Source organism: Sphingobacterium tabacisoli, assembly GCF_017908035.1.
In the GTDB taxonomy this organism is placed as follows: domain Bacteria; phylum Bacteroidota; class Bacteroidia; order Sphingobacteriales; family Sphingobacteriaceae; genus Sphingobacterium; species Sphingobacterium tabacisoli.
The window spans coordinates 173,015-288,357 of the sequence record NZ_JAEQMU010000001.1 but is presented as its reverse complement, the minus strand read 5'-3'; the positions used below and the strand labels follow the sequence as shown (position 1 = coordinate 288,357).

82 protein-coding genes (2 of these 82 running past the window's edge) are annotated in these 115,343 nt (G+C 42.3%); 34 read left to right on the top strand and 48 right to left on the bottom strand.

Annotation, left to right across the window (positions count from 1 at the left end; translation table 11 throughout):
* Nucleotides 1-1,328: the 3' portion of a mechanosensitive ion channel domain-containing protein gene (locus tag JKG64_RS01060; protein WP_210352489.1), read on the top strand. It extends 1,141 nt beyond the left edge of the window; only the last 1,328 of its 2,469 coding nucleotides appear in the window; its start codon lies beyond the left edge, outside the window; its stop codon occupies nt 1,326-1,328.
* Between the two features lie 53 nt (nt 1,329-1,381).
* On the opposite strand, the gene galK is transcribed toward JKG64_RS01060, so the two are convergent.
* From galK to JKG64_RS01005, 11 genes are all read right to left on the bottom strand, one after another.
* Nucleotides 1,382-2,533: a galactokinase gene (gene galK, locus JKG64_RS01055; protein ID WP_210352488.1), complete on the bottom strand. Its 1,152-nt coding sequence runs from the start codon at nt 2,531-2,533 to the stop codon at nt 1,382-1,384.
* Complete coding sequence (locus tag JKG64_RS01050; RefSeq protein ID WP_210352487.1) at nt 2,526-3,578, bottom strand: UDP-glucose--hexose-1-phosphate uridylyltransferase; 1,053 nt, start codon at nt 3,576-3,578, stop codon at nt 2,526-2,528. Before JKG64_RS01050 ends, galK begins: the two co-directional genes overlap by 8 nt.
* Nucleotides 3,579-3,595: 17 nt before the next feature.
* On the bottom strand, nt 3,596-5,269 hold the full coding sequence (locus tag JKG64_RS01045) for a sodium:solute symporter family protein (protein WP_210352486.1): 1,674 nt from the start codon (nt 5,267-5,269) through the stop codon (nt 3,596-3,598).
* Nucleotides 5,270-5,321: 52 nt separating this feature from the next.
* Nucleotides 5,322-7,601 (bottom strand): FAD-dependent oxidoreductase, encoded by a 2,280-nt coding sequence (locus tag JKG64_RS01040; protein ID WP_210352485.1) that lies wholly within the window; start codon nt 7,599-7,601, stop codon nt 5,322-5,324.
* A 59-nt stretch (nt 7,602-7,660) separates the two neighbouring features.
* A complete protein-coding gene (locus JKG64_RS01035; protein ID WP_210352484.1) occupies nt 7,661-8,335 on the bottom strand; it encodes a GDSL-type esterase/lipase family protein in 675 nt (224 codons plus the stop codon).
* Nucleotides 8,332-9,762 carry an SGNH/GDSL hydrolase family protein gene (locus JKG64_RS01030; RefSeq protein WP_210352483.1) on the bottom strand — a complete coding sequence of 477 codons (1,431 nt, stop codon included), beginning with the start codon at nt 9,760-9,762 and terminating at the stop codon, nt 8,332-8,334. The genes JKG64_RS01035 and JKG64_RS01030 overlap by 4 nt, the downstream gene beginning before the upstream one ends.
* A gap of 26 nt (nt 9,763-9,788) precedes the next feature.
* Nucleotides 9,789-13,226 (bottom strand): hypothetical protein, encoded by a 3,438-nt coding sequence (locus JKG64_RS01025; protein WP_210352482.1) that lies wholly within the window; start codon nt 13,224-13,226, stop codon nt 9,789-9,791.
* 58 nt (nt 13,227-13,284) lie between these two features.
* Complete coding sequence (locus JKG64_RS01020; protein ID WP_210352481.1) at nt 13,285-15,837, bottom strand: glycoside hydrolase family protein; 2,553 nt, start codon at nt 15,835-15,837, stop codon at nt 13,285-13,287.
* Nucleotides 15,838-15,909: 72 nt separating this feature from the next.
* Nucleotides 15,910-16,791: a DUF5017 domain-containing protein gene (locus JKG64_RS01015; RefSeq protein ID WP_210352480.1), complete on the bottom strand. Its 882-nt coding sequence runs from the start codon at nt 16,789-16,791 to the stop codon at nt 15,910-15,912.
* Nucleotides 16,792-16,802: 11 nt separating this feature from the next.
* Entirely contained in the window at nt 16,803-18,374 is a 1,572-nt protein-coding gene (locus JKG64_RS01010) for a RagB/SusD family nutrient uptake outer membrane protein (RefSeq protein ID WP_210352479.1), read from the bottom strand.
* A 6-nt stretch (nt 18,375-18,380) separates the two neighbouring features.
* A complete protein-coding gene (locus JKG64_RS01005) occupies nt 18,381-21,521 on the bottom strand; it encodes a SusC/RagA family TonB-linked outer membrane protein (RefSeq protein WP_210352478.1) in 3,141 nt (1,046 codons plus the stop codon).
* Nucleotides 21,522-21,725: 204 nt separating this feature from the next.
* Between JKG64_RS01005 and JKG64_RS01000 the strand changes: the two genes are divergently transcribed.
* On the top strand, nt 21,726-22,736 hold the full coding sequence (locus JKG64_RS01000) for a GntR family transcriptional regulator (protein WP_210352477.1): 1,011 nt from the start codon (nt 21,726-21,728) through the stop codon (nt 22,734-22,736).
* 150 nt (nt 22,737-22,886) lie between these two features.
* Here the strand turns inward: JKG64_RS01000 and JKG64_RS00995 are convergent, their stop codons facing one another.
* From JKG64_RS00995 to JKG64_RS00945, 11 genes are all read right to left on the bottom strand, one after another.
* Nucleotides 22,887-24,002, bottom strand: coding sequence for a TlpA disulfide reductase family protein (locus JKG64_RS00995; RefSeq protein WP_210352476.1), 1,116 nt, complete (start codon nt 24,000-24,002; stop codon nt 22,887-22,889).
* An 81-nt stretch (nt 24,003-24,083) separates the two neighbouring features.
* The gene (locus tag JKG64_RS00990) at nt 24,084-25,628 is read right to left on the bottom strand and encodes a RagB/SusD family nutrient uptake outer membrane protein (protein ID WP_210352475.1); all 1,545 of its coding nucleotides are present in this window, start codon (nt 25,626-25,628) and stop codon (nt 24,084-24,086) included.
* Between the two features lie 23 nt (nt 25,629-25,651).
* Nucleotides 25,652-29,161: a SusC/RagA family TonB-linked outer membrane protein gene (locus JKG64_RS00985; protein ID WP_210352474.1), complete on the bottom strand. Its 3,510-nt coding sequence runs from the start codon at nt 29,159-29,161 to the stop codon at nt 25,652-25,654.
* A 249-nt stretch (nt 29,162-29,410) separates the two neighbouring features.
* Nucleotides 29,411-30,565: a FecR family protein gene (locus tag JKG64_RS00980; RefSeq protein WP_210352473.1), complete on the bottom strand. Its 1,155-nt coding sequence runs from the start codon at nt 30,563-30,565 to the stop codon at nt 29,411-29,413.
* 116 nt (nt 30,566-30,681) lie between these two features.
* On the bottom strand, nt 30,682-31,281 hold the full coding sequence (locus tag JKG64_RS00975) for an RNA polymerase sigma factor (RefSeq protein WP_210352472.1): 600 nt from the start codon (nt 31,279-31,281) through the stop codon (nt 30,682-30,684).
* Between the two features lie 266 nt (nt 31,282-31,547).
* Nucleotides 31,548-32,270, bottom strand: coding sequence for an HAD family hydrolase (locus JKG64_RS00970; RefSeq protein ID WP_210352471.1), 723 nt, complete (start codon nt 32,268-32,270; stop codon nt 31,548-31,550).
* A 5-nt stretch (nt 32,271-32,275) separates the two neighbouring features.
* Nucleotides 32,276-33,295: a lysylphosphatidylglycerol synthase transmembrane domain-containing protein gene (locus tag JKG64_RS00965; protein WP_210352470.1), complete on the bottom strand. Its 1,020-nt coding sequence runs from the start codon at nt 33,293-33,295 to the stop codon at nt 32,276-32,278.
* Nucleotides 33,288-34,217 carry a CDP-alcohol phosphatidyltransferase family protein gene (locus JKG64_RS00960; RefSeq protein WP_210352469.1) on the bottom strand — a complete coding sequence of 310 codons (930 nt, stop codon included), beginning with the start codon at nt 34,215-34,217 and terminating at the stop codon, nt 33,288-33,290. The genes JKG64_RS00965 and JKG64_RS00960 overlap by 8 nt, the downstream gene beginning before the upstream one ends.
* 2 nt (nt 34,218-34,219) lie before the next feature.
* Nucleotides 34,220-35,116: a hypothetical protein gene (locus JKG64_RS00955; protein WP_210352468.1), complete on the bottom strand. Its 897-nt coding sequence runs from the start codon at nt 35,114-35,116 to the stop codon at nt 34,220-34,222.
* A complete protein-coding gene (locus tag JKG64_RS00950) occupies nt 35,106-35,819 on the bottom strand; it encodes a nucleotidyltransferase family protein (protein ID WP_246512447.1) in 714 nt (237 codons plus the stop codon). The genes JKG64_RS00955 and JKG64_RS00950 overlap by 11 nt, the downstream gene beginning before the upstream one ends.
* Before the next feature lie 103 nt (nt 35,820-35,922).
* Entirely contained in the window at nt 35,923-37,251 is a 1,329-nt protein-coding gene (locus JKG64_RS00945; protein WP_210352466.1) for an inositol-3-phosphate synthase, read from the bottom strand.
* A gap of 419 nt (nt 37,252-37,670) precedes the next feature.
* Between JKG64_RS00945 and JKG64_RS00940 the strand changes: the two genes are divergently transcribed.
* Nucleotides 37,671-38,960, top strand: coding sequence for a mandelate racemase/muconate lactonizing enzyme family protein (locus JKG64_RS00940; RefSeq protein WP_210352465.1), 1,290 nt, complete (start codon nt 37,671-37,673; stop codon nt 38,958-38,960).
* Nucleotides 38,961-39,213: 253 nt separating this feature from the next.
* On the opposite strand, the gene JKG64_RS00935 is transcribed toward JKG64_RS00940, so the two are convergent.
* Together JKG64_RS00935 and JKG64_RS00930 are read right to left on the bottom strand one after the other, a co-directional pair.
* Nucleotides 39,214-40,269: an NAD(P)-dependent alcohol dehydrogenase gene (locus tag JKG64_RS00935; protein ID WP_210352464.1), complete on the bottom strand. Its 1,056-nt coding sequence runs from the start codon at nt 40,267-40,269 to the stop codon at nt 39,214-39,216.
* Nucleotides 40,270-40,364: 95 nt separating this feature from the next.
* Complete coding sequence (locus JKG64_RS00930) at nt 40,365-40,787, bottom strand: hypothetical protein (RefSeq protein ID WP_210352463.1); 423 nt, start codon at nt 40,785-40,787, stop codon at nt 40,365-40,367.
* A 310-nt stretch (nt 40,788-41,097) separates the two neighbouring features.
* Here JKG64_RS00930 and JKG64_RS00925 point away from each other — a divergent pair, with 310 nt between their 5' ends.
* From JKG64_RS00925 to JKG64_RS00895, 7 genes are all read left to right on the top strand, one after another.
* Nucleotides 41,098-41,670, top strand: coding sequence for an RNA polymerase sigma-70 factor (locus tag JKG64_RS00925; protein ID WP_210352462.1), 573 nt, complete (start codon nt 41,098-41,100; stop codon nt 41,668-41,670).
* Nucleotides 41,671-41,806: 136 nt separating this feature from the next.
* Complete coding sequence (locus JKG64_RS00920; RefSeq protein ID WP_210352461.1) at nt 41,807-42,946, top strand: FecR family protein; 1,140 nt, start codon at nt 41,807-41,809, stop codon at nt 42,944-42,946.
* Between the two features lie 280 nt (nt 42,947-43,226).
* The gene (locus tag JKG64_RS00915; RefSeq protein ID WP_210352460.1) at nt 43,227-46,796 is read left to right on the top strand and encodes a SusC/RagA family TonB-linked outer membrane protein; all 3,570 of its coding nucleotides are present in this window, start codon (nt 43,227-43,229) and stop codon (nt 46,794-46,796) included.
* 11 nt (nt 46,797-46,807) lie between these two features.
* Nucleotides 46,808-48,235: a RagB/SusD family nutrient uptake outer membrane protein gene (locus JKG64_RS00910; protein ID WP_210352459.1), complete on the top strand. Its 1,428-nt coding sequence runs from the start codon at nt 46,808-46,810 to the stop codon at nt 48,233-48,235.
* 24 nt (nt 48,236-48,259) lie between these two features.
* Nucleotides 48,260-49,399 carry a TlpA disulfide reductase family protein gene (locus JKG64_RS00905; RefSeq protein ID WP_210352458.1) on the top strand — a complete coding sequence of 380 codons (1,140 nt, stop codon included), beginning with the start codon at nt 48,260-48,262 and terminating at the stop codon, nt 49,397-49,399.
* Nucleotides 49,400-49,674: 275 nt separating this feature from the next.
* Nucleotides 49,675-50,019 carry a YciI family protein gene (locus JKG64_RS00900; protein ID WP_210352457.1) on the top strand — a complete coding sequence of 115 codons (345 nt, stop codon included), beginning with the start codon at nt 49,675-49,677 and terminating at the stop codon, nt 50,017-50,019.
* Complete coding sequence (locus JKG64_RS00895) at nt 50,012-51,253, top strand: RNA polymerase sigma factor (protein ID WP_210352456.1); 1,242 nt, start codon at nt 50,012-50,014, stop codon at nt 51,251-51,253. The genes JKG64_RS00900 and JKG64_RS00895 overlap by 8 nt, the downstream gene beginning before the upstream one ends.
* A gap of 73 nt (nt 51,254-51,326) precedes the next feature.
* Here JKG64_RS00895 and JKG64_RS00890 read toward each other — a convergent pair whose 3' ends face one another.
* From JKG64_RS00890 to JKG64_RS00875, 4 genes are all read right to left on the bottom strand, one after another.
* Nucleotides 51,327-52,304, bottom strand: coding sequence for a helix-turn-helix transcriptional regulator (locus tag JKG64_RS00890; RefSeq protein WP_210352455.1), 978 nt, complete (start codon nt 52,302-52,304; stop codon nt 51,327-51,329).
* A 92-nt stretch (nt 52,305-52,396) separates the two neighbouring features.
* Nucleotides 52,397-53,203 (bottom strand): heme ABC transporter ATP-binding protein, encoded by an 807-nt coding sequence (locus tag JKG64_RS00885; protein ID WP_210352454.1) that lies wholly within the window; start codon nt 53,201-53,203, stop codon nt 52,397-52,399.
* A gap of 28 nt (nt 53,204-53,231) precedes the next feature.
* The gene (locus JKG64_RS00880; RefSeq protein ID WP_210352453.1) at nt 53,232-54,272 is read right to left on the bottom strand and encodes a FecCD family ABC transporter permease; all 1,041 of its coding nucleotides are present in this window, start codon (nt 54,270-54,272) and stop codon (nt 53,232-53,234) included.
* A gap of 6 nt (nt 54,273-54,278) precedes the next feature.
* Complete coding sequence (locus tag JKG64_RS00875; RefSeq protein ID WP_210352452.1) at nt 54,279-55,124, bottom strand: heme/hemin ABC transporter substrate-binding protein; 846 nt, start codon at nt 55,122-55,124, stop codon at nt 54,279-54,281.
* 137 nt (nt 55,125-55,261) lie between these two features.
* Here JKG64_RS00875 and JKG64_RS00870 point away from each other — a divergent pair, with 137 nt between their 5' ends.
* The 10 genes from JKG64_RS00870 (at nt 55,262) to JKG64_RS00825 (ending at nt 67,189) form a co-directional block, all read left to right on the top strand.
* The gene (locus tag JKG64_RS00870) at nt 55,262-55,828 is read left to right on the top strand and encodes a biliverdin-producing heme oxygenase (RefSeq protein ID WP_210352451.1); all 567 of its coding nucleotides are present in this window, start codon (nt 55,262-55,264) and stop codon (nt 55,826-55,828) included.
* Between the two features lie 9 nt (nt 55,829-55,837).
* Nucleotides 55,838-56,110: a transcriptional repressor gene (locus JKG64_RS00865; RefSeq protein ID WP_210352450.1), complete on the top strand. Its 273-nt coding sequence runs from the start codon at nt 55,838-55,840 to the stop codon at nt 56,108-56,110.
* Nucleotides 56,111-56,182: 72 nt separating this feature from the next.
* Nucleotides 56,183-56,887 carry an HmuY family protein gene (locus JKG64_RS00860; protein WP_210352449.1) on the top strand — a complete coding sequence of 235 codons (705 nt, stop codon included), beginning with the start codon at nt 56,183-56,185 and terminating at the stop codon, nt 56,885-56,887.
* Nucleotides 56,888-56,890: 3 nt separating this feature from the next.
* The gene (locus tag JKG64_RS00855) at nt 56,891-57,778 is read left to right on the top strand and encodes an HmuY family protein (protein ID WP_210352448.1); all 888 of its coding nucleotides are present in this window, start codon (nt 56,891-56,893) and stop codon (nt 57,776-57,778) included.
* Nucleotides 57,779-57,807: 29 nt separating this feature from the next.
* Nucleotides 57,808-58,971 carry a hypothetical protein gene (locus JKG64_RS00850; RefSeq protein WP_210352447.1) on the top strand — a complete coding sequence of 388 codons (1,164 nt, stop codon included), beginning with the start codon at nt 57,808-57,810 and terminating at the stop codon, nt 58,969-58,971.
* A gap of 30 nt (nt 58,972-59,001) precedes the next feature.
* Complete coding sequence (locus JKG64_RS00845) at nt 59,002-60,042, top strand: hypothetical protein (RefSeq protein ID WP_210352446.1); 1,041 nt, start codon at nt 59,002-59,004, stop codon at nt 60,040-60,042.
* Between the two features lie 13 nt (nt 60,043-60,055).
* On the top strand, nt 60,056-61,264 hold the full coding sequence (locus JKG64_RS00840; protein WP_210352445.1) for an HmuY family protein: 1,209 nt from the start codon (nt 60,056-60,058) through the stop codon (nt 61,262-61,264).
* Nucleotides 61,265-61,301: 37 nt separating this feature from the next.
* Entirely contained in the window at nt 61,302-63,668 is a 2,367-nt protein-coding gene (locus tag JKG64_RS00835) for a TonB-dependent receptor (protein WP_210352444.1), read from the top strand.
* Nucleotides 63,665-64,789 (top strand): cytochrome-c peroxidase, encoded by a 1,125-nt coding sequence (locus tag JKG64_RS00830; protein WP_210352443.1) that lies wholly within the window; start codon nt 63,665-63,667, stop codon nt 64,787-64,789. Before JKG64_RS00835 ends, JKG64_RS00830 begins: the two co-directional genes overlap by 4 nt.
* A 21-nt stretch (nt 64,790-64,810) precedes the next feature.
* On the top strand, nt 64,811-67,189 hold the full coding sequence (locus JKG64_RS00825; RefSeq protein WP_317195817.1) for a TonB-dependent receptor: 2,379 nt from the start codon (nt 64,811-64,813) through the stop codon (nt 67,187-67,189).
* A gap of 95 nt (nt 67,190-67,284) precedes the next feature.
* Here JKG64_RS00825 and JKG64_RS00820 read toward each other — a convergent pair whose 3' ends face one another.
* The 17 genes from JKG64_RS00820 to JKG64_RS00740 form a co-directional block, all read right to left on the bottom strand.
* Nucleotides 67,285-68,088 (bottom strand): hypothetical protein, encoded by an 804-nt coding sequence (locus JKG64_RS00820; protein ID WP_210352442.1) that lies wholly within the window; start codon nt 68,086-68,088, stop codon nt 67,285-67,287.
* Nucleotides 68,089-68,101: 13 nt separating this feature from the next.
* Complete coding sequence (locus tag JKG64_RS00815; RefSeq protein ID WP_210352441.1) at nt 68,102-68,914, bottom strand: hypothetical protein; 813 nt, start codon at nt 68,912-68,914, stop codon at nt 68,102-68,104.
* 52 nt (nt 68,915-68,966) lie between these two features.
* Complete coding sequence (locus JKG64_RS00810) at nt 68,967-72,392, bottom strand: TonB-dependent receptor (RefSeq protein WP_210352440.1); 3,426 nt, start codon at nt 72,390-72,392, stop codon at nt 68,967-68,969.
* Between the two features lie 270 nt (nt 72,393-72,662).
* The gene (locus JKG64_RS00805; RefSeq protein WP_210352439.1) at nt 72,663-73,826 is read right to left on the bottom strand and encodes a FecR family protein; all 1,164 of its coding nucleotides are present in this window, start codon (nt 73,824-73,826) and stop codon (nt 72,663-72,665) included.
* A 152-nt stretch (nt 73,827-73,978) separates the two neighbouring features.
* Nucleotides 73,979-74,542: an RNA polymerase sigma-70 factor gene (locus JKG64_RS00800; protein ID WP_210352438.1), complete on the bottom strand. Its 564-nt coding sequence runs from the start codon at nt 74,540-74,542 to the stop codon at nt 73,979-73,981.
* A 150-nt stretch (nt 74,543-74,692) separates the two neighbouring features.
* Complete coding sequence (locus JKG64_RS00795; protein WP_210352437.1) at nt 74,693-75,574, bottom strand: PorP/SprF family type IX secretion system membrane protein; 882 nt, start codon at nt 75,572-75,574, stop codon at nt 74,693-74,695.
* A gap of 109 nt (nt 75,575-75,683) precedes the next feature.
* Nucleotides 75,684-81,926, bottom strand: coding sequence for a tandem-95 repeat protein (locus JKG64_RS00790; RefSeq protein WP_210352436.1), 6,243 nt, complete (start codon nt 81,924-81,926; stop codon nt 75,684-75,686).
* Between the two features lie 35 nt (nt 81,927-81,961).
* Nucleotides 81,962-82,897 (bottom strand): bifunctional UDP-sugar hydrolase/5'-nucleotidase, encoded by a 936-nt coding sequence (locus tag JKG64_RS00785; RefSeq protein ID WP_210352435.1) that lies wholly within the window; start codon nt 82,895-82,897, stop codon nt 81,962-81,964.
* Between the two features lie 33 nt (nt 82,898-82,930).
* Nucleotides 82,931-83,512 carry a phage tail protein gene (locus JKG64_RS00780; RefSeq protein ID WP_210352434.1) on the bottom strand — a complete coding sequence of 194 codons (582 nt, stop codon included), beginning with the start codon at nt 83,510-83,512 and terminating at the stop codon, nt 82,931-82,933.
* Between the two features lie 6 nt (nt 83,513-83,518).
* Nucleotides 83,519-84,103, bottom strand: a complete 585-nt coding sequence (locus JKG64_RS00775) for a phage tail protein (protein ID WP_210352433.1) — start codon at nt 84,101-84,103, stop codon at nt 83,519-83,521.
* Between the two features lie 3 nt (nt 84,104-84,106).
* Complete coding sequence (locus JKG64_RS00770; RefSeq protein ID WP_246512446.1) at nt 84,107-84,679, bottom strand: phage tail protein; 573 nt, start codon at nt 84,677-84,679, stop codon at nt 84,107-84,109.
* Between the two features lie 18 nt (nt 84,680-84,697).
* Nucleotides 84,698-85,624 carry a methionyl-tRNA formyltransferase gene (locus JKG64_RS00765; RefSeq protein ID WP_210352431.1) on the bottom strand — a complete coding sequence of 309 codons (927 nt, stop codon included), beginning with the start codon at nt 85,622-85,624 and terminating at the stop codon, nt 84,698-84,700.
* A 6-nt stretch (nt 85,625-85,630) separates the two neighbouring features.
* Nucleotides 85,631-86,680, bottom strand: coding sequence for an ABC transporter substrate-binding protein (locus tag JKG64_RS00760; protein ID WP_210352430.1), 1,050 nt, complete (start codon nt 86,678-86,680; stop codon nt 85,631-85,633).
* A gap of 13 nt (nt 86,681-86,693) precedes the next feature.
* Nucleotides 86,694-87,194 carry a hypothetical protein gene (locus tag JKG64_RS00755; RefSeq protein ID WP_210352429.1) on the bottom strand — a complete coding sequence of 167 codons (501 nt, stop codon included), beginning with the start codon at nt 87,192-87,194 and terminating at the stop codon, nt 86,694-86,696.
* A 3-nt stretch (nt 87,195-87,197) separates the two neighbouring features.
* Complete coding sequence (gene cysC / locus JKG64_RS00750; RefSeq protein ID WP_262897759.1) at nt 87,198-88,691, bottom strand: adenylyl-sulfate kinase; 1,494 nt, start codon at nt 88,689-88,691, stop codon at nt 87,198-87,200.
* Nucleotides 88,691-89,626 (bottom strand): hypothetical protein, encoded by a 936-nt coding sequence (locus JKG64_RS00745; protein WP_210352427.1) that lies wholly within the window; start codon nt 89,624-89,626, stop codon nt 88,691-88,693. The genes cysC and JKG64_RS00745 overlap by 1 nt, the downstream gene beginning before the upstream one ends.
* Complete coding sequence (locus tag JKG64_RS00740) at nt 89,619-90,305, bottom strand: aspartyl/asparaginyl beta-hydroxylase domain-containing protein (RefSeq protein WP_210352426.1); 687 nt, start codon at nt 90,303-90,305, stop codon at nt 89,619-89,621. Before JKG64_RS00740 ends, JKG64_RS00745 begins: the two co-directional genes overlap by 8 nt.
* 912 nt (nt 90,306-91,217) lie before the next feature.
* On the opposite strand from JKG64_RS00740, the gene JKG64_RS00735 reads away from it, so the two are divergent.
* From JKG64_RS00735 to JKG64_RS00675, 13 genes are all read left to right on the top strand, one after another.
* Nucleotides 91,218-92,246: a FecR family protein gene (locus JKG64_RS00735; RefSeq protein WP_210352425.1), complete on the top strand. Its 1,029-nt coding sequence runs from the start codon at nt 91,218-91,220 to the stop codon at nt 92,244-92,246.
* A 261-nt stretch (nt 92,247-92,507) separates the two neighbouring features.
* Nucleotides 92,508-95,942, top strand: a complete 3,435-nt coding sequence (locus tag JKG64_RS00730; RefSeq protein ID WP_210352424.1) for a TonB-dependent receptor — start codon at nt 92,508-92,510, stop codon at nt 95,940-95,942.
* Between the two features lie 2 nt (nt 95,943-95,944).
* Entirely contained in the window at nt 95,945-97,687 is a 1,743-nt protein-coding gene (locus JKG64_RS00725; RefSeq protein ID WP_210352423.1) for a DUF4397 domain-containing protein, read from the top strand.
* Nucleotides 97,688-97,698: 11 nt separating this feature from the next.
* Nucleotides 97,699-98,931, top strand: coding sequence for a hypothetical protein (locus JKG64_RS00720; RefSeq protein WP_210352422.1), 1,233 nt, complete (start codon nt 97,699-97,701; stop codon nt 98,929-98,931).
* 31 nt (nt 98,932-98,962) lie between these two features.
* Nucleotides 98,963-100,015 (top strand): fasciclin domain-containing protein, encoded by a 1,053-nt coding sequence (locus JKG64_RS00715; RefSeq protein ID WP_210352421.1) that lies wholly within the window; start codon nt 98,963-98,965, stop codon nt 100,013-100,015.
* Between the two features lie 2 nt (nt 100,016-100,017).
* Nucleotides 100,018-101,313, top strand: coding sequence for a fasciclin domain-containing protein (locus JKG64_RS00710; protein ID WP_210352420.1), 1,296 nt, complete (start codon nt 100,018-100,020; stop codon nt 101,311-101,313).
* A gap of 7 nt (nt 101,314-101,320) precedes the next feature.
* The gene (locus tag JKG64_RS00705; protein ID WP_210352419.1) at nt 101,321-102,304 is read left to right on the top strand and encodes a fasciclin domain-containing protein; all 984 of its coding nucleotides are present in this window, start codon (nt 101,321-101,323) and stop codon (nt 102,302-102,304) included.
* 26 nt (nt 102,305-102,330) lie between these two features.
* A complete protein-coding gene (locus JKG64_RS00700; RefSeq protein WP_210352418.1) occupies nt 102,331-104,577 on the top strand; it encodes an IPT/TIG domain-containing protein in 2,247 nt (748 codons plus the stop codon).
* Between the two features lie 107 nt (nt 104,578-104,684).
* Nucleotides 104,685-108,050 (top strand): SusC/RagA family TonB-linked outer membrane protein, encoded by a 3,366-nt coding sequence (locus tag JKG64_RS00695; protein ID WP_210352417.1) that lies wholly within the window; start codon nt 104,685-104,687, stop codon nt 108,048-108,050.
* 2 nt (nt 108,051-108,052) lie between these two features.
* Nucleotides 108,053-109,525, top strand: a complete 1,473-nt coding sequence (locus JKG64_RS00690) for a RagB/SusD family nutrient uptake outer membrane protein (RefSeq protein ID WP_210352416.1) — start codon at nt 108,053-108,055, stop codon at nt 109,523-109,525.
* Between the two features lie 51 nt (nt 109,526-109,576).
* A complete protein-coding gene (locus JKG64_RS00685) occupies nt 109,577-110,431 on the top strand; it encodes a zinc-binding metallopeptidase (protein WP_210352415.1) in 855 nt (284 codons plus the stop codon).
* A 12-nt stretch (nt 110,432-110,443) separates the two neighbouring features.
* On the top strand, nt 110,444-111,748 hold the full coding sequence (locus JKG64_RS00680) for a DUF4302 domain-containing protein (protein ID WP_210352414.1): 1,305 nt from the start codon (nt 110,444-110,446) through the stop codon (nt 111,746-111,748).
* Between the two features lie 12 nt (nt 111,749-111,760).
* Complete coding sequence (locus tag JKG64_RS00675) at nt 111,761-113,101, top strand: DUF4302 domain-containing protein (RefSeq protein WP_210352413.1); 1,341 nt, start codon at nt 111,761-111,763, stop codon at nt 113,099-113,101.
* Nucleotides 113,102-113,188: 87 nt separating this feature from the next.
* Here the strand turns inward: JKG64_RS00675 and JKG64_RS00670 are convergent, their stop codons facing one another.
* On the bottom strand, nt 113,189-113,788 hold the full coding sequence (locus JKG64_RS00670; protein WP_210352412.1) for an RNA polymerase sigma-70 factor: 600 nt from the start codon (nt 113,786-113,788) through the stop codon (nt 113,189-113,191).
* A gap of 226 nt (nt 113,789-114,014) precedes the next feature.
* Between JKG64_RS00670 and JKG64_RS00665 the strand changes: the two genes are divergently transcribed.
* Nucleotides 114,015-114,923 carry an NAD(P)/FAD-dependent oxidoreductase gene (locus tag JKG64_RS00665; protein ID WP_210352411.1) on the top strand — a complete coding sequence of 303 codons (909 nt, stop codon included), beginning with the start codon at nt 114,015-114,017 and terminating at the stop codon, nt 114,921-114,923.
* An 80-nt stretch (nt 114,924-115,003) separates the two neighbouring features.
* On the opposite strand, the gene JKG64_RS00660 is transcribed toward JKG64_RS00665, so the two are convergent.
* On the bottom strand, nt 115,004-115,225 hold the full coding sequence (locus JKG64_RS00660) for a hypothetical protein (protein ID WP_210352410.1): 222 nt from the start codon (nt 115,223-115,225) through the stop codon (nt 115,004-115,006).
* A 38-nt stretch (nt 115,226-115,263) separates the two neighbouring features.
* On the bottom strand, nt 115,264-115,343 hold the 3' end of the coding sequence (locus tag JKG64_RS00655; protein ID WP_210352409.1) for a hypothetical protein. Its footprint extends 388 nt past the window's final position; only the last 80 of its 468 coding nucleotides appear in the window; its start codon lies off the right edge, out of view — the gene reads right to left on this strand; the stop codon is at nt 115,264-115,266.

Genomic DNA, 115,343 nt, shown 5'->3' with positions numbered 1-115,343 from the left:
CGCTATACATAGCCATAGCGCTAGATAACATGATATTGCAAACATCACGTCCTGAAAGATGGGGGCTCTTATTCATATCACTATCCGGCTTCTTATTAGGAATCTATACCTTACTGCACAAAAGCAAGCATATCGAGCTGCTCGAAAAATGGATACTTTACCCTATCGCGATCATGGCATTCATGTCCTTTCTGTCTATATTTTTCAATTTGTTCGGTCGATTTAATATTGCAAAGGTTCTAACGGTATCTGGAGTCGTGAATGTGATAGCGGCCATCATCTTTCTATGGGTACTGCGTCTTGTCAATGAAGGACTAAGTTATGCCTCTTCGATGTACCGAAAGCGCGAACGCAGACTATTCTACATCAACTATGATCGAGTGGGACAGCGGGCCCCCTCATTCTTTTACTTGGTCCTCATTTTAGGTTGGTTTGTCATAGTGGGCCGTAATTTTTATGAATTTAAGTTACTATCGGAACCGATCCGTGATATTTTCTATGCGCGACATACCTTAGGTAGATTTTCGTTCTCCCTTTATACTCTTTTGGTCTTTATACTCATCATGCTTGGCGCCACTGTCTTATCGAAAATTGTTTCTTTCTTTGCGTCAGATACCCAGTCCGGTAGTCGGGAAGGAAAAGATGGACGTAAGTTTCACCTGGGAAGTTGGATACTGCTTATCCGTATTATCATTATCGTACTCGGCTTTCTCCTTGCGTTTGCCGCAGTGGGTATCCCTCTGCAACAAATTACCCTGATCATAGGAGCGCTTGGGCTTGGTATAGGATTCGGTCTACAGACTCTGGTCAACAATCTGGTAAGTGGATTGATTATAGCTTTCGAAAAGCCAGTAAATGTAGATGATCTGATTGATATCAATGGGCAATCTGGAAGAGTGAAATCCATAGGATTCAGAAGTAGTGTCATTGCTATTCCGGAAGGAGCTGACTTGGTCATCCCCAATGGCGATCTGCTCAACTCACATGTGATCAACTGGACAATGGGCGGTTTCAAAAAGCGGATCCATCTCCCTATTGCGATTCGTTATGGTACGGATTTAGATTTGACTAAGGCAATCCTGACAGATCTACTCAGTAAACATAGTGAAGTCCTACCCGTTCCTGCTCCATGGGTGCTATTCGGAGAGGTCTCTGCACAATCCGTTCATATAGAGCTCTATTTTTGGGTCAAAACATTTAAAGATACAGTACAGGTCAAAAGTGCGGTCATTGCTGATATCGCCCGATTGTTTGATGAGCAGAGTATCCTATTTGCTATGCCGATGCAAGAGATTGTACTGCATAAGACAACGACTGAAGAGAAATAATATAAGACTACAAAAAATGCCGTCTTCTCTCAAAGACGGCATCTAAATATTGATTAATGTACATGCGCTGTTCCTTCGCCCAACTTGACAACATAACTATCAAGAGCAATACCAAATAACGATTCATACGCTTTACTCACACGTTCGATCAATTCCGCTACAAATGTTTTTTTCACCAGATTAAGCGTACATCCACCAAAACCACCTCCCATCATACGAGCTCCTAAAACTTCTGGATATTCACGGATATAATCCACCAAATAATCAAGCTCCGGACAGCTTACCTCATACGCTTCTTTGAGCCCTCGATGTGTAGCATACATCAATTCACCTACCTTATCAAGAGCACCTTCGTTTAGGTAATCACATACCTTAGATACACGCTGGATCTCCTCTATTACAAATCGGGATTTAATATAACTTTGCTCACTCGGATCAGGTATAGCAAGGTCCAACATCTCAACAGATGCATCGCGCAAACTATGGACCTCAGGATATCGCATTTGCAATTGCGCCACACCAGTTTCACATTGTGAGCGTCTATCGTTGTAGGCACTGGAAGCCAGTGAATGACTCACATTGGTATTCAGTAATACAAATTCATAATCACCTAGTTCTAACGGAAAATAGGAATAGTCCAAGTTCCGGCAGTCCAATTTCATAACCTGATTCAACCTTCCGTGCAAGGAAGCAAACTGGTCCATAATACCGCATCGAACACCGATAAACTGGTGTTCGCATTGTTGACCTATTTGGGCCAACTGCATTCGGTCATACCCCAAAGCAAATACGGCATTCACTGCATAACCCACAGCCGATTCCAATGCTGCCGAAGAAGACAGTCCTGCACCTATCGGGACATCCCCATATACCGTCATTTCAAAACCATGTGAATACGTCGGAGCTAGCAACTTACAGATTCCCAAGATATAGTTAGCCCACTGTTCCTCCTGCATCTCTATCAGTTCGACCGTACTATAGACTATTTTGTCAAAATTTATAGAATAGAGTTTTATCAGATTATCCACTCGTCGGGATATACCAATATAAACGTATCGATCTATGGCTGCAGGGAGAACAAATCCTTCATTATAATCCGTATGTTCGCCAATAATATTTATACGTCCGGGTGAACGGAACACGTCCGGTTCTTGATCAAATCTCTGCGTATGAATGGTTGCGACTTTATTAGCTATATTATCCATTACTCTGTTTTTTATAATGTATTACAGAAAGTTGTTGCAGCATCTCCGCCGCTTTTTCAGGAGTTATATCACGCTGTGCATCAGCTAGCATCTCGTATCCTACCATAAATTTCTTGACCGTAGCGGAGCGTAACAAAGGTGGATAAAAATGCATATGCCAGTGCCAACCTGATTGATCTCCCGTATTGACCGGAGCTTGGTGCATTCCCGCGGAATAAGGAAAAGAGGTTTCAAACAGATTATCATACCGGATAGCCAACTCCTGAATTACCAGCGCCAAATCAGACAATTCTTCCGAAGAAAACTCCGAAATCGTCTGCAGTTCCCTCTTACTGATTATCATCGTTTCAAAGGGCCATTTTGCCCAATAAGGCACCAAACAAACAAAGGATTTGGTCTCTATAAGTACACGTTCCTTTTTTTTCAACTCGGCATCAAGATAATCTCTCAATAAGGTACGTCCGTATTTCTTAAAATAATCCATTTGGCGTTGGCCTTCAAGTACAATAGCCGAAGGAATTCCCTGTTGCGCCCAGACTTGACCATGAGGATGCGGATTACTACACCCCATAATCGCACCTTTATTCTCAAAAACTTGTATATATTGCACCCATATATTCTTACGCAGGTTATCAAACTCGTTCTGCCATGTTTTCACCACTTGGGTTATAGCATCCAAGTCCATTTCGGCCAAAGTTAGATCATGACGGGGACTGAAGCTGATGACCTTACATATGCCTCTCTCCGCCTCAGTAATAAACAGATCCTTTTCATTCAAATAAAAAGAATTATCCCTATCCAATAATGCGGAAAAATCATTTACAAACACAAAACTTCCGCTGTAACTAGGATTGATAGCTCCTTCAGCCCTCCTATTGCCAGGACAGAGATAGCAGTCTTCATCATATGTCTCCCGTTCCCGCGTTGTGCTTTTCTCTACCTGCCCTTGCCAAGGACGCTTGCTACGATGGGGAGATACCAAAACCCGCTCGCCAGTCAGGATATCTATCCGGATATGTGGATCATTATTTAAATCAAAACTCATATATAACATTATAAAAGTTAAACAGCAACTTTTCTAGACGCTCGCCATGGTATAATTGCCGAAAAGAGAACTACTGTAGCGATACTACCAACAAGCGCCATATCTTTTGTAGAAACAAAACACAGACCATAAAGTAGCAATGCTATAAAAGCTAATGAAAAAGCAATCATCTTAAGTCCAAATTTATTTTGTTTCTTCAGCGCTAGCACCTCCTCTTGATCCATAGACTGCACCTCAAGTTTTTTCAAAGCCTTTTGTTCCTGCAAATACACATACTCTTGGCTTATTTTCCCCCTATAGCAGGCATACAATTCATAACATAGTAATAGGATAAAAGGCAACACCACTCCCAATAACATTTCATTCGCCCTACTTAGCTTAAAATCGATCATCGCAGGGGTTATTATTTTGAATAATAGATTGACCCCGAGACTGACAGCGGTTATATACAAGGTCGCTTTGCCTGTGAGCCGTTTGGAAAACAGAGCCCAGATAGGGGGAGCCAACAAGGGGCCACCTGTAATCGCACCAACACTCAAAGTGAATTCAACGATTCCTCCAATCATCGGTACAATCAACGCTATAGCGATCATAAAAAAACCAAAAAACCAAGACGATCCTCTTGCCACACGCATAAGCTTTTTATCGGAGGCATTGGGATTTAGTGATCCTTTATAAATATCATTGGTAAACACTGCCGAGACTACGTTAAGAGCCGTATTGGCCGAGGCCGATGTAGAGAAATACATTCCTGTCAACATTAGCCCCAATAAGCCCGCTGGCAACACGTGCTTACATACCATGATGTAAGCACTCTCTACTTCTATCCCTGTGAGTGTCGGGTTGATAGACCTATATAACATCGGTGGAATCATCCATAGAATAGGACTGATAATATAGAGCGCAGCGAATATATAAGCTACTTTTGACGCTGACTTGGGGCTATCCACACTTGTATAGCGCTGTACAAAGGTCCAATTTCCCCCAATATAAAAGATATGATATAGTGCAAAGGCAAAAATAAATCCCCAAGTATATTCACCATTCACCAAATTAAAAAAGTCATCCGGCACCTTATCCACAAACGACTGTATACTCCCTACCTCATTAAACACAAGCGGAATAATAATAAATATAGCTGCTGTCAATACAACAAATTGCAATATATCCGTAACCATAACTGCCCATAGTCCACCCACTGCCGTATAGGCGATCATAAGAATCCCCAATACAATCGTAACAGGCATCAAGGGGTACTCCAATGACACAGATACTAACTTGGCAACGGAATAGAGGACAGAACCTTTTATCAGTACTGAAACAAGCATAAATACGTAGATATAGAATTTCTGGACCAGCACACCTAGTCGTTCCCGAATAAACTCAGCGGCAGTCAGATTACCGGTGGCCTTCCATTTAGGAGCTAAATACAACCCTGTAAATAATCCACCGATACACATGGTCCACTGTATCGTGATGGCTACCCAGCCATGACTATAAGCAATCGAACCCCAGGCAACAAATGTTCCCGCCGAAAAAAAACTCATAAATAGGGACAGTCCACCAATAAACCAGGGCACCGACTCCCCTCCTGCAAAGAATGATTTCAAATTCCTTCCCGTCTTAGAAAAACTTATTCCCACCAACAAAATAAACACCGAAAAAACGGCTATCACGAGCGTATCTATCATACTTAAAAATATTAAAGATCAAATTACGAATTTAAACAAGTATAAACCTTCATCAGTAACAACGTATAGCAAACAGCGATGCCGGAACGTCCGCAGATGGATGATCAACAAATAACGTCAGACTATGGGTTTCGCATGGATATTCCAACTGTATAACTCTTCTGGTTCTATAATTCTCTTCTTCTTTATAGATTACATTTCCTTGGTCATCCTCAATACGGAATCGTTTGATACAAAAAGGCATCCTTCGCTCCGGGTGCGTCATCAAGACTGACTCCATAGCATGATCAAAATCCGTATCAAAACAGATGTCGATCTGTTGGATAACCTGTCTCTCGTCCCAGCGAATTTTAACCTTCGGTTCGACATCACTCGGATCCGCTACCCAAGCATTAGGTTGTGTCGTCGGTCTTTCTATTCCGTTACGAATATTATCGATACTAAAGCAATTTAAGGGATTGGACAATTGCAGCACAAGGTTATGTCCTTCGGGTCTACGCTGAGGAGTCCAGAATTCAAAAGAATCTACTCCTGACCCCGCTACGGCAACTTGTTTTCCGTTATTGGATACCGCTTTATTCTTACCGTTGAATACTGAAAGCATCCCGGTAATCCGTTGCTGACTATAGGGCAATCGGATATTCTCATTACTCAAAAAGGTCAAGAATATGTACTGTTCATTGTCTATATCCAACTCAAAATCTAATGATAAGTCATGCTTTCCGGTTGTCAGTTGTATTTCCTTACGTCCCAGGATAATTTCTGGTGTAAAATTGCCCAACCGTAGACTGGTGGCGATATGAACTTGTAGCACCGTATTTTCTACAGCCTCCACCTGAATATTAAACACAGGCAACTGTCCTTTCATAACAGGAATCATTTGTGCCACAGAAGTCGTTATATTCTTCCATAATAAACCCTCCGAATCAAAACCATAAAAGTACAGCGTACTGGATGCCGAAATATGAGCCTGTTGCATAAGATCGGTCCGATCCTGTAAACAGAGACCAGGAATATGTTGTCCTGTTTTCATTAGAGTCCGCTGCAGTATGTCCATCTTTCCTTCTTCATTCAGAGCGCGTGGATTTACACCATATTGGTGACATAAGGCAGCGGCCACAGCAGTAGCTTGAGCGACATACGCGCAGGTAGCCATCACCCTAGTAGCACCAAATGCGACATGGCTCACACTAATGATTCGACCCGCTAAAAACAGATTATGGATATTCTTGCTGTACAGGCTTCGATAGGGAATCTGAAACAACCCTTTGCTATGCCATTGATTGCAGGGCTGTTTTTCGCTAAAAACCCCATCTGCTGGATGCAAATCAATAGACCACCCCCCAAACGCAACCGCATCCCCATGTGTACGCTGTTCGACTAGGTCTTTTTGAGACATTATATAGTCTCCTTCAAATCTTCTGCTCTCTCTTTTTCCGGGGATCATTCCGACCCACTCTAATGTCAATGTATCCGCTTCTGGAAAATTTCCCGAATTTTTGATATAATCCCACACGCCATAGATCACTTTCCATAATTCCCACTTAATTTCCTCCGTATCATGTACAGTATCCAAACGGCCACCATATTCTACCCACCACAATTTACAACCATGCTCCTTGGCATTGAAGTTTTTAAAACGTGGCACTTCCTTCGTGACATCTATAGCAAATGCAGGAGGTATAAATGAGACCGGACTTCCGGTATCCTTAGTATAAAAATACAAGGTATGCCCCAACAGCTCACCATAGGCAGTATCCGGAGCCATCAATTCGTCAAATTCTTCTTTACTTTCAGCTCCCATACGGAACGCGGCTCCGGACAAAAAGCCTAAGACACCATCCCCCGACGCGTCACAAAAAAGTGGTGACTTGACCTGATATTGGGTAGAATTTTGACTGCAGTAGGCATATACTTCCTTAATTAAATGCTCTCCTTCCTTTGCTATCTCATATACCGCTGTATTAAGCAATAATGTTATATTTTTTTCTTGTTTTACCTTATCCAGCATAATCATATCCAATATGACCGCATTCCCTTCTGGATTACGGTACATATTCTCCACCAATAGTTCATCGATCACACCTCCTTCGCGACTCCATCGATTGTTATTTCCCATATGAGAGGTTGCTCCCAATATCCAGAGACGCACCTCACTGGACGCATTTCCTCCCAAAACCGAGCGGTCTTGTATCAATACGACCTTCATATCTTGCCTAGCAGCGGTTATGGCGGCACAGACACCTGCCAAACCTCCTCCTACAATCACCAACTCTGCCGATACGAACTCGGTCTTTAATGTTCTCTTCTTTCCTCCCGTACTGTAAATCATCTTATTTATCCGTTTATTATACTGTGGTTTAGTCTATTACTTTAAAACATTATTATATTCTACAAAAATCGTCCGATGATATTTTTCCAGACGGCATACCCCTCTGGTGTAAGATGTAAACCATCCTCTCGGTAATATTCTGGTATCAACCTGCCATCTTCTGCTAGCATAGGATGATATACATCCGCATACGCTGTGTTGGGCTGTGTAGCTAGATAATCCCTTATCCGTAGATTTACCTCCTCTACCTGCTGTTGATCTTTCAATCGACGTGGCGAAAGTTTTATGGAGATAAAAACGATCTGGGCTTTCGGTTTAGCTTTTTGTATATATTCGATTAATTGTACAAATTGAGTTACTATTGCGTCCGTTTTCCATCCCAGTCCGATATCATTATCCCCTTCATAGATAAATATCCGTTTCGCATCATAAGGATCGATCAAACGATCCCTAAACTCGTAGAGATCTACTGTCTTTGTGCCAGAAACACCTCTGTTTAGTATCAGTTCATCGGGAAAATCATCTGACAGGGTTTTCCAATTCTCCACGGTCGAACTTCCGACAAAAAGAATGACATCCTTTTGCGGAGGAGCCAGAGCATCCTGTCGCGCATAGCGTTCCATTTTTTGTTCCCATTTTTGACGTTGCGTCAATTGGCTCTGCGCATATGTCGACAAGGGAGCTACAATCCCAAAGTAAAATAGAATAGATGCTAAAAAAATATTTCTTTTCATAATGCTTTATTCGTGGTTATCGGATGTCCTCTTAACAGAATACGTCCTAAGTAAATTACGTTTTGATTATATTTTTCGGGATGAGATACTATATCATCCTGTTGGGCAGTACCCAATATTGCTGTTTTATCTGCTTGTATTTCCGATATTACGACCCGAACCTGATGCTTACCAAAGGGCAGTTCTATTAGATCATATTGGCCTCGATATCTATTATTACAAAATCGGTTAAAGCGATTGAGTAATCCCTTTCCCTCTTCATCAGAAATTTTGCATATATCAAGACCATCTACGTTTTGCTTTTTAAAATTGATCTGTTGACCATCCACCCATATCTCAAGCTGTCCCATCTCTGGCCCTCCAATATCAAAAAATCCAAAGAGGTCTCCTTCAAATGAAAAAGAAAACATCGCATTAATGGTATTTGCTGTCATCACCTTATCAAACCAACCTTCGAAAGCGCGCAGTCTTGAATTCGCTGTAGGTATACTTCTCCAAGCCTCATCAAATACAGCTATATCCTCTGGATAATACATTCCTGCATTATCCCAATCTCCTGTAAACAACGGCGTAATAATGGTCATTTCTGCCGATTGCATTTCTGTTTTCATTTTCACAAGGGCCCGAGCTATTGCAGCGGCATACAGATTGCCTCCCTCTTTCAAGGGATGTACACCGTCATTGGAAAAAAGAAGCCTATTCCCAGCTTCCGTTGCTGTCCCTTTCCATAATAACTTTTGCTTAAACTCTAGGTCTGCGATTTCCATCCCAAGATGAACTGACGGAATGCGATAATACGCAGCCAATGTCTCCAGCTCTTGGACAGTGGCAGGAAGTTGCCCATCTTGGTATACTTTGGTTTGTGCCCCCAACAGTGCATATACCAAACATATATCTGTGGCCGGGTCGTGCCGTAAAATTTGCCTAATCATTCCCTCCATGCCAGCCGCGTACGCACCATTTACCGCAAAATCGATAATGACGAGATCTGGACTCTGGGACAGGACTTGCTCCTTTATGCGGAACGCACCTAGATCAGTTCCTGTACCCGATACTCCAGCATTTATCCATGTAAACCGAACCCTAGGATACTGCCGTTGCATAAACCCCGCTACCTGCTGGCGGTAACAATAATTTGCCTGTGTCAAACTGCCTCCAATAAAGGCAACAGTGACTTCTTCACCTTTGGACAGCTTGGCTAAAAAATTGGGAACTCCTCTACGCACCTTGCATTCTTTGTCGTTATAGAAATCATCATAGACGATAGTGTCCATTTCTTCTAGATTAACCCGGAACAACAATGATGACGCTCCACCTTGCGAAGATGCTATCTTATCAAGCTCACCTCTGGTCTGCGCAACTGCCGTCGCTACCGTGCAAAGCACGGCTATGTATCTAAACCACAAAATTATTCGCCAATCAGTCATGTACCAGTATTTTGTTCTTTGGAATTCTATTTGAAAACAGTTTCCTTTGCGCCAATTTCCTTACCATCGACCGTCCCCGACACCTGTATATGTATAGGCTGATCAACAGCAAGTTTATAAAAGCTGTTTTCAAAAGGATATGTATTAACTTCTTTCTTCTCTCCATTACATAGGACGCGAAATAAGGCGTTGTCTAAAGGAGCAGATTCTGCATAGGCATAAATAGAATCCCATCCAAAAGGTGACCGGATTCTAAAAACGTAAACCTTGCCAAGCTTGGATCCCAGATCCAACACCTGCATACCTTTCTTAAGAGGAGCTTCCAAAGGTTGTTGTGCTGTTACGGCCAAAGGAATAGCAATAGCTCGGATTCCCTTTGCAGGTATCAAGACGTTTAATTCACCATCCTGTAAGGACACATTATTATGAGTTCCATTCTCCTGATAGACTACAGCAGTTCTTGTTTGTGAAATATTATCTACAGTCTTTACTTTTACCGACACTTCCATGTCCTTAGCGGCTTCACTATTAAGAACTACCCAAAAGTTCTTATCAGATACAGCTGTGACATAATTTACCTCATCAGTATTAACCTCGACCATGCCCCTTCTCATCCATAGCGTGGCATCATTGTCATCAAATATCTTTCCTTTACCGTGGTAGATCCTATTTGCAAACCACACGAACCCCTCTTGCTTACTATATGGAAAAGATATCTTGCCCTTAGAGCGCTGGATAGCTTCGGTAACGAGATAATCCCACGTAAATGCCCAATGTGGGGGGATATGATGGTAATAAATGGAGCTTACATCAGGACCTTTGTAAGGAAAGTCTTTGTGCAGCGTGATATCCGTATATCCCGTTGCATAATAACCAGGATAGTTCGTATAGCGTCCAATGACAGCATTTCTAGCATAGGTCTGGTATATTTCCTTTTGAGTATACTGATATAGACGCAACAAATGAGGCGCCCAACTACTCATGAATACCGGTCTTACGCGTTTGCCCTTAGCGGTCAGGAAATAAGTGGATGGTTGTTCAAAACCCAATCCCACAGGAGATACCAGCTGTGCTTCGACTTGTTTCTGTAAGACATCTCCATCTTTTCTTGGATACCCCAGTCTGTATTTTTCCTTGTCTTTCCACCACAGATTCGTATTTCCCTCATACTGATTACCTGGATGAATAGTTTGCATGCTGTCTGCGACCTGCGGATACGATCGAATTCCCGCTAAAGTATGAGCCGCCCCATACTGGGCCGCATTGAGAAATTTTCGATCTTTTGTTTCTTCATATAGGTCTATCAAATCCCACCAAGGTGCATAAAATGTTGTGTTATAAAAAGGCATCTTTGACAATGGCTTATTGCTATTTGTATAGATCTGTTGATCAATATACCTAGTCGCCGTGACTTTTGCCTCTTCCAACCATTTCTTTTGCCCAGTCAATCGGTAGGCAGATAAAGCCTGCACCCAACTCAATGTAGGCACCGAATATCCACTCGTTTTCCGCAAAGTATCTCCTGCCATAGCTATTTCCTTAAGCCATGGGTTAAGATTGCCCAACATAGCATTCAAGCCTTCGTAATAAGATGTATTGAATTGAGAATTGAAGGGACCTAATTTCAGTGACTCCGCCGTTCTGTTATAACCATCGGGTACAATATCCTTTGCCCACCTGTAGCCACTCCTGGAGAGCGTATACTCTATCGTTGGCAGGGCCCTTTTTAAATAAAATTCTTCGTCCTGCCCAACTATTGCGCCAGCTACAACAGCTAGAGGTGTAGCATGCACTACTGTAGGGGCCGTCCCCGGATTCCCTTCAATATCGTAATATCCTTTCAGACTGGCGCTCCATCCCCCTGCATTATCATCCAACAACAGATCAGTCATATTGAACATTGCATCCGTCAACGAGCCCTGTTCCTGCTTGCGGTAGTCTCTGACTTTAAATATATGGTCAGATATATAGGCTACAGCGTCTTGCCATCCTGTTGGCATTAAACCAATAATAAACTTACTCTCCAACAGGTCTCCCTTAGCGACTTTAGAATCTGCCATCCCCAGTACAGGAGCAAATGCGACAGGTTGTACATCCAAATGGGGGCTACGCAACGAAAAGCCAATCGCAGCGTGATCCGAAGAGCCCCAGTCATTGGCGAATGAAGATAGGTCAGCACATATAAATGCCGATAGCGTCTGCCCTTCTGTCTTTGTCTCTACAATAGTCAGTGGCTGTTGCATCATATTTGACAAGAGCATCTGCGGTCTTGCAGGAATACGCTTGTATTGAAACATAGGGGGGGCGAGCACATTAGACACTTTATTGTCCGATACCCCCTGAAAAGCCGCTAAACTCAAACTGTACATTCCATTTTCGGCCACCTGACTTAAAAAAGATGTTTCTATAAAACTTCCGTTTTCAGGAAGCTGCCAGTATCCAACAATGCTTGAACGATCTTTAGTCAGGTACTGTACCTCAATCGTGCGGTCATCAATGGTTTTAACACCTACAGGTATTGCCTCACTGATCTGCCCAGCTCCATACGGATTCATTCGATCCTGCCCATCTTGCACCGTCAGGGTCTTTCCCTCATGTTCAAAAGATTGTTTCAAAATACTATTGTCCCACGCCGGAAAAAACTCTGGATACGAAATCGTATTGGCATTCGCTTTAATCAAAAACACTTTGTGATCCTCTAGCTTCTCCAAATACTGTCTCCATTGACCATTCACCTTGATTTCCGTTTTACACAGTATAGCTTTATCTTCTAGTCCACCACGCACAAAAGACAATCGAATCTCTTTGTTTTCAACTTTAGCGATTACTGTTGCCTTATCCTTTAGCGGCAGTGATGTAGAAAGGTTATCATAAGAAGTAAGCATCGTTGTAGCTACAGTAGGATTTTTTCGCCATTTGCCTACCGTTTGTCTATCGACAACATTAGGATCTAAGCTTTCATCTTTCGACAATAGTATTGCATCACAACGTCCAAAATTCTGGTTCGAATCATGAAGACGGAGGAGTACCCGCTTTTTCGCCAGTTCTATACTTCCAACCTTTTCCCACAAAAAGCCCTCTTTACCATGTTTACCGCCAATTTCCATTGGATTTTCATCCACACTCAGTTGAAAAAGTCTAGTGCCGGGATTCTGATTATAATCCGCTGACCGCACCCATACCCCGTAACGTCCGGCTTCGCGTATATCGACAAAAGTCAATGCATCTGCAGACGGATCATTGGTTCCTCCTCCTGCCACACGTAGCATCCCTCCTGCAAAACAATCCCGATGTCTATCGACAAACCATTTACCTTTGAACTGAAAACTCTCTGCTTCAACAAGGTATCGATCCTGCTGAGCTAATACCATGTTAAACAAGCTCAACCATAGTCCGAAAACTATTAAGCACTTAGACCAACTGCCAGCTTGAGCGGACTTTAATTCTATATTTTTTTCAATCATCTTCTCTATATTTATTAGCGTATTCGGTGGTATACACTCTACATTCAACATCCGAAAACTACAAGTCAATTCTCACGATACCTGCGCCTACAGGCGGCAATATGATCTTTGTGGCTCCCTCCTCGTTGTCCATGGTTTTTCCCTGTGCATTGAGCACGGTAATTCTTCTTCTAGCTGTGGCCTCACGAATGAGCTGTCCATCAATATCTACCATCTGCTGAAGCATGCTATTGTTCAAGAGAATGACATATAGTTGCTTTTGATCTGTACTCCTAGCCGTGATATATTCTATCTGTGGATTATCAAGCGAAATCATTTCTTTTCGCAACACCAAATCCACCTGCTGTCCAAATATCCGACCTGGGGCATGTCCGTAGCTCTGATGAGGACCTACTTTCGGGGTAATAAATCCACGGGGAAAAACGACCTTACCCTGTGTACGCAATGTAGCTTCAGAAAGGAGATAATCCATGATCCAACCAATCTGCCACCACGCATGATGTGGAAAAGGCCCTGCTCCTCTATTCATTGCATCCCAATAATACGAAGCGACACCAGTCGTCTCGTCCACAAAAGCGTCCCTTCCCCATGTAGCAGCTCTTGCCATATCTACAAATAGGGAATCACCTGTCTCAGCAAATAGTCGAACAAATAACCCAGCATGACTCGCCAGTAGTATAGGGCCATGATGATTGGCTGAGCCAATAGTTCCACCATGCTCAAAACTCAATCCAACTTGACTGATCTCCCAGTCTTTGCGAGAGATACCATTTACTGTCTTTTCGATCTGCGATGGTATAGGATAAGTATAGATGGAGGTTACATAGAACTGTGCAAGTCGGTGTGCGGCCTTACGATAACGCGTATCACCCGTCAAATCGTAGATATCAAGCAACGCCTGTACGGCTTGGATCGTAGCAAAATCCGGTGCAAACCGTGTATCTCCGCACACCCCTAGGAACCAGCCTCTACGCACAGCATTTTCAATATACCAATCCGCACCTTTTATAGCGGCCTGTCTATATTTCTCTTCGTTCAATACCTTATAGGCTACATATAAGCCATAAAAAGTAGGGCGTAAATCTTCAATATCGGTAAAAATCGGTTCGGCAGATTTATTGTCGTACGCCACCTCCCATTGCCCATTATTCTTCATCCGGGACAATAACCAATCTGCAGCTGCTCTGATTTCCTTCTTCAATTCGACACGATGTGATTCAAAAAGAAAAATATTTCCCATGTCCATCATCATATAATAAGTCGTGCCAATCGGTTCGGAATAGGGCCCCCACTCTTCGGCAAATCGCTTACTTTTGTATAGATAATACTGTCCTGCGGCGGCTCCCAAAAAGAAATCACCCGTCCGTTGCTGTTGCATCATTTTAAAATCCGCCGCCTGTGGCAGGCGCTCTCCCAATAACTTTTGGTCACCTGTCAGTTTACCCAGCATCCACATCGCACCATAGTCTGAGTTTTTCATTGCATCTTTATCTGATCCATACACCCCACCGAGATAATCCTGCGCACCGATCTTTTTATTCTCGTATATCTGGGTATTCCATTTGGAAGTATGCTCGTCCAACAAATAGCCATACATCCTATATATACGGTCACTCAATGACTTTTCCGTTTGTTTGAGCTTTAGAAAATCGTCAAAATGATAAACATCATTGATAACGTGATGCAGTGTAGAGTACCAATCATTATTTTGGATAGTATAGCGAAAAGAAAACGTACGCTTTTCACCAGGTTGCATATACGACCCCTCTTCCCCAAGCACGGGGTAATACAATGTAGGTGTGAGCTCGCCTTGCCTATTCATCATTGACAGCCCTAGTTGCCACAGGTCATTCCTTCTTTTATCCTTTGGCCACGGATCTCTAGCAAGACCGGGCTCTGCAATAGTAGCGACAGTCACACCCGATGCCAGTGTCAGTAAGGATGCCAATGTCGACGTCGTACGCTCACGTACAACCACAGGTCGGTCGGGAATACCGTGCCCATAGGCATACGCTCTTACAAAATCAGGATTGATCTTGCTTCCCTGAAACATACCTGGTATCACACCCCACTGAAAATCGTCTGGATTGCCTACGGTCAAAGACGGCGTAGCCATAGCGTAGTAACCGGCTACTTTTGCCTCCATAGTCATGACCACACAGATATCATTGGGATACTCTTTATCCAAAATCCATGATTCCGAAATGCGATAATTCTTATTTTCTTGCCTAAAATCTACACCATCATCTTTTTGGTTAGCCAACTGAGATCCATAGGTGTATACCTCACCTGCTACGTTCATACTGACAGGTGAAGTCGCCTGTTTCCAGATCGGTGTCACGTAGCGATATTGTGTATCAGGGAATAAGATTACCCTTCCCTGTTGATCTTTTAAGGTCACGGGATCACTAGCAGGCTTTGCAGAAGAGTAAAGAACGGTTCGTTGATGTTTGGCTATGGGCAATGCTATCTTTTGCCCACCACCTTTATTAAGTATCAGTGAAGTTAACTGATACTGTTTATCAGCATCTTTCGCCCAAGTCAATTGTAATTGACTATTTTTGATCGTCACCTCCTTAGCACGTTGCGCAACCACTACCGTTATACTCAAAAAAAAGCATAACATTATCCGTACGGAGCAACCCCACCACAACTTTATATCAAACTGCTTATACCTCATTTTCTATTTAACTTCTATTAAGACCTCCGTATTGGCGTTTTTTGATTCATTATACCATACCGAAGAGGTTGCAAAAACCACCTTATATGTACCTGGTTTTTTATACACATACTTATACTCCTTCATTTGAGTACTGATATTTTTAAGAGGGACTCCCTTGTCAGCGACCGACTCCCTGACCTTAAATCCTTTTGTAATTACCCAGTCATCATTATCTGTCGCTGACGCAGGCCCTCCATACATCAGCAATTGCGCCGAAGTGATAGACCAGACCTGGTTGTCATTGAGAAAGCTCACTGCTTGCCAGCCTCCAGTAGCCATTGTCGCTACATTAGTAACGACACCTTCAGGCGACACCTTATTTGCATTAAAACTTCGTATCACCCACCTGTTTTGTTGGGGTTTCTGAAAGTCCGTATATCTAAATGCAATATATACCGAAGCTGTATCGACCTTACCAACATACGGTAACAGGCTAACCGTACCCGAAGGAACATTGTCCAATTTATCCGAGAACACGGCTTTATCCGATATATCTATCCAGGTTGCAGCTGACACATTCGCCTTATCGTATTTACCATTGAAATCATTTGAAACCATCAATTTGAGATTATCATATATTACTCCCCATTGCACCAAAGTCTTAAAATCGATCTGCAGATCGTTGTCCGCGTATTGTCGATCTTTTAAATGATAGTTATGACCCGATTCGCCCGAATAGAACACAATATTATCCGGATTTCCGGCAAAAGAAAAAGTCACTGTATCGCCAGCATTGTACGTAGTATGATCGGTCGTGACTTTCAGATCTGCGGAGGCGATATCCTCCTTGATACAAGAAGCGGTCAATGCCAATAAAGCGAACCAAAAGATATTTTTTTTCATTTTCATAAGATTTACCAGCCGGTATTTTGTGTCATCAATTTATTAACCGTTATTTCTGTATTGGGTATTGGAAACAATACATTTCTCTCCGTTGTATTAAGCCCTGCATTACCGCCATACCGGTGTTCTGCGGGTGCTGTTGTACTAATACTCTTGCCCAGGGTATTCATCACTGGGACATAAATACCCCAGCGTATCAGGTCATGCCGACGTAAACCCTCGAAGCAAAATTCACGCATCCGTTCGTCCTGAATATATTGATGAAAACCGACCTTATCCAGATTGTTAGGCATGTCACTATTTACATTAACCACATCTACTGGTTTTCCAAATGCTCTTCGGCGGACTTGATTGACTGCATCTATTGCCGTTGTAGGAGGTTGACCGTGAATTGCGTTCTCTGCCTCTGCTTTCATTAAAAGCACATCACTGTACCGAATGATTGGAAAGTTCGTAGAGTTTCGACTTCTCGCTTTAGCCCCAAGCTCGTATTCACGGCGCCATTTACCCGGATTCCGGTCGTATATCTGCTGTCCGTTATAGACCTGTTTTACCGTAGCACCATTAGTGACTATATAGCGATAAGGACTGATACTCCAATCTCTTCTCAAGGTATCCTTCGTTCCGAAAAGACTGTATAATTTAGCAGTGATACGCATACCTCCACCAGAATACCCTATATTTTCATCGGGACATTCGATTCCATTCTCTATGCCCACCATACCGGCCTGTTCGATATTTCCGATATTATTTCCATAAATTCCGACTTCCCACAGGCACTCCTTGAAATCGTTGATATCTTTGGAATGATTGATAAAAATCTGTTTAAAATCAGGATTTAACGCATGTATGCCCGATGAAATAACTTTGTCAGCGTACACTACTGCATCCTCATAGCGAGCTACATCCAGCAACGGTTCACCTGCCATCTTTAAAAACACCCTAGCCAAAACAGCCTGTACAGCCGTTTTTGAAACCCGCTCATTGTATTTCAATTGTGGAGCAGACAGTACTAATCCCTCCGCTTGCGTCATATCCTTCACGATCTGCGCATACACTTCTTTCATTGAGGCACGCGTCAGGTACTTATCATTTGGTGATTTCGTGGCTGTAAGCTTAAGCGGTACATCGCCAAAAAAATCAACCAATAAGTAATAGTAATATCCTCTCAAAAAGAGCGCTTCGCCTTTGATAGCATTGCGTCGCTCTACATCCATATCCACACGATCTATATTTTCCAATAGCAAATTCGCACGATTGACCCCTTCATACAACACCTCCCAGAATCGGCCAATATCCAGATCTGCGGCATCCATTGTCATGACACGGATATTATTGATAGAAATATTTTTAAAATAAGATTCATCGTTCAAAACCAGATAACTGAAAAGCCCCCGGCTATATGTACGTCCGTAAGTATCGATCAATCTATTGTACACCCCATTCAAACTATTCATCGCCTCCCCCTCATTTTTGAAATAATTTTCAGGTGTTACAAAATCAGGTTCCTTATCCAATAGACCGGAACACGAACTCAACATAAGAGTAGTTGCTAATAATAATATGATATATATAGGTTTCATAACTGTTTAAAATTTAATATCCAATCCAAAAGTAATTGTACGTGGTCTAGGGTAGGCCGACCAGTCAAACGAAGGTGTCAATGCACTAGGCCGTGTATTCACTTCAGGATCAGACCCGGAGTAATTAGTCCATGTCACTAGATTTTGCGCAGACAGATAAGCACGTATCGAATTCATTTTCAAACGTTTCAATTGCTTTGTATTAAAAGTATAACCGAGAGCTACCGTTTTCAAGCGCAGATAAGATCCATCTTCTATCGTCCGTGATGAATAAACAGCTGGTCCCTGACCGCCAATTCGATAGAGATCATTGGTCTGATTTTCTGGCGTCCATCTATCGGCAAAAGATGCAAACATGTTCAAGAATCCACGGGCTACAGGGTCTCCTCCTTCAAATTCTATCCGATTGGCATTAAGAACATCTCCACCATAACTCCATTGAAAAAACACATTCAGATCTAGATTTTTATAGGTGAAATTATTATTGAAACCACCAATGTGCTTCGGATTAGGATTACCAATTATCGTTAGGTCGTACCCATTCACCTCTCCATCACCATTTATATCTTTAAATCGAATATCACCAGGTTTGATACTTGTTCTCGGATTACCATTGTTCGGCACACCTGGTTTCAATATATAGTCTCCTTTACTATCCCGATTAAAATCTGCATACTGATAAACACCGTCAAACAGATAACCATAGAACATCGCTATAGGTTGACCAGGAATAGCGATATAGGGATAAGCATTATTAAAATTTCCCCAGGTTACACGTGTCGCCATACTCGGTTCATCTTCATTGAGAGCAAGTACTTTGTTCTTATTGAATGCGATATTAAAGCTCGAATTCCAAGAAAAATTCGGCGTCCGGATATTTTGTGTTTCTAATGTAAATTCCAAACCACTATTAGAGACCTGGCCAATATTCTTGAAACCAGTCAAGAATCCCATACTGGGTGCGAGGGTGGCATTGAGCAACAGGTCTTCGGTCTCTTTATGATAATAATCTGTTGTAAAAGTGATCCTATTCTTTAAGAATGATAGATCCAGTCCGATATTCGTCTGTACTGTAGTCTCCCACTTTAAAGTAGGATTGCCCAAAGTAGTAGGTACTAGCCCTGGTCCTGCATTATTTCCCATACTGTATCCCGTTGAAGGATTCATCTGCAGTGCACTAAGTGATGCGTAGTCAGACACTCTATTATTGCCTGTGGCTCCTATACCGGTACGCAGTTTGGCATCGTGCAACCAGGCTAGGGATTTCATAAAACTCTCCTCTTTAATTCGCCAAGCTATCGCTGCTGATGGAAAATATCCCCATCTATTGGCTTTTGGAAATTTGGAAGATCCATCCGCCCTATAGGACAATGTCACTAAATATTTTGACAGGTAATTATAATCAATTCTACCCAAGTAAGACAATAATCCATTTGACATGTCTGTAATCGGTGCTGTTGTGATCTGACCTTCATCCAGTCCCTTCATGCCCAGGGCTTCATTAGGAACCAATATTGACGAAAACCCATTACTATATGTGCGAATATCCTGCATGGTAAAACCTGCCAAAGCCTTTAGAGTATGCTGTTTATTGATTTTTTTAGTATAACTTAATGTGTTTTCATTCAGCAGATTGGTAATTTCATTATTCCAAATAGACCCGTTGACCTTATTATTAGTAAAACGATGGCCACCTCTCGAATTGGAATTAAAGAATACTTCCCGGCGTTGGTTTGTTTTCGTATAGCCCCCAGTCGTCTTAAAGACCAAATCTTTGCTAATCTTATACTCTAAATACCCATTTGCCATCAAACTCGCACTGAACAGTGGATTATATTCATTGCTAGCTGACAAATAGGGGTTAATGCGTAAATCCGTACCTGCGCTGGGATCCATATCGGGATCATAAAGATCATCCAATAATGTTGCATCAGTCAGCGCATTACCTGTTACAGGTCTAAATCCTAAGATGCTATACATTAAACTTGCTGTTGGACTAGCTCCCTGTTCGGATACGATAGTACCATAGCGTTTATATGCGGTATAGTTCAGATTGACACCTACTTTCAATTTATCATTCACTGTTTGGTCCAGGACTAGACGCCCCTGATATTTATTAAAGCCACTATTGATCAAGATACCATCCTGATCGATTACAGATCCAGAAAGAGCAAATCGTGTCCGGGCATTACCACCACGAATAGCAGCATTATGACTGTGTGTGATCGCCTGTTTGAATACTTTATCCTGCCAGTTAACTCCTGGCATATTCTTGTAGTCTTCTAGTGTCTGGTTATCCCTTAAGTAAATTTTGGTGTATAAGGTTGGATTTTGTTCCAGCTGGTACTTCACAAATTCATAAGGGTCCAGCATCTTCTGTTTCTTGATAATATTGTTTACTCCTACCCAACCACTATAAGAAATAACAGGAGGGCCCACCTTTCCTTTTTTTGTGGTAATGATCACTACCCCATTCGCTCCCCTAGCACCGTAGATTGCCGTTGCCGAAGCATCCTTTAGCACCTCTATCGATTCTATTTCCTCCTGATTAACTGTATTGCCGACAGAGGACTCCACCGGGAATCCATCAATGACATACAATGGCGAATTGTCCTGCGTGACCGAGTTGTTGCCCCGTACAACAATATTGAGCTCGGCCCCCGGCTGTCCGTCGTTTGAGCTCACTTGCACACCGGCCACCCTACCTGCAAGAGCTTCTTCAAAATTAACTACAGGTGCCTTTTGCATATCAGCTACACTCGCCTTACCCACAGCACCAGTAAGATCTCTTTTTGTAGTGGTTCCATAACCGATGACAATAACATCTTCAATCATTTCAGCACTTTGCAATAAAGTTACCAGTATCGTCTTTTCAGTTGTGACAGACTGTGATTTGGGAAGGTAGCCCAGAATTGAAAATAAAATGAGATCTCCTGATGATGTAGCTGACAGCGTGAATCCACCAATCGAATCCGTTAAAGTTTTGACCGATTTACCTTTTATAGTCACCGTCACCCCACTTAAAGGCTGTCCCATCACGTTTGTGACTCGACCTTTCAACACACCTGAAGTCTCTTGTGCAAGGATTAGTACAGGGAGGAAAGCCCAGACTAAAAAGATAATACCTCTATAAAGAAATGTATTCATATTATTGTTTATGATTAGTTACGACAGACAAACTAGTCTGGTCTAGACTGGTTTGGTTTTGTAAAAGTAAAAACTTAATTTTGTAATCACAAGAAAATAAAAAAATATACATTAGGAAGGGGATACATCTATGTACATGCTAGAAAGATGCCCCAAAAATCTTAATTTAATTAGCTATTTTTGATTTAGAACATCTTTATTTATATGAGCGTTAAAACCGATAGTACAAATAATCCTAAAGTAAAATACCTCCAATTGGTAAATCATATACAGGGTCTTATTGAAAACGATGACTTGCATATCGGAGATCGCATTCCTTCCCTGAACCAGCTACAGAATGAGTGTAGTATGAGCAAGGAGACTGTCTTAAAAGGAATCAACTATCTCGTAGAGAAAGGAATTATTGAAGCAGTTTACCGCAAAGGGTATTATGTAAAGAAGAAAGATTTACAGCATTCGTATCGTATACTGTTGCTACTAGACAAAATGAATATCATGCGTGAACAGATCTACCAGTCCATCCTCACCGATATCAGGGAAGTAGCTGATATTGATGTATTCTTTCACCACCACAACAACAAGGTATTCAGCAACATAATACTAGAAAACCTCAATAATTACACACACTTCATAGTAGTCACCTTTCTGAAAGAAGATCCTAGTTCTGTGCTAAATCAGATTCCTGCACACAAGCGCATCATTATAGACTATAACCAAGAAAATCTAGAAGGGAATTATTCCGTAATTTATCAAGATTTTGAATATGATATCTATAACAGCTTCGTTAAGCTACAAGATAAAATCGAAAAATACGAACGATTGGTACTAATCGCCCATCGTGAAGCAATACATGCTGAGCAAGTCATACGCGGATTTGTGAAGTATTGCAATGAGCATTCCATTACTTATGTTATTCAATCTGAAGTGGTAGAAAGTGAGTTCAAAAAACATACAGGCTATATTACTTTTAGCCGTTACGATACTGATGATGTAGCCTTAATCAAGTTAACTAAAAAGAATGGGTATATATTGGGAAAAGACATAGGTTTGCTATCCTATAATGATACCGCGGTCAAAGAAATCCTTGAAGGAGGCATTAGTGTAATATCCACGGATTTCGAACAGATGGGTAAGTCTGTAACCGAGGTTATCCTTACCAAAAAAGTAATGCAGAAACGCAACAAAACTCAAGTTATTATCCGAAATTCTTTTTAGTTTTTATGTATTGAGGATATAAAATGGAAACACTAAGCATTACTGTGCTCTATCGTTGTTTATGGTACATTTAATCTATAAACAAGATCTTAATAGTAACCATGAACCCCGCAGGGTTCATGGTTACTATTAAGCGCTATATATTTCCCCTTAATCCAGTAATTCGGACAGCTTCTTCTCTAGTTTTTCTCCTCTTAAATTAACAGCTACAATCTTTCCATCAGGACCTATTAAATAATTCTGCGGAATACCACGTACTCCATACAACTGTGCAGCCGCGTTTTTCCACCCCATCAGATCTGATACTTGTATCCATTCCAATTGATCCTCTGAGATCGCTTTCAGCCAATTATCTTTTTTGCCAGGATTATCCAATGATACACCTAGAACTGTAAAGTTCTTGTCTTTATAGGCATGATAAGCCTTTACCACATGTGGATTTTCCGCCCGGCAAGGGCCACACCATGAAGCCCAAAAATCCAAGAGAACATACTGTCCTCTAAAATCGGATAATTTTATTGGTTTATCATTCACATCATTTTGGGTAAAATCGGGAGCCATGACACCTATAGCAGTCTTTTTAGCGGACTCGATACGTTTAGCAAAACTCTGACCTACTTCGGTCTGTCTCACCCATTCCGGGAACTTCAGGAAAGTCTTTTCTTCGGTGTAACCATCCATATCCAATCCTGTAATTTCCTGCAAAGCGAGTAAACTAACAAAGGATTCTGGATTCTGTAAGATATATGTCTTCTGTATCGTTTCTTTTTCCTTTTCTAAAACGTCAAACTTTTCGGAAAGAGATTTTGAGAAGCCATTCTTACGTTGCTCTTCGCTTGACGCTGCCCATTCCTTCTCCAGATTTTCCATCGTCTCTTCCTGTGTAGTGAAAAGCTCATTGTATTTCAGATACTCTGCAGACAGTGGCGAACCTGAAAGCTTTGCATACTTCAGCGAATCTGTCATAGCAAGAGTATATTTTCCTTTATCCAGCAATAATCTATAACTATCGGAAAAATAGCTACCTTTCTCCGTTGGAAAGCTGAGTGTCATTACTGTGGGGCTACTGATCGCCCCTTTGAATTGAAATTTGCCGTTCTTTACGATTGTACTGTCTCGCTGATGTCCTTGTGCATTACGGTATGACATATATACCTTCTCTTTTCCCTTAACATTCTTGAGCGCCCCTTCTATTGTATAGCTATTCTGTTGTGCCATTAATCCCAAAGGAGCAGCCAATAATAATGCTATAATTGTCTTTTTCATCGAAATAATTCTTTTTGAATAAGTTGAAAGAAGCTATCTTTCGCTATTGTAGCTCAGATAGCTTCAAAAAACACAAACACACTAATATTTTGCCGGTAGATAAGGTGTATTATTTTCCTTTAGTCCCCAACTTGGATTTAACAGAATTGTCGGATTATTGATTTCCAATGTAAAATATTTCGATTTCACATCAGCAGAATAGGTTTTACCATCCAATGTATGCGATATTTTCGTTTTACACCAAGGTTTTCCAGTATCCAACGCTAGTCTCTTTATGTCAAATACCCGCTGGAATGTACCAAGTGGCATCTCACGGCGACGTTCTTTTAATATCTCTTCCAAAAGCTGATCCTGACTCATCCCACCGCCATTGGTAAGATCTGTATTAGTACCTTCGTACCGGAACTTGCGCAACAGATTGAGGTCAGCAAGAGCAATAGAGAGTTTATTCAAACGAGCATTAGCTTCTGCTTTCATCAATAACAAATCAGGGTAAGTAAGCCCTGCATTCGCTGTCATCTTGTTATCTCTATAATAATAGGTACGAATACCATCATCATGCTTCACTCCTCCTACCACAATACCATAGCCTAGCCTTTTCAATCCAAACAGCATATATCTCCGGTCTTTTGTTTTGTCAAACAGGTCTAAAAACTCATCCGATGGATAATTGGTCCAACTTGTTGCTGCAGTTCTGTGGAACAAAGCCTCCTTATTATTCGTCTGTTTGATTAGATTATCTGTTCCTATCAACTCTAAGCCAATCTCAGGACTCGTTCCTGGTGTAGGGTTGGTAGCTGGATTAGGCTTATAGTAAAATTGATTTAGATTATAGATCAAATTATTCACTCCACCTTTTGCGGAGAGCGACAATTTCCACCCTTCTTCTGCATGTTCAGACATCTTTACCCAATCCCTCTTGTACATATAAAGTTGAGCCAGTAGTCCATGGACCGCGGGTAGACTCGCTTTGGTGGGGTGCCCGACATTTAATGGAGCTCCCAAAGCTCCTAATAAATCTGCTTCAACCTTGTCCATTAACTCTTTAGTCGTGGATAAATCTGGATTAGGTGTACTCGGAGAGCCCGTAGTACGATAAGGTATTACACGTTGATCATTTGCAGTAGCGGGATCATACATCGGTCCATAACCTAACCCTCCTACCATATATGACCAAGCCCTTCCTGCGCGGGCCTGTGCGACCAAAATTTTTCCTAGGTCGCTATTTTGAGCTCCAAGATTATCAACTTCATCCAAAACCAGATTAAAAAGCCCAGTAGCTTTATAGATCCCCCAATCCCATGTATGTTGAGGATTTATAGGGTTCATATAGGGATGATAATAAACATAAGCCGCATAACGGTCTACATTGGGGTGTGTACTGGTGTACAAGTATTTTTCCTGATTATCGGAAATATGTAGATTATCCCCCAAGAAAGCATAAAGGCATCCTAAATTATTATCCATAAAGTGGAAGTCTATCGTTCCAGGATTATTCAACACATTTTCCAAATCCTCTACCTTTTCCGGTATTAACTTCCCTATTGGTTTAAAATCTAAAAACTTATTACATCCCGTTGTACTTAACAACCCGCTCAGTAATAGTATGTATGTTATCCGTTTCATAAAAATAAGTTCTTGAGTTATTACTAGAAATTAACACGTAATCCAATAAACATTTCCCGAGGTCGAGGTAGGGACGTAAATCCTTGCTCTGATGTCGAACTAACTCCACCGGTGTCGTTTACTTCCGCCGTCTCAGGATCGATGTCCACTCCTTTTGCTGTGATTAGCAACAAATTTCTTCCCTGTACATACACCTGCGCATTTGCTATCTTAAAGCGTTGAGTAAATTTGCTTAAGTCATAGGACAACGTCACATCACGTAGTTTAGCGTAACTTGCATTGCCGACCAATTTGTCGATATAAGGGAAATCAAACATATCCATGTTCCAGTCCTGTAGAACTGGATATATTGTGTTCGCTTCATCGCCGGGTTTACGCCAGCGTTCACCTACATGTCTATTCCTAATATTTGATCCTAAGAATGCATCTTTTCTATATTTATGTCCCAGCTTGGCAACAAACATAAAAGAGAGATTGAAGTCCTGATATTTAACTCTATTGGTTAAGGCAAGATCCCATTTCGGACGGAATGTCCCCTGATAAATCAGATCTGGTATCTCCGCATTTGCAATGAGTACCTTTTCATTGTTTCTATTGTAGACCTGCGTCTGCCCACGATTGTTAAGACCTGCAAAACGATAACCAAAAAGAGCATCAGCGGGAGATCCTTCGATCAAGATACCCATAGCATCCGTATAGTAAGACGTATAAGGTCTTGTAACGTTATAGTGATGTACCGTATTTGAATTGAATGCAACATTAGGCGACACGATCCATTTCCAATCCTTTTGGTCGATTACATTAATATTCATACTTAGCTCAAGACCTTCGTTGCTCATCTCTCCTACATTACGGACAACAGAAGTATAGCCTACCGTCTGATCCACTGCATCCTCCGCTAAAAGATCTTCACTCCGTTTGTTATAATAGTCCAAGGTTCCTTCTATACGATTATTGAACAAACCAAAATCGATACCGAAATTGACAATTCCTGTTTTCTCCCAGCGTAATTGATTATTTGGAGGTGACTCTACGTAGTAAGGAATTCCACCCATTTTGGGAAGATAATTATAGGCCTTCAGAATTAGGTAGGGTCCATTATTTAATGATATATTCCCATTGATACCATAAGATCCTCGCACATGCAACTTATTGACGACTTCGCTGTTCCAGAATTTTTCTTTGCTCAGTTTATAAGTTCCACCCAAGGACCAAAGTGGCTTATATCTAAATTTTTTATCCGTTCCGAAAAAGTTTGTCAGATCTAAACGCATAGAACCGCTTAGGATAAAACGATCGTCATACTCATATGATCCGTTTGCATACCAAGAGACAAACCGGTTATCACTATAGTTGAAAGCGCCATCCGTAATGCCTTTAAAGACAGGATTCATCAACATATCTGAATTATAAACTCTGGCATTATAATCCTTAATATTGACTGGAATAAATGATCCAGCCGTAGGATTATAACCTAAACGAGTGGCCAACTCATTACGATCGAACGTGATTTTACGCATTTCATTACCAATCAAGGCATTCACACGATGTCTATTGCCCGCAAAATCTTTGCTATAGTTAAGCTGAGACCGCAATGTCCAGGATTCATTAAAATCGCGATGCTCATTGATTACACCTCCATCAGGAAAATAATGATTGGCATAATTGGTCTTTGACGTAGCATCATTATAAGCGATACGCACATCATAGGAATCCGCATCCTGAATACCCTTGACTTGTCGGCTACCTCTCTCCCAGTTCCCACCAAACTCGGCCGTAAGTCCCTCTAGCAGATCCGCACGTACAAATCCTGATATTCTGGTTGAAAATCCATTACGTGTGAATTTTCTTCTATTGAGTTCATCAATAGGATGATAATCCCAGCTCTTCATGCCAGGCGTATTTTTATACGCATCAATTTTATACTGGCTCAAGCCCCAGAGTGGGAGCTGATTCCCTGCCTCATCCCACAATTGTGTATAGGGCTGTAACATGGACTCGGTATTGAAATCTGTTATTGTCGAAAAATGCATTCCCTGATACTCCGGCCCATAAATCGTATTGACCAACATCCAGCTCGAATTAGCCTTATTCAATGTCAGGTTAGCAGCAGCTCCGAGAGTCAGGAACGAAAGTGGCTTCCATTCATTTTTAAGGTCAAAAATAAAACGCTTATTGTCATTGTTCAGCATATTTTGCTGCGTGTTCTGATAATTGATGGCTACATTGTAATTGTATTCTTCTGTCCCCCCAGTGATCCCGACATTATGTTGATGACTGATCTCGTTACGGAAGAAAGCCTTTTCAATCTGCCCCATACCATCAATCTTCTTCAATCCCTCGATCTCTGCCATCGCGGCTTCCTCTGTAATTTCACCATCCCTAGCCTGCATCAAAAGATAGGTAACACGACTCATATTATATTGATCTATAGGTGAAGCATTATTGACGTCATAATTGAATAGATCTACTTCGGCATCGATATAATCGGAAGTCGTTGCTCTATTGAGATATTTGAGCTGTGGCCTGCCGATTATATTGACAAAAGAGGAATATTTCACCTTCGGTTTTCCACTAAGGCCCATTTTAGTGGTCACAACGATGACCCCATTTGCGGCGCGCGAACCATAGATAGATGCTGCTACACCATCCTTCAACACGGTAATACTAGCGATATTCATGGGATTGACATCATCAATACCTCCGTCTATAGGGTACCCATCCACCACCAATAAAGGAGTCTTCTGTGCATTGAATGTCGATATACCTCGTATTTCAATGTTACCAGACTTATCGATCACAACTCCTGCGGCTTGCCCTTCCAGTGCATTCTTGATACCTGTCGTCAATTTGGATTCCAGCTGTTCGCCACTTATATAGCTAAACGACCCGGTCATACGTTCCTTCGGTAATCGCTGATACCCAGTATTTATGCGTACAACAGCCTCACCGATGTTACCATCTTTCGTTTTTAGTATAATTGTACCGACATTAGCCCTCCCTTGGATCGTTTGGGAAATATATCCAACATAACTGACGATTAAGGTTTCATTTTCAGCTACATTCTGTAAGGTAAAGTGACCGTTGGCATCTGTAACAGCACCGGTTTTCTTACCTTCCACACTAATAGTGGCTCCTACCAAAACGTCTCCTTTTTCATTTACGACACGACCCCGGATTACGGATTGAAGAACATCCTCAACGGGCTCTGTCTTTTTAGTTGTCAAGGGCATAGCTGGTATCATCGGTACTATAGACACCGATTTACCGCTTAGGGTGTACTGCAATGGGCGCCCCTTTAGTAATAGAGGTACAACCTCTTTCACTTCCTTATTGGAAACACTAAGGTCTACACGCCAATTTGGATTAACATCCTTATCCAGATAGATAAATGTTACTCCAGTCTGTTTTGTAATCTCCAAGAATGCTTTCCGAAAAGACACCTTTTTCAAATCAAGATTAATCTTCTGTGCATTCGTCTTCGCCATAGCTCCCAGCATGGAAAAAAGAAAAAGGACTGAGGTTAGTTTCATGTGTAATAAAAAAACGTATTTTTTATTGCTCATAGTTAATTCATAAATGAACAATACGCTTTTAGGGATAATCCATCACAATGCACCATAGATTGATACAATGACTTCTAATCCTTAGATTTGTACTGTCCGGTTAAAAAAATAGTTAGCTAATACTGTATATTTTGATGGGACTTAGCTGCTGTTGGTGTCGTTACCACCACAGCAGCTTCTAAAGATGCCAGCAAAATGTATATCCGTTTGTTTATCTTACTCTGCTATTGACACCCTCCTTTCTTTAATCACAAATTTTATCTTCGTCCTCAACGTAATCGCGTCTAAGACTTCTTTCAATTTGACGTCTCTACGTATAGTAGCCGACAATCTATCATCTTTATATTTTCCCATGTCTACATCCACATCATACCAACGCTCGATATATTTGCCGAACTGATCCAAAGTCAGATCATTTACAATGTAGACCCCCTCTTTCCAAGCGGCGTATTCTTCAGCATCCACCTGTATTGTTTTCATTTCACCAGCTTTAGACACAATAGCTTGCTGTCCCGGTTTGATAATAATACTGTGATTGCTCTGCTTTGCTCTGACACGTAAACTTCCTTCTATCAGTGTTGTCAAGCTATTCTCCTGATTAGTGTAGGAATTTATGTTAAAACTAGTTCCCAATACTTCTATTTCCTGATCTTCTGTCTGTACAATAAACGGTCGCTTATTATCTTTAGCGACATCAAAATATACCTCCCCTGTGATTTGAACAACGCGACGATCTCCGTTAAACATTACTGGATAGCACAACGAAGATGAAGCATTAAGCCAAACTTCTGTACCGTCAGACAGACTGACCTGGTATTGTCCAGCTCTAGGCGTTCTGATAGTCGCCATCTCCGTATGAGCTACAGGTATTCCTGTTCCGTCACCATAACTCATACCATCTTCTGATACAATTAATGCAGACTGCTCTTCGCTAAGTGCTATGGAGTTTCCGTCACCGAGCGTTAAGGTAGCACGATTGCCTCCTGGCTCAACATCAAGACTTACTATTGCACTTGGTTCTGAAACCGCTTTTTTATAATAATAACCAACAACCGTTAGGGAAACAGCTAAGAGTACTGCTGCGGCATACCTATACAACCTAGAGATAGGGCGGACTCTTTTTACAACCTCAGTATCAAAATCTTTATTCAGATACATCCACGTATCGTCTACAATTGGCTTAGCTTTATCTAACCACTCGGAGGACACGCTGTCTTGCTCCGAGTGAAAAAAAACAGCTATGGTCTCTTCTGTGTCGGTATTATACTCCTCCAGATCCAAAGTATTTTTCAACACAGCTGATTCGGAGTCGGTAATTGTTCCGTTTATATACTTTTCAAACAAAAGCCGAAATTGAGCTTTATTGTCCATAATGAATCTTTTGGTTAGTAGCCTGTTTATTAAGAATACACCGCGGACAGAAAAAGTAACAGGTACTTTTTCAAAAAAAACACACAATAAATATAAAAAACTGATTTACAGCGAATTTATTTCAAACAATTGGTCGCTAGTAATGGAACAACCAATAGCAACAGGTCTGGTAAATGATCTTTCAAGATTACACGAATCTGTTTATTAGCCTGTTGAATATGTTGATTGATAGCAGAATGGCTTATTTGGAGTAAATCGCTTATTTCGTTATAGCTCTTTCCATCGAGTTTATGTAATGTATATACCTCACGCTGCCGGTCCGTTAAGGTAGACAATGCATGATGCAGGACCTTATTTGTTTCCTCAAAATCGATATCTTCCTCGATGTGTGTATAGGATTCGCTACTCCTGATTTTCATCAAACGATTCTGTTCACGTACCGCCGCACGATATGAATTAAGGGAGAGATTACTTGCCATGGTATAGAGTAATGCGGCAAAAGACTGTTCCTCCTTGAGCGCACCACGCATCTGCCATATTTTCATAAATATTTCCTGCAATAAGTCCTGAGCTATTTCTTCGGATTTGACCAATTGAAGCAACTTTATGGTAAGACGTGTTGCATATTTACGGTAGAGTATATCAAAAGCCGTACGATTGCCCCCCTGCAATTGTATTAACAGCTCTCGTTCAGTTATCAGGTCTCTATCAATCATCAGCTAACGCTGTAAAATTAAAGAATAATCTGAAATTACGAAACGTTTTTACGAAGCTGCTTTATTGTGATCCTATCTCCATTACATCCGCATTACTAAAACATTGGACACGCCTCAAATCATTGAACAACAAAACATCAGGTAAAATTCCCTTTTTCTGTTTGCTATCACGATAATCTGTTTCAAAGTCAGTATCCGTAATACGTAGTTTAGTTACTTTAAACTATTCATTAGATTAATAATCTCCCGCATCGAAAGATTCTCCTTTAATGCGTCAATCGAGTTATCAGGTCACTCGCTTTTTTAAAATCGCTCACGATAAAATCTGCAGCGGATTCATCTTCCAAACCTGCCTCATCCCCCCAAACAGCTCCCTTTATCCACATCGTCTGACAGCCACATCTCTTCGCAGGTAGGATATCTTTATGATAAGAATCTCCCACCACTAATATCTGTTCAGCAGGTTGCTTCAAAAAATCGATTCCCAATTGAAAAATGCCTGAATCAGGCTTTCTCAAACCAACTACAGCCGATTCAATAACCGTATCAAAGTATTGATCTATATTAAAGTCTCTCAAAACAGCCTGCAAGTTGCCATAAAAATTAGACACAATGACCATCGGAATGCTTCCGTACAGCGCTTTGAGAAAAGACTCACTTTTTTGGACATAGTATCTAGCTAGATCATCGGCAAGCTGACTGATTAAAAAGATTTTACCTTTATCTATTTTTGTACCCTTATTTTCTAAAAACTCAAACTGCGTGGCTATCTTTAGTTCCAATACTCTCTTAAAAGCATAATCGGACAATATCGATGGCTCAGTCGCCATTTTGCGTTCGGCATAGATATATGCTTCTTGATACAGTGGGGTTTCTATATATATTCCTGACTTTTGGTAAGCATCTTGAATCACCGATGCCCAATGTTGGCCATTCGAATCTAATGTCCCTCCGTAATCAAATATCAATCCTTTAAATAAACTATCCATGTCTATTAACTTTTAAATTCATCGGTATCTATATGCTTTTCATTAGTCTTACCCCATAACATCATTATCAAGCCAATTGCTATCCAAGCAAGCTCACGAATGCGCGTCACCAATCCAATAAAAATTCCTGCAGACGCAGCATATCCTACACTAGCCATTGCCATCGCCATTCCCCCTTCACGTGTACCGAGCTGCATCGGAAAGAAGAAAATAAGATTGGCAAAAAGCGATGAACCAGAACTCACCACCAGTGCTTCTATATACGTCATATCGAGCCCTAGTGCTATCGCAATAAAATAGATTTCGGCACAACCAACGATACGGGCAAAGAACTCCCATGCCAATGAGGAGTAGAATTTCGTTCTATGCTCACCGTATAATTCCTTAATATGATTATCAATATCGCGAAGCATCACTTCTTCCCGTTGCCCAAAAAGTCTAATTTTAGTTCCCAAGAGAGGAAGCCTTGACATACTTCGTATTAAACTCACAGCGACGCCTTTTTGATATACTCTATAGAACCACCAAGTCAAAAAAACAGCGAGTACAATGATAATAACACAAGTTCCTAAAACTAATGAACTACTTGGCACAAACCATAATATAAGTCCAACCGACAGTACCCAAAATGCCAAATGCGATAGAATATGCATCATGGTATATAGTAGCACCGAAGAGCCCGCTTTTGCCGATCCAACATATCGCTTCAGCTCCATGATACGATAAGGCTCCCCCCCTAGCGCCACAAATGGGGTAATATAATTAATGGCGTAACCGCTTACGATAAGTTGAAATATCTTGAGAAAAGGCATCTTGGTTTCTGGCTTAGTGCTCTCATAAATAATATCTCGAAAAGCAAATGCATTCATCAGATAAATCAACAGCCAGCTTAACATCACTGGAAGAAACCACCAACCAATTTGCTTCAGATTACTCCAGATATCCTCCAGCCCAATAGCATACACCATATAGACCAATACCCCAATACCCAGCGTAAAAAAAACAATCTTAGCGGCTTTACCCATACTTATTTTCTAATTCAATATTATACACAAAATACTTGCTTACTTCTTCCTGCCGTACAACCATATAGATAAGGATAGGTGTTAATATCAGAATATCGAATACAAAATATAACCATACCTGATCTATAAATAACCACAAGAACAAAAATATAACACGTGTATTGAACTGCACAATATTCGTATATTTCATCAAGGGCTTATTCATCTTTCTAAAATCCTGTATCAACTCGAGTGGAATCATATCTGGAAATCTGGAGTGTATCAGCTGTAATAATTTCTGTAGCTTGGGTGATAGGTTTTCCTGCATCCGTGTATAGCCCATATATCCATGGAGTACAATTTTTTGAAAAGTATCTTTCCTCCAACTCAACCTTTCAAACTCAACCAGCAAATCTTTACTATTATCAAGTTCACTACCTGACTCTCCCTTTATGAAATATAAATGTACATTCCTATAATAATCAGCCATTGCCGATTGAAATACGTGAGCAATTCCGGCCAGAACACCTGGTATCCAGATCCAAATACCCCATCCCTGGTCAATCAAACGTAAACACAATGCAATATGAATAGAAGCAAACCAAAAATCACCTGCAAACCCATCCAATATCCTTCCGAATCTACTTTTATTATCCGTCATTCGGGCCAGTTGCCCATCCGCAGAATCCAGTGAATTGGCAAATACCAGCAACAGCATACCAATAATGTTAATCCATATATCCTGATAATAAAATAAGACACCAGCCGCAACACCAAAAAATATACTAATGATGGTAACCACATTTGGTGTGATACCAAGCCTTGCACAGACTTTCGCAATACGAAATCCGATAGGTCGGTAAAACCAGATATCGATACGCTCTTCTGTATCGTTAGACTTAAGCGATTGCTCAAAATCTGTTTCTTGCTCTTTTTTAATCATCTCTATAAATTAGATTGGTCTTTAATCGTAGAACGCAATAGCGCCACCTCTTCTAACCTATCCGCAATAGCTCTAGCCCCTTCTGTACGGCATGGTGCAAAACTTGGCCAGTCATTGAGATCGATAATATGAAAACTACCATTAGCATTAATTATCGCATCACCTCCATATATTTCAACATTCAACACTGACGCTGCCCGATCTGCAGTTTCCTGTAACCTTCGCATGTCAAACGAATTATAAACAAGTTTGCCATTGATCTGTTCGTAGACAGCATATTTATGATGATTATGCTCGTAAGGGTAAAACCAATAAAAGAAATCCGTCCCCCTTACCCCATAAAACTTGACCAAGTCTCCCTGTAAATGTTCCGAAACCACTGCTTCTTCGATCTCTCGCAAAGCATATTCTTCGAGAATTCCCTGCGCCTCTTCGATAGAAGCTGCAAAAGAAACATCCTCTTTGTGGATTGCATGAAAATCACCTCGTTTCAACCATACTCCACCATTTCCAAGTTGTCCAAAAATAGTATCTATCGCTGTAGAAGTATTTATGACCACACTTTTAGGATAGGGAATATCTTGAGCTAGCAAAGCTTGAGTCATATTTTTCCTAAAACAGTTTTCCACTCCAAAAGCCGAATTCAAAACAATCTTACCTTCCACTTCTAGTTTCTGTAGTCGTAGTACTAGAGATTTACTACGTCCCATCGAAATAATCAATCCCTGTCTAACCGTCTCTTTGACTAGAAACTCATCTTCAGTACAGTGTTCAATCACAGTGCCTTTTGATTCGAGTATTCCACACACTATATTTAAAATAGCGGCGTCATTACCAATATGGTTTGGTGAGAAGCGGCTCTTTCTTGCTATAACTAAGATATCCATATTACTTGTCATTATGCAGCGTTAAAAAATGTTCGGCAGTAGCGATATCATCCACATGATCCACATCTACGACCTTACCAAATAGATGAGCCTTCACCATCAACTCGTTGTCGATTAAACTCCTTTGGTAATTACGCATTCGGCTATGCCCTTGAGCCACACTTTTCGTTACACAATCCATTGCCTGTCTTCTTAAGCCATATATACCAGCAGACACATAAGACAATCTTTCTGCATTCTCATCATAAAAACCCGATATCTCCATTGCATCATTAACTTTCACAAACAATGGACTTTCGTCATCCACAAAAGCAGTCACTCCCATATAGGCATCATACCTGCCGGATTCTCTAAAACACTCCAAATAAGTTTCAAAATCCGATTCATTGAACACCGTGTCTGTTGTAGTCACCACACAAGATTCCCATTCTGGATTAAGCCGTGTCAATGCGTATAGACTATGTAGCGAACTTGATGTATCTTCGATCGTAATACACACCGGAATACCAAATTCTGTTGTACGTAAAAAATCAGCTAACTCTTGAGATGTACTATTAACCAAGATATGTACCCGAGTAGCTCCTTGATTAGCGAAAATTCGAATCAAACGCTCAATCATAGGTGTTCCACATAATGGTACCATTGGTTTAGGAAGCTTGACACCTTCCTCTTTTAGTCGAGCCCCCTCACCGGCAGCTATGATTGCAAACTCCATTTTCACATCCTTAATTTACCTTAAAACCTCGAAATAAGACTACAGGATCTAAAAAGATACCTGTAGCCAAAACAAACAAAACACTATATACAACTAAAAGAAACTATTGAATCGTTTCGATAAGCTCCTGATAATAATCCAATCCTAAATGTGTTATCATATCTTCTCCCATAATATGTCTCAATGTATTTTGCAGCTTCATCAGCTGTTTAAATATATCATGTTCAGCAGGCAAACCTCGAGCAGTTTGAGGTGCCTTTAAGTAGAACGATAACCACTCTTGTACCCCATGCATATCGGCACGTTGTGCCAGGTCAATAAACAACGCTAAGTCGAGTACAATCGGCGCCGCTAGAATAGAGTCACGACACAAAAAGTTGATTTTGATCTGCATTTTATATCCCAACCAGCCGAAAATATCAATATTATCCCAAGATTCTTTATTATCGCCATGAGGAGGGTAATAGTTGATTCTAATCTTATGATATAGATCCCCATATAGTTCAGGGTTCTTCTCTCCGTTCAGAATTTCTTCAAGAACAGATAATTTAGAAACTTCCTTTGTTTTAAAATTGTCCGGATTATCTAAGACTAATCCGTCTCTATTGCCCAAAATATTAGTGGAGAACCATCCTTCAACCCCCAATGCCCTAGCATGTAAACCTGGAGCAACAATAGTTTTCATCAATGTCTGTCCAGTCTTGAAATCCTTACCAGCGATAGCAACTCCCTCCTCATGTGCCAGTTCAACAATAGCAGGTACATCACAGGTCAGATTTGGAGCACCATTAACATACGGAACGCCTTCTTTCAATGCGGCGTAGCAATATACCATACTTGGAGGGATCTGTTGATCATTTCTATCAAATGCCTCTTCCAGTTTCGCCAGACTAGAGAAAGCGTCCCCAGATTCCATGTATTTTTCCGTTGATCCGCACCATACAATTACGATACGATCTAGATCATTATTCTTCTTAAAGTCGCGAATATCCTGACGAACAGCCTCTACAAGTTCGCGACGTGTAGATTCACTTTTGATATGTGTTCCATCTAAATTCTTAACGAAATCTCGATCGAATACCGCTTTCATAGGCTTGATACCCTCAAGAACATCCCTTACACTGTCTAATTGTGACTGCTCTAATACCTTAGCCACTGAAGCGGCCTCGTAGACATTGTCTGCATATACATCCCAGCCTCCGAATACGATATCTTCCAATTTGGCCAATGGCACGAAATCTTTGATCAATGGATTTCTATCTTCCGTGCGCTTTCCTAATCGAATACGGCTCAATTGCGAAACCGAGCCAATGGGCTGTGCCAAACCCTTATTGATCGACGCAACACCAGCAATAACTGTAGTCGCTACAGCCCCTAGACCAGGCATTAGAATTCCTAATTTCCCGGATGCATTTCTTACGTTATTTCCCATTTTCTTTGAATAATTATGTTAGGCTGATTAAATAATCTGTCAGCTTTTATGAAATACAATATTAAGTTTTAGACTTTAATAGTAAAATAGTCAAATAATCAAAAACAGAAATATGACATATTTATTATAAATCAAAAAATATATAAAACACTAACAATCAACTAAAACAACAACTAGTTAAGAATAAAAACATCACTTAGAATACTTTTATTTTCTTCGCGTAAGATTTAAGTATTCACTCTTCAATCCTAAAAAACAAACTAGTCTTGCCTACATGCAAAAGTTCATATCTCTAATTCCGATCTAGAATACGACTGCCAATACATTAAGTTTTAATGGAGTCAATACCGTATCCTAACTATGGAAACTAATTTTTAAATTGCACTAACATTCAAAAACCTATAGATTAAACCAAAAACATGAAGGAGATAGAAATTACAGGAATAGATTCTAATTTTCAACGCGAAGAATTAAAACATTTTTTTGGTTTTAAAGGAGGGTATTTAACTGAGCTATGGCAAAACATCGTTCATATTACAAGTAAAAATGGTTTTGATTCTATCGGTATGGCAACGCAAAGTGTACTCTATGGAGACTCAAACCTATTTGCCTCCACTTCCGAATCCAATGGCAATGCATTAATGTTTGTAACGACCAATAGAGCGCTGAAAGCAATAAACGGGAGCAAATTTGAAACCCCAATTGCATTGTTAGACCAGATCATTCCACAGCTATATCATGAAGCCAAAGAAATAACAGGTATCAACCAACTTAACATCAATTTCCTTTACAATGCACTATCAAGTATAGATAATGCCCTATGGCTGCTTTATGCTGCTGAAAACTCCTTATCTACTTTCTATGACATGATCCCTTTTCCCTATAAATCCGCCCTATCCCATCAGAATAAAAAAATTGCCATCATGTTCCAGATTCCTTACAACATGCCGATAAGCGATATTGTCAAAGCTGCAGAAGAAGGCTACTTTGTTTTTAAAATTAAGACAGGCTTCCCCGGTTCTCCCGAAGAAATGTTAAGAAAGGACATCAATAGACTGACCGAAATTCACCAAGCATTAAATACCAAAAATACGTCCCAAACACCCACGGGCAAGTTATACTATACTATGGACGCCAATGGTCGCTATCCCGACAAAGAAATGCTCTTCAAATACCTAGACCATGCCCGTGCCATTGGTGCCTTTGAACACATCCTTCTATACGAAGAACCTTTCGTTGAGCACAACACAGAAAACGTATCCGATATGGGAATCCTGATTGCAGCAGACGAAAGTATCCATACCGAAAAGGATGCTTATGCAAAGCTTAACTTGGGTTATGGTGCATTTGTCTTAAAAGGAATAGCAAAGACCTTGAGTTCAACAATGAAAATTGCTAATATCGCATATCAACATCAAATTCCATGTATATGCTCTGACCTCACCGTCAATCCAATATTGGTCGAGTGGAACAAAAATGTAGCAGCTGCTGTAGCACCTTTCCCAGGCCTCGAAATGGGAATAATCGAGACCAATGGCGATATGAACTACAAAAACTGGACGGCAATGAAATCACGGCATCCCTACCCTCAAGCTAAATGGGCAAATGCAATAAATGGAGCATTTGAACTAGATGGACATTACTTCGAAAACGGAGGAGGAATATTTGACGTCCCGTCATACTATAGAAACTTCTTTAAACAGAAATAGTAAAACTTTCATGATTCCATTGAATCATCAACAGCAGTCTACTGATCCTGGTGCTCGCAGGAGAGCTTCAGAATACCAATACAAAAAGCAAATCATCATGAAAAAAGTTCTTGATGCCCATTAAACCGAACGAAGAGAGCTCATTGATCCCTTGGAATATAGAATCGAATCCATAATACATATACTTTCAGAAAAAAAAAGTGAAGCAATAGATCCATTACTTCACTTCCGATTATCAAAAACCGATATCTCATTAATCTTTCAAACTGCCCATATCAATTACAAAACGATACTTTACATCACTTTTTAACAGACGTTCATAGGCTGTATTAATATCTTCCATACGGATCAGTTCAATATCAGATGTGATATTGTGCTTTCCGCAGAAATCGAGCATTTCCTGCGTTTCGGCAATCCCCCCAATCAGCGACCCGGAAAAACTCTTTCGTCCTGGGATAAGACTAAATGCCGCCACAGGCAATGGATGTTCTGGCGCCCCCACTAATGTAAGCTGTCCATCTCGCTTTAGTAACCTTAAATAGGCGTTGATATCATGTTGTGCCGAAACACAATCTAGAATAAAATGTAGCGTTCCTGCATTTTTCCTCATCTGCTCCTCATCGGTAGACAGTATAATCTCATCTGCTCCTAAGCGCAAAGCATCTTCTTTTTTGGAAGCGGACGTTGTTATCACAACAACATAGGCCCCCATTGCTTTTGCCAACTTGACACCCATATGTCCCAACCCACCGATTCCTACGATTCCGACCCTTTGTCCAGGGCCTACATTCCAATGTCGTAAAGGAGAGTAAGTGGTAATGCCAGCACATAAAAGCGGGGCTGTGGCTGCGAGATCTAGGTTAGTAGGTACCTTTAATACAAAATCCTCGTCAACCACAACACGTTCTGAATATCCGCCCATGGTATGCGTTCCCAGATATTTGTCGGGCGAATCGTAGGTACCTGTCATCCCATTTTCACAATACTGCTCCACCCCATCCTTACAACTCTCACAATGGCGACAACTATCTACCATACAGCCTACACCTACTAAATCACCAACTTTAAACTTTGTTACAGCACCACCTATTTTAGTGATACATCCCACAATCTCGTGCCCTGGTACACTTGGATAGGAAGTCCCTCCCCATTCGTTTCTTGCCGTATGTAAATCAGAGTGGCAGACACCACAATATAGAACATCGATTTCCACATCCTTGGCGGTTACTTCTCTACGTTGGATGCTCATTGGTTTTAAATCGGCTTCTGGTGCTTCCGTACCAAATGCCCTTGTTGAAAATGTATTCATAGTCATGACTGTGCTAAAGTATATAATCAAATTTAAGACAAAAACACCATAACCACTTTATCCAAAAAATATTTTAATCCTATTTTACGGAATATTTACTGTTTGACTTTTACCAGATGATGGATATTCTTATAACCATTGGGATCATCAAAGTCATGTGCCAACACATCATACATCAACAATTGTCCATCTTTTCGCTGTAGCAAGTACAATTCATTAGCTGAATCCTCTTTATGGGTCAAGAAAAGCCTACCATCCTCCACATACAGATAATAGCCCTTTATCAACTTCCTATCTTTCTGCTTATTCGTAGCTTTTCCGTTTTTTTGGATTTGCCAAATATTTTCACCAGTTTCATAATGATCTGTCCGTACTGTAGGTTTATCATTTTCTTCCGGAATCTGTTGTATCCATTTGACCACTGTCCATCCTCCTACAACATCTTCTATTTTCTCTTGGGCCTGCCCCATCAATACTCCTCCCATAAAGAGCAGCATACATAAAAATCTTGTTTTCATATCTTATAAATTGTCTTTTGTAATACCTTTCTAGGCTGGATTTATTCCCAAAATTAAAGACTATAAAACACCAAAGGAAGTGGCTTATCGTACTCTGCGGACACTATCAATTCTAAAGCACTCAACGACTGACAATTAAAACCAGACCAAACTGTTACAACTACCTATCAACTACCCTTTCTTATCTCCTACACTTACGCCAAGGCTTCTTGCAAAACAATTCCCATCATAAAAAACAATATACTTTAGACAATTTATATCAAATTTTATCTATAATTGTCAGGACGAAGACCAACTTGAGCTTTAAAAGATGACTTGTTATAGCGACTTTTCTGACAAACACCTTTTCACCCTACTCATCCAGGGCGACGAGAGTGCTTTTTCCGAGATGTATCACCGTTATAAGGAAGCTCTTTATTTTCATGCTAATCGATCACTCAGTGACCATGATGAAGCCCGTGATATGGTACAAGAGGTGTTCGCTTCTCTCTGGGCCAAACGGAAATCCCTACCTGTCCCAGATTCGGTTGATGCTTATCTCTATGGAGCTATCCGAAATAGAATCTTGAATTTTATAGCCCATCAAAAAGTGGTCGACAGGTACATTGGTTCTATCGATACATTTTTAAGTTTTACAACCAGCACCACCGATCACCCCCTACGTCACAAAGAGCTCGAGGGACTGCTGTTACGGGAGATCGAGCGACTGCCCAAAAAGATGAAGACGGTATTCGAAATGAGTCGCAAACAAGGGATGACGTACAAACAGATTGCGACAGAGCTCAATATATCCGATCAATCGGTCAAAAAACAGATGCAAAGAGCAATCCGGATCCTTCGTCTCAAAATCAAACTCAGCCTGTTCCTGTCCCTATTCTGGTAGGATGACCTTCCATGGTGAGGCCTTTCACCAAGAAAACGATTATTTTAAATTTTATTGTCCCCCTACCTCCCGGTTGCCTGTCTAACGACTATAAGGCGAACGAGCGGACTACTTATCATCAATTTTATAAACACTAATGAAACGAACGACAGGCAAGGAACTACTGAAAAAGCTCAAAGAAGGTACAATCACGACTGAAGAGCGTACCCTTTTGGATGCTTGGTATGATCAGTATATAGCGCATGCAAAGCCCCTCGAAGATATACGTGTATTTGTCAATGATATGAAAAAATTGGATGAAGCTTTTCCATTTAGGGAACCAGCAGCGCCAACAGCTTTTTATAAGCGGCCTTTATTCCGTATCGCCGCAGCTGCCGCTATCATACTCCTATTCTTGGGTGTTTACCTCCTCAGACAGCAGACGACACATAGCGACCAACAGCAGTTAACGCAAAGCAAAGTTGTACCAGGCAGCCAGGGAGCTACACTTACGCTTGGCAACGGCCACAAAATCAATCTCAATAACCTCGAGAACGGAGATATCCAGCAGCAGGCTGGTATCCATATCAGCAAATCTAACGATGGTCAATTGACTTATACCATCGCCGAATCAGAGCTGCGTAACGAAATCCATACCCTAAGCACCGCAAAGGGCGAAACCTATGCAGTCATTCTCCCGGACAAAAGCAAAGTATGGCTGAATGCAGGTTCGAGTCTTACTTACAATACAGCTCCGGTCCACGAAGGGCAGCGCAAGGTGACACTGCAGGGCGAAGCATACTTCGAAGTCTCCAAGGATAGCCAGCATCCATTTATCGTCATCAGTGACAACCAGCAGGTACGGGTGCTCGGTACATCTTTTAATATCAACGCCTACCAGGAAGAATCGACCGTAACGACCACCCTTTTGGAAGGTGCAGTACAACTCTCTACGAACTATGGAGACGCCGTGTATACCAAAGTCCTGGCTCCCGATCAGCAGGCAACAGTCCGGCAGGGCAAGATCCATATTCAAAAGATAGTCGCGAGCGACGCCATTGCCTGGAAAGAAGGTTACTTCCTGTTCGATAGTGAAAACCTGGAAAATGTTATGCATAAAATAGCACGATGGTACAATGTCAGCGTGATCTACGACAATCCATCACTCAAAAAAGAAACCATGTTGGGTACCATCAGCCGATACGAACAGCTATCCAAAGTACTCGATATCATCGAGCGGACAGGTATCGCACACTTTGAAATCAAAGGGCGTGAGATTCACGTCAAGAACAAATAAAAATTGATAACTAACTTATTTTTTAACATATAACCTATACGAGATGAGCAGAAAAAACACCGACAGCTAAGCGCTATAGATCAAAAAAAGACTTCGACTGGAGTCGAAGCCTTCTTGATCTGATTTCAAACAATTGACTAACAATTATTTTTCAACCTGGTACTGTAACTCATTTTCGCGATTGACCACAGCACCATAAAAGACTACGTAAATGTATAAAATTTATACTAGAATCCGCTGTTTGCTTCCATCAGGCTACAGCCTTAAATTTTTATTAATTATGAAATTAACAGTTTTCATATTGATCCTATGTCAACTGCAACTGAGTGCTAACAGCTTTGGCCAACAGCTTACATTAACTGGGAAGAACATCAGTATGGGCCGGGTATTTGTCGAAATCAGAAAACAAACCGGTTACGATGTCCTGATGAAAAACACCGCTTTCAACAAATCTACCGTTACTGTAAATTTCAAGAACGCAGCAGTGAGCGAGGTCATGGAAGAATTACTGAAGGATACGCCTTTTGGATATCGCATCATCGACAAGACCATTACCGTAGAAGCCTCCCCCACCACACCGGCAGATACCTTTGCCCTGCAGTCCACGATTGACGTACGCGGCAGAATCACTGACGAGAACGGCAAGCCCCTACCCGATGCTACTATTACCGTCATAGAGAGCGGTGCTTCTGCCAGTACCGATCAGAACGGTTATTTCATTCTTAAAAATGTACGTAAAGAGCATAACATCGCTATCAGCTATGTAGGTTATAAAACACATCGCACAACGGCCAACACAAATATAGGTACGGTTATATTAAAGCCGGCAGTGGATCAACTCGAAGAGATCAAGGTGGTCAATACGGGGTACCAAACCATTTCCAAAGAACGCAGTACGGGATCCTATGCTAAGCCCAATATGGCTATCTTGGAAAACCGTACTGGAAGCATGAACATCCTGCAGCGTCTTGACGGTCTTATTCCCGGACTTACAGTAAATAATTCACCGAGTGCTGCGCAAAATCCGTTCCTAATAAGGGGACTATCTACCATTGGTATCAGCGATCCCAATGGACAGGGGTACATCGGTACCAATAGAAACCCACTATTTGTCGTCGACGGCATCCCTATCGATGATGTATCGAGTATCAATCCACAGGATGTAGCCGATATCACAGTGCTCAAAGATGCTACCGCGGCTTCGATATGGGGAGCAAGAGCTTCCAATGGTGTGATTGTAATCACGACCAAAAAAGGAACACCTGGCGATCGACTGAAAGTCAACTACAGTGCTTTTATGAACTTTCAGGGCAAGCCCGATTTGAATTATATTCCGACCTTAAATAGCAAACAATTTATTCAGGCAGCTATCGAAACTTTCGATCCCATCAATTATCCCTGGGAGGAAGTTTACCCTTATCTATTTGGTAGTGCCGGTATAGCTCCTCATCAACGTATACAGTATGATCTAGCCAATGGATTAATCTCTGCCGAGCAGGCAAAACATGGGCTAGACAGTTTATCCAATATAGACAACAGACAACAGATTAAAGATCTATTCTACCGTAATGCATCTTTAATGAACCACTCGGTATCCCTTTCTGGTGGCAGTACCAACTATTCGTTCTATGGATCGGCAGCCTATACCAAGGCTACGAGCAATCAGCCTGGCGAGAAAGACAACAACTACAAGGTCAACCTCAGACAGGATTTTCAATTGGGCAAACACATCCGATTAAACCTGATTACCGACCTTACTAACGGTATAAACAGCAGCAAAAGAAATGCCAGCGTCAATCCTAATTTCTACCCTTATCAACTGTTCAGAGATGCCTTTGGTCGCAATCTCTCTATGCCTTATATGATGGATCTGAGCGAAGAAATGCGTCAAGAATTTCAAGATCTCAGTCTTATCGACCTCAACTACAATCCACTGGATGAGTTTGATTACGGGCACAGCAAAAACAACAACTTCCTAAGCCGCAATGTACTTGGGCTTAACATCAAACTTATCGATGGTTTAGCATTTGAAGGAACCTACGGCTATACCAAAGGTAATGCAAAAATGGAAAGCTATGACGATACCAAAAGTTATATGGTACGTAACGAATTGGTACAGTTTACCGTCGCCCCCAATGGAGGTTCTACACCAACCTACTACCTTCCTAAGAACGGAGGCCGCTATAGCCTGACCAATCAGAATCAACAGAGCTGGACAGTGCGCAACCAATTGAGCTATAATAAAAACTGGCAGGCTGATACCCATCAACTGACACTACTTGTTGGCCAAGAGGTACAAGAGCAGCTCTATACCACCAACCGTAGCACCGTAAGAGGCTATAATGAGCGTCTGCAAACCTTTGGAGCAGTCGATTATAATACGCTCGGAGAATTTGGCGTAGACAACCCCATTATGCCTAATTACTGGGATAGCAGCTTACTCAACAATGATGCTTTTAATCAAACCGAACGGTTATCCAGATTTATATCTTACTACGCCAATACCGCGTACACCTACCATAGGAAATATGCCATCAATGGAAGTTTCCGTATCGACAGGAGCAATCTATTTGGTCTGGACAAATCAGCCCAAAACAGACCGGTATGGAGCATCGGTGGGAAATGGTTATTAAGTAAAGAAGATTTCATGCCTAAGAAAGACTGGCTACAGGATTTAGCGCTGCGCGCCACTTTCGGATTGACCGGTAATTCTCCTGAACCAGGGACAGCGGCATCAAAGGATATCCTTAGCACCGTACAAAGTGGCTTTCTTCCCGGACGAACAGGCTTGACCATCGCGACGCCATCCAATACCAAGCTAACCTGGGAAAGCACCAAAAACATCAACATTGGTCTAGATTTCGGTCTATTTAACAACCGTATATCTGGTTCCCTAGACCTATATCGCAAACGGACAAGCGATATGCTAGGTGTCATGCCGACCAACACCTTCAGTGGCTATCCTAACATCATCGGAAACCTTGGTGATATGGAAAATAAAGGTATCGAACTGGGATTAAACACGATTAATCTTAAAAACGATGCTTTCACCTGGAATACGATCTTCAATATAGCATACAACAAGAACCAGATTCCAAAACTGAACTTAGCCACCTACGACAACAGCAGTATGCAACGTATATGGCAAAACTATGTAGCTGGATTTCCTGCTTTTGCATTATTTGCTTACAATTTTGTAGGTCTTGATGAACTGGGCGATCCTAAAATCCTTCTTGCCGACGGAACCGAGACCAAAGCACCCAATAGTGCCTTGCAAGAAGATGTGTTCTATCAGGGCACCTTTCAACCCGTTTGGAGCGGTGGTATGACTAACGTTTTCCATTACAAAAATTTCAGTCTAAGTGCCGCTGTAATTTTCAATCTAGGTCATGTGATGCGTAAGGATGTCAATCAAACATATACCAATAGATTACATCACTCGAGCGCCCTTCGTGAGGGATTGACCACAGGCAATCTCCACGCCGATTTTGCACAGCGCTGGCAAAAACCTGGGGATGAGCGTTACACCGATATTCCCTCGTATGTTTCTAACTCTTCGCTCAGCTACACCCGTCGTGATTTCCAATACTATACCCTGGCAGATATCAATGTGGTCAGTGCATCTTACATCAAACTCCGCGATATCACGTTGGCGTACGATTTACCGGTTTCGTTGCTCAACAGCATTCGTACAGATCGTATTACCTTACGAGCTCAAGTATCCAACCTTATGCTTTGGAAAGCCAATAAAAATAATATCGATCCAGAATATATGGATACCTCCCAAGGTATACGCAGTATGCGTATGCACCAAGGCACTATTTCATTTGGTGCAAATGTCAAATTCTAAGGTAAACAGTTATGAAAACAACCTATAAAACAATATTACTGACAGGATTAGTTCTTTTTCTGGCATCCTGTCAAAAAGATTTCCTAGAGGTTACCCCTAAAGGACGTTTAGTGGCCGATGAGGTTGCTGATTATGATCTATTGTTAAATAATCTAGAACTCATCAGTATCAATGCCAGTGCACAAGTTGTCATGGGCGACGAAATCGCTGCCATTCAACCCTATTTCGATGGAGGCCGTCTGAAAAATCAGCGACTTTTTCGCTGGGACGCGATAGTTTATGAGCCATCTGAAAATGCTTCAGAGCTTGAAACACCCATTAAAAATATCTATGTCTATAACAAGATCATCAATGAGCTTCCCGAAGCTACGAATGGTACAGAAAAACAGAAAGCGTCTTTACAGGCCGAGGCCAGAGCCGGCAGAGCCTGGACTTACTTTCTATTGATCAATCTTTTTGGAAAACCTTATCATGCGACTACATCCGCTACAGATCTCGGTTTTCCAATACTGGAAAGCGCTGATGTCACCGCCAACACGTTTACGAGAGCATCGGTCAAAGAAGTATATGATTTTATTATCAAAGACCTGGTTCAGGCAATTCCCAATCTTCCAGCAACACCATCGCACCGCGTACGGATGTCGAAGATTGCCGCCGAAGGATTATTGGGCAAGGTATATCTCTTCATGGGAAACCCAGAGGAAGCCCTAAAGCACCTGAATAACGCATTGACTGGACTAAGCAATTCTACTGTTCCACTCGCTCTATATGATTATAACAAAACCTTTGGTCCGGGCGGTGAGTTTTTACCAATAACCTCTTTTGGCCCCAACTATCCATTTGTACCTAACATCAAAGAGAGTATATATGCAAAACAAACCTATTGGCCGGCATCATCTAATGACCTGGTCCTAGATAAAAGGACAGTAAATCTTTTTGATCCAACAGACCTACGTCTGAACTTCTATTCATCCAATGCTTATTACGGACCAGCTTATCCCTCTGGATTTCTTCGAAGAACCGGCCCAAGTAATATTCAAATGGGAGTAATCGTTCCCGATCTCTACCTGTTACGTGCCGAATGTAAAGCTAGACTTAATGATCTACAGGGAGCTAAAGAAGACGTAGAATTCTTACGCAAGCACAGAATGCCTATAGCCCTAGCTCCAGTTTCAAGTCCCATTGCAGATACGCAGTTATCATTGGTTAATTTTATTCTAGAAGAACGTGTCCGCGAATTTGCGCTTAGTGGATACCGTTGGTTCGATATGAGACGACTGTCCGTTGACCCATTATTCAAAGATCAGAAATACACCCACACCTTATATTCAGCAACAGGCTCCCCTATAGATACCTATACACTCAAAGCTGAACGTCTCACACTTCGCTTTCCTCAGAAAGTAATGGACGAAAATCCTGAAATGCAGAATAATCAATAGTAATTTAAATCTAAAAACAAAAAAATGAACCATAAAATAGCCCTTATCCTATTCTCTCTCTCTTTTCTCTCCACTCAGGCGCAAGAAAGCTTCACCATAAAAGGTAAACTCAACGGCAACCATGAAGGTAAAATAGTACGCTTAAGCTACCCTAATCCAGCAGGTTTAAAAGATCCCATTCAGGATTCTACCTTCGTCAAGAATGGCTCCTTCTTCTTCACAGGAAAAACCGAAAAAGATATGACCCGTGCAAAAATCGTGATGAGCGTCGTAGGTCAGGAGATAGATCCTTCGGATTATACCAGATACTACGAAAGAGACCAACAAGATTTTATTCTCCAAAACACAGCTTTTGTGGTCAATGGAAAAAATATTAGGCAAGCAAAGATAAAGGGAAGTGAAGCGCAGAACGATAACAATGTGCTACAAGCTCAACTCAGACCATTAGACGAAGAAATGCGTCCTCTATCCCAGCAGATGATACAATATGGTCGGGAGAATAACGAAACAGCACGCGAAGCACTCTTCCCCAAATTAAGAAAGATTGCGGAAGAAAAATCCAAAGTTACGGAGGCTTTTCTTATCAAACATCCAGATTCATATGTAAGCCTATTTATCCTCAACGATGGTGGTGGAACACAAAACGCTAGTCTTGACGAACGATATGAAGCACTCAGTGAGCGGGTAAAAAGCTCAGACTTAGGTCAGGAAATGGCGGCACGTCTTAAAGCAACGCATGCCGTAGAGATCGGCAATCAAGCAGTAGACTTCATAATGGATGATATCAAAGGAAATCCTATTGCACTCTCCTCTCTCCGGGGCAAATATGTATTTCTCGACTTCTGGGCTTCATGGTGTGGCCCCTGTAGATCCGAAAACCCTCACCTGATTAAAGCCTATGAAAAGCTAAAAGGCGATAACTTTGAAATCATTGCCGTGTCACTAGACAATAAAAAAGACCATTGGTTGAAAGCAATTAAGGATGACAATCTGCCCTGGATTCATGTTAGCGACCTAAAAGGAACAAACAATGAAGCAGCTTTAAAATATGGAGTAACTGGTATTCCTCAAAACTTCCTCATTAGTCCAGATGGTACTATTCTAGGGATAGGTTTTAGAGGCGAGAATATTCTCGAGAAATTAATGGAATATATTAAGGAATAGTCTGTAATGCACTATCCCGAATCAATATCCTATTAGACATAACAAAAAGAGGTTGGACGCATAAGTCCAGCCTCTTCTTTATTCCTACAAATCCTTTCAGGCGACATACCCAACGTCAGCTATAATTTTTCACAGGACAAGCTCCAATTCAGTATATTTGTTAGAGACAACTGCTCCATCATAAGGGTAGCGCATACTTTTTAAAAAAGTAAAAAATAACTGTCCCCCTTTTTGAATCTCGATCGTCATTAGGGCAAACATTAAAATTAAATAAAATGAAAGAATTTGCATTAATTTTCAGATTGAAAGACATTTCTGACTTCAGACCTACACCCGAACAGATGCAGGAAAGAATGAACTGGCTGGCCGGCATTGCATCGCAAAATATGCTCGTGGACAAAGGCAATACCCTCTTACCGTTCGCTGGGAGCGCAAAACATGTACAGGCTGATCATAGTATCACTGACGGCGCCTATACAGAGATCAAGGAATTCATCAGTGGTTACATCGTTATAAAAGCAGATAACATTGACCAAGCTGTGGAAATAGCGAAAGCCAATCCCATTTTTAAACAAGTAGGTGGTAGCATTGAAGTGAGAGAAGTGTTACAACGTGACTAATCAACGGGCACATATCGAACTTATTCCCCATCTATTCCGACAGGAATACGCTAAAATGACGGCCGTTCTGTGTCGTCATTTTGGTCTACAACACGTCGAAATAGCCGAAGACATTGCTAGCGATACCTTTTTAAAAGCTTCTGAACATTGGGCAATCCACGGGATCCCTCAAAACCCGACTGCTTGGCTTTATACAGTTGCCAAAAACAAGACTAAGGATTACTTTAAAAGACTAGCCTTATTTGAAACGAAAGTAACAAACGAACAAAGTGTAGACATACAGCAAGAAATTGATTTCGACTTGGATAGCCAGCTTATTTCCGACAGCCAACTAGCGATGATCTTTGCGGTCTGTAATCCCGCAAATCCGGATGAAGCACAGATTTGCCTGGCCTTACAGATTCTTTGCGGTTTTAGCATTGAAGAAATTGCCAGCGCCTTTCTAGCAAAACCAGAAACAATCAAAAAGCGGTTGCAACGCGCAAGAACCAATCTTCGCAAGGATGATTTTCAGATTAAATCGCTGAGCGAGTCAGAAATAACACAGCGGTTGGATACGGTTCTAAAAACGTTGTATCTGCTATTTAACGAAGGCTATTTTTCAAAAAGTAATAATCAGCTGATCCGTAAAGACCTCTGTTCTGAGGCGATGCGGCTTACCTTATTACTCACTGAACATGCTGAAACCGATCAACCACAGGTAAGCGCACTTCTTGCCCTAATGTGCTTTCAAAGCTCACGATTAGATGCCAGGATGGATGACAAAGGCGAAGCTATCCTATTTGATGAACAAGATAAAAGCCTTTGGGATACGTCACTTATCGAACGGGGAAACTACTATCTCGTAAATGCCTGTATCGGAAATTCGATTTCAAAATATCACCTGGAAGCTGGTATTGCATACTGGCATACTACTCCTACGGATCAAGACAAATGGGAGCATATCCTAAAACTCTACAATCAACTTATCCTGATCGAATACTCACCCGTCACGGCATTAAATCGGACTTTTGCCTATGCACAAGTATTTGGATACCCTAAAGCCATCTGCGAAGCCGAAAAACTCAACCTCGTCGACAACAATTATTATCACGAACTATTAGGTTTTCTTTATACAGAAACCGATACGGACAAAGCTATAGCACACTATACTGAGGCTATTGAGCTGAGCAAGTCCAAAATTGGGAAAAGAACACTTTTAAAGAAAATCGAACAACTTCGAAAAACACCATAATTAAATATAATCTCGCATCTTTCCGGAGAGCAGTACTTCACTATAGCAATTATTACCACAAGCGTACACATCATTACATCTTCAATTCGCTGGGGGGCACACCGAAATACTTCTTAAACGCGATACTGAAATTATTTTGGTGAGAAAACCCGACCAATGAAGTCACTTCACTAATAGACATCTGCTCATCAAGCAAAAGCCTACGGGCTTTTTCCATGCGTAGTCTAGTTATGAAATCATATACCGTAATCCCAAAGTATTCTTTAAATCCTCTCCTTAACTTAAATTCATTAAGGCCGACCTCACGGGAGAGATCCTTCTGTGTAGGGGGCGAGGCATAACGCAACTTTAGCACCTCACGGGCCTGTTCTAGTTTAAAGATATCATCTCCTTTTATCAGTTCCTGCTCCTGCCCATTACCTCCTAATTGTTCCAGTTGGTACATAAGAAGTTCCAGAATACGTGCCTCTGTATGCATACGTTTTAATTCCCCCGTCTGGCGGCAGTTTATCATATCATCGATTACACGACGCATTTCCAAAGTCACAAAAAAATCTTCCGAAGCGAACGAAGTATAATTCCCTAACTCTATTTCACGTACAAAATCCTCGTGTAGAATGGAATGCCGATCAATCAGATTGAAATAATAATCCTTACTCAGCACAATTAAAAAATACATGTAATCAATACCTTCTTTAATTTCATGTTCGCTACTCGTCGTAGGAATATATCGGATGTTATGACGGCTCCGACCGTAGAGTGCATTAGACTTTCCTTTCAGCGGTTCGGTTGCCTTTTTATAGAAAATAAACTGACTGGTTATAGTCTCGCCATTCACTTCTGTATAGATATTTCTAGGCTCGTCAAAACACATCTCAGAATACATCAGGAATAAGCCGCCAGAAGTTAGCTGTTTATTTTTCAAAAAAATGGTATTCTCATCGACCATAATATCCTGCTCCGCCAAATGATAATTTGGCACATAAGCATCTGGCACATTCTCTTCAAATAGCCATCCTGAAAGCCCATCGATACGTGATTTGATTAGCATATTTAACACTCCATTCAATCTATACAAAGATACATTTAAAATTAATTATTTAAAATCATTCTAAACAACAATCACCCCTTATATTGCCTCCCTTACATCATTCCGAAACTGCATCCACTCACATCTACCGTCTTTGGGACGATATACGTATGTAGCGTTTTAGGGTTCACCACCACTTCCACATCTATACCAAAAATGGTATAGATATTTCTCGAATTGATTACCTCCGAAGGTGTTCCGTCCATCAATTTTCTACCGTTCTTCATCAATAATAAGCGGTCTGCATACTGTGCTGCAAGATTGATATCGTGTAGCACTGCAACTATCATCCACCCGCGATCTGCCAATGCACGAGCCAACGCCAATGTATGATGTTGAAACCTGATATCCATAGCAGATATAGGTTCGTCCAAGAGCAGAAGACAGTTAGGCTGCTTCCATAACTGAGCCAATACACGCGCTAGGTGCACCCTTTGCTTTTCACCACCCGACAGACTTAAGATAGAGCGTTGTTCCAGATGATCCACACCACACAAACTCATCGTCTCTTGCACCACCAGAAGATCCTCTTTTTTTGGATTACTGTTATAATGTGGATAACGTCCCATCATAACAATTTCAGCCACTGTAAAATCTGCGGACACATGATGATGCTGTGCCATAGTAGCACGCATTTTAGCTAAAGAAAGTGGAGAATAAGACTTTAGATCTGTCCCAAATAAGCTGATCTTACCCTCCGATAGGGACTGTTCTGCATTTAGCATCTTAATCAATGTAGATTTTCCAGCCCCATTTGCCCCTAAAAGAGCAACCATTTCTCCTGGTTGAATTACAAAATTGATCCCCTTGAGGATACTATGTTTTTTGATCGAGTATGTTAGATTTTCTGCAACAAGCATTTTTTAAAATAAAGGTAGAAAACCACTTTTAGACAATTATTTTCTTTTTGTCCCGAATTAATATGTATAAGAATAACGGTGTTCCCAATAACGCGGTCACCACACCTATCGGAATTTCCGATGGCATCGCTATCGTCCTTGCAATGAGATCTGCGATCGTCAATATCACCGCCCCTAGCAGTGCCGAGGCTGGCATTACATACCTATTATCTGCTCCTCCCAACATACGTACTGCATGAGGCACCAATAATCCCACAAAACCTATTATTCCCGCCACTGATACAGCGGCTCCCACAGCCATCGTGGCCAAAACAATGACCCGTACCTTGATTCTATTCGGGCGCTGTCCAAGCTGCTGAGCCTCCTGCTCACCCAACGAAAATGCATTCAGACTTTTTGCCATCAGCGGTAATCCAAGCAAAGCAGCGACAACAAAAGGTAAGAGCGTCCATACGGCATCCCAAGTAGCGCCTCCCAGGCTACCCAACATCCAAAATGTAATCGACCGCAACTGCTGTTCATCGGACAGAAAAGAGACCAATCCCGTCAATGAACCTGCTAGCGCGTTTATAGCTACCCCTGCCAACAGCATGGTGCCAATATGGGGTTTCCCTTCATAAAGCGAAATTCTATACACCAACCAAGTCGCCACACCCGCCCCCGTAAATGCGCCAACAGCTAATAGATAATGGCCAAAAAGCTGTCCCAAAGTTGCAAACAAAACTGCTTCAAAAGCAATGATAGAAGCCGCTACCAAAGATGCTCCTGCTGATATACCGATCAATCCCGGTTCAGCCAAAGGATTTCGGAATATCGACTGAATCGCAGCCCCGCTGATCCCCAGAGCGGCTCCTACCAATATCCCTAATAAGGTACGTGGCCAGCGTACCAGATCAATTACATTACTATAGAGCTCATCAGCTGGCACCTCTAGACACAGACCAAATTTCTGCATCATATTTAGGTATACTTCCCCCAAGGGAATAAAAAAAGCTCCTAGGCTAAGCGAAGCCAGTGTTGCTACTAGTAGTAACGCCGCTAACAATATATATATGACCTTCTTCTTCACCGGAATTTATTTTAAAATAGACAATTGAGCACTCAACTCTTTTATAGCCTGAGGCAGGCGCGTAGAAAAATTAATCAACAAAGGACCATCCATAGAAATTACCTGCTTATTCTTTCCTGCATTCGTCAACGCAACCCCTGGCATATTTAGTACAGCTTGCTTGCCACCTATACTACTGACACCAAAATCGAACAAAAGCAAAACATCGGGATTTGCCCGAATCAATGCTTCTGTCGTGTAGGGTTTAAAATCACTGAATTCCTGAACCGCATTACTTCCCCCAGCTAGATTGATTATTGCATCAATATGGCTACCCTTACCAGCAACACTCATCAACCCCACTCCACGTGCATAAATAAAAAGTACCCTTGGCTTTTTTCCACCAGCCTTTTTAACCGATGCCAATGCCTGGTTCATATCCTGTTGCAATCGTGCGACCAACGTATTGCCTGCTTCTTTAGCATCCACAGCCGTAGCGACATCTTTGATAAATCGCTCCGCGCCTTTGGCCGAATACTCTTGATCTATTGTGACGACCTTTACTCCCAATCGCTTGAGCTTTGTTTCCACAGCGTAGCTAAGCTCTTTAGGAGCTGTAAGCACCATATCTGGCTTAAAAGATAACAACCCTTCCAACGAGAAAGTCCTATCCCGACTTGCTCTGGGCTTCTGTTTTATAGCTGACGGAAACTCGCTTGTCACATCCACTGCGACGATGCTTCCTCCCTTTCCTAGCGCGTACACCGTCTCACTCAAGGCGCTACTCAACGTAATAACACGGTGTTGCGCCATCACTTTTTGGTTCACAAAAAAGGCTATCCCTATACAAATTAAAGTCGTTAGCTGTTTCATAATGATGCAAAGGAATAATTAAAAACAAGCAAAAACAAGTTTTTATATAGACTGATTAAAAATAATACGGATTGCATATAAAGTAATACGGATGGCATATAGCGAGTACAACAAGTCTTGCTCATTTTTGTATCATTATGGTAAGTATAAAAATTAAAGAGGCTACAAAACAAGCCCATCAAGAATTAGAAAAGACTGTTGTCCTTCAACTTAAGAACGTACGCAATCCGTCTGACTATGCTGAAGTCTTAAAGAACTTCTACGCTTATTTCAATGCTATAGAAAGAGCTATAGCACCATTTATCAATACCGATACTCTTCCGGATATCGCCGATAGACGAAATTCCTCCTATTTAAAAAAGGATATTGAAGAATTAGGTTCGGATATTCAAACATTACCTTTGGCAATCCCTCCTACAATCACAAACATACCGCAAGCTTTTGGTGCTTTATATGTATTAGAAGGATCGATCATGGGAGGGCCTTACATCGTACAGATGCTTCAAAAATACGGCATGGATAAAGGCTTTCATTTCTTTTCAGGGTATGGCGCAGATAGTGGAAAAATGTGGACAGCCTTTACCGAAGTCTTGAATCAGGTTCCAAAAACAGAAGAAGAGGAAGACAGTATGGTAAGCACAGCAAACGAAACATTCGAAAAATTCGGACAAGTCTTTGCGAGCTCAGCTATCGCCAATTCTTAATTTCCAATAATGGAACAGACTAAAGCAACTATACTGACAATGTTGACTGATCAAGGTTATATGATCAGTCAGCAACGTCGTATCATCATCGAAACACTTTGCAACATTCAGTGCATAGGCAGTGTCGAAGACTTTTGGGTGACCATCCGAGCACGTCACCATGTAAGCTGGGCCACAGTACATAAAACCGTGCGTTTATTGGAGCATTTAGGCTGTATCGTTCGTACAAAAGTATATAACCGTCACCAACAATATACCCTCGCCATTCCTACCGCAGGCTAAAAATTCAGATTGAATATAAAATAATACGGATTGCATATAACTATTTCAAAACAAAATAAACACTTTTGCATCATGTTATTTAGAATTGGTTTAAATAAACTCTTTGCATTAACGGCTCTTTTAATAGCAACAGGTTGTAGCAAAGACAACGCATCGCCTTCTTTAGAAGATGGTAAGAGCACAATTATATACGATTTAGCGGGAGATACCAAAGCTTCTATTGCCAACGGCATCGATGGAAAGGAAAAACGTCCTTTCTATACCTTTTTGTACAACCTCCAACAAAAGAAACAAATTTGGATTCGCAGTAAAGAGGATTCTCTTCGTTGGTTTAAAACCGACGAATGGGATTTAGCATTTTCTGGCAACTATAATGGTGATATACAAATCAACAACAAAAAGTATAATGGGACTCCCGGGTATGATGGTAACATAGACAATACAGCAATCATTATGCTTAATCAGTCCTATAACGCCGTTGATACTGCACCTGCCGACAGCGATTTTGACAAAAGCAACATCAGTTCCATTGGCTGGGCTACGGACAATACTTCTCCAGGTTGGTACAGTTACGATGTCAACACACATATTATGAAACCCTATCCCAACCGCACCTATGTCTTACGGTTATCTACTGGAAAATATGCCAAGTTACAAATCATGAGCGCCTACAAGGGCAATCCTCCAGCTGTAACTGACCTTTATTGGCCTGCACCCTATTTTACTTTCAAATACTTTATTCAACAGGATGGGAGTCGTAATCTAAGTACAAAATAAATCATGAAAACACCATGTATCAAATCAAAAATAAAACCTCTAATTGTACTATTTGGTATGATTTTAACTTTGGTTTCCTGTGGCGAAGTCTACGATCTCAATGGTTTTGACTGGGAGCCTGACACCCCACCCAGTGATTCCGTTTTCAATAGAGAGATTCAGGTTCTTAATCTCGGCGACAATATGCCCAAAGGACATAAACCCGTAGATGCTCAGGATCCGATATTTTTCAGTTTAGAGAAGTTTTCTTCGGTCGCTACAGCCTATCGGTCCACAGAACGCTGGGATATCACCTTTAGCGGCACTGCCAGGAGTGCTGTCATCGCCAATAACGGCAGTCAGTCCGGATTTGGATATGGTTCTTCTGGAATTGGTGGAATCGCTGTTTTAGAAGGATTTTACGACGACATTACGGAGGTACCTGAAGATCATCTTTTCAAACAACCAGGCTATGCAGGATTGGATGATCAAGGGCATTTCGGGGAACCTTTAGGCCATGTTGTTTACACCTTCTTTGGAAACTTCATTCGTGAAAGCTTAGGTCCAAACCAACAAGAACCACCCCTAGGAAGCTATTGGCATATGGTATATGGTCTGAATAAGGATCTCATCAAAGCATTTCCTCATGCTAAAAGTTTAGATGGAAAGCCTTTAAAACCGCGGACTATAGTTATCAAAACTGCCGCGGGAAACTATGCAAAAATAGAAATCCAAAGCTTCTACAAAGATATTATGGATCCCTTAAAAATGATGCGTCATCCTGACATAACTTCAGCCATAAGTTTTCGATATATGGTGATTAAAGCACATGAAAAACGCTTTGGTTTTATAGAACGCAACAAAAAGCTGACTGTAAATATGTCTAGCCGCAGAATAACAGTATCTAACTAATTTTTTATTAAAAAAATCAAATTAATCATATGAAATTTTTAACCACACTATACATACTCTTAAGCATGAGCGTAGTATTTACCGCTATCACATCCTGTACAAAAACCGAACTCGTTCCGTTAGAAGAGAAAACAAGTAATCGAATTTTAGAATATAAAGTCACGAATGATGCTCAACCGCTTTCTGGAGCGATCGATGATGTCAACAGTACGATCACCCTTTACATCCCTTATTACTCCGGTATTGATGTTATCGTACCTGAAATCAAAATCGAAACAGGCGCTATATTGGTCGATGCGGACAAAAAGGAAATAAACCTCGATGGAGGCATAGAGCCTGTACCTGTCGATACAATAGGTTACAAATATCATGTCCTAGGATCAGACGATATAATAAGAAATTACACACTGATTATCAAGACACAAGCCTACCCAGAGGCATTAATTGCAGGATATAGTTTCAACGCATCAACTTCCCAGATTAATACCACAAGTCCGTTAGAGGTTGTCGCTGGAGGTCGGGTCAATATTCTGGGTAATTTTGAATCTACAAGTAGAGATTTACGTTTTGAAGCCACCCACCGCTCTACCGGCAAGGTACGTAGCGATCTGTTGGCATTAAATACCCTAACGATCAACCACTCTAACGCCTACTATCAGGCACAGTTACGTACGAATATTGAGGCAGATTCTGGTTTGTACGACATCAAGTTTATGCACAAAGGCCGCACAACGACACTACCTCCCCTTCGATTGACGTACAAAAAGCCAGGTTTTTACGATGCTGCTGAATCTAGCCTTACCGCTTGGACCAAAAAAACAGGTGATCAAGTTGTACTCAAAGTCCGGAGCAATCAAGCCTTTGACAATAGCTTAAATGGAACCATAATTGGGTTGAAACGGGTGTATATGATTATCCGAAAACAAACACCTGGAGGACCAACCACTGTACCGGCCGATTTTCCGGAATCGCTGTTTGATACACCCATCGAATTAGAAATCATTTCGTATGATAGAGCCGAAGTAAAACTTCGTGTTCCGAATTTACCTGCTGGAAAATATGAAGGCAATTCATCGGTTTCGGGCATTGTTGTAAATCATGCTTCTTTTGCGCTCTATTTTGATTACGAAGACGCAACGGGTTGGGGCAAAAACAACCTAAGTGCGGTACCTTTCTTTATGCAAATTCTTTAATTCAAGACACCTAATTTTTTTAGAACAGAAATGAGACAATATATCAAGCAATTCGTACTTACCGTACTTACACTTTCGGTAGTATATATAAGTTCCTGTACAAAGACAGAATATGAGCAGATAAAGCTCCCTTATAATGAGATCACCAAGTTTGCTATCAAAAGCTTTACAGAAGGAGATTCTATTCAAGCCGTTATTTCCGGTGATGAGCTCCTCATCTATTGGGATAAAGCTGTAGCTATACCTGAAAGCATTACCCCGACCATTGCTGTATCCAAAGGAGCATCGGTATCGCCAGCATCAGGCCAGCCTGTTACCGTTACGGAAAGTCTATCGTTTACGGTGACCGCAGAAGATGCTACAATAAAAACATATAAACTTAGGTTTATATTACAGACCCCTAACCCAATTATCCTGGCCGCTAATAATGCCACATGGCTTCAATGGTTTTCAGGTTCTCCTCAGGTGGTTATCAACGGTCAATATTTTCTAGCTGGGGGAGATCCCAATGCTGTCCGTGTTTTTGCCCGTAGAGCTAGCGACGGGTTTGAGTTTGACCTAACGACAACAACTATCAAGTCGACCGTGATAGGCGCAAAACTTCCTGACTATACCACAGCGATGGATACAGGCCGTCACGATATCAAATTAAATATCGGCACCAAGACCATAAACGTGGCGCAAGGCTATATTAGACCTCATCCTTTATTTAACACCCATTTCAAACAAGAGGCTCCTATTGCCAAGACCATAAAAGTTGGTGACGAAATCAGATTTCTCATGGATGATGGTGAGCTGGCAGGTAGAGCAATTAAGTACTACGCCGGCAAATGTTCCAAAATCACGTTCTACCATGTTAATAATGGGGAATACAAATTGATTACGGTTTCTGAATTCAAACAGGAAGGCAATACGATTAGTTTCAAATTGCCTGCATTGACAAGCTCCGCAGGGGATTATGTGGATTACATTACTTTTACCTATCCTTCTTACAATATCTTAAACGATAAAACCGGCAAGCAGGATATTGCTATTACATACACTGCAGCGAATAGAATTTATATCAATTAGCCGACATATCGTAATGAACAACATCGGGTACAAGACGATTCCTATCAGTGCCATTCTGCTAGCTTTTGTAACATTAAGTTCCTGTTATAAGTTGCAAGACCTTACACCGGATTACCAAGATGGATATAGCACAGTGATATTCGATCTTCCAGGTGACACTCTGGCGTCGGACGGATGGGAACAAAACTATGAGGCGGGTGACGTATACCTGCGACAGCGTTATTTTACCACCAAAAATACGGACTCGATCCGATTTGTAAGTCAAAACCAGGAATTCATCAATGCGGCAGCAAAGATAAATGGCAGCAGCGACGAAGATATAACATGGTTGGCCAATATGGCCAACCATCCAACATCGGCACAAGAGAATACAGCATATAAAAGCACAAGTGACGGCAAATCATATCTTTTCCGGAGCGGCCAATGGTATCAAATGGATATCGATGGCCATCTGGGGATTGAACAAAATGACGGTATAGCAATAGACTGGCGTGGTGCGTTGCAAACAGCACCAGCGAATCCCCAAATCAAGTGGGTGTATGCAGACAATGATAACGGACGCGTATACCTCTATAATGGTAAAGCCTGGACACTTATGGTCAATAATGCCGATTATAGAGACAACCGTAATTTTATACAAGTTGAATACAGCAAAAGTGGCAAAGAAACCGGTAAATACAGCATCTTTACCTTCCGCTTCAGCGATCGCAAGCAACAGTTTATTCGCGATGCCGCAGATTCTTTACGCTACCTCACTACCGCAGATTGGGACATTGCTTTTACCGGCGATATGAACAGTCATATCTGGCTGAACAATGCCACATACAACCTAAATCCCGGATTCGGAGGTCCTATTACAAAATCTGCATTGATTCCATACGACTATGGTTATGATTTTATGGATGAAGCGCCAGATGATGACTTTTTTGACAGTAGACCTGCGGAGCAGGCACAGATCAGTTACACATCAGAATATGGTCCTGGTATAAACCCCTGGTATGAGTATGGCAGTACATTTATAGCCAAACCCTTCCCCTACCGGGCCTATTATCTCCGATTGGAACAGGCCGATGGCAGCTATCGCTACGGCAAGTTGCAATTGATATCAATGTATCGGGGGGCACCAGAGGCACTCACGGACCGTAACTGGCCTTCACCCTATCTGACTTTTAGATATTTTATCCAAAAAGACGGTAGCCGGAATATTCGCACTAAAAATTAAAAAGAGCTCCTTTAGAACAGGATGACAACTTTATATAATGAAGAACCGTATTATTATACTATACCTGCTGCTCATTTCTACCAGCTGCGCCTTTGCGCAAGAAGTGGTACTGCGCGGAAAAATTACAGACCCAGAAGGCCGAGAACTGACAAAAGCTACTGTAGGACTTGGATTGCGACGTGTTCTCAGTACTAACGAGGGATTTTATGAATTCAAACAGGCCGCATTGGGCACCGTTATTCTCGAAGTGAGCTGCATCGGTTTCAAAACACGCATAGATACCATAAAGCTGACCCACACGATAAACACGTACGATGTTGTATTAGAAAAAAAAGATACCAACCTTGAGAACGTCTTGGTGACACGACAACGAAAAGGAAATAGCAATGCAGAATCCCTCATCAAAATCGAGAATAGTATTATGCCCGTTACTATTATTGACCGACGCACCATACAATTGATGGGTAGCAGACGTCTCGATGAGGTCGTCAAAGAACAGACGGGAGTTGCCATAGTCAACGATGTAGGATCAGGATCCCGTTCAGTCGGTGTTCAGATGCAGGGCTTTGGGAGCGAATATGTTCTGGTTTTAATTGATGGACAACCCATGGTCGGAAGAAATGGAGGTAGTTTTGATCTTTCCCGTATAAGCGTAAGTAATGTAGAACGTATAGAAATCACGAAAGGTGCAGCCTCCTTGTTATATGGTGGTGATGCACTAGGTGGTACGATCAATGTTATTACACGTCATAATATTACGGCACCCCAGCTCTATGGTACGGTCAACTATGGTACAAACAATACCCTGGATCTTTCGGTAGATGGCGAAGCTCCAATTTTAAAAAATAAAGGTAGCCTTGCCTTAAATACGAACTACTATCATACGGACGGATTCAACACCGACCAGGGCAATATTAAAGGTACCACAGCTCCTCCTTACGATAGTTATGGTGCACAGGCGCGCTTTCGCTACAGATTCAACCCTCACAATCTACTCTCGGTCATGGGTCGCGGTAGTATGCGCCGCAGTTTTATGAATAAAGATTTTGGGGTAAACTTTCAGACACAGGATGTATTAGACGAATATGACATTAACCTGTCCACAAACTTCGAACACATCTTCAATACACGTTGGAAAAGTATGACGCGCTATTACCTAACGCGCTACAATGCCGACATGAGTGTTACTTTATCACAAGGTGATAGCTTAAACCAGACCAATTTCGGACAAATTCTACATCGTTTAGAGCAACAAGTATCCTATTCTCTAGAAAATAATCTGGATGTTATTTCAGGTGTAGGGGGAACATTAGAGACTATCGATCAAAACATCCTTAACAATCAGAACAGTATTACCTCTTATTTCGCCTACTCACAGGCCAATTGGCAGCTCTTTAACCACTTAGAAGTGAGCGGAGGACTACGCTATGATTATATTGCCAAGTACGGTTGGCGTCTGGATCCTTCCATGGCTCTGAAATATAAAATACTTCCGGTCTTGACTTTCAAGGCGGCATATGGTACCGCATTTAAAGCGCCTGATATGCGCAAGATGTATCAGGTATCGTATAACCCAGCCCATAATAATATGATGGTAGGCAGCATGGTACTGCGTAATACCATAAATGAGATGATGGAAAAGGGGCAGCTGAGCCAATACGAACTCGAACCCGTGTATAACGAGATCAAGGGATTGACACTCAATGCAGAAATGAGCAAATCCTATAATTTCAGTTTAATATTCGAGACGCTCAACAAAAAGATACGAACAGAAGTCAGTGCTTTCTATCATGATATTTCCAATCAGATCAATCCTGTACTAGTAGGCCAGGATATACAGGGGAATTTGATTTATTCCTACCGTAATAATGCGAAAGCATATTACAAAGGTACCGAATTTTCCTTGTCCTATGTGCCAGTTCCCAATCTACAGTTTAGCACAGGTTATCAGTACCTCATTGCCAAAGACAAAACAGTGGGTGATGAAATCAGAGAAGGCGGTAAATACTATGCTCCCCTATTCGATCCCATTGGAGGTACAGTCAATTATAACCCGACAGCAGCTGACTATTGGGGGATAGAAAATCGCTCCAGACACATGTTCAATACCCGTGTTTTTTACACCTATCAGCCTTGGGATGCCAGTGTCAATTTCCGTCTTAACTTCAGGGGCAAATCCCCATTCAGTGATAAAAATGCCAATGGATATATGGATCGGTATGACACCTTTGTCCGTGATCATTACTTGGTGCATGCTGGTTTAGAAAAGAAATTTTTCGAAAAGAATATGTCAGTCCGTTGCAATGTAGAAAACATTCTCAATTTTATAGATCGCAAAGTACCTTCGCAACCCGGCAGAATGTTTTTTGTAGGCGTATCTTATAATTTGTCAGATTGGCGATGAGACATAGAACCGTATATATTTTCTTGTCTATCTTGACTGCCGTTGTTTTAAGCGTACAATGTACCAAAAGCAGTATGGACACTGATGAGCCGGAGAATTCCAGCCCAGAACCCGAGGTCAATAAGCCCCTTCGGGAGCAGTACAGTAGCTCTCCAGACCTATGGCCTTCGGCCAATTGGTTTTCTGGAGTTACCAAAAAAGAACTGGCATTTTTACCGGAGCGTGTACAGACAGAATCCCCAAAAGTAGTAGAACTGGGCAAAATTTTATTTTTTGATAGCCGATTGGGCAAGCGCAATAATTCCTGCGCATCGTGCCATGTCGCTGAAAACTATTGGATCGATCGAGCGGTAGTAGCTGTTGGTGGCGGCAATCGGAACACCCCATCTATACAAGATTCCTGGCATCTAGATGGACACCTCATGCTAGATGGTCGTGCCAAGACCTTCGCCGAGCAGCTTACCATCGCTATTGAATCACCTCATGAGATGGCAGGCGATGTCCAGGCATTGCCTGGACTACTACAGGCCATAGCGGGGTATCGCATTCTATTTCAGGAAGCATACGCAGATGACAACATCACTACAGAGCGTATCTTAGCCGCATTAACGGCCTATACAAAAAGTATAGTAAGCGGTGAGACTAGCTTTGACCGATTTATCAAAGGCGAATTCAGCGCGTTGAATGACCAACAGCTCGAAGGGTTACATCTCTTCCGTACCAAAGCGGCTTGTATCAACTGTCATAACGGTCCCTTCTTCACTGATCTACAATACCATAATCTTGGCAATTCGCTCGATCAACAACAACTTCCAGACTATGGACGTTTTAATTTCACCAATATCAATGCCGACCGAGGGAAATTCAGAACACCTGGATTGCGAAACGTAGCCCATACTGCCCCCTATCTGCACAATGGATCTGTAGCGTCCCTTGATCTCCTTGTCGACCTCTTAAGCGATGGTATGCCGCAGATGAATGGTCAACGTATATCCGGTGTTCTATCGCCACATATCAAACCATTAAATCTTAGTCGTGATGAGCGTAGTGCGCTGTTGGCTTTTATCAATACCCTGAGCAGCGAAAGACCCGCAGTGACCAGACCTACATTACCTAATTAATACGATTTATCTCCTGTAATCATGAACACACGCCTTGCTTATTTTCGTTATATGGCTATGCTCAGTATACTGTTACTATCTGGTTTATCTTTACATGCCCAGACAGGCGGTATCAGCGGTACCGTTTCAACGGCCAATGGCAAGCTCCTTCATGGGACTACCATTTCTTTAGAACCAGATAAGCACAGCGTACAGTCAGACCAGCAGGGGTATTTTTCAATCAAAAACCTTTATCCCGGCACCTATCATATCGCTATCGCTCGCCGGGATTTTGCTGAACTGTTAGATACAATCATCATAGTAGCAGATCAAACAGTTACAAAAAATTTCATTCTACCCGACGAAACCGTGCTCATTGACGAGGTAGATATCCAACAATCCGTTGGCGCACCGATATCGCCTGACCAGCTTTTGAAAATGAACCGGTCGGCCATGCCCGTACAGGTCATCAGCAGGCAGACTATCGAACAGATGGGTAGTCGTAGATTGGATGAAGTACTCAAAGAACAGACCGGTATCGCTATTGTCAACAATGTATCGGGCGGTGGTCGCTCCGTAGGTGTACAGTTACAGGGCTTCGGCAGCGAGTATGTCATGGTGCTCATCGATGGCCAACCTATGATAGGCCGCAACAATGGCAATTTCGACTTATCTCGCATCAGTGTAGCCAATATCGAACGCATAGAAATTATCAAAGGCGCCTCCTCCTGTCTCTTTGGGAGCGATGCCCTAGGGGGTGCTATCAATATTATCACCCGATACGGTGCCATCGAGCCACAGGCACAACTTGCCTTGCACTATGGCAGTCTACATCTTATAGATGCCACCCTAGATGCAGAGGCACCTTTCGCCCATCAGCGCGGTTCGGCACACATCAGTACCAACTATTACCGCACCGACGGATTCAATACCAATCCCTATCTACAATCCGGACAGTCCAGTCCTCCCTACAGCAATTTCGACACTCAGGCCCGAATACGTTATCAGATAGCTCGAAACACCTACCTAGGTACGAGCCTCCGTTACGGTTCTCGCACATCGGACATGACCAAAAACTGGGATAGTCAATGGCAGGGACAGGACAAACAAAACGAACAAGACATCAACTATACCTTGGGTTTAGAACATACCTTTAGGTCAGATATACGTAGCGTCAGTCGTTACTATCTTTCCCATTACAAAGTAGACCAATTCACCAAATGGCAGGGACAAAATAGTAATAACAGTGAGCTTCAATTTACACAGATGGTGCATCGCTACGAACAGCAGTTTGCCAAAAACTACCGCAGCGGGTTCAATCTCACCGGAGGACTCGGTGGCAGTATCGAGTATATGCAGGATGAGACCATCGGTAGTACTCCCAATCTTACCACCCTATTTGCATATCTACAGGGAGACAAACGTATTGTCGAACGCCTCGATCTACGGGGCGGGCTACGTTATGACCATACAGGATCCTACGGAGGGAAACTCAATCCTAGTGCAGGCCTACAATATTATCTCAATGAAAAATTGTCTTTCAAAGCCGGTATCGGTTCCGGATTCAAAGCTCCGGATTTCCGTATGCGCTACCTTGTATTTTTTAATCCTGCTGCCAATTACCTCGTTATTGGTAACGAGGTATTGAAACAGACCTTAGATCAAATGCAGCAAAGGGGGGAAATCAGTGAAATTTTCCGCATAGCCGACCGTCTCGATCAGAATCTCCAACCCGAAAAAAGCACATCGCTTAATCTAGGTGCCCAATGGAAACCCCACGCAAAGCTAGCTGTAGAAGCAGGTGTATTTCAGCACTATCTACGCAATCAGATAGACCCCATTCCTGTAGCGACAGGAACCAAGATCAGTCAGTTGTATAGTTATCAAAATCTACCCAAGGTCATCAACAAAGGCATTGAAGCCAATGTCCAATGGCATCCCCTTGATGAGATTCAGATACAACTCGGCTATCAGTATCTCATTGCCAAAGACGAGAGTGTCAGAGACAGCATCCGCACTGGCAACTGGCCTTATAACCAGAATCTGCATGATCCTACCACGGGACAATCATTTTCACCTGGAGTAAGGGATTACTGGGGCATGATCAACCGTTCCAGACACATGCTCAATGCGCAGTTATTCTACACCTACAGCCCATGGAACAGCAGCGCTTCCTTACGGATCAACTACCGAGGCAAATATCCTTTTGCCGATTACAATGGCAATGATTTTATAGACCGATTCGATCATTTTGTCCCTGAGCACCTTTTGGTAAATGCCTATTTTGAAAAACGCGTCTTAAAAGAGCGCATGAAAATACGCCTTACCGTAGACAATATCCTTGATTTCAAGCACCAACTTATGCCCGGACAGGCAGGAAGAATATTTTTGGCAGGCTTTTCTTATAGAATAAGCCGGTAATTAGATCAGTTCTGACGAATATAAAATATAATAAAGGGGGACCTAAAATCAAAAAACAGGTCCCCCTAATAGGATTTTATAAATCTTAAGATGTACTAGTTCGATCGGTCCGGATAGAAAAACAAACTCGAATGTGTGAGTACCCCTGCATTTGGCGTAAAGAAATAAGGCTGTACAAGTCCCTTTTCTCCCGCAAGAGGCAGCCCCTTACCAAAAGCGGATACCTCACTCTGATTTTTGTCCCCTTCTATAGCCCACTCATCGGTAGTTCCTGCTTTTGTAAAACAGATGGTTGACTTATTCACTTTATTCTTATCATCAAAAGCCGGTGCCGCGATATAATCGGTATAGATCCAACTATTAGGAGAAATATTCTTGGCAAGATACGCTCTGTATTCTGCTCCATTACTTTCATCCTTTCTATAGAGAAAAATATCAATAGGAGTATTATCTCCCGTATTGTTAAGGTAAAACCCGAGCTTGTTAGTACTCGGATTGGGCTGAGGTATTTCGAGCGTCAGCTCCTTACCATCGAGATAAATAAAATTAAAAATTGCTTTAGTCCCTTCATTCGGTAATGCACCTGTGTACATCACCTTACCTGTCCCCGTATTCTTGATACGGAGTATCTGTTCTCTGACTACCGGATTATAGGTATACACCACATTAAAACCTATAACCGATTCAGGTTGGAGGATAAACTTGCCATTTTTCGTAGCCTTATCATAGACAGTCGTATCTATCGTAACCTCCAATTCGTTGACATCACCATTATACCCATTAATGATGATATGCATGGCCTTCTCACGGATCATGTCTTCCTTATTGCACGCTACAAATACCAGAGACAATAGTATGCAACAAAGTGAAGTTCTGATATAGTTAATTTTCATTCTCATTTTCTGTTCTGTATTAAAGTTCCAATTCTTTGAAAAACTGCATATTACCACCAGCCGGAGCTTCCTTAAAAACATATAATTTAGAGGCGGCGGCGTTAGCACCTGGTTTTGGAGCCGTCGAAGAAGTAGCATGCCAACCATATTCGGTGCCCTTGGTATACAACTCATTCGTTCCTGCTTTGTAAATGTAGGCTACAAATGAAACTAGCGTTGGCTGTCCATTATACTGCTGTCCTACCGTAGGGAAAGTAGCAATCGTAATCGGCTTAGTAAACTCGTAAGGCTTGACATCTTTAATTCTATCAATTTCTTCAAAAACTTTGGGTGTCCAATAGTATTTACCGAGCACAATATCTACCGGTTCAGCATAATTGGTCACTGTCGGTTTAAACATGTAAATCAATTTCAGCTTACCTTGTTCCAAAGCAGGAATATCAGGCATATCACTCACTTTATCATTTGCATACAAAAAATTGATAGTAGCTGCCCCATCTCCCTTTTTCAATTCCCTTTCCAAAACCACTTTCTTCGTATCTTTTTCCGTTATCACCAACTTTGCTGTCTGTTTATTTTCAGGAAAAAGATAGGCCTCGCTAAAATCAAATCGTCCTGTTGAGATGATCGATTTAAACTTTACGGTATCTATTTTGACCTCCATATACTCGCTTCCACCATTGTACCCTTTAATAGTCACGGGCAACATATCACCTTTATACAGGAAATCTTCACTCGCCTTTCTACATCCTAAAAGTAGTGAGAGCCCCATACCTATAAACAGAATTCGGGCAAATAGCTCTGAGATCTTTTTTTTATAACTGTTGTTCATCTGTTTCGTTTTTTATTTCACCAACTGCGTCAGTTTATACTAATTGCTCTATTTAGAAAGAATAAGATACCGAGAGGCTGAACGATGTACCTACTCTACGTGTAAAAGTATCCTTGTCCCCTACTCTTTGTTTAGTCTTGCCATCTTTCGAAGTTTCGTAATATCCCTCCTCGTAACGCTGGGAGAACCCATATTTCCATTCGTATATATCACTCCATTCAGTGGCGGCAATACCACTAGGAGGAGTATTCTTCCATTTGTCAAGAAGCTTATACGTGTCATTACTATTGATATAAAAACGATAAGGATCATTGAGCAGATTGCTCATATTAAGTTTCGTTTTCAACTTCTTGCTTCGTAAAAAATTGTAACTGATCTGTGCGTCCAACTGGCTGCGTGGACGTTCATACTCTACGATATCAGGAGTCATACCTGTAGTAAAGGTTTTATAGCCCATATGATTGAAGGCGATATTGGCTCCGATTCGATCTCCATCATATTGTAAACCTACATTATAGAGTAAAGGAACCTGTCCATACAATGGACGCTTCTCATTCTGTGCCTTCTTCGTACGGTATACATAATTACGTCCATACTTATCCTCAGTCATCGCCTGCCCGAGAAAGGTACTGGCCTGTACTCTTGAGTTCTGTATTGTAATGTTACCGTTCAGGTACAGGTTATCGAGAAATAGCCATTCCGGTTTAATAAATCCTAAGCTCTTACGGATATCAAACTCCCATCCACTCACCTTGGCCCATTCCGAGTTACGGGTCACCACATAAACCCGTCCTGTATTATCGGGCTGATTACGATAGATCTCTGCAGGTTTATCAAAATACTTGTAGAAATATCCAAAGGAGATCACCTCGCCCGATTTAGGATACCACTCTACCCGCGCATCATAGTGATCAATAAGTGTCGATAACACCCCCTCATTACTCCGATATGCCGATATGTTGGGATCAAAACGGATCATCCGGGAGTTTTCGATTAAGGCAGGACGTATTACCGATTGTGAATAGGCCGCGCGGATATTGAAATCTTCAAATGGGGTCACCGTAAGACTGGCTGATGGCAGATAGCGCCATGTTTTTTCCTCATACTCCGGATCTGCAAAAGAGCTCACAATCTTCCCACTAACGGGATCTACATAACGTTGCTTCTCTCCTCGTTCTATCAGATCACTGGTCGCTAAATCATTTACACCATTTTTAATCCTCTCGTACTTATAATACTCGGCACGTCCCCCCCACACCAAACGGATCCAGTCCGTAATACGGTTATCCAGCATAGCATAGATCGCCTGGTTGTTGTTCTTCCCCTGATACCCATTGTACGAGAAGCCTGCAGGATAGTAAAAAAGATCTTTAGCTGGATCGTTGAACTCTAGATACTTCGTCCATTCCTGTACGGGGACAAAAGGATAGACGCCACCCCGAGGTTGCACTGTACCAATCGGCAACAATGTCCAGTCGTACGTCCCTTCCCTATTCATGTATTGATACCCCGTTTTAGCAATCTGTTTAAGTCCTTTAATATTAAAACTATAACTCAATGCCAACTCTGCCGCCTTATTCGTTTCATCATATTTGTATTGTGCGCGATTAAAAGTACCTCCCCCGGGATTCGTAATCCCACTAGGTGTCACATTATAAACCACACCATTCATGGTCCTGGTCGGTGACAACCAAGCCTCTACCGCATCCTGTTCCAGATTGCTCACCTTATTCCGTGATAAGCTCCAATCCACACGGAATGCCCCCAAAGTATGTTCGCCGTTAATACGGTTCTGTAGCAGATCGATAAATTTAGGTCGGTCGTATTCCCGAATCTCCGCCAGACCATCTTCAAAACCGATCTCATTGCCCCAACCAACTATCCGTGAAAACTGATTACTGAACACGCGTGAGTAAAAGTTGCGCGATGTAATCTTGTGGTTCTTGCTACTCCATCCTAGATTCAATAGACCGCCCCAATTGGTATTGAAATTATACTGATTGGCAAATGTAGGATTGATTTCCGCTCCCGTCTCGGCATCGATGACTGTATTTCCGATTTTTTCCCAATTGCCCCGTGCAAAATGCGAGATATCATCTATAGATTGTTCATTACGATAGCTTAATGATCCCACGAAACCAAACTTTCCATTCTTTAAGGTATAGTTACGCCCCAGACTAAACTGATAATTCTGGCCAGGAGCAGTTTTGTATACACGTGTTCCCATTCTTTCCAATCCACCGATACGCTTATTCTGTTCAGCAATCATCTCTGGTGTAATAGGCTCAAATCCAGGCATCCGTGCACCATAAGGATCCAGAGGGTTATAATTACCGCCGTTAAAGACCAAGATATCCTTTGGAAAATGATCCCGGATACCGTCATCAAATCCCAGGTAGTCGTATTTACCACGTCCATAACCCAAGAAGTCCTTACCCGTGCTCCCTTTTACATATTTGCCACCAAAGCTAAACGTATTAAAGTTATGGTCGGGAATAGCCAACGTATTGATCTGTATCAAGCCACCACCAAAACCAAAGCTCATATCAGGTGTTGAGGTCTTGGATACAACCACATTATCAATCAGATTGACTGGCACAATATCAAATTCAAAATCACGGATCTGTACATCCGTGCTTGGCAACACCGCTCCGTCCATCATGGCTAGATTATAACGTTCGGCAATACCCCGTACTACCACACGACGATTATCATTTGTACTCACACCCGAGATACGCTTTAAAGTCTCACCGATATTCTTGTCGGGAAGCGTTCCGATCTGTTCGGCCGAGATACCGTTGGAAATACCGGCTTCATTTTTTTGTCGTGCGTAAAGCGCGGCCGTGTTTTCCTTTTTTAAGCTTCCCGTCACCACAACCTGATCCAACTCATTGGTCGCATTTTTAAGCAAAACACTAAGCGATGTCGCCTGCCCAGACTTTACTTCCACATCGGTAATGCGTTTACTTTGATAGGAAATATAACTTACTTCCATCGTGTAGACACCCGGCTCCAGCATCAACGTATAAGTTCCATCTACCGCACTCCGGACACTATGGCTACTATTCAACACCTTAATACTTGCACCTGCCAGTGGTTGCCCGCTATCATCCAGAACCTTACCCGATACACGTCCCTTCTGTTGTAGCACCTTATTATGAACTATTTTCTGAGAATTAGCCAGTGGGGCCGCATAGATTGTAACCAATTTATTATCGATACTATAATTGTAGGGCTTTCCATCAAACAGTGCTTGGAGAGTCTCCTCTATAGTTGCATTTCTGACCTGTATACTAACTGGCTTCGCAGCGGAAAACAGCTCCATATCATAGAAAAAATCATACTTTGCCTGTTTACGGATCTCCTCCAATACTGCATGTACATTGCTATTCTGTTTGCTTATGCTGATTCGCTGGGCATATGTGTATGCGTTCACCTGCATCAAAAAGCAGGTCATAAGTAACATGATTATCTTCATGACTCGAATGCATTGGTGAAAATTTCTATGTATTTTATTACTCCTTAATAACCATAGAGAATATTCATGAGAAAATAATTTATTTTTTAAAGACCTCATGGAACCTGCTATGCAGGTTTCAAGTGAATATTTCATACTTTTGTTAATGTTAAAATTGTATTGATGAATATTGTTCTAGCAATGTCTTGATAAGCATTTTAACAATCCGGCCAGAGGTGTACCACCACCTTTGGCTATTTTTGCAGTTCGCTTACCTTTAGTTGGTCCTTATCAGTCCGTCACCACAAACCTCCTTTCCTTAATCGTCACTTTTGCTTTTTTTGTCGACTGTATCATCTTCGCTATAACCGAGAGCGGTTGCGATCTGGATACCATTCCTGTAAAACGTATCTTTGCGAGATGGGGAGGATAGTCAACCTCCACGTCATACCAACGGGAGACCTGACGAAGGAGACTTTCCAAAGTTGCCCCACGGAATACAAAATCTCCATTCGTCCAGGACAGTTGCTCCTGAATATCAGCTTCACGTACTTCTAGCGATTGACCTAATACGGTTTGTTGCCCCGGTTTTAGTAAGGCTGATCGACCATCTTTGCTATTAACCTTTACCTGCCCTTCAACAAGTGTCGTTCGTACGACACTTTCATCCGTATAGGCATTAATATTAAAGTGCGTACCTAAGACCTGCACCTCCTGCGTGGCTGTCTTGACAAAGAATGGTTTATTTCCCGTTCCTTTCGAAGCAACTATTTTCTTGATTTCAAAATAAACCTCACCCGTCATCTCTACACGGCGCTCTTTTTCTGAAAAGCAAACTGGATAAGTAAGCGATGATTCTGCATTCAGTAAGGCCGTAGAACCATCGGGTAATATGATTTGATACCGGCTTCCTTTGGGCGTACTAATGGTATTGAGCCTATGGGACAGCTCCTGCTTCTGCTCGCCCACCTTATAGATGAGCTTACCGTCCGCATCCTTATCAATACGTACTCCATCCTGCGTTGCAATCGTTCCATCCTCTACATCATTCAGCGCAATCAACGAACCATCCGAAAGCGTCAGCATAGCTCTATTTTCACCTGGCAGAATATCATTTGTTACAGCGAGTTCCTTATCTTTTGTTATAGGTGAGCCGAGATACCAATAAGCGCCCGCAAAACCGACAAACCCAAACAACAGTACTGCAGCAACATATTGCAATTTTTGAAAACGAAACGGTCTCTTAGTTTTAGTTTCTATCTGCTGCTGGATACGCTCTCTCAAATTATCCCCAATGTAGTCTGCTGGGCCAAGAGACACATCGCTATTGACTGCATCCATCTCTTCATCCAAGGCCTGATCATAAGCTTGGCTTAGTAGCAGCTCCTCTTCTGTACTTAATTCCTCCCCATCTGCATACTTTTGCAATAACTGCCTAAATCGGTCCTGATCCATCTTTTGACTATATAATTTTACATGGAGGAAGCCTCTGCTTCTTCCTTCTATATATACAATCCAAAAACAGGGGCTATCCCTTGGTTTAAATTTTACTTTTTTACAAAAAAAACACTAGAAACCTAATTATCAGATTAATAATTAAAAATTGATTATAGAAAACAAGTAAAAAGTACCGCGATAACAGCACCAATACTTTCGCGTATACGTTTCAGTGCTACGGTAACATGGCCTTCCACCGTTTTGGGAGAGATCCCTAATTCCAATGCAATACATTTGACAGATAGGTATTCATTCCGGCTCATAGTATATACCTTCCGACATTTTTCAGGTAAGCTGTCAATGCAGGTATCCACTTGCTTTTGCAACTGCCGTAAATGAAGTGAAGCATCGGCTTCGGGAGCAAACAGTGATGGAAAGTTTCCCTTATCGATACTTTCATGAGATTTCAGTTGCTTTAGACTCTTTAGTACTAGTCTATACGATGTGGTAAACAGCCATCCTTTTATATTAATATGGATCATGGTATCCCAATGTTCCCAAAGACGCACAAAGGTATCCTGTACAATGTCTTCCGCTATTTGCTCATCGTTAAGAATACGGAGTGCGGTACGGTACAAAGGTTTCCAATAGAGGGCATAGACCTGATCGAACGTTACAGAACCCTCCTGTGGCAATGTGCTTGGTTCCGGATAAGCCTTAATATTGGTTTTCACTGTGTCGTGTATTTTACGCAACAAAATTATTAGCCCAATATTAGATAGTCAATAAGAGTCGATTAAGTAATTGTTAAATAGAGGGAGCCATTCTAGCATTCGCTAAAACGATCAGCGGTCCGAGGTATTTTCCTCAGACCGCTTTGCTTTTTATAGTAACCCCATTCCACCGAGTCGGTACCGGAAACCGACCTCATGCGTATTGGTTGATATCTTCTGGTTCAACGTATGTCCACTGACGCTGAACTGATAACTGTAGCCTACACCGAAGTTACCAAAATTGAGTTGCATCAGTCCAGATAGATCCCCCTGATTCTGTACGCCCATACCCAGACCGATCTTCGGCCCCATAAAGACCATCGCATTGATATCATAACGCGGTGACATCTCCTGCATATGACTCACCAGGAATGAAGGACGCAGCTTAAAAGTATCGTCCAGATGGAGCAATACCCCACCCGTTACATAGATCACATCGCGGAACTCATACTCCCGGTCTGTATTCCGTTTCAGTGAGAAGCGTGGCATGGACACCCCAACGTAAAATCGATCCTTCTGATAGTATGAGGTACTCACACTCAGTACGCCTGCCGTACCACGTACATCCTCCGAAAAGGCCGGATCCTGATCGTCCAGCTGCCGGTAGTTGCCCTGATAGAATAAGAGTCCGCCGCCCATCGATAGGCTCAGGTACTCATTCTCCCCAAGTTGCACCGCTTTGGCCGCATAGGCCGTAATTTCATTTTCACGCACCACACCCAGCGAGGCATTTTTAAAGTCCCCTCCTATGGCCAGTCCCAGGTTCTTCACCATACCATGACCCGACACCCACACCGATTTGGGCGCACCATCCACACCGGTCCACTGACTACGGCCCAAAGCCGCGAAACTGCCTCCCTGATCCATCGTACTTAGCGAAGAATTGAAACTGTTGCGCAACTGACCAAATTGGTTATAGCTAACCCCATGCTGTGCCATACCGCACAGTGGCAGTAGGGATAATAGGGTTATGATTGTATTTTTTGTTATCATGTTGTATTGTTATGTAGTTATGGAGTTATATGGTTATGTAGTTAAGGAGTTATACAGTTATGGAAGTCATAACCTCCATAACTTTTATAACCTTATCACCTAACCTTACCTAACGCCTAATCACAAAATATCCTTTCTCCCGCTTCCATACGCCATTATCCTTCAAATCGATATAATAGAAATAAGTGCCGTCACGGTGGTCTCTACCGAAGAACACCTTATCCCTGTTATCGTAGCCCTCGATCTCGGCCAGTACAGAACCGTTCTTATCAAAGATGGTCACCTTATTGTCCGTATAATCGCGGATACCTTCTATAATAAGGAACTCGTTGATACCGTCACCGTTTGGCGATAATGCCTGATGCACACGTATAGGCAACGGTGCCGAAGCATCATTGGCCACACGTACCGAAACCGTCACCGGACTTGCTGCTTCATAGTTTTCATTGCCGGATTGCATAGCCGTGATATGCACCGTACCCAGGCGGTGAACATGTAATTCTGTTCCCGATACTGTAGCCACCATCGGATCGTCCCCGGTCAATGTCACAGGAAGTCCACTGTTACTCTGTACATCCAGAGCAACTTTCCCCGCATCACGTCCTAATACCTCTGGTGTCATAAAGGTGATCGTCTGTTTAGCCTTACGGATCAACAAGGTTGCTGTAAAGGTTTCGCCAAAGTAGTTCGGTGTCTCTGCTATAACCGCTTTCACTTCATAACGACCGGCATTGATCTTATCGTTGTTTTGATAAGATACCGTCACGCCTATAGGAAGCTTACCATCCAATTGGATTGACTTCGCGGTCCCGTCGTATACCACCTCTTTATTTACGAATTTCAGCCCAGATAGCGTTGCTTTAGTAATCTTCAAATCCGCCCCTACATATCTAATGTTATAGTTTCCACCTGCAGATAGATTTCCCTGTCCAATAGTATAACTACCAACATCCTCTCCCGCAATACGGCTTACCTTTCCTGTCACCACAGAAGCCACGTCACCGTTACGTAGATCAGATGCTTTAACGGTATAGGTCAATACCGGATCAGACTCACCGTAGACTTTCGTCTTCGCATCAGCTGTTACAGTAAGAATAGCAGGTACTATAGTTAATGACTGCGAAACAGATAAAGCAGGCAAGTATTCATTATTTCCGGTCTGCGTAGCAGTAATAGTTACCGTTCCCACTTTCTTCGCATTCACTTTCCATTTACCACCGTCATTGCTGTCCTGATATACTTCGGCAATATTCGGATCAGACGACACAAACGACACAGCAAGATTCGATGTTGCAGAAGCAGTCAATACTACCCCCTGCTGACCATAAGTTAGGTTGGCTAATGCCGCAAAACTGATCGACTGTTCGCCCATCGTTTTTGCAGAAGCCAATGCTTCCGCACTCGTATTACCGATCTGATCCACTGCCACCAAATAGAACTCATACGTTTTTCCATTTGGAAGGCCTGCATATGTATAGCTTTCTATTCCTTTTACTACATCTGTCAAATGTGTTTTCACCCCACCTTCAGGTTTTACAGAGAGTATGTATTTCTCAAAATCAGGCTCCATATTAGCAGACCAAGCGAGCGAGACCTGTCCGTTCTGACCTATAGCTGTAAAAGTAGCGGGAACAGCAGGTGGTCTGGTATCCACTTTTACACCTGTAGTATTTCCAACCGAGTTGAGTGTCAACACCGCATTGTTGCCTGCAGCATCTCTGATGGTACCCCCATTCAATGATAAAGCACCTACTGCAATACCATCATGGTCTTCCAAGCCGTCAACCACTACATAGCGGAATACGAGTGCAGGGCTTCCAGAACCAGACAGGTAATTCGCATATGCCGTCTGTCCCCCAATCGTAAGCGATAGTCGAGGCGTTCCTCCTACCGTATTTACTAGCACAGCTTCCGAGAAGTTAACCGTAAAGTCCAGGTTTTGATTAAGTAGATAATAGCCATTTGTAGGCACAGCTACCGATGTCACTGTAGGTACAACTCCATCTATCACAATAGCACGTTGCCCAGCAATGGAATTTGAACTGCCAACAGTTGGCAGAGTCAATATGGCAACGTCATCGTGGATATTTTTAATACTCGAACCATTCAAAGAAAGTGCTGCAGTCGATTGATAATCCAGATCGGCAGATATGTCTCCAGACTGTACCGTATAGTTAAATGTCAAGGTATTACTTCCGTCACCACTTACATAAGTTGACATCCGATCGATTGCTCCCGTCTCCAATAAAAGGGTAGGTATACCCCCACCTGTATTGACCATCACCGTCTGATCGAAAGTCACTGTCAGTGCAATGACATCATCTACTTTATAGGTACCATTAGCCGTTGAAGCGCTGACCGAAATTACTTTCGGACTAATCGAGTTGACTGTAATAGCTATATTGTCGGTATCCGTTTTAGCCCCACCCGAGCCCGAATTGCCCAGATCATCTGTTATTATCTGTAAGGAAGCAGGTCCATTATAACCTGGGGTTGGTCTAAATACAAGTCCATTCAACGCGTTATTAATATTTACTATTGTTCCCTTAAAAGTCAAGGATGCATCATTTGTCCCGGTACCCACAGAAAACAAAAGTCCACTAGTGCTGCCAAGCGTCATTCGGCCATTCGTTGCGACTAAATTGACCTGAACATCTGAAGATCCTGCATCCACATCCGATATGGAGATCATATTACTATTTGCGCTGTTGAATACCAATGTAGCATCCTGATCCACAGATTGCGCTCCAGGTACGGAATTGACCGGTGCATCGTTGACAGCGGTAACCAATAATGGAGTAGTTTTGGAATCCGACAAGGCTGTTCCGCCCGTGTGTCCATTATCGTTAATAGATACCGTCAATGTCACATTAGAAGTTGCGTTACTCGCCGTGGTAAATGTTACAGCTCCAGCTGCGATAAAGGCATTGATATCAGAAACGCTTCCACTAAGTGTCAAGATTGCTGCCGTTCCGCCTACTGTGATACCCATTCCTGATGGCGCACTGAGCGTACCAGTCGGCACAGAAAAAGTAACTGTTACGGAATTCGTACCCGCATCTACATCGCTAAAACTTATTCCTTTAAGCGCCGTCGCAACGTCTTCCGTTACAGCAATACTCACAGGTACGGTCACTACAGGCGCATCATTTACCGGATTAACGGTTATAGTAACGGTCGCTATATTACTAAATAAATTCCCATCAGACACTTTATAGGTAAAGGTATCCGTTCCGTTGAAATTAGCACTAGGAACATAAGTAAATGAGCCATCTGCATTTAAGGTCAACGATCCATTGCTAGGTCCAGTAACAAATATAGCAGTTAATGCATCACCTTCTACATCAGTATCATTTTCCAATACTCCAGGCGCTTGTACAATCAACGTCCTATCTTCATCAACGCTATAAGAATCATTCATAGCAACAGGCGCATCGTTGACAGCGATCACGGAGACAGTTTTCGTAGCGGCCACAGATTCCTTACCACCATCGTGTACTTTGAAGTTTATCGTACGGTTTGCTGTTGACGGATTTTGCGACGAGTTATCATATTTAACAGCAGACAAAGCTGATTGCCATTGTGCCAAAGTAGCCGTTGCTCCAGCAGAGCTAAGTGTCAATACCCCTGTTGCGTTATTGTATGGCCCTGCCGTTATATTACCCATTGTAGTCCCACTATTGGCAAATTCCAACACATCTTGTCCAGATTGGAAATTACCCGTAATCGCTACTGTTGCCGAGGCTAAGGTTGTATTATCCGGATCAGAAACTGTAAGAGCAGCATCTACTACAGCCGCTGTTCCTTCAGTGTATGTTGTATTGCCACCACTAGTGGTTACTATCGGCGCATCATTCACCGCGACGACACTTACGGTAGATGCTATCGATAATGTTGTCATATCGACACCACCATTAGTAGTGCCTCCGTTATCCTGTATAGAAGATAACGTTATAACACGGTTTGCTGTATTTGGATTAGCACTTGCATTACGATAAGTTATTCCGTTAACTACGTCCTGCATAATAGCAGGAGAGATCCCCCCAACTTTACTCAGCTGCACAGTCACCGATGATCCAGTTACAGAAAGATCTAGTGTAAGCCCGTTTGTTCCTGTGGTCTTTGTGCCAGATACTAGCGGAACATCAAAACCATCTATTTTCAATATCTCCTGATTACCATCCGACACATTAGCTACGGTAAGCGTTAGTTTACTTATTGCCTGTCCAGCTTCAATTGTACTTATAGTAGTTCCACTGAATAACGAAACAGCAGAAGCTCCCTCGGTGAAAGTTGGGTTTATGGCTGTCGCAGTAAGTGTTGGCGCATCATTGATGGCCGTAATCTGTACAGTAACATTAGCCGGAGTACTTGTACCACCATCGCCATCATTAATTGTGACTGCTATCGTACGCGCTAAGGTGGAAGGATCCGTCGTATTGGTATTGATATACATCAAGTTTCTCAAAAGAGCCTGAACAACAGCCGGAGTTGCAGCGCTATTTAACGAAATCACCAAATCATTTGTTCCTGTTCCACCAGTCCAAGTACCGATCGTAGTACCTTCGTAAGTCACATTACTACCCGATACACCGATCAGTCCCGCACCTGTTCCTTGATTGCGAATAGAAAGTACATCTTCGGCACCTACACGATTAGCTGTAATCACAACCCTCACATTACCTCCATCAAAATCCGGAGAGTCCGAATCCGTTACGGTTGCGTTAGAAGTTGCATCGATAGCTACAGCAGCGCCTCTCTCTGTGTAAGTAACTGCGTCACCGTTCAGGTTACTGATAACAGGGGGTTGATTCGTGACTACGGTTAACATTCCAGAACTTGAAGTAACTCCAGGTGTACAAGCACCATTAGCAACCAGTCTATACTTGTAACCGTTCATTCCGACTGTCGCCCCAGTTATGGTTAAAGTAGCCGTAGTAGCGCCAGAATAAACACCTCCATCGGCAATACCTGAAAATCCGGATCCTTGATCAACCTGCCATTGATAACCTGTGGCGTTAGCTACTGTAGCTGTAAAAGTTGTGTTAGTTCCCACGAGAGTAGTACTATTTGTCGGTTGAGCAGAAATAGATGGAGCGACGTTAACCATCAATGTTACCACCGTAGAAACAGTAGTACCACAACTATTTGTCGCGCTCAATCGATATTGATAGCCATTCATACCAGCTGTTGCGCCAGTAATAGACAGACCTGCCGTACTCGCGCCAGAATACACACCGCCATCAGTTATTGCCGTAAAACCGCTGCCCGTATTGACTTCCCATCGGAGCCCACCTGAAGCGTTGGCAACTGTTGTTGAAAGGCTCGAATTAGATCCTGCACATACAGTGGGATTCGTAGGCTGTACGCTAAACGAAGGTAAGGGGGTTAATGTCGCAGCCACAGGTATATTTTTATTGGTAGCACCGGTAGATCCTAAAGTCAAATTACCAGAACTGGTAACTGCCGCAACTACTGTACGCACATATACCGTTGTTTTAGAAACAGTATTACCTATTGCCGGGATGAACAGATTGTTTGTAAAACCTGAACCACTAGTCAGGGAATACTCATAGGTAACGTTTCCACTTAATGTTACAGGGCCACTTAATAGTTCGCCATACACATCAAAACTCTGTTCCGCTGAATTGACGTTGGCACAGCTTGCAAAAGGTGTAAGTTTACCCGCTTTGAACACTGTAGGACCCGAAAAATAAGCGGGTCTCCAGGTTAAGGCATCCAGACCTATGTAGTTGAACGGAGAGGTAGCTTTAATTTCCAACTCATCAATGATTTCCAAGCTGTTATTAACGCCGCCCGCCATTACAAGGTCAATCAATGTATAACCGTTGTTAGTACTTAAAGACTGTACGTAATTATGCGTATCTGATAGATCGACGGTAAATACCTCTCGACCACCCAGTTTACCAATTATCTGAACAGTCCCCTTATCAACCTGAACCGTATTAAAATCAGAAAGAAACAAATAAAATTTCTGAATCTGAATTTTGGAACCGTCGGTCGTTTTTATGGAAAAACCTGGATTTGTAGACGCATTTGTACTATCGTTGTCTATATATTTATGGTCGTTAATGGTACCATTAAAACCAGTGGAGGGATAGCTTCCCTGTATCTTGAAATCTGATGTTTCGGTGAATCCCCCAGGCTCGAGCGTGCTGGAGCTAATTATGCTAAAAGATTTACCATTGCTGGTAAAAGTCGCTTGGCCAGCAGTCGCATTCTCGAAAGATTCGGTATGCCAAACTTGTGTCCATCCCTCCACCTGTCCGAAAACAAGAAAGAAACAAAGGATTAATAAGCGCCGCACAAAAAAAGTTATTATCGTTTTCATTATTATTCTCGATTAATAATTGTTTGTATTTATAATTACCCCAGTATGCGCTGTGTATCAGACACCGTCCCCTCTGACTGAAGTAATTTAATTTTTGCCCATACAGTTGCATTTCGCGCATAAGGATCCGAACACATCAAGTGTCGATGATCAAAGCCTATACGCTGTCCATCCTCATTAAATACAATAATAGATTTAGAGATGAACTCCTGAGACGCACTGCTGAGGATGACTTCGCTTTTTTGACTATTACTCACCACCGTGGCCGGTTTAATCTTAGCTGTATCACTCGCTCCCAGGATAAAGTCTATGTCAGCACTCTCCTGAGCAAACTGCTTACTCACTTCAGATTCCGTTAGACAAATGACGATATCACAGGACTTTCGCTTTTTGAGATGCACGGCCACCCGATTTGCGGCGACTATCGGATCTTGCGCATTCAACGCAGTAGAACTGATCATCTTGCCTACACCTGTTATGCCTATTGTTTTCATCTTCGTCTTATAGATCACATAGGGCATTACATCCGCTTTGAGTCTACTATCTTTAAATTCATAATTACAATTGACCAGCGGAAAATCAAGCTTAGATACTATTCCTGAAAGATCTTCGGGAGCTAAGTTCAATAACTCTGACCCGAGTAGCGAGGCCTTCAGGTTCAACGAATTAATTGCATTCAACATATTTCTTGACAGTACTTTCCCTTTCGACAAAGGAAATAGGCCACCTGTATCCAGTAGCAATCCATATCCCTGCTCGATGTACAACAATGATTTTAATTCCGGCAGGCTGCCTGTGACAGCTAACTCCTGGAGATTATGACTATGATAAAGTACCAGTTCCTTATTTGCCTCTATATGCTCCATTCCTTTTACCAACGCAGTTGCCGCATTAGTATTATTGGCAAGCAGCGTAGCCCCGAATAGCGCGGCACCCTGCTTAAAAAATAACCTTCTTGAATTACTACTCATCGCGATATCTTATGCTTAACGTACTCCATGTTATTAATTGCGGGCCGGAAACTCACCACGCATACATATTATAAAATTCATACCTATACTGGGTTGTATATTGTCATGCCCCCCCCCTCCCCCTGCGGATTGGAGGATTAAATTTACACTCGACTGACTGCTTTGATTAACCAGTACATCACCAACCTCACTGCTAAACCGCACAATAGGCACGTCAGTCTTGTCGACGACATATTTGGTTTTGGCAAGAGATAATCCGCTGGTCGGTATAGCTATATCAGCTAGTGCCGAGGACACTTTCATAGCTCCATTGACGACGAGCCCATGTGTATGTGATGGTATTTCATTTGTGTTTAAAGTGACAATGTTCGTCCCCCCTGCTTCTCCGCTAATACGCGGTGTGAGTCCTGGCCCATTCCCGCTACCTATCACCGTTCGACCAGCGAGATTAGGCAATCCAAAAGTACTCTGCCCATTTCCGCCGTAGGTAGTTCCCAAAATACTGAATAGGGCCGTATTAGATGCTATAGCGATTATTTGCCCATTACAAAACGCCCAATTGTAAGGGGGAAAATTACCAGCAAACATTCTTATTTCTCCAATAGTTCCGTCCATAATTTTTTAGTTTCTAGAAGGAAATATTCCTTCAACACAAATAATATAATTTAATACCAAAAAGGGCTGCATATTGTCGTGCGGCAAGGAACCACCAACATTGGTCATATTGACCGTCACGCTCGATGTATCCACACTCTGCGCAGCTAACGCCGTATCCGGTGCAGCAGCGATATAGCCTAGGTAGTTGATCCCCGTTTCATTTAGATTTGCTAGATGATCTCCAACTGCGGGATCCGTCTTGGTCGCATCTATAGCACTTACATTCAAAGTCAGTCCAGACACGGGCAGATTGTTGCCATGGGTATGCTGGGGCATCTGTTGTGATGTTAAACTTACTGTCTCCGAACCGAATTGCTGTCCCAAAACACGATTAGTCAATCCTGTCCCCTGTAACGTTCCTACACCTGCTCTCCCTGCAAAATTGGGTAGCATAAAAGTAGTCACCCCATCACCGCCATAAGTCGCACCGATCAACGCAAATAGCGTTTCATATTGAGAGATAGCCAACAGCTGTCCCTTACAGAACATCCAACCTCGAGGCTCAAAATTGCCAGCAAAATACCGGACTTCAGCAATATATCCTTCCATATGCTAATTTCTTGATGGATAAATTCCGTATAAACAAATAATATAATTAATTCCTAAACTGGGTTGCATATTGTTATGCGGCTGATTAGCCCCAGTAGATTGTGTGTCAGCGGTAGCTTGTACTGTATTTGCGTGTAGGGTTACCGTACCTGACGCTGTGTCAAAACCCTTTACTTTTGTTTTAGCCCGCCCGGCAGACCGTGCCGGGATCGCCAGATAGCTACTGCTTGAAGGCGAACTTTGATTAGCAATCGCATTTCTAGCCTTCACCCCAATATTTCCAGCTATGGATGTCGGGTGGTTGTGTGGAGGTAAATTAGTCATAGTCAGGGTAACCGATTCGCTACCGATTGTATTTCCTAGGACAAATGTCAGCCCCAGATTATTTGTACCTGTTCCTACAGGTGTTCTTCCCCTAAAATCAGGAAGCGCAACTGTAGTGACCCCATTTCCGCCAAATGTTGTCCCCAACAACGAGAATAACGCTTGATTTTGGTTTATTGCTAATAGCTGTCCGCTACAATAAGCCCAGTTTTTAGGGGCAAAATTGGCTGCAAACATTCTTATTTCTGCCATCGTTCCGTCCATATTTCTTTAATTTAATTGATGTCCTTGTTGTATACCTAAGTAAAAAAGTTTGGCTCCTGAAAAATAGCCATCAGCAAGCTGTACGACGAGCAGCCGAATAAACTGTCCATCTGCGCAAGCCACCACAGGCCCGTACAACGCATCTGAAAAGACGATTTCGCCCGCCTTGTAGTTCCGACTATTTTCAAAGTTGATGATATCCATATCCAAAACCCGCAGCTCCATATCTCCAAAATAACAGCTTGCACCACCGTAAGTTGGATTTGTCGCTGCTATAAGGGATTTTATTTCTAAGGCCGTTTGCTCCTGCCACTTTATTCTCAAATCCAGTTCTTCTGGCCGCTTCGAAAAGTCTATGTCTGCTATAGGTTCCTGAGACCTTTCTGTCAAGCGGTCATTCATCAATCCTTCCAACCAACCTTTGACCAAGCCTACCGTTTCGAATGCCACACGCTTCCTAACTAAACCATAATTATCCATTGCATTTGCAACAAACTGAGTTTGCTGGACTATAGGCCCGGCATCGAGCAGATGGGTCATTTTATGAATACAGATACCAATCTCTGGTTCTCCATTAGCGATCTGCCAAAATAAGGGATCTGCTCCCCTATACTTTGGTAAAAAGCCCGGATGTATATTGTAAAAACCATACCTGGGTATTGCCAATACCTGTTGTGGAATACGGTAAGGAAAACCAAATACTAATAATACCTCGATCTTTTTACCCTGTATCCAATCAGTCAACCGGGATTGCCAATCCGCGTCGGGTATCACTTGTATGAGTTCATCCGGTACATTAGCGGCTCGCAATTGCATCCCTATCAAAGGAGCGCTTTTGTGCCACAGCCCTACAGCTACCAAATTGGCCGTCTGTGCGAGATAGCTCAGTGTCGGTATCAGCATTTCGGTATTTCCTAGAAATCCTATTCTCATCTTGTGTTAATTGGCTAAATAACTATTTGACCATCCCGTGCTTATTTGATTTTCAAAGCCTTCTACAATCAAATCATCCAAACTCTTGACACCCGTAGTAGCTATTGCGAATTTGAATGTCTCCATATCGGCTTGTCCATTCCATTGTACGCAGGACAATATGGATGTAAAATTTTCTACTTCTTCGACTTGTTCTGTTTCTTCGTGCAACATGCCCTGTATACGATCGGCCAGCAACCTGCCAAAAGCTTCGTATAAACCCGTCACCGTCGACTGCCCCAACAGCTCCACACTAAAAAATGCGCTCATTGCCGAAGTATCGGTTGTCTGATCCTGCCCTATCCCGGACGATTCCCTAAAAAAGGGTAGTCCAACCAAAGGCAGCTCCGACACGTCAGCGTGTCGGTAGGCAGACGCAAACAGCGCTGCCTCCTGCCCATGAAACAATGCTACGACAAAATCAACTTGTTCCACAGTGAGGTCGGCCAACAGATCTGTATACGCAGCCTCCTCCATCGCTCTACCATGTGGCACTATCCTAAAATAAAGTTGACTCTCGGGATTGAAGGCCTTCATTCCTAAATCGAAGAGTGCGCCGAAGCCAAAACCAGCCTCATAAAAACTTTCGCACAAAACGGCTGTTGATCCAAAATGTTGACTCGCATAATAACCCAAGGCATATACATCCTTCCAGATATCTAAGGATAGTGGCACTACATATTGCAGTGTTGTCAGCTTTTTCGGAATATGTTCGCCAAGATGACAGGCAACAACAGGCTTTTGATACTTCGCTACGATCCGATCGATCTCTTCCATCTCGGCAGCAGAAATTAATCCCACGACAAGATCGACCTCTTCAAACTCGAAACATTTGACCAATGCTTCTTCAATTCGGTCTTTAGTAAATTTTTTAATCAATTCTACAGCATATTCTGTTGCAATATGCACCAACTCCTCTTTCAGTCCTTTTAGAAAAGCCCTACCGATAGGATAGCTCGTATTACTCGGTAGTAATACGCCTATTCTTAACACGTTTCCCTTTTGCTTAATCTTCATCTTTTATCTCCTATCAATCTCTTAACCATTTTTTCATTTTGGGATAGCCCTCTCTATCGTCTCCCGAGTCCTGCAGTCCTAGTGTACATAATCCCCAATATTGCAACAGCGGCGTAAACAAATAATTACCTGAAGTATAATTATCAATCAGCATCTCCGAATCATTCTTATAGCCATCTGCATGAAATAAGACTTCAATGGGCATCTCCAGATGACATGCAGCGGCATAACTCCAAGCAATAGCACTCAGCTCATAGCCCTCTAACGTATGCACAGGAATGTCGCTTGCATTCAAGTTACCGCTACTTTGCACACGCTCTTCTGGAGTCATCACCGCGATATGTCCCGCTTCATGCAATACATCTCCTGGATATTTGAGGGTCGACCTATCTACAATTAAACTCCCCGACTGTATCTCGACACCTGGCAAGAAACAATCTTTCTCCAAGGTCTGCTCTTTTACAGGTATTCCAATCTCTTCCAAAAACGATATAATTCGCGTTGTCCAGATCATATCTTATATCTCTATTTTATGGTAAGCAACATATTGTACAAAACGAGGCTTACTTGAGGTATTAGCGGTAGCCGCATGTGGCAAAGATTCAAGCCACAGGATAAGGTCTCCCTTTTTTCCGTGGAGCTTGATAGCCAATCCTTGTTCTTTTAACCATTCCATGCTCTTCTCCGGAGAACCATGCTCTTTCAATAGCTCTTCGACTTTATTTTGATAACCTGGAACAAGGCTAAAAGCTCCTCCCTCAGTCTCCACGTCATCTAGATACAATACCCCCTGTATGTAGTATCTTACCCCTCGGTCAAAGTCTATATCCCAATGTAGGTCAGTACCTCTAAACTTATTTGATATTGTTTCCGGGGGATTATAACCTAAGGGCAAAGTCTGGGAAACGATTGACTTTTGCTGATATAGGTCTTCAAATACCCTTCGTACCTTGGTGTTTGTTTTAATCTTTTTAGATGCAGGGGTTGTTAAGGATGGTAACATGATACTCTGTATTTTGCTACCATTTGTAGGCCACCAACTTTCCGGTCTATTGAGATCCACTTCTAAATATTCACAGATCTGTTGTTTGACACTATCACATTCTTCCTCCTCCACCAAGCCCGACAATTGTATGTATCCTTTTTCCTGCCAATGTTGCCATTGTTCATCTGTCAACAATTGCCTCTGATAATCTTCATCCAGATTCAGATCATGTAAAAGCCGATAAAACTCCATTACTTTTTCGTCGATAGAAGTTGTGCAATCACTTTTTTTGATCCATTGCGCTAAGTGTGCTACATCCTTACATTCATTGAGTAAGAAAAACAACAGATCAAAAATCGGAATCTCAAATAGGGCACGGAACACCTGCTCCTGAGCTATATATTGATCATTTCTCTTTTTAAGTCCGTTTTTCGCGTTTAAAAATAGCGACTCCAAAAAGCTATGATAAAAAATATCGGCTTGGTGTTGTTCTATAAATGTTTTCAACCACACCGTTACCTGCTCGACAGCTTCATTTACACCATCAGCGCCAGTATCTATCGTCCACTTTGCAGTAGTAGGCTGTTCAAAAGGATCTGATATTCCCGTAAAATTGCAAATTCTATCCGGATGTCCCTCAGGAAGCAATGCCTTTTGATAAAGACCTTTAGGATCTCTTGCTATCAGTTGTTCCAATTCACATTTCACATACAGTAGTGGGCTATTATACATGTATCTGAGAGACTCCCTTCCTTCCTCAAAAGGATTTATCGCTGCTATAATAACCAGGTCATAAATCTCAGACAATTCATACGCCCGTGCCGCTAAACGCTTAATATTAGTCAGGCGATCCTCTCGACTGAATCCCAATTCTTTGCATAAGGTTTTACGATATTCATCCGCATCCATCACATAGGCCTTATAGCCCTGTCTTGCCAAAACTTCCTGCAAGCCAAAAGCCAGGGTCGTCTTACCAGCACCCGACATTCCTGTCATTTGGATAATTATACCCTTTCGCCGCGACATCATATTAACTCCTCATATTGTGAATAAACACTTAAACAGTGCTCGTATAAAGCACTATCTTCCTCTTCCTGTAATTCAGCAAATACCTGATCTGGATATTTACTGTGTTTATTTAATCGAGTCACTGCAGCCTCCGATGTGCTCAGCTGTGTGCCCACATGCGCATCAAAATCAGCCAATAACCCCATCATACCCCAAGCATAATCATAAAAATGATCTAAGTGATTATCCTGCAACCTAATATTTATCAAGCCTTTATAAAAGCTACGCAACACATCGGCTGTAAACTGCGAAAAATCGCGATAATGCCGCTCCGCAACTTGAACCGAATTTGCCATCTCCGATAAATACCCCGGTATCATATGAATTCCCCGTCGTTTTTCATGCGATTGGATAATTGCTTTAGGTTCCCTACTCAAAAAATAAAAAGGTGTATCCGAAAACCACCTCCTTAACAAATTATATTTATGGATATGCCAACTGTCCAATTTGATAAACAATTGTTCTTGTCCTAAGCGTTTCTGACCCAAAAAAGTCAATGTAGCCTTAAAGAATCGCTCTTTTGAAATTCCTTCGGGCAATAGTACCTCGTCCATATGCAAGATATCGTCCAATAAAGGTGCCTCTGGAATAACTACGTATTTTTGATCTGCCACCAAGCATTGCGACAGCAAGGTGGAACCACAGCGACTCACATGAAAAATAAACGCTGTAACCGTACTTGAGTCAATCCGCGCCGCCCATTCACATAAGCTCCGGATATCAGACTGTGATACCAGTCGGCCTCTTCCTTTATTTTTGGCATATATCTTATTATCAAGAATCGTTTCATCAAAGAACGGTTCCGCTATAAAACGATCCTCTAGATCGAGCCATAGCACACTTACCTCTTGGTCTACTACCTCTAATTTATATGGAATCCAATTGCTAAGCATCCTGAAGTTCCTTTTTGAGTTGCAGTACCAGTTGTCTAGCTCCTTCACCCTCCATCATTTCCAATTGCGCTATCATCGCTCTTTTTGTAGCCTCATCATAATCGGGCTTAGGTGCTTCTTTGTAGCCATTTTCAAAAAACCACGTATCCGTATCTTCATCTCTTATGCCATCGACAACCAGGTGAACCCGCACTTGATTACTTTTATTTATAATCTGATGCGTTTTAGAAAAATCGAGATACCAGCAGCTCCCCTCCTCCATAACGATACGTTCGCCTTCGAGATAGAATTCTACATCCGGATGGGTACAAACTGGAACATGTATCCGATACACTCCATCAGTATAGGAGCATCCTGAATCTTTATGTGGTTTGATTTCCGCTCCCGGATACAACGCCATTAACCGGATCGATTCTTTGGCTCCAGGAATACTGTCTATCACCGTGCGCATATAAGGAAGCTGATCCAAAAGCGGCGTGTCTTCATAAGACCTCTCACCACCGAAACCAACAATAGTTTCATTACGACCATCTACAGACCGTAAAGAAATACACGTCCATTTACCCTCATAATCCCGCTGATTGAAATGCTGTATCCAATCATACTGCACACAACCTTGCAGCTCCTTCTGGAGTAGAGTGACTTCATAGGTTCTATTGAATCGAATTGAATTACACACGTTGCTAAATAATTGCTGTGGCTAAAATTAATTTTAAAAACTAAAAAAGATACTATCCAAGGGGGGGACAATTGGGGGACAAATGAAGGACAAATTCTTAAAACACTATTCTACAAGCAAATAACAACCTATCCAAAACAGCCTAGAAGCTCTTCCAACTCCTCCAATCAAGCTCCTGAAATAGTAAAAATTAGTTTTTAAGGTAAGTCGTGATATGGATATTTCATAATCAAATTATATTTCATAAGTAGTTTGGTCTGTCATCCGCGCCTAGCTTTACCTGCTATGCACCTCTTTAAAGACAGCGTAAAATTATTCCATTTCAATGATATTTTCTTTCTATGCCATTTATTTCTTGACATATATCAACCACTAGTTTTATACCACAACCTATATAGGGCAATGATTTACTTAAATAATCAAGAGCAAGAACGCACAAATTCGTAGTGACGTACTGACACATTGCTTATCTAACGTTCACTCGATAACTTTCCTCTCCTTCAAAACTGACTACTTCGACGGTCTACCAATGAAAAATATCTAAACTGTACCGTCTTTGCGAGCGGAATAACATAAAGCAAAACAACCCCGAAGGACTCATCATAGATAATCCCCTATTAACCATGAGATTGCTTCATTTCATTCGCAATGACAAGTTGCCTACGGTGAGTTCGCAAGCTCGGATTGAAAATTATCTCGTTGACTGTCATTAAAACTCCGCTGTATTTGTTTAAAAAACTTACCTCTCGCAATGACGGGTTACCTACGGTGAGCTCGCAAGCTCGGTTTGAAAACGATCTCGTTCAATTCATAACCTCCTCCTTTCGATATATATTTAATATTTTTTTAACACTACCATAGTACTCACTTAATCTATTCTCGTTATACTAGTATACCAGCACCTAATTTAGCATGGAGAGGAAATTCACGATAGAACAGTTAGCGACCTTTTTGAGTTCAGAAAAAGATCATAGCAGTAGCGAGATACAGGAGTACCTAAATACCGAAGAGGGCAAAGCCTTTTTGGAGGAATACTTCCATTCGGTTTGGGGACAGACCAGCTCAGCACAGCTTGATCCGCAAAAGGAGCAGGAACTGTATCAAAAGTTCCTTTTCAAAAAGAACGAACAGGAGAACCACTCTAACGTGGTATCCATCGAACCTAAGCATCATAAACGTTCTTATCTGCGTTATGTCGCTGCAGCGGCTGTGATTCTTACATTGGGCTTTGGTATCCGCCAATATTATTTCCAAAACAACAATAAAGATCTGGCAAACACCGCATGGGCTCCTTCTAGAATGGACTCTGTAGTGACCGGGTTAGGACAGCGTGCCGAAATAAAACTGGCTGACGGCTCTATAGCCCATTTAGGTCCAATGAGTAAACTCCTGTATCCCAAAAAGTTTGCTAGTAATGAACGACATATTATTCTTAAGGGGCAGGCGTACTTCGATGTAAGCAAAAATCCCGATAAACCATTCCGGATTTCAAGCCATAATTACATAACAACCGTATTGGGCACCACTTTCCAAATTGATTCGTACGAGGCCGATCGCTACAAGCTACTGGTATCCTCAGGTAAGGTTCAGGTGGAGAAAAAAAACGGAGCCAACGAAACCCAGGTATTAGGTATCGTCACCAAAGGCTTGGAATTAATCGATCAGAACAACCAGTCATCTATAAAGGATGCTGATCTGTTGAAGCTCGAAGCATGGCTCCATAAGGATTTGGTTTTCAACGGAGAAAAATTACAACAGATTGTTGAAGAAATCAACAGAAATTACGACCTACAGATTACGATTGAAAATAAACAATTGGAAGATCTTCCCATTACAACGATTATAAAACGAGGCACAGACATCGATCAGTTCTTAACAAAGTCCGGAGATATGTTTGGCTTCAAATTCAGTAAAAAAGGGAGACAATACCACATATACTAACCTACTAACTACTACCGACAAAAATTATGAAAAAGCAATGAAAGAATAGACTTAAAGAATTATAGAACAGCTCTGATTGTATTGGAGAGAATCATCGGCCGGCAGAATTTTCGACGCCCTACCGGCTTATGATCCGCTAATAGTATGTCCGTGAAGTACACAGGATTTAACCATTAATTATGTAAAGTTATGCAAAAAGGATCAAAAACAAATCCTTTAAAAAGAAAGATTTATATCTACCGCAAGCAATTATTTTTTTGGATGAAATTTTCGCTGGTTGTTTTATACCTAAAGGTGTTTCTAATTTCTGTTCTCTACGCCGAAAATAGTAAAGGACAGTCATTGGATATGAAACTAAATATCGAACTCAGTAACAGTAGTATCAAAGAAAGCCTCAACATGCTGTCTAAGAAAACTGACGTATCTATTTCCTATCGGGATGATGTCATCGGTGGGTATACCAAAAAAGTCAGTCTTTCTATTCAGAATAAAACGGCACGACAGGTACTGAACCAGATTCTGGATCGAACAGATCTTGTATACCATGAGACGGGAACCTATGTATTCGTAACGAAAAAGAATCAACAGAATACCCTCTCTGGTGTAGTCTATGATGCAAACGATCGCTCAACTCTTCCAGGAGTCTCGATTCGTCTCAAGGGCTACAATACATCAGTCATTAGCGACAGAGATGGTCGTTTTCAGATCCAGATCCCCCAGGGAGGTGGCACACTGACATTCCAGTATCTAGGCTACTTAAAGCAGGAGGTCAAATTTGATAGATCCAATACCGCTATCCAGATATTTCTAAAAAAAACATCGACAGAACTTAGCGAAGTGATCGTCAACACCAGAAAACGTGTAGCGACAGAAGCGGCCCTATTAGAAGAGCGTAGATTGTCCTCTACCGTACAGGATGGTATCTCTGCCGAACTGATTGAACGTACAGCCTCTATCACAACCACCCAAGCCTTGCAGCGTGTAACAGGAGTCACCGTTACCGACGATAAATATGTCGCTGTCCGTGGGCTTGGCGAACGAAGTGTCATTGGTCAGCTTAATGGCGTACGCCTAGCCTCCTCCAATCCCGACCGCAGCGCGATTCCTTTAGACCTGGTACCTGCATCGCTGTTGGATAATATCACGGTGTACAAGACTGCTACCCCCGACAAACCTGCTGATGCAGCATCGGCCATCATCGAACTCAAGACCAAATCTATACCGGATACCATAACATTAGAGTTTATTGCGCAGACGGGATTTAATTCAAACATCGGTTTTGGTGGCAAATACAACAGTTTCAAGAATAATGATATGGGTATCGGTGGGCAACGTATCAATAAGAAAAATCTACAGGATGATTTTCTAGCACTCTCTCAGCAGTATCCCAACGGACTAGGGTCTATCCAAAAATTGATAACAGATCGCAACTACAGCCCCGAAGCCTGGCAGGAAGTAGAACGTATAAATGGCATTATGCAACGCTTTGATCCCATCATGACCACACAGTATGATAATGCCAGACCAAACCAGATATACTCCCTGACATTTGGCAATAATTACAAAGGCTTTGGAAACGGAAAGATAGGTGTCATATTGGGGGGTAACTATTATAAAAGATACACCGACATTCGGGAAGGGGCACTAACCCAATACAGTGTTTATCAGGGCGTAGTTACCGGAAATCCAGATGTATACAGTCACCGCAATATTCCGAATTTTATCACCCCCAACCGACTCTATATGGGGCGTTATCAAAACTACCTGGAAAACACCGGTACTGAAACGGTCAACTATGGTGTCTTAGCCGGTGTAGCCTACCGCTTCAATCCCCGGCACGAACTCGCCTTTCAATACATGGGCTCATGGGGAGGTGAAAACAAGGCGGTCAATATGAATGGGGGCTATGAGTATACCGGATTGCCCGGTACCGTCAATAGCTATATCTATTCCTTACAACAGGCGTACCGGACATTGGATATCTTTAATTTTCAGGGCGAACATAAATTTGGAGCTGGCGAATTTGCACCGCGATTAAGCTATAACGGAGCGACCTCGACTTCGGGTCAGAACGAACCAGATTACCGCTTTGCAGGTCTGGCTGTGTACACCCCCGATGCAGGAGGTTATTATAAAAGACCCTATTTCTACGACGGCACCACCGTCATGGCAGACACCTATAGCGAACACCTCTATGCATTGACCTCCGGCTATGTAAATGGATACGGTACCTATGGCATTATACAAGCCGAACCTAATGGTCGTCGTTGGCGCGACTTAAAGGAAAAAAACTATAACTACAAGGCTGATCTATCCTTCCCTTTCCAGCTATTCGATGGCAAACAAGAATTCAAAACGGGAGTCAACTATTTATTTAGGGATCGCACTTTTAATGAAAACCATATGTTTATCCCCGGTTCTAACTTTGTAGGCAATAAATCTATACCACTATACGATGTACAAGGAGATTTAGATCGCCTGGTCGGGCCTGAGATTATAGGTATCAAACCTCGTACGGTACAGGGTGAGGGCGCTATGCCTATTGGCGGCTTCCTCTACAACAGTCAAAAATCGCCAAATAACTACAAAGGCTACTATGAAACGAATGCTTTCTATGGCATGTTGGACTTACATCCTTCGGATAAATGGCGCATCACAGGTGGGGTACGTTTCGAAATGACCAATATCGGATCCCGGGTAGATACGGCCAATGTATTCCTGGATCCCGGACTTACTGCAACATCGCAGGATGGCAAAAAAATTCCCATGTTGCTTATCGAGCCAAATTCGCTGTACCGCACCGGATACAAACCCTTCTACTCCGTCAACCTCACCTACCACCCTAAGGAAAAGATGAATGTCAGGCTGGCCTACAACAGCACATTAGCAAGACCCGAGCTCCGCGAAATAACCAATGTATTCGAGTTTGATGCTTTTCAGATGGGACTGGTTATTGGAAACCCCGATTTAAAAAACCAATACACGCAAAACCTGGATTTTAGATGGGAATGGTTTCCCAACACAGGCGAAGTACTCGCTGTTTCCGCATTCGGAAAGCAGATTGAGAGTCAATTGATCCGTGTATTTAACCTAAAAACAGATGGCCTTGCCGCTACCTACCCTGAGTTTCCGACAATACAATATCAGAACGACCAAAATATGGGGTATGTCTGGGGAATGGAATTTGAATTGGTAAAGCGCCTGGAAACATGGTGGCCTATGCTCAGTGGGTTCTCCCTAGGGTCTAATCTTATGGTTGCCCAGAGTAACATCAGAAAGTCTGATGAACGCTACCTGGCCAACAAATCACTGGACAGGCATACTCCGAAAAACAGTCCACTATTTGAACAAGCACCCTATTCCGCAAACGTGTGGTTCAACTATGTAAACAAAAAATGGGGTACAGATCTGACAACAACATTCAATATTGTCGGCGAAAGATTGGTACAGATAAATCTAACAGGAGAACCTGACCTTTACAGCCGTCCGGTACCGATGTTGGACTTTGTCTTTACACAAAAGCTTTATAGAAGAATAAACCTCAAAGGATTTGTAAAAAACATCCTAGATCCAGCTATAAAGACAGTATACGCCAATCCCGGCACGGGAGGACTTTGGTATGGCAACAGCTATATCAATAGAAGCTACCGGAGAGGAATGGAAGTGGTCTTTGGTTTAACCTATAATCTATTTTAATCATGCTAAACAGAAACAGTATACGACTTGTGTTTGTTGCACTATCCCTGGCATTGCTAGCCTGTAAGAAAGATAAGTTAGATAACATACAGGTAAATCTAATTCCAAAGGATATCGACCTGACTCCATCGGCGGTACGGATCATTGATTTATATGGGCTTAATCATGTAAAAGCAAATGGGGATAGCTTAACCAATTTCTCTCCACCAGTGACCGGCGAAGTATTCCGTTTTCCAGCTACGGCTTATTTTCCTGGTGATGGTCGTTTCGGAAACCATTGGTGGTCCGAAAACAACATCGATGGTAAAGTCGGCGCGATATGGAATATCCCGAAGAAACTATTCAAACAGGACGGTTCTATTGATCTGGAGTTTTACAACCTGAAACTGAATGGAAGTATCGACGAATTTGCAGCATATTCCATTAAAAATTCGGATGGACCAAAGGATCATTACGTATCCCCATTCCATACCTACGCCTACGGTGGGAACTCCTACTTTGTCGAAGTGCCTCGGGAGACCTCAGCACCCAAAGAAGGCCACTTTAAGATACGCCTGCTCAATCTCAGCGCTCCAGTATCGACCCCCGCTGCTGCCTACGGTCAGTTGGAAGATTTAACAGGCCCTATGACGCTTACCTATGCGGACGGATCAGTAGTAGATGCTAAAACCAATACCGTACCTATAGGTAAAGCTTCAGCCTATGTAGAGATACCCTATGGCACCTATCAGTTCAAAGCACTGACTCAGGCGAATAAAATAGTACCGGGTACATCCGGAAATATGAATTATAGAACCATAGATCCAGGCACCTCCAGTATTGCGATTAGCCGCTTTGAGCCGAGCGACGTTATCTACTCCAGTATCCAGACCTTTCAACCCGGAGGGATATATACTATCGTCATCACACCGATGAGTTTTGAGTACTTCAGAAATGAATTGGGATACAAATATATGCTCAAACAGAATGCCATAACAGTGATTGCCGATGTTGACGAACCGATCAATACATCACTGTATAGAGTACAGGGCTTTAATGCCGCTCCTGACAAAAAAATCCGCTTCTTCGCTAACGGTAAAGACATCGGAAGTCTAATCTCATTCAATCAGTCTACCCCATACAGTAGCTTTGCTTCCAGTGAACAGACCTTCGAAATAAAGGATGAAAACGGTTCAGTCTTGGATAAACTGACCTATATAGCGAGACCCAATGAAAATTATACACTTTGGTCTTATCCCGATCCAAAAGGACAGATCAAAATAGGCCTTACCGTGAATAATCTGAGTGCGCTGATGCCTATTACAGGAATAGAAGCCGACGGTACTTACGGCTATACCAAAAACAGCTTTCCTACAGATTTTCGATTTATCAATTTATGTCCCGACGTTCCCTATCTAAGCATTACAGCCGATGATGGCCAACCAGTGGGTCAAAAAGGAAACAAAGCGGTATACAACCTCGAGCCGGGCAGCTTCACCACTACAGCACCTTATATAAGGGCTATCTTCAAACAATTGATGGCATACAGGTCAGCGCCAGGTGTAATTCCTGGTACCTGGGCCGAAGATATACCAGTCATTAAGGGACAAGATTTAATAGCAAATAAAGATCTATACCAGCGTGTCGGTAAAGTATTACCACCCTATGAAACCGGGATATACACGATTGCATTGATAGGACGAACCGGCCCTAATGTGCCCGATGCTCAAAAAGCGCGTCTTATAATTCTAAAACATAACAAATAGAACCTAAGAGGATGAAACGAGAGCTACAGATTAAAAAGATATTTTATACCGTACTGCTATTAGCTATAGTACAGCTCCATATAAGCTGTTCAAAGGTAGAGTATACTTCCACCGAAAATCCCGCCTATTTACGGGTTTTCAATAATATGTATTTCTATAGAGATGCGGCACACAAGAGCGAGCCCTACCCGATGTTCACCATGTTGATAGACCCTAATTTTGATGCACAGGGCAAATTGACCGGTGCAGCGATTGTAGGTGACTACCTGGATCAAAGGGATAGTTATGCACCTCCCTACCCAACGCACATCGGTAATAGTACCTCTGTGTTTAATCCAGAATACCCAGGGAAGGAAAAAGTGATGGTGGGACCTATCCTCAATGGTTTTGATCTAAGCAGCTGGGCGCAGATCCCATCCGGGAAAAAGCGTATCATGTTTGTCTATCGCCCCAAAACCACGGTACCATTCTTCGAACTCGAAGATCGTTTACGCAGTACAATTTTTATAGATACGACACTAAACATAACCGAGGGCGAGGTATATACCCTGAATCTTATTCAGAAAGATTTCAATACCAAGAAAAATGGCATTATTCTAAGACAGGAAAACTTTCATAAAATCGCGCTGGCAGACTCCCTCACGTATGTTAACTTCTACAACATGAGTGCAAAAGGATACCTCGAAGCGAGTAAAAGAACAAAAGAGGATATTTCCAACGTCATCTGGTTTAACGAAGGCCTTCGCGATACCTTGTCTGTGCACCTTTCCATTATGGAAAACTACACCGATGATATGAACTTCGCTAGATCAAGAGGCATACCCGGATACGACCGCCAATTTCTCACGACCCTCTTAAGAGATTGCGAATCCAATCGGATAGCACCTTACCAGAGCTTTCCTACATTTCCAAAATCAGGAAACAATACCATCTACACCGACGTATGGCAAATGTTCTTCTTTAGACATCCTTCGATCGATGTAGATCGGATATATCAATATGGAATAGAGGAGCCTGATGGCAAGTTTGCTATGATGGCCTGCTATAAAGATGGGCGGACCGCTCCTCCTTACAACCCTATGGTCTATCGCTCACCGATGTTCCCCAATCTACTGGTCAATACACATTCCGGAATCCACAATCCACGGACATTCAGCTCCGTGAATACCATTGAGATTGTGAATGGACGGGTATTTCTAACGACTATACAACGGGAATATGCTCCACCGATCTATAGAAAATAAAACTAACCCCTACAAACTAGCTTAAATAAACATGAAACTCAGATTAAATACATCGCTTTTATATTCCCTTGTGGTGGGCCTGGGCTTATTGGCTGTTTCCTGCGATTTTGATCCTGTGCGTCTCGCAGAACCGAATGAAAAGATACGCCCTATGGCAGCCTATCTAAAAAACAACTACGAGTTCTCGCTATTTTCAGCAGCACTGGAATATACGGGACTAGAGGACGAACTGAATCAGGGCGGACCATACACCATTTTTGTACCGACCAACAGAGCTTTCAATGAACTTGGCATCAATAGGCCAGAAGATTTCCGGATGAATAACCGAGACAGTCTGCGTACAGCAATACGGTATCATATCCTCAAACGCCGACTGAATATTGACAATGACATCGCATTAGGGAGTACCGACCATCTATTTGAAACCATAGATGGTCCCCCTTTATATATCAGCCGAGACCAAACACCAGCCTCCTATAACAGAACACTTGTCAATGGCATACAGATACAGCGTAAAAACCTAGAGACATCCAATGGGGTATTGCACAGCATTGATGCTGTATTCAAATACCATAACGGTACCATTCAATCCTACCTGGAAAGTCAGGAAAAATTCTCCTGCCTTCGAGCCGGACTCAAGAAATTTGGGCTGTGGGATCAACTAAAGGATCTAAAACCTCAAACCATCGTTGCTCCGAACAACAATGCATTCAAGAAACATGGGATCAGTCTGGAAGACATTAACAAAATGAGTCCCGATAAATATGGACAGCGTTTGTTTGCGGCCTATCTCTTTCCGCTCAGTTTCTTTATGAGGGATTTCAACCTGTATCCTTCAGTGGGTATCGGTTACTATGCAGGAGCACCGTTGCGCTATCGCATACCTGGAGATGAAAGTTATACCTATGGTATTGCGGCAGATCACAACAATATCTTTGTTATGCTGAGCAAGTATAATGACTATCCGATCATCAGAGACCTGCCGATCAACCAAAAGTCAAAAAGAGACTACCTCATGACAAATGGTGTACTTCATGAAATAGAAGAGCTCTTAATGCTCCCTTCAGAATCCCTTAAACCTTAATTATGAACAGACTTATGAAACGGTTTCCTATTCCATATATTACAACGGTTATGCTCTTGACCATAGGTTTATGCAGCTCCTGTCTGAAAAAAGAATTCATGCCACCTCCTATTGGCGAACAGATCCCCTATCAGGACAGTCTTCCCACGTTCTATGAAGCTTTCTCTGATCCGGCATTTTCAACATTTCTCCACGCTTGGAGACGGAGCAGAATCAATACACAAGTGAATATACAAGACGCAAAGGTCAAATTTACCGTCCTCGTTCCAGATAATCAGGCCATGACCCAAGCAGGATATACCCTCAGTAAGATTAATCAGATGTCCTTAAATGACATCGACAGTCTTGTATTTTATCATACCATAAAAGGACAGATGTCAAAAAATGGTATTGATGACAGTCAGGGCAATACGAGACTAAATACACTATTAACCCACCCCACAGAGATTGAAGGAGGAACATCCGAAGGCGGAGAAAGTGTAACATACCCTTATAAATATAAAGTTTACTTTGGAGTCGACAAGCAACAGATCTTATTAAACGGCAAACCACATGGCCCTCAAAACAGGATTGTGGAAAGCAAACAGGCTACATTGATTCCAATCACCAAAGTGCTGGCCAGGCCTACTAAAACAACGGCCCAGTTCTTACAAGAAGATGGTCGGTTCAGTCTATTTATCAAAGCCCTCAACTATAGTGATAGCCTCTATCATGAGATACAGTCCGAGAGTAACCCCTACTATTATCAGCCTGAAGGGTACAAACTGCGCATGAATCTACTGTCCACTTTTTATTCGACCTCCTTGTTAGTCCCCACTGATGATGCCTTCAAAAAAGCAGGAATCAACTCGGTCAAAGATATCGAAAAACTATGCGAACGCTCGCCCGTGCAGGCAGTGAACTGGACCGGGACGATGAACAATTTTACCGTAATCGATTCCATCATAAACAACCACTGGTGGCAGATCAACTCCTGGAACGTATTAGCGACCGATCCCCGGGGACTAGCCACCTACCATCAGGCAAAGAATGCTTTTACACCCTTCTCTACTTTTTTCAGCAATGATCTGCGCAATGAAATTCTAGGGACTATAGTACTGAGCTGGGAGGTTGACCAAGGCTATCGGTTAGACAGTAATAACCTGGAATTTGAGCGGGCCAACAACGAAATCCATATCAAGACAAAAGGCGCTAACCATCCTGCCGCAAAAGTCATTGAACAGGATATCCTGACCTATACCGGAGTTGTGCATGTCATTGATAGGCTCCTGCTCCCAAAAGATTTCAAACTAAATTAACTGAACCATGAATAGATCCTTTATACTATATCTGTCTTTGGCCTACTGTCTATTCGCTGCTTCATGTAGTCGCGACAAGGATTATGTATTGGACATCGACTATAATACAACCGCATTAGTGATTGCGGACAATGATAATCTATCCGTTTTTAATGCCGGGATGCGTCCTATAGGACTTATAGAAAAGCTACAGGCGCCCGGTCCATTTACCGTACTGGTTCCGAGTGATGCTGCCTTTCAAAAGATCGGAATGGACAGCAAATCCATACAGCTCCTATCTACCGACAACCTGTCCAACCTTATGCTATACCATATCATCGATGGTACCTACCGTCTCGATAACCTGCCATTTTTATTCAATCAGGAAATCAAATCACAGCGGGGCAAATTGTATGTAACACATTGGATAAAGAACCAAGATACCATACTAACGATAAATGGAGCACGGATTCTCAATCAGCGGATGACGACCAGCAATGGGCTGATTCATGTGATCGACCGCGTTCTAGAACCATTTAGACATGAACGCCTAAATGATGCAATCAGTGATGACAACAGTCTAACGTTCTTTAAAGAAGCCTTACGTTCCTCTGGTTTAGAACCGTTACTGCGTAACGAAGGCGCGTACACCGTATTTGCCCCCAACAACAACGCCATGAAAAGCAATGGCTTTACTAGTATACAGCAAATACATGAAACCGATCCGGAAGTACTGAAAAGCTTTATCCGATACCATGTCGCCGATACCAGACGATTTGTCTACGACTACATTCTGACCACCGACAAGACCAATAGCAGCCAGCAGCGCATGCTGGATGGTTACAACTGTAGAATAAACCTCCTCCCGGATGACTGGGCTCCAGGTTCGTTCCTCGGTATCACGTTGCAGGGACCAGGTAACCTGTCCCCCATCTCGGTGGCCAAGCAGGATGTATTGACCGGAAATGGCGTTTTACATACCATCAATGGCGTACTGAAACCCACGCGGTAATCCGTTCAACCTTTATTTGAAAAGAAATGAAAACAACAACATTGTCATACAATACCACAACCTACAGAACCTGTTATCATCTATGGTTCCTTCTAGTGGCTGTCGGTTGCTTTGTATTAAGCTGTAAAAAAGAGGAAAGCAGGTCTGCTGGGCCGAAAAACCCGATCGTAGAAAGCTTTTATCCAAACAGCGGAAATGAAGGGACTTTAGTCACCCTACTTGGGAAAGATCTGGATGCAGAAAAAGTTGAAGTTTACTTCGCAGGCACTAAAGCCGAATTATTTACAACCAAAGAAGAAGAACTGGTTGTACAGGCTCCCAAAGGAGGCAAATCGGGGATGATTCTCCTTACCGTAGGCGACAAGCGGATCGAAGTGGGTAACTATACGTATCAGGCCTTGAGTATACATGGGCTATCTCCGTCCAATGGCACCGCTGGTTCACATGTCCGTATTTCGGGAACCGGTTTTAGCAGTATTAAAGAACCGGCAAAAGCCTATGTCAACGAAAAAGAAGCGATTGTAATCAGCGTTTCGGATACCGTTATGGTTGCTCAGGTACCCAAAGACGCTGGCACTGGTGCAGTCCTCGTAAGGGTCAATGGTATGGAGTCTACCGGTCCCATCTTTACCTATCAGACCATCGAAGACATCAAGCCCCGTACCGGAGGCGTCGGCACACGCGTCACCGTAAAGGGAACTGGATTTAATGCTGATCTTTCACAGATATCTGCCGATATCAATGGAAGTGCAGCCACCTTAGTATCGAGCAGCGATACTGAGATCGTCCTCACTGTGCCACAGGGAACAGAAAGCGGTCCGCTTTCTGTCACGATCAATGGGCAGCGGATCACCGGACCTGATTTCACCATGGTGCCCCCTCCTAGCATAGAAGTTGTCAGTCCATTGAGCGCACCTCCGGGAACAGAAATAGCTATCAAAGGATTAAATTTCAGCACCATATTGGATGAGAACAAAGTACTTGTTAATGGCAAAGAAGTCACGCTTTCCAGTGTAAGTTTTTCAGAGATAAAATTTATCCTTCCAGGTGGTATCGGTGCAGGAGACCTTGTCCTCCATGTAAACGGACAGACTGTTGTAGGACCTAAATTCACCGAACAGAATCTAGGTATCCAGAGTGTAAGTCCGGACAATGGGCTTGCCGGGACCGAAGTAACGATCAAAGGAATAGGCTTCGGTACCGATGTGAATCAGAATCAGGTTTATTTCAATGGTGTACAGGCCCAGATTCTGTCTTCTACTGCTACCGAAATCAGAGCCATAGCTCCAGCCAGCCTGAGCACAGGCCAACTACAAGTACACAGCAATGGTCTCGTGGCCAACGCTCCAAACCTATTCCGTAGAGCAGGAATCATCACTATAGCAGGTGGTCCGAACACCTCTGTATTTGATTTTCAAAGTCGACATGGAAGTCTGGCAGTAGACAGCAAAGGTAATATCTATGTTGCCGAATGCGTAAACAATGTCATTAAAAAAGTGAGTCCGAATGGTCAGGTGAGCTTATTCGCTGGTAGCAGCACAGGCAAAAAAGGATATGCGAACGGAGCACGCGAGAAAGCCCTATTTAATATGGGATATTCTGAAGCCAGACTATGGATCGATCAGCAGGACAACCTCTATATTGCAGAAAAAAACAACTCCGCAATACGAGTCATACGGGCCAATAGCGAGATTGTAGAAACCTATATCGAAGGTACTGGTACTGAAAATGTACTGTTGGTTGAAAACGGGGACTTTTATGCGCTTAGGGACAATGGACAGCTCTATCATATTCCAAAAGCAACAGGCAACCGTGTTGAAATGAATCTAATAAGTTCCAACAATTACAACACCTACATCGCTGATCGACGTTTTGCGATAGGTCCCAATAATTTCCTGTATAGACTTACAGATGATTATGACGCCTTCTTCAATTTACCAAGCGGTATCGTAGGAAGCTATTCCGATTTCGGCTATAGAGACGGGATAGGTGAAAATGCACTTCTGGGCTTTAAGCTAGGGGCTATAATCAAATCCGGTCCTCAGGAGCTATTGGTACTGGATGGCTTCATAAACGGTGCTATCCGCAAAGTAAATACCGCCACCAGAGAAGTAAGCACCGTATTGAAATTTGCAGACAATACCTTTAGAGATGGTACACTGCACAATGCCGGCGGAGCGACCAATCAAGCGGACATGTATGTAACCAAAGATGGAACAATCTACCTATTGGATACTAGAAATCAGGCTATTCGAAAAATATTCTTAAAGTAACGCAATAATCATATCGAAGCAGATCATCCCAACCCTGGCTAACCAAAATTAGCCAGGCCAGGACTGCTCTGTCTCTTAATCATCAAAAAGCAAGTAAGTAAGAGGTAATGAAACAACTAAATTTCAAACGAAAAACTTTTAGTTCGCTGCTTATGGTTAGTCTCTGTCTAGGCACAACCCTACCGGTTATGTCTACGGCTATAGACACTAGCAACACCAGAATACAGCAACAGACAAAAGGAAAAGTCGTAGATACCGATGGAGCGCCTATTCAGGGGGTGTCCATCCGTATCAGGGGACAACAAACGAGTACAACGACAGACAAGGACGGAAACTTTACCATTATGGCGCCTAATGACGCTACCCTTGAAATCAACTACCTCGGTTATGTCAATCAGATTGTCGCCGTAAACGGCCGCAACCATATTCAGATCACCTTGATAGCAGACATCAATACAATCGAAGATGTCGTCGTCACAGGATACCAATCTGTGCAGAAGCGTCAGTTTACGGGATCTTCCGTCAAGATTAAAGCTGAGGATGCCAAACGTGAGGGCATAAGCGACGTCAGCCGGATGCTTGAAGGACAGGTGGCCGGCGTATCCGTACAAAACGTGTCGGGCACATTTGGCGCTGCTCCCAAAATCAGAGTACGTGGAGCCACATCCATCAGCGGAGACAACAAACCCCTCTGGGTAGTCGATGGAATGATCATCGAAGATATTGTCAATATCTCCAATGAACAACTATCGACCGGAGACCCTGCAACCTTAGTGGGATCCTCCGTAGCGGGTCTAAACCCCGATGATATCGAAAGCTTTGAGATACTCAAGGATGCCGCTGCGACATCACTCTATGGAGCCCGTGCCATGAATGGTGTTATCGTAATCACCACAAAACGAGGTAAAATCGGAGAACCGGCGGTTTCCTATACCGGCAATTTCTCCACCTATCTCAAGCCGAGCTATAGTCAGTTCAACATCATGAACTCCTACGACCAGATGTCCGTATATGCAGAACTAGAGCGCAAAGGCTTCCTCAATTTTGGACAGACCGCGCGATTTGCCAGTGGCGGTGTATATGTTAAAATGGCCGATCTCATTAATGAATATGATAAGAGCTCTGGAAAATTCGGTTTAAAAAATGATCCCCTATCCCGACGGTCATTTCTGGAAAGGTATGCCTATGCGAATACCGACTGGTTTGATATTCTATTTAACAATTCTTTCATGCAAGAACACGCGGTAAGCGTGTCTTCGGGGACGACAAAATCGCAGATTTATGCCTCCAGTAGTTTTCTGAAAGACAATGGATGGAGTAAAGGCGATAACGTAGAACGCTTTACCGGAAATGTCAGAGCAACTTTTACGCCTAATGACCGCGTAAGCTATGGCCTGATCACACAAGGCTCTATCCGTAACCAAAAGGCACCAGGCACATTGGGACGCGTCAGCAATCCAGTAGAAGGACAGTATGCCCGGGATTTCGATATTAACCCTTACTCCTATGCATTGAACACGTCCAGAGTCCTGACTGCCTACGATGAAAACGGCAACCTCGAATATTTCAGACGTAACTTTGCGCCATTCAACATTCTGCACGAGCTCGACAACAACTATATCAACCTGAGCTTTATTGATTTTAAGATGCAAGGGGATTTTCGTTATAACATTCTGAAAAACCTAAAATACAGTTTTGAAGGTGCTTATCGGTATGCTAAAACAAATCAGGAGCACAATATCCACGAAGATTCCAATATGCCTATGGCCTACCGTGCAGATGGCGACGCGACTATAAGACAGTCCAATAAATTTCTGTATCGGGACCCGAACAATCCGGAAGCGGAACCTTTTGTTGTATTACCTTACGGTGGATTTTATAAAACGAACGACAGTTATCTAACGAGTTATAATGTCAGAAACTCATTGGATTTTGATCAGAAGTTTAATGACAAAAACCAGCTCCGCTCCTACCTTTTTACAGAATTACGCTATGCCGACCGACAGTTCAAATTTTTTGATGGTTACGGTTATCAGTTTGATAAAGGTGGTGTACCCTACCTGGATCCCAATTTTGTCAAAATGGTGGTCGAAGGAAGCTCCACCTACTACGGCATGGAACGCAAGTACGATCGCTTTCTGGCTTATGGATTAAACAGTAGCTACACGTACAACAACAGATACAATCTAGCAGGTACCCTACGCTATGACGGATCCAACCTAATGGGGAAAACACGTACTGCAAGATGGTTGCCTACCTGGAATATTTCTGGTTCATGGAATATCGATGCCGAAGAATTCTTCGCTCAACAAAGTCTCTTGAGCCGGGCTACCCTACGGGCCAGCTATGGATTGACTGCCAGCTCAGGTCCTGCCACCAACTCCAGTATTGTATTGATGAATTCGGCAGCCAACAGACCCTACCTAACCGAGCGGGAATCCATCATTGAACTGATCAATCTGGAGAACTCCGAGTTGACCTGGGAGAAACTCTATAAAACCAACATTGGTATCGATGTCGGCTTATTACAGAATAGACTTTCACTCGTCGTAGATTATTACAGACATCAGAGTTATGACCTTATCGGATTGATCCGCACCGGTGGTATTGGTGGAGAATCTGTCAAAGTCGCCAACTACGCGGACATGAAATCACAAGGAATCGATGTCACCGTCGGTGGTCATGTTATCAAATCGGACAAGTGGAACCTTAATAGCCAGCTGAATTTTGGGTACAATAAATCTAAAATCACCAATCTCAAGAATGAGCCCAATGTCTGGTCACTGATTGGTCCTGATGGAGGAGCTAAAGAAGGCTATCCACAGCGTTCCTTATTCTCCATTCCTTATATGGGACTAAACAAAGAGCTGGGCGTACCGCAGTTTATCAACGAAAATGGTGATATGTCGCAATCGGTCTATCTTCAAAGTCAAAGAACAGACTTCCTAAAATATGAAGGAGCCATCGATCCGCTATTGACCGGAGGGTTCTTTAATACCCTAGGTTACAAAAACCTAAAGCTATCGGCCTTGGTCACTTTCAGTACCGGAAACGTAGTACGCTTAAGACCGGCATTCAGCGCCTCTTATTCGGAGCTCGATGCCACTCCAGAGGATCTCTTGGATAGATGGGTACTTTTTGGAGATGACATCGCTCCCTCGATTATGGATGCCCGTACCGGAGCCCAACTGATCGACGGCTATCCTTATAATAACTACAATTATTCCACAGCACGTGTAGCAAAAGGCGATTTTATCCGGGTAAAGCAACTCATGTTGACGTATACCTTGCCTACAAAGATTTTCCACAGCTTACCCATAAAAAGTAGTTCCATCAGTCTGGTTGGAAACAACCTCTGGTTATTATACTCGGACAAAGCCTTACGTGGACAAGACCCCGAATTCCTAGGGTCAGGTGGTGTCGCTATGCCCATTCCACGACAGTTTACTTTTTCACTAAAAGTAGGATTATAACAATGAAGACAAATACCTATCTAAAAATAAGCTTTTTAGCAACCTTTATTATCACCTCTGCCTGTAGTAAATACCTCGAACAGAGCCCTGATATGCGAACAGAGCTCGACAGCCCTGAAAAAGTGGGCGAGCTATTAGCCACCGCTTATCCACAGGCGAACTATATCCCGTTTACCGAATCCATGACAGACAATGTCGAAGACAAAGGAGCTGGCGCTATTGACCTGGTCAATATTAATCCTTTCAACTTCCGTGATGCCGACCAGACGGGAATAGATGGTCCTATATTCTATTGGAATGCCTCCTATAAGGCAATTGCTGCTGCCAATCAAGCCCTTGAGGTGATTTCCAATGCGACAAATCCGGAAAAATACAGTGCCTATAAAGGAGAAGCTTTGGTCGCTCGTGCCTATGCTCACTTTATGTTGGCCGTGCTATTTGCACAACCTTACTCCACCAATTCGTCTGCATCGGATCCAGGGATACCTTACGTAACCGAAACAGAAAACATAGTGATAAAAAAATACACTCGGGGTACCGTTGCTTCCGTCTATGAAAATATTGAAAAGGACTTAGAGGAAGGGCTTCCGTTATTAGATGACAGTAAGTACAAATCACCCAAATATCACTTTACCAAAGTAGCGGCTCATGCCTTTGCATCCCGCTTTTATCTATTCAAACGCGACTATAAAACAGCTATCGCGCATGCCGAAGCAGCCTTTCCCGGAGATGCTGTAACCTCGAGTCTACGTCCCGTAAATAGCGAGAGCTACCGCAGCTATCAATACCTCGAATTACAGGCTCAGTACACACGGGCCGACAATCCGGCCAACTTACTGCTGGTAGAAACCCCATCGGTGTGGGGCAGATCGTACCATAGTTATCGGTATGGGCTGACAAGCAACCTGATGGCCAAATTCTTCAATTCGCCCAATGTTACGACAGGTATATGGGCATACAATGTCTACGGTAACGAACTGAGTCTAAATATTCCGAAATTCCGGGAGCATTTTGTAAAACAGAGCTTACATGCCGAATCGGGTGTTCCCTATAATATGATTCCTCTATTCAGCAGCGAAGAAGTATTATTCAACCGTGCAGAGAGTCAGGCTATGTTGGGCAATTATGATGCTGCACTAGAAGATATCAACCGCTTTGCCTCCACCAAATTTATCCACTCCTATATGTTTCCGATCTATTTCGACGATCTACTGGAAGTCAATATGAAGAAACTCTTAGCCTTTTACAAAACACAGGACCGCAAACAGGCTGTCTTGAATTGTATATTGGATTTTAAGCAAGTATACTTTATTGCAGAGGGACAGCGCTGGTTTGACATCGTACGCCATAACCTCACTGTAGAACACAAGACCGATAAGGGCGAGGTCATGATTCTTGGTCCCAATCATCCAATGCGTGTCTTTCAGCTACCCGAGGAGGTACAAAGTTCAGGGATACAGCTCAACCCGAGATAAGTTTAAAAAGCGAAAAGAAAACCACAGCAGTTAAACCAAAGTAAAACACAAATGAAAACAACGATTATAAACATACTTCTTCTTGCAGGCTTATCCATGAGCTGCACAAAAAGCGAGGTATTGCCCGATGCACCTATACTAGGATTGGGTGGCGAAACCTGGGTTGCAGGACCGATAGACAAGTGGTTGGAGACCAACTTTGTCGCTCCCTATAACATTGAGGTAAAATATAAATGGGATCCTTTTGAACTAAACTACCTGAGAAATCTAGTTCCCGTAAAGGAAGACAAAGTAGAACTGGTCATGACCGCTGTACGCGATATCTGGATCGCTCCCTATGTTAAATCTGCCGGTGCAGATTTCATCAAAAAATACAGCCCTAAAGTATTTATGCTGGCCGGAAGCGCTGAACATAACAACGATGGAACGATCGTATTGGGGCAAGCAGAAGGTGGGCGTAAAATTGTATTGATGGTCGTGAATAAATTTGCCAAAGAGAGCCCCGACCAGGTCGTGCAGATGCTTCACACTATTCATCATGAATTCGCCCACATCCTACATCAGAACAGACTTTATCCCGTAGAGTGGAAATCACTAAACCCGCAGCACTATACGGCAGCATGGTTCAATAGCAGTGACCAACAGGCCCAGTCCCAAGGTCTCGTCACTGCCTATGCTAAAGCCAGCCCAGATGAAGATTTTGTGGAGACCATCGCTGTGCTCTTAGTCTATGGACAGCAGGCCTTTGATACCATCGTCAGCAACCCTAACCTTCCTGTAGAAGCACGCAATATCTTACGTAAGAAAGAGGATATCGTCGTTCGTTACTTTCAACGGGAATATGGCATAAACTTCAGGACACTGCAGGCCGACACCCAAAAGGCTATTCAGGAATTTATAAAATAAGATCAGACTACAATGAAACAAATCTATATAGTATTGGCTTTGATTCCCTTTATCTTCTCTTGCCAGAAAGAAGATGCCTATACGGGATTGAGACCGGATGAAAGATTGTCCGAGGCCATGCAGAAATATGAAAATCTTTTGAAAGAAGCACCTTACGGCTGGAAGGGCCACCTCTTTACCCAAGAAGGCGGTGGCTATGGCTTTCTATTCAATTTCGACGGTAAGAACAGGGTACAAATGCTGGCCGACATATCGGACGAATCCACCCATACCAGCAAAGAAAGTTCGTATAGACTGAAAGCGGCCCTGCTTCCAAGCCTGTACTTTGATACCTATTCCTATATCCATCTATTGGCAGATCCGGATCCCAGTGTTTTTGGTGGTAAACCCGCTTGGGGATACTATTCAGACTTCGAGTTCTCTATACTGAAAAACACAGCAGATAGCATACTCATGCGTGGTAATCTGAATGGGTCAAAACTACTCCTTGTTAAAGCTACACAAGAAGAATCCATTGCCTATAAAGCTGGTAATCTACAGGCTTTAAAAACGGGTACTATTGACTTTTTGAGGACAAACCGCTTCCCTTATATCATGACAAAAACAGGAGATCTTGTTGCTTTAAATTTCAATATGCGTACTAAGAAGCTGACACTAACCTATGATAGTGCACAACAAGTTCAAAACAAATCCGTCGGCTTCGCCTTTTCAGGCTTAAATTACCTAGAACTAGAAAATAGCATACGCTATGGAGGAACACAGATAGATCGCTTTTCCTTGGATAAAGCTACATCCTTTCTGGTCGGGCTAGACGGAACCAAAGAGACCCAACTATTTAGCTCAAGCACACCTTTATTCAGCTTCAACCAGATGCTGGGCATTCAATTTGACTATATATTGATTCCCTTTGAAGAGAATGTACCCGGATCGGGTTCGGACTTCAATGCTAGAAGAACGGCCGCTCTTAATCAAATGCGGACGATGCTTACCGCTGGTTCTAAATTTCCTTATCTAGCTGTACGCTTTGATAAAAAAGAGAAAACCATGTTGCTCACCCTTGTCATCCAACAGGGCAATGATAGCTTTGTCGCCAATTATTCGTTCTATTACACGATGGAAAATGAGAAGTATAAATTCGTTTACGAAAAAGCACTAGATGGGAATGCAACCTATATTTTCGAAGCGATGATCCCTGTGCTACAAGGCTTTGTAAATGGAGACTTCAATTTTGATTACCAAGTCGTAGACAACGAACTTATGGGATATGGGCAGAGTTCCAGCAACCCGAACTTTAAATTTTTAGGCACTTTGGAATAAAACATTAGAACTATGTCAACAATAAATAAACTCTTAGTCTTAGTCCTGCTCCTTTTGGGCATCAGCAGCTGTAAAAAAGACACGCTAGAGGCCTATGAAGTCGAGCATGTATTTAAGAGTGATGAAGAAGCTATCGCTCACTTTAAGGCCAACTTTATAGATGGACAATCGGCTTGGAAGGCCATACTGACAACAAAAATTACTGGCAAAGCCTATGGTCTATATGTCACCCTGTCCGAAAAAGGTGAAGTAAACATGCTGTCGGATCTCTATCCTGACGCAGGCAACCAGTTTACAACAACTTCTTACCGCCTCAAAGCGAATGCGGGCAATGCCGTACTCAGTTTCTCGTTGGGCAGCTATCTCGATGCTATATCCATACAGCAAGGCCGACATAAAATCAGTGCTGATACCAGCTATACCTTCCGCTATGCCATTCAGGACACGGTGGTTTTATTGGGGAACCAGCATGGTGATGAGCTAAAACTAGTTCGCACAACAGTAGAAGAGCGTAATGCGTACAATGGGTCTGCCCTGTATCACTCGCTTTGGAATACATTCAATTATTTCAACACCAACAGATTCCACTCCTTTCTATATGGAAATGGAAAAGCCGTACAAATAATGATCGATCAAAACGAACGATCGGCCATCGCTTACTATGTCGAGAATAATAAACTAATTACGACCACATCCTACATATCCTATGGGATCAACCATATCAATTTTAGAACACCGCTAGTAATCAATGGTAAAGAAGTAAGACAGCTATTTATAGATCCTACGAAAACACAATTGTACGCACAGGAAGGCAATCAGCGTATAGATCTGATAGGCTCAAGAGTTCCGATCATACCGATGCACCTGTTCTTGGGACATGGTATACCATCGACCATATCAGCCCCCAATCCATTTACCTACTACGCATTAGAAGGCTGGTCGGATGAGGCCTATCTCGCCTGGTTCAATTCAACTATGGAATTTTTCAATAGTCCATATGAAGCCGCCTTTATGCTTGGGGATTTTGATTTTGTAGAAGACAGCAAACAAATGAATATTTCGCTGCATTTTCAGATGGGACAGTCCAATTATGTAGCCATATTTCCTTTCAACTATACTAAAACCGATGCTGGCGTATACAAGTTTACCCCGGGGCAGCTAAAGGCAGATATTCCAGAACATCTCAATGCCAGCCTTATACAGGATTATGTACAGGACTTCCTTCGGCTAATGATTGTCAGTCGATACACATTAGATTATTACGAATCAGGAGATATGTTCCTTGGACAATTTAAAGGCGTAGATAATCCGGATATAACCTTCACCGGTTTCTTTGGTACCCTGGCAGAATAATAAAGATAGTGTGTTTAGTACGGAGTACAGGGTTACCCAGGTGACCCTTACTCCTTTTTCACCCTTACATTAGAGCCTGCTCTACGCTTATCGATGGAACAACAGACCTATGATACATAGGAAAATAGAGACGTCCTTATCGTCAAAATGCTTTCTAAAATGTTTTAAAGAAGTGCTGATTTGATTTTTTACCGTCTGCAAGGAAATATCGAGTCTATCTGCAATCTCTTGGTTGGACATATTCTCTATGCGGCTCATATGAAAAATAAGTCTTCGCTGCTCCGGTAATTCGGCTAATATGATTTTGTATTTTTCTTCAAGCTCTTTTGCCAACAGTTGCGAATCTGCACTGAGATAGGATGTATCCAGAGTTTCGTCCAGCTCATCAATAGAAGTCATCACCATTTTCTTCTTCTTCAAATGATCCAATACGGCGTTCTTAACACATTTGAATAAAAAGGGCTGTAGAGAACTATCGAATGACAGATCCGATTTTTTGTTCCACAACCGCAGCATCACATCTATAGCTAATTCTTCGGCAATATATTCGTCTTTAAGTATAGTCAGCGCAAATGCACGAAGTCGTTTAAAATACCGTTTAAACACAACTTCGAACGCCTGTTCATCCCCCTCCTTAAAATAAATATATAGGTCTGAATCTGTTAAATCATTGAGTTTAATCTTCATCAGGTCAGTAGTATAGATCTTTATAAAACGAAAGCAAATTAATTATATTTTTCGAGATTGTAAAATTTTTACTTCAATTACGATAATGTAATCCTTTCGCTTATTTGATGCCACAACATAATCTAATTCAAAACTTTGCGCATCTATCAAATGCAACAACATTGCTTTTATGGGATTTTATTTATAATTTTGGGTAAAGACATAACGAGTCCACTAAAAACACATTATGCAAGAGAATATAAACTTTGATGCTATAATTATCGGAGGAAGCTATGCAGGGCTCTCCGCAGCCATGGCCTTAGGACGGTCACTCCGTCGCGCGCTTATCATCGACAGTGGCATGCCCTGTAACCGGTATACCCCACATTCCCATAATTTTATCACACAGGATGGCAATACTCCCAGCGAAATCGCTGCTTTAGCAAAAGCTCAGGTCCTACAGTACGAAACCATAGATTTCTTACACGATACTGCTACGAGCGGCAAAAAAATCGAACAAGGTTTTGAAATACGTACAGGCTGCAATCATGTTTTCCATGCAAGAAAAATAATAGTAGCTACCGGAATCAAAGATACCTTTCCTAATATTAAGGAATTTGATGCCTGCTGGGGAAAATCAGTTATCCATTGCCCCTATTGTCACGGTTACGAGTTCAGAGACAAGAAAACCGCCATCCTTGCCTCCGCTGAAAAAGCAATACATCTCGCAGGTCTGGTCAACAACCTAACAGCTGATCTCACCTTGATCAGCTCCAAAGAATCTGATTTTTCGGAGGAACACAAATCTAAATTAAACCAGCATAACATACGTCTCCTCACAAAGGAAGTTCAGGAGATAATTCACCAAAATGGGCAGATTAATGCCCTATTGTTCAGCGATGGTACCGTGGAAAATTTCGAAGCCGTCTATGCGGCTGTCCCCTTCATACAGCATTCTACAATTCCTGAGCAACTTGGCTGTGTATTAAACGAAACAGGGTATCTCCAGACAAACTCTTTTCAGGAAACCTCAGTAGAAGGTATTTTTGCTGCCGGGGACTGTGCCGGTATGATGCGATCCGTCGCCTATGCAGTTTCGACAGGCAATATAGCAGGAGCTATGCTAAACCACCAACTCGTCCAGGAAGAATTTTAATACCTAATAAGTACACCTTTCGGATAACATATTATGATTATTAATACAGGCCTTGATCGGTTCAAGGCCTGTCATCAGAATTATCTTTTTACTAGGTTCTCTTCCCCTTCTTTTAGATTATTCGCGGCATACCTTGCTCTAAAAGCAATTTTCTCCTTTTCTCTTTCCAGCAGGAGACAAGCAATAACATACCCTGGGGTTTCCTTTCCCTGAGACTCCGCCAGCCGTTCTCTCGCCTTTTCCTCATTCACGTCAATACGATACAATATGGCAGTCAACCTATTGAAACCATGCTGTACCAACCAGTTCCATTAGTTTTTTGACTGAATTACACAGGTTATTATTGGTCTGTTGCTATTAAATCATTTTCGAGAAGCTGTTCGTTCACCAGCTCGACAATATGCTGTCGCTTAGTCTCCC

Coding starts and splice junctions, on each gene's coding strand:
- galK (WP_210352488.1), bottom strand. CDS start 2,533: ATGGATAATATAGCTAATAAAGTCGCAACCATTCATACGCAGAGATTT.
- JKG64_RS01050 (WP_210352487.1), bottom strand. CDS start 3,578: ATGAGTTTTGATTTAAATAATGATCCACATATCCGGATAGATATCCTG.
- JKG64_RS01045 (WP_210352486.1), bottom strand. CDS start 5,269: ATGATAGATACGCTCGTGATAGCCGTTTTTTCGGTGTTTATTTTGTTG.
- JKG64_RS01040 (WP_210352485.1), bottom strand. CDS start 7,601: ATGATTTACAGTACGGGAGGAAAGAAGAGAACATTAAAGACCGAGTTC.
- JKG64_RS01035 (WP_210352484.1), bottom strand. CDS start 8,335: ATGAAAAGAAATATTTTTTTAGCATCTATTCTATTTTACTTTGGGATT.
- JKG64_RS01030 (WP_210352483.1), bottom strand. CDS start 9,762: ATGACTGATTGGCGAATAATTTTGTGGTTTAGATACATAGCCGTGCTT.
- JKG64_RS01025 (WP_210352482.1), bottom strand. CDS start 13,226: ATGATTGAAAAAAATATAGAATTAAAGTCCGCTCAAGCTGGCAGTTGG.
- JKG64_RS01015 (WP_210352480.1), bottom strand. CDS start 16,791: ATGAAAAAAAATATCTTTTGGTTCGCTTTATTGGCATTGACCGCTTCT.
- JKG64_RS01010 (WP_210352479.1), bottom strand. CDS start 18,374: ATGAAACCTATATATATCATATTATTATTAGCAACTACTCTTATGTTG.
- JKG64_RS01005 (WP_210352478.1), bottom strand. CDS start 21,521: ATGAATACATTTCTTTATAGAGGTATTATCTTTTTAGTCTGGGCTTTC.
- JKG64_RS01000 (WP_210352477.1), top strand. CDS start 21,726: ATGAGCGTTAAAACCGATAGTACAAATAATCCTAAAGTAAAATACCTC.
- JKG64_RS00995 (WP_210352476.1), bottom strand. CDS start 24,002: ATGAAAAAGACAATTATAGCATTATTATTGGCTGCTCCTTTGGGATTA.
- JKG64_RS00990 (WP_210352475.1), bottom strand. CDS start 25,628: ATGAAACGGATAACATACATACTATTACTGAGCGGGTTGTTAAGTACA.
- JKG64_RS00985 (WP_210352474.1), bottom strand. CDS start 29,161: ATGAAACTAACCTCAGTCCTTTTTCTTTTTTCCATGCTGGGAGCTATG.
- JKG64_RS00980 (WP_210352473.1), bottom strand. CDS start 30,565: ATGGACAATAAAGCTCAATTTCGGCTTTTGTTTGAAAAGTATATAAAC.
- JKG64_RS00975 (WP_210352472.1), bottom strand. CDS start 31,281: ATGATTGATAGAGACCTGATAACTGAACGAGAGCTGTTAATACAATTG.
- JKG64_RS00970 (WP_210352471.1), bottom strand. CDS start 32,270: ATGGATAGTTTATTTAAAGGATTGATATTTGATTACGGAGGGACATTA.
- JKG64_RS00965 (WP_210352470.1), bottom strand. CDS start 33,295: ATGGGTAAAGCCGCTAAGATTGTTTTTTTTACGCTGGGTATTGGGGTA.
- JKG64_RS00960 (WP_210352469.1), bottom strand. CDS start 34,217: ATGATTAAAAAAGAGCAAGAAACAGATTTTGAGCAATCGCTTAAGTCT.
- JKG64_RS00955 (WP_210352468.1), bottom strand. CDS start 35,116: ATGACAAGTAATATGGATATCTTAGTTATAGCAAGAAAGAGCCGCTTC.
- JKG64_RS00950 (WP_246512447.1), bottom strand. CDS start 35,819: ATGGAGTTTGCAATCATAGCTGCCGGTGAGGGGGCTCGACTAAAAGAG.
- JKG64_RS00945 (WP_210352466.1), bottom strand. CDS start 37,251: ATGGGAAATAACGTAAGAAATGCATCCGGGAAATTAGGAATTCTAATG.
- JKG64_RS00940 (WP_210352465.1), top strand. CDS start 37,671: ATGAAGGAGATAGAAATTACAGGAATAGATTCTAATTTTCAACGCGAA.
- JKG64_RS00935 (WP_210352464.1), bottom strand. CDS start 40,269: ATGAATACATTTTCAACAAGGGCATTTGGTACGGAAGCACCAGAAGCC.
- JKG64_RS00930 (WP_210352463.1), bottom strand. CDS start 40,787: ATGAAAACAAGATTTTTATGTATGCTGCTCTTTATGGGAGGAGTATTG.
- JKG64_RS00925 (WP_210352462.1), top strand. CDS start 41,098: ATGACTTGTTATAGCGACTTTTCTGACAAACACCTTTTCACCCTACTC.
- JKG64_RS00920 (WP_210352461.1), top strand. CDS start 41,807: ATGAAACGAACGACAGGCAAGGAACTACTGAAAAAGCTCAAAGAAGGT.
- JKG64_RS00915 (WP_210352460.1), top strand. CDS start 43,227: ATGAAATTAACAGTTTTCATATTGATCCTATGTCAACTGCAACTGAGT.
- JKG64_RS00910 (WP_210352459.1), top strand. CDS start 46,808: ATGAAAACAACCTATAAAACAATATTACTGACAGGATTAGTTCTTTTT.
- JKG64_RS00905 (WP_210352458.1), top strand. CDS start 48,260: ATGAACCATAAAATAGCCCTTATCCTATTCTCTCTCTCTTTTCTCTCC.
- JKG64_RS00900 (WP_210352457.1), top strand. CDS start 49,675: ATGAAAGAATTTGCATTAATTTTCAGATTGAAAGACATTTCTGACTTC.
- JKG64_RS00890 (WP_210352455.1), bottom strand. CDS start 52,304: ATGCTAATCAAATCACGTATCGATGGGCTTTCAGGATGGCTATTTGAA.
- JKG64_RS00885 (WP_210352454.1), bottom strand. CDS start 53,203: ATGCTTGTTGCAGAAAATCTAACATACTCGATCAAAAAACATAGTATC.
- JKG64_RS00875 (WP_210352452.1), bottom strand. CDS start 55,124: ATGAAACAGCTAACGACTTTAATTTGTATAGGGATAGCCTTTTTTGTG.
- JKG64_RS00870 (WP_210352451.1), top strand. CDS start 55,262: ATGGTAAGTATAAAAATTAAAGAGGCTACAAAACAAGCCCATCAAGAA.
- JKG64_RS00865 (WP_210352450.1), top strand. CDS start 55,838: ATGGAACAGACTAAAGCAACTATACTGACAATGTTGACTGATCAAGGT.
- JKG64_RS00860 (WP_210352449.1), top strand. CDS start 56,183: ATGTTATTTAGAATTGGTTTAAATAAACTCTTTGCATTAACGGCTCTT.
- JKG64_RS00855 (WP_210352448.1), top strand. CDS start 56,891: ATGAAAACACCATGTATCAAATCAAAAATAAAACCTCTAATTGTACTA.
- JKG64_RS00850 (WP_210352447.1), top strand. CDS start 57,808: ATGAAATTTTTAACCACACTATACATACTCTTAAGCATGAGCGTAGTA.
- JKG64_RS00845 (WP_210352446.1), top strand. CDS start 59,002: ATGAGACAATATATCAAGCAATTCGTACTTACCGTACTTACACTTTCG.
- JKG64_RS00840 (WP_210352445.1), top strand. CDS start 60,056: ATGAACAACATCGGGTACAAGACGATTCCTATCAGTGCCATTCTGCTA.
- JKG64_RS00835 (WP_210352444.1), top strand. CDS start 61,302: ATGAAGAACCGTATTATTATACTATACCTGCTGCTCATTTCTACCAGC.
- JKG64_RS00830 (WP_210352443.1), top strand. CDS start 63,665: ATGAGACATAGAACCGTATATATTTTCTTGTCTATCTTGACTGCCGTT.
- JKG64_RS00825 (WP_317195817.1), top strand. CDS start 64,811: ATGAACACACGCCTTGCTTATTTTCGTTATATGGCTATGCTCAGTATA.
- JKG64_RS00820 (WP_210352442.1), bottom strand. CDS start 68,088: ATGAGAATGAAAATTAACTATATCAGAACTTCACTTTGTTGCATACTA.
- JKG64_RS00815 (WP_210352441.1), bottom strand. CDS start 68,914: ATGAACAACAGTTATAAAAAAAAGATCTCAGAGCTATTTGCCCGAATT.
- JKG64_RS00810 (WP_210352440.1), bottom strand. CDS start 72,392: ATGAAGATAATCATGTTACTTATGACCTGCTTTTTGATGCAGGTGAAC.
- JKG64_RS00805 (WP_210352439.1), bottom strand. CDS start 73,826: ATGGATCAGGACCGATTTAGGCAGTTATTGCAAAAGTATGCAGATGGG.
- JKG64_RS00795 (WP_210352437.1), bottom strand. CDS start 75,574: ATGATAACAAAAAATACAATCATAACCCTATTATCCCTACTGCCACTG.
- JKG64_RS00790 (WP_210352436.1), bottom strand. CDS start 81,926: ATGAAAACGATAATAACTTTTTTTGTGCGGCGCTTATTAATCCTTTGT.
- JKG64_RS00785 (WP_210352435.1), bottom strand. CDS start 82,897: ATGAGTAGTAATTCAAGAAGGTTATTTTTTAAGCAGGGTGCCGCGCTA.
- JKG64_RS00780 (WP_210352434.1), bottom strand. CDS start 83,512: ATGGACGGAACTATTGGAGAAATAAGAATGTTTGCTGGTAATTTTCCC.
- JKG64_RS00775 (WP_210352433.1), bottom strand. CDS start 84,103: ATGGAAGGATATATTGCTGAAGTCCGGTATTTTGCTGGCAATTTTGAG.
- JKG64_RS00770 (WP_246512446.1), bottom strand. CDS start 84,679: ATGGCAGAAATAAGAATGTTTGCAGCCAATTTTGCCCCTAAAAACTGG.
- JKG64_RS00765 (WP_210352431.1), bottom strand. CDS start 85,624: ATGAGAATAGGATTTCTAGGAAATACCGAAATGCTGATACCGACACTG.
- JKG64_RS00760 (WP_210352430.1), bottom strand. CDS start 86,680: ATGAAGATTAAGCAAAAGGGAAACGTGTTAAGAATAGGCGTATTACTA.
- JKG64_RS00755 (WP_210352429.1), bottom strand. CDS start 87,194: ATGATCTGGACAACGCGAATTATATCGTTTTTGGAAGAGATTGGAATA.
- cysC (WP_262897759.1), bottom strand. CDS start 88,691: ATGTCGCGGCGAAAGGGTATAATTATCCAAATGACAGGAATGTCGGGT.
- JKG64_RS00745 (WP_210352427.1), bottom strand. CDS start 89,626: ATGCTTAGCAATTGGATTCCATATAAATTAGAGGTAGTAGACCAAGAG.
- JKG64_RS00735 (WP_210352425.1), top strand. CDS start 91,218: ATGGAGAGGAAATTCACGATAGAACAGTTAGCGACCTTTTTGAGTTCA.
- JKG64_RS00730 (WP_210352424.1), top strand. CDS start 92,508: ATGAAATTTTCGCTGGTTGTTTTATACCTAAAGGTGTTTCTAATTTCT.
- JKG64_RS00725 (WP_210352423.1), top strand. CDS start 95,945: ATGCTAAACAGAAACAGTATACGACTTGTGTTTGTTGCACTATCCCTG.
- JKG64_RS00720 (WP_210352422.1), top strand. CDS start 97,699: ATGAAACGAGAGCTACAGATTAAAAAGATATTTTATACCGTACTGCTA.
- JKG64_RS00715 (WP_210352421.1), top strand. CDS start 98,963: ATGAAACTCAGATTAAATACATCGCTTTTATATTCCCTTGTGGTGGGC.
- JKG64_RS00710 (WP_210352420.1), top strand. CDS start 100,018: ATGAACAGACTTATGAAACGGTTTCCTATTCCATATATTACAACGGTT.
- JKG64_RS00705 (WP_210352419.1), top strand. CDS start 101,321: ATGAATAGATCCTTTATACTATATCTGTCTTTGGCCTACTGTCTATTC.
- JKG64_RS00700 (WP_210352418.1), top strand. CDS start 102,331: ATGAAAACAACAACATTGTCATACAATACCACAACCTACAGAACCTGT.
- JKG64_RS00695 (WP_210352417.1), top strand. CDS start 104,685: ATGAAACAACTAAATTTCAAACGAAAAACTTTTAGTTCGCTGCTTATG.
- JKG64_RS00690 (WP_210352416.1), top strand. CDS start 108,053: ATGAAGACAAATACCTATCTAAAAATAAGCTTTTTAGCAACCTTTATT.
- JKG64_RS00685 (WP_210352415.1), top strand. CDS start 109,577: ATGAAAACAACGATTATAAACATACTTCTTCTTGCAGGCTTATCCATG.
- JKG64_RS00680 (WP_210352414.1), top strand. CDS start 110,444: ATGAAACAAATCTATATAGTATTGGCTTTGATTCCCTTTATCTTCTCT.
- JKG64_RS00675 (WP_210352413.1), top strand. CDS start 111,761: ATGTCAACAATAAATAAACTCTTAGTCTTAGTCCTGCTCCTTTTGGGC.
- JKG64_RS00670 (WP_210352412.1), bottom strand. CDS start 113,788: ATGAAGATTAAACTCAATGATTTAACAGATTCAGACCTATATATTTAT.
- JKG64_RS00665 (WP_210352411.1), top strand. CDS start 114,015: ATGCAAGAGAATATAAACTTTGATGCTATAATTATCGGAGGAAGCTAT.